This window comes from Pseudomonas sp. GW821-FHT02H06 (genome assembly GCF_059421525.1).
This window is the reverse complement of record NZ_JBWKVD010000002.1, coordinates 57,672-173,014: the sequence shown is the minus strand read 5'-3', so window position 1 is coordinate 173,014 and position 115,343 is coordinate 57,672. Positions and strand designations below refer to the sequence as shown.

96 protein-coding genes and 1 pseudogene (2 of these 97 cut by a window edge) are annotated in these 115,343 nt (G+C 57.5%); 57 read left to right on the top strand and 40 right to left on the bottom strand.

From position 1 onward, the window contains the following. From map to AC07VF_RS03830, 3 genes are all read right to left on the bottom strand, one after another. On the bottom strand, positions 1–474 hold the 5' portion of the coding sequence (gene map / locus AC07VF_RS03840) for a type I methionyl aminopeptidase (RefSeq protein ID WP_346626226.1). 312 nt of this gene lie to the left of the window's left edge; 474 of the gene's 786 nt are visible here — the first part of the coding sequence; it begins with the start codon at positions 472–474; its stop codon lies beyond the left edge, outside the window. Further along, positions 471–725 carry a ParD-like family protein gene (locus AC07VF_RS03835; RefSeq protein ID WP_108120136.1) on the bottom strand — a complete coding sequence of 85 codons (255 nt, stop codon included), beginning with the start codon at positions 723–725 and terminating at the stop codon, positions 471–473. The genes map and AC07VF_RS03835 overlap by 4 nt, the downstream gene beginning before the upstream one ends. 92 nt (positions 726–817) lie before the next feature. Continuing rightward, positions 818–1,162: a helix-turn-helix domain-containing protein gene (locus tag AC07VF_RS03830; RefSeq protein ID WP_192172000.1), complete on the bottom strand. Its 345-nt coding sequence runs from the start codon at positions 1,160–1,162 to the stop codon at positions 818–820. 193 nt (positions 1,163–1,355) lie between these two features. Here AC07VF_RS03830 and AC07VF_RS03825 point away from each other — a divergent pair, with 193 nt between their 5' ends. Then, positions 1,356–1,511 carry a hypothetical protein gene (locus AC07VF_RS03825; protein ID WP_282371537.1) on the top strand — a complete coding sequence of 52 codons (156 nt, stop codon included), beginning with the start codon at positions 1,356–1,358 and terminating at the stop codon, positions 1,509–1,511. A 39-nt stretch (positions 1,512–1,550) separates the two neighbouring features. Here the strand turns inward: AC07VF_RS03825 and AC07VF_RS03820 are convergent, their stop codons facing one another. Next, positions 1,551–1,787 carry a hypothetical protein gene (locus AC07VF_RS03820; protein ID WP_282371535.1) on the bottom strand — a complete coding sequence of 79 codons (237 nt, stop codon included), beginning with the start codon at positions 1,785–1,787 and terminating at the stop codon, positions 1,551–1,553. A 159-nt stretch (positions 1,788–1,946) separates the two neighbouring features. Beyond that, the gene (locus AC07VF_RS03815) at positions 1,947–2,978 is read right to left on the bottom strand and encodes an Ldh family oxidoreductase (RefSeq protein ID WP_495008122.1); all 1,032 of its coding nucleotides are present in this window, start codon (positions 2,976–2,978) and stop codon (positions 1,947–1,949) included. Positions 2,979–3,162: 184 nt separating this feature from the next. On the opposite strand from AC07VF_RS03815, the gene AC07VF_RS03810 reads away from it, so the two are divergent. After that, positions 3,163–4,401: an NAD(P)/FAD-dependent oxidoreductase gene (locus tag AC07VF_RS03810; RefSeq protein WP_495008269.1), complete on the top strand. Its 1,239-nt coding sequence runs from the start codon at positions 3,163–3,165 to the stop codon at positions 4,399–4,401. Between the two features lie 18 nt (positions 4,402–4,419). On the opposite strand, the gene AC07VF_RS03805 is transcribed toward AC07VF_RS03810, so the two are convergent. From AC07VF_RS03805 to AC07VF_RS03795, 3 genes are all read right to left on the bottom strand, one after another. Beyond that, positions 4,420–4,851 (bottom strand): GNAT family N-acetyltransferase, encoded by a 432-nt coding sequence (locus tag AC07VF_RS03805; protein ID WP_495008121.1) that lies wholly within the window; start codon positions 4,849–4,851, stop codon positions 4,420–4,422. A 161-nt stretch (positions 4,852–5,012) separates the two neighbouring features. After that, a complete protein-coding gene (locus tag AC07VF_RS03800; protein WP_037010913.1) occupies positions 5,013–5,279 on the bottom strand; it encodes a PepSY domain-containing protein in 267 nt (88 codons plus the stop codon). A 148-nt stretch (positions 5,280–5,427) separates the two neighbouring features. After that, positions 5,428–5,616: a hypothetical protein gene (locus tag AC07VF_RS03795; RefSeq protein ID WP_122538211.1), complete on the bottom strand. Its 189-nt coding sequence runs from the start codon at positions 5,614–5,616 to the stop codon at positions 5,428–5,430. Positions 5,617–5,870: 254 nt separating this feature from the next. Here AC07VF_RS03795 and AC07VF_RS03790 point away from each other — a divergent pair, with 254 nt between their 5' ends. Continuing rightward, positions 5,871–7,703 (top strand): monovalent cation:proton antiporter-2 (CPA2) family protein, encoded by a 1,833-nt coding sequence (locus AC07VF_RS03790; RefSeq protein WP_282371524.1) that lies wholly within the window; start codon positions 5,871–5,873, stop codon positions 7,701–7,703. A gap of 230 nt (positions 7,704–7,933) precedes the next feature. Here the strand turns inward: AC07VF_RS03790 and AC07VF_RS03785 are convergent, their stop codons facing one another. Both AC07VF_RS03785 and moaB read right to left on the bottom strand, forming a co-directional pair. Beyond that, complete coding sequence (locus tag AC07VF_RS03785; protein WP_495008120.1) at positions 7,934–9,148, bottom strand: molybdopterin molybdotransferase MoeA; 1,215 nt, start codon at positions 9,146–9,148, stop codon at positions 7,934–7,936. Between the two features lie 6 nt (positions 9,149–9,154). Further along, entirely contained in the window at positions 9,155–9,694 is a 540-nt protein-coding gene (gene moaB, locus AC07VF_RS03780) for a molybdenum cofactor biosynthesis protein B (protein WP_122538205.1), read from the bottom strand. A gap of 78 nt (positions 9,695–9,772) precedes the next feature. Between moaB and mobA the strand changes: the two genes are divergently transcribed. Continuing rightward, on the top strand, positions 9,773–10,366 hold the full coding sequence (mobA, locus tag AC07VF_RS03775) for a molybdenum cofactor guanylyltransferase MobA (protein WP_495008119.1): 594 nt from the start codon (positions 9,773–9,775) through the stop codon (positions 10,364–10,366). Positions 10,367–10,450: 84 nt separating this feature from the next. Beyond that, a complete protein-coding gene (locus AC07VF_RS03770) occupies positions 10,451–10,675 on the top strand; it encodes a YgdI/YgdR family lipoprotein (RefSeq protein WP_074887297.1) in 225 nt (74 codons plus the stop codon). Between the two features lie 113 nt (positions 10,676–10,788). On the opposite strand, the gene AC07VF_RS03765 is transcribed toward AC07VF_RS03770, so the two are convergent. Then, entirely contained in the window at positions 10,789–11,679 is an 891-nt protein-coding gene (locus AC07VF_RS03765) for an RluA family pseudouridine synthase (RefSeq protein ID WP_495008118.1), read from the bottom strand. Positions 11,680–12,089: 410 nt separating this feature from the next. On the opposite strand from AC07VF_RS03765, the gene AC07VF_RS03760 reads away from it, so the two are divergent. After that, positions 12,090–12,356: a hypothetical protein gene (locus tag AC07VF_RS03760; RefSeq protein WP_495008117.1), complete on the top strand. Its 267-nt coding sequence runs from the start codon at positions 12,090–12,092 to the stop codon at positions 12,354–12,356. Between the two features lie 57 nt (positions 12,357–12,413). On the opposite strand, the gene AC07VF_RS03755 is transcribed toward AC07VF_RS03760, so the two are convergent. Beyond that, complete coding sequence (locus tag AC07VF_RS03755; RefSeq protein ID WP_282371516.1) at positions 12,414–12,653, bottom strand: glutaredoxin family protein; 240 nt, start codon at positions 12,651–12,653, stop codon at positions 12,414–12,416. Between the two features lie 260 nt (positions 12,654–12,913). On the opposite strand from AC07VF_RS03755, the gene AC07VF_RS03750 reads away from it, so the two are divergent. From AC07VF_RS03750 to AC07VF_RS03710, 9 genes are all read left to right on the top strand, one after another. After that, positions 12,914–13,228: an ElaB/YgaM/YqjD family protein gene (locus tag AC07VF_RS03750; protein WP_065991492.1), complete on the top strand. Its 315-nt coding sequence runs from the start codon at positions 12,914–12,916 to the stop codon at positions 13,226–13,228. A 5-nt stretch (positions 13,229–13,233) separates the two neighbouring features. Then, positions 13,234–13,620 (top strand): phage holin family protein, encoded by a 387-nt coding sequence (locus tag AC07VF_RS03745; RefSeq protein ID WP_192172011.1) that lies wholly within the window; start codon positions 13,234–13,236, stop codon positions 13,618–13,620. After that, on the top strand, positions 13,617–13,958 hold the full coding sequence (locus AC07VF_RS03740) for a hypothetical protein (protein ID WP_192172012.1): 342 nt from the start codon (positions 13,617–13,619) through the stop codon (positions 13,956–13,958). Before AC07VF_RS03745 ends, AC07VF_RS03740 begins: the two co-directional genes overlap by 4 nt. A gap of 142 nt (positions 13,959–14,100) precedes the next feature. Beyond that, complete coding sequence (locus tag AC07VF_RS03735) at positions 14,101–15,264, top strand: EAL domain-containing protein (protein ID WP_495008116.1); 1,164 nt, start codon at positions 14,101–14,103, stop codon at positions 15,262–15,264. Positions 15,265–15,359: 95 nt separating this feature from the next. Next, positions 15,360–16,691 carry a deoxyguanosinetriphosphate triphosphohydrolase gene (locus AC07VF_RS03730; protein WP_192172014.1) on the top strand — a complete coding sequence of 444 codons (1,332 nt, stop codon included), beginning with the start codon at positions 15,360–15,362 and terminating at the stop codon, positions 16,689–16,691. Positions 16,692–17,000: 309 nt separating this feature from the next. Beyond that, positions 17,001–17,390, top strand: a complete 390-nt coding sequence (locus AC07VF_RS03725; RefSeq protein WP_495008115.1) for a response regulator — start codon at positions 17,001–17,003, stop codon at positions 17,388–17,390. A gap of 363 nt (positions 17,391–17,753) precedes the next feature. After that, the gene (locus AC07VF_RS03720) at positions 17,754–18,380 is read left to right on the top strand and encodes a response regulator transcription factor (RefSeq protein ID WP_065991486.1); all 627 of its coding nucleotides are present in this window, start codon (positions 17,754–17,756) and stop codon (positions 18,378–18,380) included. An 8-nt stretch (positions 18,381–18,388) separates the two neighbouring features. After that, positions 18,389–22,066 (top strand): transporter substrate-binding domain-containing protein, encoded by a 3,678-nt coding sequence (locus tag AC07VF_RS03715; RefSeq protein ID WP_495008114.1) that lies wholly within the window; start codon positions 18,389–18,391, stop codon positions 22,064–22,066. Next, complete coding sequence (locus AC07VF_RS03710) at positions 22,063–22,530, top strand: GNAT family N-acetyltransferase (RefSeq protein WP_495008113.1); 468 nt, start codon at positions 22,063–22,065, stop codon at positions 22,528–22,530. Before AC07VF_RS03715 ends, AC07VF_RS03710 begins: the two co-directional genes overlap by 4 nt. A 19-nt stretch (positions 22,531–22,549) precedes the next feature. Here the strand turns inward: AC07VF_RS03710 and AC07VF_RS03705 are convergent, their stop codons facing one another. Then, positions 22,550–23,491 carry a LysR family transcriptional regulator gene (locus tag AC07VF_RS03705; RefSeq protein ID WP_282371568.1) on the bottom strand — a complete coding sequence of 314 codons (942 nt, stop codon included), beginning with the start codon at positions 23,489–23,491 and terminating at the stop codon, positions 22,550–22,552. Positions 23,492–23,597: 106 nt separating this feature from the next. Between AC07VF_RS03705 and AC07VF_RS03700 the strand changes: the two genes are divergently transcribed. Then, positions 23,598–24,782, top strand: a complete 1,185-nt coding sequence (locus tag AC07VF_RS03700; protein ID WP_346626238.1) for an MFS transporter — start codon at positions 23,598–23,600, stop codon at positions 24,780–24,782. 116 nt (positions 24,783–24,898) lie between these two features. Here the strand turns inward: AC07VF_RS03700 and AC07VF_RS03695 are convergent, their stop codons facing one another. Then, the gene (locus AC07VF_RS03695) at positions 24,899–25,312 is read right to left on the bottom strand and encodes a winged helix-turn-helix transcriptional regulator (RefSeq protein WP_495008112.1); all 414 of its coding nucleotides are present in this window, start codon (positions 25,310–25,312) and stop codon (positions 24,899–24,901) included. A gap of 84 nt (positions 25,313–25,396) precedes the next feature. Between AC07VF_RS03695 and AC07VF_RS03690 the strand changes: the two genes are divergently transcribed. From AC07VF_RS03690 to AC07VF_RS03670, 5 genes are all read left to right on the top strand, one after another. Continuing rightward, entirely contained in the window at positions 25,397–26,254 is an 858-nt protein-coding gene (locus tag AC07VF_RS03690; protein WP_495008111.1) for an SDR family oxidoreductase, read from the top strand. Positions 26,255–26,373: 119 nt separating this feature from the next. Continuing rightward, positions 26,374–26,682, top strand: coding sequence for an RcnB family protein (locus tag AC07VF_RS03685; protein ID WP_192172021.1), 309 nt, complete (start codon positions 26,374–26,376; stop codon positions 26,680–26,682). 82 nt (positions 26,683–26,764) lie between these two features. Next, entirely contained in the window at positions 26,765–27,085 is a 321-nt protein-coding gene (locus AC07VF_RS03680) for an RcnB family protein (RefSeq protein ID WP_282371509.1), read from the top strand. A 169-nt stretch (positions 27,086–27,254) separates the two neighbouring features. After that, complete coding sequence (locus tag AC07VF_RS03675; RefSeq protein WP_495008110.1) at positions 27,255–28,184, top strand: AEC family transporter; 930 nt, start codon at positions 27,255–27,257, stop codon at positions 28,182–28,184. Positions 28,185–28,208: 24 nt separating this feature from the next. Beyond that, positions 28,209–29,135, top strand: coding sequence for a LysR family transcriptional regulator (locus AC07VF_RS03670; RefSeq protein WP_495008109.1), 927 nt, complete (start codon positions 28,209–28,211; stop codon positions 29,133–29,135). 148 nt (positions 29,136–29,283) lie between these two features. Here the strand turns inward: AC07VF_RS03670 and AC07VF_RS03665 are convergent, their stop codons facing one another. Continuing rightward, a complete protein-coding gene (locus AC07VF_RS03665) occupies positions 29,284–30,204 on the bottom strand; it encodes a serine hydrolase domain-containing protein (RefSeq protein ID WP_495008108.1) in 921 nt (306 codons plus the stop codon). A 167-nt stretch (positions 30,205–30,371) separates the two neighbouring features. On the opposite strand from AC07VF_RS03665, the gene AC07VF_RS03660 reads away from it, so the two are divergent. The 5 genes from AC07VF_RS03660 to AC07VF_RS03640 all read left to right on the top strand — a co-directional run bounded on the left by AC07VF_RS03660 (position 30,372) and on the right by AC07VF_RS03640 (position 38,355). Then, positions 30,372–32,519 carry a hypothetical protein gene (locus AC07VF_RS03660; RefSeq protein ID WP_495008107.1) on the top strand — a complete coding sequence of 716 codons (2,148 nt, stop codon included), beginning with the start codon at positions 30,372–30,374 and terminating at the stop codon, positions 32,517–32,519. Between the two features lie 8 nt (positions 32,520–32,527). Then, the gene (locus AC07VF_RS03655; RefSeq protein WP_495008106.1) at positions 32,528–34,684 is read left to right on the top strand and encodes a hypothetical protein; all 2,157 of its coding nucleotides are present in this window, start codon (positions 32,528–32,530) and stop codon (positions 34,682–34,684) included. A gap of 214 nt (positions 34,685–34,898) precedes the next feature. Next, positions 34,899–35,213: a hypothetical protein gene (locus AC07VF_RS03650; protein ID WP_495008105.1), complete on the top strand. Its 315-nt coding sequence runs from the start codon at positions 34,899–34,901 to the stop codon at positions 35,211–35,213. A gap of 107 nt (positions 35,214–35,320) precedes the next feature. Beyond that, positions 35,321–36,688 carry a tyrosine-type recombinase/integrase gene (locus AC07VF_RS03645; RefSeq protein ID WP_495008104.1) on the top strand — a complete coding sequence of 456 codons (1,368 nt, stop codon included), beginning with the start codon at positions 35,321–35,323 and terminating at the stop codon, positions 36,686–36,688. Between the two features lie 1,202 nt (positions 36,689–37,890). Further along, entirely contained in the window at positions 37,891–38,355 is a 465-nt protein-coding gene (locus AC07VF_RS03640) for a hypothetical protein (protein ID WP_495008103.1), read from the top strand. A 307-nt stretch (positions 38,356–38,662) separates the two neighbouring features. Here AC07VF_RS03640 and AC07VF_RS03635 read toward each other — a convergent pair whose 3' ends face one another. Beyond that, on the bottom strand, positions 38,663–39,904 hold the full coding sequence (locus AC07VF_RS03635) for an abortive infection family protein (protein ID WP_495008102.1): 1,242 nt from the start codon (positions 39,902–39,904) through the stop codon (positions 38,663–38,665). 353 nt (positions 39,905–40,257) lie between these two features. Here AC07VF_RS03635 and AC07VF_RS03630 point away from each other — a divergent pair, with 353 nt between their 5' ends. The 3 genes from AC07VF_RS03630 to AC07VF_RS03620 all read left to right on the top strand — a co-directional run bounded on the left by AC07VF_RS03630 (position 40,258) and on the right by AC07VF_RS03620 (position 42,118). Next, positions 40,258–40,590, top strand: coding sequence for a hypothetical protein (locus AC07VF_RS03630; protein ID WP_495008101.1), 333 nt, complete (start codon positions 40,258–40,260; stop codon positions 40,588–40,590). 146 nt (positions 40,591–40,736) lie between these two features. Continuing rightward, on the top strand, positions 40,737–41,603 hold the full coding sequence (locus AC07VF_RS03625) for a DUF6216 family protein (RefSeq protein WP_495008100.1): 867 nt from the start codon (positions 40,737–40,739) through the stop codon (positions 41,601–41,603). A 314-nt stretch (positions 41,604–41,917) separates the two neighbouring features. Then, positions 41,918–42,118: a hypothetical protein gene (locus AC07VF_RS03620; protein ID WP_495008099.1), complete on the top strand. Its 201-nt coding sequence runs from the start codon at positions 41,918–41,920 to the stop codon at positions 42,116–42,118. Between the two features lie 465 nt (positions 42,119–42,583). Here the strand turns inward: AC07VF_RS03620 and AC07VF_RS03615 are convergent, their stop codons facing one another. Next, positions 42,584–43,168, bottom strand: a complete 585-nt coding sequence (locus AC07VF_RS03615; protein ID WP_495008098.1) for a CGNR zinc finger domain-containing protein — start codon at positions 43,166–43,168, stop codon at positions 42,584–42,586. Positions 43,169–43,553: 385 nt separating this feature from the next. On the opposite strand from AC07VF_RS03615, the gene AC07VF_RS03610 reads away from it, so the two are divergent. Beyond that, positions 43,554–43,811, top strand: coding sequence for a hypothetical protein (locus tag AC07VF_RS03610; protein WP_495008097.1), 258 nt, complete (start codon positions 43,554–43,556; stop codon positions 43,809–43,811). Positions 43,812–44,135: 324 nt separating this feature from the next. Here AC07VF_RS03610 and AC07VF_RS03605 read toward each other — a convergent pair whose 3' ends face one another. Both AC07VF_RS03605 and AC07VF_RS03600 read right to left on the bottom strand, forming a co-directional pair. Next, the gene (locus AC07VF_RS03605; RefSeq protein ID WP_495008096.1) at positions 44,136–45,143 is read right to left on the bottom strand and encodes a metallophosphoesterase; all 1,008 of its coding nucleotides are present in this window, start codon (positions 45,141–45,143) and stop codon (positions 44,136–44,138) included. A 1,000-nt stretch (positions 45,144–46,143) separates the two neighbouring features. Next, positions 46,144–46,248, bottom strand: a pseudogene (locus AC07VF_RS03600) (thiol-disulfide oxidoreductase); the annotation flags it as partial. 176 nt (positions 46,249–46,424) lie between these two features. Between AC07VF_RS03600 and AC07VF_RS03595 the strand changes: the two are divergent. From AC07VF_RS03595 to AC07VF_RS03580, 4 genes are all read left to right on the top strand, one after another. Then, complete coding sequence (locus AC07VF_RS03595; RefSeq protein ID WP_495008095.1) at positions 46,425–46,652, top strand: hypothetical protein; 228 nt, start codon at positions 46,425–46,427, stop codon at positions 46,650–46,652. A gap of 64 nt (positions 46,653–46,716) precedes the next feature. Beyond that, complete coding sequence (locus tag AC07VF_RS03590; protein ID WP_495008094.1) at positions 46,717–49,155, top strand: tellurite resistance TerB family protein; 2,439 nt, start codon at positions 46,717–46,719, stop codon at positions 49,153–49,155. Beyond that, positions 49,152–50,447, top strand: a complete 1,296-nt coding sequence (locus AC07VF_RS03585; RefSeq protein WP_495008093.1) for an ATP-binding protein — start codon at positions 49,152–49,154, stop codon at positions 50,445–50,447. The genes AC07VF_RS03590 and AC07VF_RS03585 overlap by 4 nt, the downstream gene beginning before the upstream one ends. Next, positions 50,422–52,707 (top strand): DEAD/DEAH box helicase, encoded by a 2,286-nt coding sequence (locus tag AC07VF_RS03580; RefSeq protein WP_495008092.1) that lies wholly within the window; start codon positions 50,422–50,424, stop codon positions 52,705–52,707. Before AC07VF_RS03585 ends, AC07VF_RS03580 begins: the two co-directional genes overlap by 26 nt. A 1,490-nt stretch (positions 52,708–54,197) precedes the next feature. Here the strand turns inward: AC07VF_RS03580 and AC07VF_RS03575 are convergent. Then, positions 54,198–54,383 (bottom strand): hypothetical protein, encoded by a 186-nt coding sequence (locus tag AC07VF_RS03575; RefSeq protein ID WP_495008091.1) that lies wholly within the window; start codon positions 54,381–54,383, stop codon positions 54,198–54,200. A gap of 1,603 nt (positions 54,384–55,986) precedes the next feature. Between AC07VF_RS03575 and AC07VF_RS03570 the strand changes: the two genes are divergently transcribed. Together AC07VF_RS03570 and AC07VF_RS03565 are read left to right on the top strand one after the other, a co-directional pair. Then, positions 55,987–61,782 (top strand): AAA family ATPase, encoded by a 5,796-nt coding sequence (locus AC07VF_RS03570; RefSeq protein WP_495008090.1) that lies wholly within the window; start codon positions 55,987–55,989, stop codon positions 61,780–61,782. After that, a complete protein-coding gene (locus tag AC07VF_RS03565; RefSeq protein WP_495008089.1) occupies positions 61,779–63,644 on the top strand; it encodes a hypothetical protein in 1,866 nt (621 codons plus the stop codon). The genes AC07VF_RS03570 and AC07VF_RS03565 overlap by 4 nt, the downstream gene beginning before the upstream one ends. 386 nt (positions 63,645–64,030) lie before the next feature. On the opposite strand, the gene AC07VF_RS03560 is transcribed toward AC07VF_RS03565, so the two are convergent. The 5 genes from AC07VF_RS03560 to AC07VF_RS03540 all read right to left on the bottom strand — a co-directional run bounded on the left by AC07VF_RS03560 (position 64,031) and on the right by AC07VF_RS03540 (position 66,655). Next, positions 64,031–64,696 (bottom strand): HAD family hydrolase, encoded by a 666-nt coding sequence (locus AC07VF_RS03560; protein WP_495008088.1) that lies wholly within the window; start codon positions 64,694–64,696, stop codon positions 64,031–64,033. Positions 64,697–64,756: 60 nt separating this feature from the next. Further along, positions 64,757–65,164 (bottom strand): DUF6957 family protein, encoded by a 408-nt coding sequence (locus tag AC07VF_RS03555; RefSeq protein ID WP_495008087.1) that lies wholly within the window; start codon positions 65,162–65,164, stop codon positions 64,757–64,759. A 127-nt stretch (positions 65,165–65,291) separates the two neighbouring features. After that, positions 65,292–65,579, bottom strand: coding sequence for a hypothetical protein (locus AC07VF_RS03550; RefSeq protein WP_495008086.1), 288 nt, complete (start codon positions 65,577–65,579; stop codon positions 65,292–65,294). Continuing rightward, positions 65,563–65,817 carry a hypothetical protein gene (locus AC07VF_RS03545; RefSeq protein WP_495008085.1) on the bottom strand — a complete coding sequence of 85 codons (255 nt, stop codon included), beginning with the start codon at positions 65,815–65,817 and terminating at the stop codon, positions 65,563–65,565. The genes AC07VF_RS03550 and AC07VF_RS03545 overlap by 17 nt, the downstream gene beginning before the upstream one ends. A gap of 106 nt (positions 65,818–65,923) precedes the next feature. Continuing rightward, a complete protein-coding gene (locus tag AC07VF_RS03540) occupies positions 65,924–66,655 on the bottom strand; it encodes a metallophosphoesterase (protein ID WP_495008268.1) in 732 nt (243 codons plus the stop codon). A gap of 278 nt (positions 66,656–66,933) precedes the next feature. On the opposite strand from AC07VF_RS03540, the gene AC07VF_RS03535 reads away from it, so the two are divergent. Next, positions 66,934–67,389, top strand: a complete 456-nt coding sequence (locus tag AC07VF_RS03535; protein WP_495008084.1) for a helix-turn-helix domain-containing protein — start codon at positions 66,934–66,936, stop codon at positions 67,387–67,389. 318 nt (positions 67,390–67,707) lie between these two features. On the opposite strand, the gene AC07VF_RS03530 is transcribed toward AC07VF_RS03535, so the two are convergent. Continuing rightward, on the bottom strand, positions 67,708–68,220 hold the full coding sequence (locus tag AC07VF_RS03530) for a hypothetical protein (RefSeq protein WP_495008083.1): 513 nt from the start codon (positions 68,218–68,220) through the stop codon (positions 67,708–67,710). A 232-nt stretch (positions 68,221–68,452) separates the two neighbouring features. On the opposite strand from AC07VF_RS03530, the gene AC07VF_RS03525 reads away from it, so the two are divergent. Together AC07VF_RS03525 and AC07VF_RS03520 are read left to right on the top strand one after the other, a co-directional pair. Continuing rightward, on the top strand, positions 68,453–68,905 hold the full coding sequence (locus AC07VF_RS03525) for a helix-turn-helix transcriptional regulator (RefSeq protein WP_495008082.1): 453 nt from the start codon (positions 68,453–68,455) through the stop codon (positions 68,903–68,905). Positions 68,906–69,393: 488 nt separating this feature from the next. Next, complete coding sequence (locus tag AC07VF_RS03520; RefSeq protein WP_495008081.1) at positions 69,394–70,419, top strand: hypothetical protein; 1,026 nt, start codon at positions 69,394–69,396, stop codon at positions 70,417–70,419. A gap of 454 nt (positions 70,420–70,873) precedes the next feature. On the opposite strand, the gene AC07VF_RS03515 is transcribed toward AC07VF_RS03520, so the two are convergent. Then, complete coding sequence (locus tag AC07VF_RS03515; protein ID WP_495008080.1) at positions 70,874–71,482, bottom strand: hypothetical protein; 609 nt, start codon at positions 71,480–71,482, stop codon at positions 70,874–70,876. An 865-nt stretch (positions 71,483–72,347) separates the two neighbouring features. Here AC07VF_RS03515 and AC07VF_RS03510 point away from each other — a divergent pair. Continuing rightward, positions 72,348–73,244: an EcsC family protein gene (locus tag AC07VF_RS03510; RefSeq protein WP_495008079.1), complete on the top strand. Its 897-nt coding sequence runs from the start codon at positions 72,348–72,350 to the stop codon at positions 73,242–73,244. Positions 73,245–74,212: 968 nt separating this feature from the next. Here AC07VF_RS03510 and AC07VF_RS03505 read toward each other — a convergent pair. Beyond that, positions 74,213–76,846 carry a DEAD/DEAH box helicase gene (locus AC07VF_RS03505; protein ID WP_495008078.1) on the bottom strand — a complete coding sequence of 878 codons (2,634 nt, stop codon included), beginning with the start codon at positions 76,844–76,846 and terminating at the stop codon, positions 74,213–74,215. Then, positions 76,843–77,808, bottom strand: coding sequence for a HamA C-terminal domain-containing protein (locus tag AC07VF_RS03500; protein ID WP_495008267.1), 966 nt, complete (start codon positions 77,806–77,808; stop codon positions 76,843–76,845). The genes AC07VF_RS03505 and AC07VF_RS03500 overlap by 4 nt, the downstream gene beginning before the upstream one ends. Before the next feature lie 151 nt (positions 77,809–77,959). Between AC07VF_RS03500 and AC07VF_RS03495 the strand changes: the two genes are divergently transcribed. Beyond that, positions 77,960–78,271, top strand: a complete 312-nt coding sequence (locus AC07VF_RS03495; protein WP_495008077.1) for a hypothetical protein — start codon at positions 77,960–77,962, stop codon at positions 78,269–78,271. Here the strand turns inward: AC07VF_RS03495 and AC07VF_RS03490 are convergent. After that, a complete protein-coding gene (locus AC07VF_RS03490; RefSeq protein ID WP_495008076.1) occupies positions 78,252–78,554 on the bottom strand; it encodes a hypothetical protein in 303 nt (100 codons plus the stop codon). The two genes, AC07VF_RS03495 and AC07VF_RS03490, sit on opposite strands and share 20 nt — an antisense overlap. A gap of 227 nt (positions 78,555–78,781) precedes the next feature. Then, the gene (locus AC07VF_RS03485) at positions 78,782–79,801 is read right to left on the bottom strand and encodes a branched-chain amino acid aminotransferase (RefSeq protein WP_495008075.1); all 1,020 of its coding nucleotides are present in this window, start codon (positions 79,799–79,801) and stop codon (positions 78,782–78,784) included. A 280-nt stretch (positions 79,802–80,081) separates the two neighbouring features. Between AC07VF_RS03485 and AC07VF_RS03480 the strand changes: the two genes are divergently transcribed. Both AC07VF_RS03480 and AC07VF_RS03475 read left to right on the top strand, forming a co-directional pair. Next, positions 80,082–80,906, top strand: a complete 825-nt coding sequence (locus AC07VF_RS03480; RefSeq protein ID WP_442969470.1) for an HDOD domain-containing protein — start codon at positions 80,082–80,084, stop codon at positions 80,904–80,906. Between the two features lie 371 nt (positions 80,907–81,277). Then, entirely contained in the window at positions 81,278–82,120 is an 843-nt protein-coding gene (locus tag AC07VF_RS03475; RefSeq protein ID WP_495008074.1) for an NAD-dependent protein deacetylase, read from the top strand. Positions 82,121–82,239: 119 nt separating this feature from the next. On the opposite strand, the gene AC07VF_RS03470 is transcribed toward AC07VF_RS03475, so the two are convergent. Further along, complete coding sequence (locus AC07VF_RS03470; RefSeq protein ID WP_346629847.1) at positions 82,240–83,355, bottom strand: DUF2817 domain-containing protein; 1,116 nt, start codon at positions 83,353–83,355, stop codon at positions 82,240–82,242. Positions 83,356–84,554: 1,199 nt separating this feature from the next. On the opposite strand from AC07VF_RS03470, the gene AC07VF_RS03465 reads away from it, so the two are divergent. From AC07VF_RS03465 to AC07VF_RS03425, 9 genes are all read left to right on the top strand, one after another. Next, positions 84,555–85,415, top strand: coding sequence for an energy transducer TonB (locus tag AC07VF_RS03465; protein WP_495008073.1), 861 nt, complete (start codon positions 84,555–84,557; stop codon positions 85,413–85,415). A 52-nt stretch (positions 85,416–85,467) separates the two neighbouring features. Continuing rightward, on the top strand, positions 85,468–86,175 hold the full coding sequence (locus AC07VF_RS03460) for a MotA/TolQ/ExbB proton channel family protein (protein ID WP_369305903.1): 708 nt from the start codon (positions 85,468–85,470) through the stop codon (positions 86,173–86,175). Then, entirely contained in the window at positions 86,175–86,576 is a 402-nt protein-coding gene (locus tag AC07VF_RS03455; RefSeq protein WP_205483107.1) for an ExbD/TolR family protein, read from the top strand. Before AC07VF_RS03460 ends, AC07VF_RS03455 begins: the two co-directional genes overlap by 1 nt. 217 nt (positions 86,577–86,793) lie before the next feature. Then, complete coding sequence (locus tag AC07VF_RS03450; RefSeq protein ID WP_192172031.1) at positions 86,794–89,532, top strand: TonB-dependent receptor; 2,739 nt, start codon at positions 86,794–86,796, stop codon at positions 89,530–89,532. A gap of 141 nt (positions 89,533–89,673) precedes the next feature. Further along, complete coding sequence (locus AC07VF_RS03445; RefSeq protein WP_495008266.1) at positions 89,674–91,533, top strand: extracellular solute-binding protein; 1,860 nt, start codon at positions 89,674–89,676, stop codon at positions 91,531–91,533. A gap of 1 nt (position 91,534) precedes the next feature. After that, positions 91,535–92,605: a microcin C ABC transporter permease YejB gene (locus tag AC07VF_RS03440; RefSeq protein ID WP_495008072.1), complete on the top strand. Its 1,071-nt coding sequence runs from the start codon at positions 91,535–91,537 to the stop codon at positions 92,603–92,605. Next, positions 92,605–93,627, top strand: coding sequence for an ABC transporter permease (locus AC07VF_RS03435; RefSeq protein WP_495008071.1), 1,023 nt, complete (start codon positions 92,605–92,607; stop codon positions 93,625–93,627). Before AC07VF_RS03440 ends, AC07VF_RS03435 begins: the two co-directional genes overlap by 1 nt. Before the next feature lie 8 nt (positions 93,628–93,635). Then, positions 93,636–95,228 (top strand): ABC transporter ATP-binding protein, encoded by a 1,593-nt coding sequence (locus AC07VF_RS03430; RefSeq protein WP_495008070.1) that lies wholly within the window; start codon positions 93,636–93,638, stop codon positions 95,226–95,228. An 84-nt stretch (positions 95,229–95,312) separates the two neighbouring features. After that, positions 95,313–96,368, top strand: a complete 1,056-nt coding sequence (locus AC07VF_RS03425; protein ID WP_495008069.1) for a permease — start codon at positions 95,313–95,315, stop codon at positions 96,366–96,368. Between the two features lie 854 nt (positions 96,369–97,222). Here the strand turns inward: AC07VF_RS03425 and mnmH are convergent. From mnmH to treS, 4 genes are all read right to left on the bottom strand, one after another. Then, positions 97,223–98,332, bottom strand: a complete 1,110-nt coding sequence (gene mnmH / locus AC07VF_RS03420; RefSeq protein WP_495008068.1) for a tRNA 2-selenouridine(34) synthase MnmH — start codon at positions 98,330–98,332, stop codon at positions 97,223–97,225. Beyond that, positions 98,332–99,366 carry a selenide, water dikinase SelD gene (gene selD / locus AC07VF_RS03415; RefSeq protein WP_495008067.1) on the bottom strand — a complete coding sequence of 345 codons (1,035 nt, stop codon included), beginning with the start codon at positions 99,364–99,366 and terminating at the stop codon, positions 98,332–98,334. Before selD ends, mnmH begins: the two co-directional genes overlap by 1 nt. 294 nt (positions 99,367–99,660) lie before the next feature. After that, positions 99,661–100,809: an MFS transporter gene (locus AC07VF_RS03410; protein WP_495008066.1), complete on the bottom strand. Its 1,149-nt coding sequence runs from the start codon at positions 100,807–100,809 to the stop codon at positions 99,661–99,663. A 182-nt stretch (positions 100,810–100,991) separates the two neighbouring features. Then, entirely contained in the window at positions 100,992–103,061 is a 2,070-nt protein-coding gene (gene treS / locus AC07VF_RS03405) for a maltose alpha-D-glucosyltransferase (protein ID WP_192172038.1), read from the bottom strand. 214 nt (positions 103,062–103,275) lie between these two features. Between treS and pdxR the strand changes: the two genes are divergently transcribed. The 5 genes from pdxR (at position 103,276) to AC07VF_RS03380 (ending at position 109,449) form a co-directional block, all read left to right on the top strand. After that, positions 103,276–104,721, top strand: coding sequence for a MocR-like pyridoxine biosynthesis transcription factor PdxR (gene pdxR, locus AC07VF_RS03400; protein ID WP_495008065.1), 1,446 nt, complete (start codon positions 103,276–103,278; stop codon positions 104,719–104,721). 505 nt (positions 104,722–105,226) lie between these two features. Continuing rightward, the gene (locus tag AC07VF_RS03395) at positions 105,227–106,333 is read left to right on the top strand and encodes a Gfo/Idh/MocA family protein (RefSeq protein WP_463583590.1); all 1,107 of its coding nucleotides are present in this window, start codon (positions 105,227–105,229) and stop codon (positions 106,331–106,333) included. Between the two features lie 253 nt (positions 106,334–106,586). Beyond that, a complete protein-coding gene (locus AC07VF_RS03390; protein ID WP_192172041.1) occupies positions 106,587–108,170 on the top strand; it encodes an aldehyde dehydrogenase (NADP(+)) in 1,584 nt (527 codons plus the stop codon). A gap of 291 nt (positions 108,171–108,461) precedes the next feature. Then, a complete protein-coding gene (locus tag AC07VF_RS03385) occupies positions 108,462–109,040 on the top strand; it encodes a DUF1349 domain-containing protein (RefSeq protein WP_495008265.1) in 579 nt (192 codons plus the stop codon). A 67-nt stretch (positions 109,041–109,107) separates the two neighbouring features. After that, positions 109,108–109,449 (top strand): FKBP-type peptidyl-prolyl cis-trans isomerase, encoded by a 342-nt coding sequence (locus tag AC07VF_RS03380; protein ID WP_495008064.1) that lies wholly within the window; start codon positions 109,108–109,110, stop codon positions 109,447–109,449. A gap of 298 nt (positions 109,450–109,747) precedes the next feature. Here AC07VF_RS03380 and AC07VF_RS03375 read toward each other — a convergent pair whose 3' ends face one another. The 4 genes from AC07VF_RS03375 to AC07VF_RS03360 all read right to left on the bottom strand — a co-directional run. Further along, positions 109,748–112,123, bottom strand: coding sequence for a response regulator (locus AC07VF_RS03375; protein WP_282373123.1), 2,376 nt, complete (start codon positions 112,121–112,123; stop codon positions 109,748–109,750). A 67-nt stretch (positions 112,124–112,190) separates the two neighbouring features. Further along, entirely contained in the window at positions 112,191–112,652 is a 462-nt protein-coding gene (locus tag AC07VF_RS03370) for a response regulator (protein ID WP_192172045.1), read from the bottom strand. A 19-nt stretch (positions 112,653–112,671) separates the two neighbouring features. After that, complete coding sequence (locus AC07VF_RS03365; RefSeq protein ID WP_495008063.1) at positions 112,672–114,930, bottom strand: ATP-binding protein; 2,259 nt, start codon at positions 114,928–114,930, stop codon at positions 112,672–112,674. A gap of 157 nt (positions 114,931–115,087) precedes the next feature. Then, on the bottom strand, positions 115,088–115,343 hold the final stretch of the coding sequence (locus tag AC07VF_RS03360; RefSeq protein ID WP_495008062.1) for a PAS domain-containing hybrid sensor histidine kinase/response regulator. 1,685 nt of this gene lie beyond the right edge of the window; only the last 256 of its 1,941 coding nucleotides appear in the window; the start codon falls outside the window, past its right edge — the gene reads right to left on this strand; it ends in the stop codon at positions 115,088–115,090.

Below are 115,343 nucleotides of genomic sequence, written 5' to 3'. Positions count from 1 at the left end.
GTAGGCCACGCTCTGGATGGCATGGCCGATGTCGCCCAGGGTCGCACCGGGTCTCACGGCGTGTATCCCCGCCAGCGTGGCTTCGTACGTGGTTTCAACCAGACGCCGGGCGAGCGGGCTGACCTCCCCGACGTAGTACATGCGGCTGGTATCGCCGTACCAGCCGTCCTTGATGACCGCGACGTCGATATTGACGATGTCGCCGTCCTTAAGCACGTCATCCGCTGACGGGATGCCATGGCAGACGACCGTGTTGGGCGAGATGCAGGTGGTTTTGGTAAACCCGTGGTAGCCGACGTTGGCAGGGATCACTTTGAGCTCGTTGACAATGTAAGCGTTGCAAATGTCATCCAGCGCTTCTGTGCTAATGCCCGGCTTGACGTGCTCTGCGATCATCGCCAACACATCTGCGGCAAGGCGCCCCGCCACACGCAACCCGACCAGATCGGCTTCGGTCTTGAGACTGATGCTCATTGGGACACCGCCCGGGCCGGGGCCAGATCCGGTACCAGGTCGCAGGGCTGAAGACTCAATACGGCGCCGCCAGACGTTTCAGCGCGGATCAGCAACTGGCATATCTCGCTGTAATTCAGACCGGGGTGTAGCTCGGCTAGCATGCCCACCCGCATCCAGTGCTCGGCCTGAGCATTGATCGAGCGACTCAAGGCCGCGCTGGCGCAACGTATGTTGGCGTGCATCTGTTCGGAAATTTTTACCAGTCCCATACCGACCTCTCGAAGAATATACGGAGCATATACGTTCCATATATTTTCTTGCAACCGGCCGTCGTGATTCCTCCGTGCAGAGCGTGCCCCTTTTATGCAGAGCGGGAAAACTCGGTCGCGCACTCTGAAAGCGACGTAGCCAATTGCGAAATCGCCTCGCGGTCATCTTCGCTGAGCGCCCGGTAATGAGTAATGACTGCCCGCTCCGCGTCGTTCAGCGTGTCGGTGGCAATCGGGGTCCTCTCGCCTGACAGCACGTACATGACGTCGATGCCTTTTTTGCCCAGCGCCGCCAAGTAATCCGAACGCGGGATGCGTTCACCGCTTTCGTATTTGCCCTGGGCGTTGGCCTCAACGCCACCGATGGAGCCGAAGTCCTGTTGCGACAGCCCGAGCCGTTTGCGTTCTTCTTTCAGACGTGAGCCGAGATCTTTCATAAACGAGGGTCCTGAAGTTGACTGTGTTCAAAGAGCAAGACCCCATTGGTCCGAGGGAGTTGCGCCCTTGGGCTCATTTGGTCAATCTTCCGAATTGACGGCTCAAGGAATCACCTTCGTGGCCGATAGGTTCTGATGTACCGCTATTCTTTTTGAATGGCAGCCCGATTTCTGTAGTTCGGAGAACCAGACAATGATTTCTTTCTTACTGGGTTGGTTGGCGCTGTCGGCTGTGGGCACATTGATTGCCTTGGCGATGATTCGCACCGGTAAAATGCGCCAGCCTGACGCAGACGGCACGGTGAACGGTCAGACGCCCGTCCCGGTGCTGGTGCGATTCAAGCCCTGAATCAATCCCGGCTGTCTTGCCGGGAGCACGCTCCTGACATCATTCCCCTGCGAGCTGACCCTGTTCAGCCCCATAGACATTGGCGTTGCCCGTGGCGTAACCGGCGCTTGATGGCACAAATGCGATATCGGCCTGACTGGCGCTGAACTGGCGAAGTCCCGACGCCAGAGCAAGAAAATCCTCACGCTGCATCTCGTTGCCCCACACGCTGCTGAATGACGACTCGTTTTTCTGCGCAGCGAATTCCTGACGGGTGTTGACTTGATTGGTTTGCATGGCCGCTCTCTTCTTCTCGATACTGTTTAAACATACAGTATTTTCAACGCCCCTCGAGCGCAAGTCCTGTCGCGACGAATGGTCATGGGGATGAGCCTGAGTTTTGGGCTCACTCAGGCAGCCTCCGCGCCGTCCTATACGTCATTCAGCGTCCAGCCGTTAACCTTTAGCCAGCGCTTCCAGCCGATCGAGATCCTCTGCCGACACTGCAATCCCGTCTTTCAAGGAGCGCTCGCGCTGACGATAGCGGCGATCGCCCGGCATGCGCTGCTGGCCGGCGCCGTGCATCTGCCGGACCAGTTCTTCGCTGCGTTCGGCGAATGCCTGACCGCTGCCCTTGTCCGGATCAATGACGATGATCACCTGGCCGGTCCAGGGGGTTTGCGCGCCGGGAGACTTCGACATGTCGAACTCGAAGGAGAAATTGCCGCCGGTGAGCGCGGCGGACAGCAGCTCCACCATCATCGACAGCGCCGATCCTTTGTAACCGCCAAAAGGCAGCAACGCGCCGCCGTCGAGAATGGCTTCCGGGTCTTCGGTCGTATTGCCGTTACGGTCGACGCCCATCCCCGGCGGCAGCAGGCGCCCCTCTCGGGCGGCGATCTGCACGTCGCCATGGGCGATGGCGCTGGTGGCCATGTCAAAGACGATGGGCTGACCGTCAGCCCGTGGCGCGGCGAACGCAATGGGATTGGTACCGAACAAGGGTTTTTGCGCATCGTGGGGCACGACGCAGGTCATGCTGTTGACCACGCTCAAGGCCACCAACCCTTCCTGGGCGAACGGCTCGACGTCCGGCCACAGCGCGGCGAAGTGATGGGAGTTGCGGATGGCCAGAATGGCGATCCCGGCGCTGCGTGCTTTCTCGATCACCAGGGCCTTGGCGGCCTGCATCGCCGGCTGGGCAAAACCGCCCATGGCATCGACGCGCACAAACGCTGCGCCGACGTCCTCGACATTTGGTTCGGCCTGGCCGTCCACCCAACCCACTGCCAGCGACGACAGATAGCCCTTGATGCGGAAGATGCCGTGGCTGTGGGAACCGTCGCGCTCAGCCGCCGCGCAATTGGCGGCCAGCACCCGCGCTACTTCTGGCGAGGTGCCGTGACGCACAAAGATCTGCCGCAGCAGCTCAGTGAGATCAGTAAAGGAAATCGTCCGGGTGGCCTGGCGACCGTGGGTGGAAGGCATCTGAAGCTCCGTTGTGATTATTGGAAGTGGAAGCGGAACAGAGAGGGCAGGCGTCCGGAGACGCTTGTTATGAAGAGTAATGCGCAGCAACCAGCGGGTAAACTGCAGGCCTCGCGCAATGGCCGCCCTGCCCTCAACCGAACGAGGACCGCTCATGGATTCGCTCACCGCTGATAGCCCGATCGTGGATTGCCAAACCGTCGTCCTCGGCGCCGGTATCGTCGGCGTCTGTTCCGCACTGCACCTGCAAGCGGCAGGCCAGCAGGTCGTCTTGCTGGACCGCGATGAACCCGGCGCTGGTACCAGCCACGGCAATGCCGGCTTGATCGAACGGTCCAGCATCGTCCCCTACGCCTTTCCGCGCGAGTGGTCGCGGCTGGCGCGCTATGCACTGAACCGGCAATCCTCCATGCGTTTCAGCCCGACCTGGCTACCAAAGATCGCGCCCTGGCTGTTTCAGTACTGGCAAAACTCTTCGCCCGCCAATCTGGCCAGCGCCAGCCGCGCAATGCTGCCGCTGATCGAACGCTGCGTCAGCGAGCACGACCGGCTGGCCGAGGCCTCAGGCATGACCTCGCTGATCCGTTCCAGGGGCTGGATCGAGTTCTATCGCGACCAGGGGGAATTTGATCTGGCAGTGGCCGACGCCCGCACTTATGACCGTCACGGCCTGCGTTATGAGGTGCTGGATGCGGGCCAATTGCGCGAGCGTGAACCTCACCTGAATGGAGCGCTGGGCGCCATTCACTGGCTCGATCCGAAAAGCGTGAGCGATCCCGGTGCACTGGTCCGCGGTTATGCCGCGCTGTTCGTCGAACGTGGCGGCCTGTTGCTCAAGGGTGACGCGCGCAGTCTTTGTCAGCACAACGACGGCTGGCGGGTGGAAACACGCGAGGGACAGGTGCAGGCACAAAACGCGGTAGTAGCGTTGGGGCCGCAATCGACAGAGGTGACTGCCCGGTTTGGATACCCCATCCCCCTGGGGATCAAGCGCGGTTATCACATGCATTACGCGGCAAACCCGGATGCGTCGTTGCAGCACTCGATCATCGACGCCCAGGCGGGGTATGTGCTGGCGCCCATGGCGCGGGGGATTCGTCTCACCACCGGCGTCGAGTTCGCCGCGCCGGACGCGCCGATCAACGAGATCCAGCTGCGCCGCTGCGAAGCCATCGCCCGAAGGTTGTATCCGTTGGGAGAGCGGCTGGACGCTGAACCCTGGCTGGGGCGCCGACCGTGTTTGCCAGACATGCGCCCGGTCATCGGGCCTGCGGCTTCCCACAATGGGCTGTGGTTCAACTTCGGGCACGCCCACCACGGCCTGACCCTCGGCCCGGTCACAGGCCGACTGCTGGCGGAAATGATGACGGGCGCCACGCCGTTCACCGATCCCGCGCCTTACAGCCCGGGCCGGTTCAAGTAGACCTCATCACACCATTGACTACTCTGCCTGCAAGCGCTTCTGGAAGAACAGCCGCTGGTGCCCGGGCGGATAGTCATCCAGCTGACCAAATTGCTCATAGCCATGTTTGCGATAGAACTCGGGTGCCTGGAAATCAAAGGTGTCGAGCCACACGCCAAGGCAACCCCGTTCGCGGGCGAGGTCTTCGGCCATCTTCATCAACTGGCTGCCCACGCGCTGCCCCCGGGCCTGTTCAGGCACCACGAGCAGTTCGATGAACAGCCAGCTGTAGAGGATTCGGCCGTGCAGGCCACCGAGCACGGCATCGGTGTGCTCGTCGCGGACAAACAGCGCAAATTTTTCTGACTTGCCGTCGCCGGCCATGGCTGCGTTGTAATCCTTCAATGGCTCGAGGATCTGCAGGCGTTCTTCTTCGGAGGGGTTGGATTTGAATTCGATCCGGACACTCATGCGTCGCTTCCTGCTGACGGAAATGGGGACGGCAAGATTGTCGGATATACAGGCGGGAGTAAAGCCGAGAAGGGGTTAAAGCGAAGAAGAAGTGCGAGGGATGCGGTGAGGATGGATGTGGAAGCCCGGGGGCTCCCACACGCGCGCAAGCGCCGGATTGATCAGTCTTTCTGATCGCGCAGGACGTTGCCGGAGGTGCCGTCGATGCGGAATTCGTAGGTCAGGCTGTCCGCCTTGCGGCCTTCGCCTTCCCAGTAGCCATTGTCGTCGGCTTCGATCTTGTAGATCTCGGTGTAACCTGCCGACTTGGCTTTTTCGATCGCTTTTTCGATGGTGATCCAGCCAGCGCCCGGTTTGTCCGCCAAGGCGAACTGTGCGGTGGTCAGGGCAGCGGTGGCGAGAACGGCAGCGGTAAGTTTCTTGATCATGATTGAACTCCATTTCCCTGTACGGGCTTTTTGAATGCGATTTTTTGGAGTTCGTGACCGAAAAAATAGTTCAGCCGGGGTTTGTAACCGCTTGATGCTGCCATATGAAGTCGCAGCGCTGACACTGCTAAAAAAGCACCAATGTGGATCAGCGCTTGACCTTGCGCCGCAGCACGCCGTTCAGGACCACCACGACGACAGCGACAAAGATCGCTATGTATTGAAAGGTCTTTTCGCTGAGCACGCCGGTGGTCTGCAGATGGGACAGGCCAAGCATGATCGCCAGAACGCTCAAGGCGATGATGATCGAGTAAATCAGACGCTGTTTGTTGGTCATTGCGGGATTCCTGAAAACCGGTCGAGATGTGGGGCGCGGTACAAATGTGCGGACATGGTACCTGCTCACGTCGACGCTGACACGCCAACCCCCGCGCCCGGCCTGCGGCGAAGCGTCTCGGCCGCTGATGTCCGTCACTTTCACGTGGTTTAATACGCGCACTTTTCAGTCGCTCAAGCGTTTTCAGGGCGGTAGGACGGGTCTGCAACAAACGCAGAATCCTTCCTCTGCCCTCTTTCAACAAGGAGTTCCCAATGCCCCATGAAGGCAGCCTGTTGCAGGCCGCAGTCGTGTTCCTGCTCGCCGCCGTTCTCACGGTTCCTCTGGCCAAACGCCTGCAACTGGGCGCCGTGATTGGCTACCTGATCGCGGGTGTGATCATCGGCCCGTCTTGCCTGGGCCTGATCGGCGATCCACAAAGCGTCGCGCACATCTCCGAGCTGGGCGTGGTGCTGCTGTTGTTCATCATTGGCCTGGAGTTGTCGCCGCGACGCCTCTGGACCATGCGCAAATCGGTGTTCGGTGTCGGCATGGCACAAGTGCTGCTGACGGGGGTGGTGATTGGCGCCGTCGCTTTGCTGGGCTTCAATCAGCCGCTTAACAGCGCCGTGGTGCTCGGCCTGGGGCTGGCGCTCTCGTCGACCGCCTTTGGCCTGCAAAGCCTGGCCGAACGCAAGGAGCTCAACGCGCCCCACGGTCGCTTGGCCTTCGCCATTCTGCTGTTCCAGGACATCGCGGCCATCCCGCTGATTGCCCTGGTGCCGATGCTGGCCGGCGGCTCCCACGATGCCAGTTCCGGCGATTCCCTGCGTCACGGCCTGCAAGTGCTCGGCGGCATCGCCATTGTGGTGGTCGGCGGTCGTTACCTGCTGCGGCCGGTATTCCGCATCGTCGCCAAAACCAAGCTGCAGGAAGTGTCCACGGCGACCGCCCTGCTGGTGGTGATCGGCACGGCGTGGCTGATGGACCTGGTGGGCGTGTCCATGGCGCTGGGAGCGTTTCTTGCCGGTCTGCTGCTGGCGGACTCTGAGTACCGCCACGAACTGGAAGCGCAGATCGAGCCGTTCAAGGGCCTGCTGCTGGGGTTGTTCTTCATCAGCGTCGGCATGGGCGCCAACATCGGCCTGCTGATCAACTCGCCGTTCACGGTGCTGGGCCTGACGCTGTTGCTGATCGGCTTGAAGTTGCCGTTGCTGTTCTTCGTCGGACGTCTGGCGGGCGGGCTCGGCAAGCAAAGTGCGCTGCGTCTCGGGCTGGTCCTGGCGGCGGGCGGTGAATTTGCTTTCGTGGTGTTCAAGATCGGTCGTGATCAGGGCCTGTTCGATGCCGCGCTGTACGACACCCTGGTGCTGACGATCACTTTGTCCATGGCGCTGACGCCGCTGTTGCTGCTGGCCCTGTCGCGCTGGCTCAAGCCCAAGACGGTGATCAAGGAAGTGCCGGCAGAGTACAAAGAAATCGAATCCGACAACCCGCGCGTAGTCATTGCGGGCATGGGCCGGATGGGGCAGATCGTTGCGCGTATCCTGCGCGCGCAGAACATCCCGTTCATTGCGCTGGACACGTCGGTGGAAACCATCGAGTTCACCCGCAGCTTCGGTAATGTGCCGGTGTTCTACGGCGACCCCCTGCGTCCGGAAATTCTGCGCGCGGCGAAGGTGGACCAGGCCGAATATTTCGTCATCGCCACGGACGACCCGGACACCAACATCAAGACCGCCGAACTGGTGCGCAGGCTGTACCCGCACATGAAGATCATCGCCCGGGCCCGTAACCGCCAGCACGTTCACCGCTTGCTGGATCTGGACGCTGAAGCGGTACGGGAGACGTTCTACTCAAGCCTGGAAATGACCCGCCGCACGCTGATCGGGCTGGGCCTGAGTGAAGCTCAGGCGGCCGCGCGCATCGATCGATTCAAGCGTCATGACGAACAAGTGCTGAATCGCCAGCACCTGATCTACGACGACGCCGCGAAGGTCATGCAAAGCGCGCTGGAAGCCCGGACTGAATTGTCCGAGCTGTTTGAGTCTGACCGGATGGACGAAGAGGCGAGTGATGCGCAGCCTGCGGTGAAGGTCAAGAAGTAGACCAAGCGGAATTTCGACGTGCAAGATCAGGCCCATGCCACGATCACCGGCGCATGGGACCTTGTGGGAGTGAGCTTGCTCACGAAGGCAGTGTTATGGCCGCCGGAAATGTGGGGCGAACACCGGCCCTTTCGCGAGCAAGCTCGCTCCCACACGTTATGCGGTGCGGGTGAAAACTCCCGGCCACTGCCCGCTTGTGTGGTTGAGCCTTCTGAAGAAGGCTCATCTCTTCAGGCCATGACTTCGCTCAGCGGAATGAAGTTGAGCAGGTCGCCCTCCGCCACCGTTGTGCCTTCCACAATCTCGATCAGCCCGTCGGCCCAGGCGGCGCTGCGCAGCACACCCGAGCTCTGATTGCGGTAGGCAACCAGCCTGCCCTGCTCAAGGCGTCCGCGCAGGTACTCGCGCCGGTTACCCGGTTTGGTCCAGGTGAATGCAGCAGGCACCTGAAACTGCAGCGGCTTGACAGCCTGCACGCCCAGGCGTCTGAGCAGATAGGGCCGTGCCAGCAACGCGAAGGTCACCAGCGTCGACGCCGGATTGCCGGGCAGACCGATCACCGGCACGCCACGGAAATGGCCGAAAGTCAGCGGTTTTCCGGGTTTGATCGCCAGTTTCCACAGCGCAATCTCGCCCTCTTCCCGCAGCGCGTGGCCGAGAAAATCCGCTTCGCCGACGGACACGCCGCCCGTGGAGAGGATCAGGTCGACGTTGTTCAGGCTGCCCAGCGCTGCGCGAGTTTTCTCGAGGTTGTCGGGAAGGATGCCCGCATCGACCACTTCGCAGCCCAGTCGCGTCAGCCAGCTGCACAGCAGCACGCGATTGCTGTTGTAGATCTGCCCCGGGCCCAGGGGCTGCCCCGGCTCGATCAACTCGTCTCCAGTGGACAGAACAGCCACCCGGGCGCGGCGCACGACCTGCACATGGCCGAAGCCCATGGTCGCGGCCAGGCCCAGTTCGATCGGGTTCATGACCGTACCGGCGTCCAGTACCTTGTCGCCGACGGTGGTTTCCTGCCCTTTCGGGCGAATGTTCTGACCGGTGCTCAACGGCTCGAGAAAGCGCACTGTCGCGTCCGCCTGGACCTCGGCGTTCTCCTGCATTTCGACGCAGTCAGCCCCCTCAGGAACCGGAGCGCCGGTGAAGATTCGCGCGCAGGTGCCCGGCTGCAACGGCTCAGGTGCCTGCCCGGCGAAAATGCGCTGGCTCACCGGCAGCGGCTCGCCGGTCCAGTCCGCGACGCGCATCGCATAACCGTCCATGGCGCTGTTCGGCCACGGCGGCAAGTCCAGCGTCGAGACCAGATCCTCGGCCAGCACGCGTCCTTGGGCATCGGCCAGCGCCACGGTTTCACGCTCGGTGATCGGTGCGGCGGCGGCGAGGTCCATCAATCGCTGCATGGCCTCTTCGACCGGCATCAGCCCACTCATTTCAGGTGCGCTCATGGCAGCTCACCCGCGCGTCGCGCAGGGTTCGGCCTTCTTCAAGTGCGGCACGAAGTTGCACGGGCGAAAGCTGTTGTTCAACTGGTCGGCGAGAATGCCGTCCCAGCCGGTGCGCACGGCGTTGGTCGAGCCCGGCAGGCAGCACACCAGCGTGCCATTGGCCAGACCGGCAAGGGCGCGGGACTGAATGGTCGAGGTGCCGATATCAGGCAGGGAGATCTGGCGGAACAACTCGCCAAAACCGTCCACCTGTTTGTCCAGCAGGCACGCCACGGCTTCCGGGGTGCTGTCGCGGCCGGTAAAACCGGTGCCGCCGGTGATCAGCACGACCTGCACTTCATCATCGGCGATCCAGGTCGCCACCTGGGCGCGAATCTTGTACAGGTCATCCTTGAGCAGCACGCGCTCGATCAGGCCATGACCTGCAGCGGTCAGGCGGTCGACGAACATCTGGCCGGAGGTATCGGTTTCAAAGGTGCGAGTGTCGCTGACAGTCAGAACAGCGATATTCAGGGGTACGAAAGGCGAGTCTGCCTTGGCTTTCATGGCGAGGTCCGGTTGTAGAGGAAACAGGGCGGTGTTATATCACAGCACCTGTTTTTTACCCCGCCGACCGAGCTGATCATGACCCCTTCCGAAACCCTGCCGCCCTGCTCCCTCCTGCTGCTCGCCGGTGGCCAGGGCCGGCGCATGGGCGGGCGTGACAAAGGCCTGATCACGTGGCGCGACAAGCCTTTTATCGAGCATTTGTACGGGCTGGTGCGACCGCTCACGGACGACCTGATCGTTTCGTGCAACCGCAACCGCGAACAATACGCGCGCTACGCCGACCGCCTGGTCGAGGATGAGCAACAGGATTTCCCCGGCCCCTACGCAGGTATTCGCGCAGGCCTCGCCGTGGCGAAACATGATTATCTGCTGGTGATTCCCTGCGACATGCCGCTGCTGGATCGCCCCCTTCTTGATGGCCTGCGCCAGGCCGCTGCTGCAAACCCCGGCGTGCCGGTGATGGTCCGTCAGGGCGAGCAGTGGGAGCCGCTCCTGTGTTGCATTCCCACCTGTCACGCGCAGGTGTTCGAACAGCATTGGCAGGAAGGACAGCGCAGCCCGCGCCGGACCATGGCAGAATTGCGCGCCGTCGGGTTGCAATGCGAGACCGACGACCCCCGTCTCGCCAACCTGAACACGCCGGATCTATTGACCGAGATCAAGCCCTGAGCGCAGCAGGCAGGTTTCATGGAACTTTGCCGTTACACTCTGCGTCAGACACATCACTAAACAAAATACCCCGGAGACACAGCAATGAAACAACGGACTCTTCCTGCCGCCTTCCTGCTCGCACTGAGCCTCGCCTCTTTGGCCGGTTGCTCTTCGCCAACGGTAATCACGCTGAACGACGGCCGTGAAATCCAGGCAACCGACGAGCCGAAGTACGACGAAGAGTCGGGCTTCTACGAGTTCAAGCAGCTGGACGGTAAAGAAACCCGCATCAATAAAGATCAGGTTCGTACCGTTAAAGAACTGTGATCTCCGCTTGATCGCGAGGGTTTGAAAAGACCGCCGCTGAAAGCAAAAGACCCGCCAATCGAGCGGGTCTTTTTTTGCCTGGAATAACCGGGCCACGCTGGGCCTGAGCCGCGTTACCAATCCAGTGTGATCCGGCTCTCGAAGACCCTTTCCTCTCCGGTCACCGGATCAATGAAGCGCAGTCCCTGGGCGAGCAGTTTGAGCGGATTGGCGTAGTCGTCCACGGCATCCTTGAGCACATCGGGGTAGAACGGGTCGTTGCAGATGCCGGCGCCCAGAGCGGCCATGTGCACGCGCAGCTGATGTTTTTTGCCGGTCACCGGGTACAGCGCGTAACGCCAGAGCCCTCCATTTTGTTCGCTGACTTCGACGCGGGTCTCCGTGTTGCTCGGTCCCTCTCCCTCCTGCATGCGGAAGAACGGTTCGCCGTCGACCAGCCGGCTTTTGTGAACGCGCGGGAACGCCATGTCGGGCAGCGCAGGCGCGATCGCTTCGTAGCGCTTTTCAATTCGCCGGGTCGGAAACAGCGCCTGATACGCCGACCGCGTTCGCTTGTTGGCCGAGAACAGCACCAACCCCGCCGTGTGCCGATCGATGCGGTGCAGGGGCACCAGGTCGGGATTGTCGAGGGTGCGAATCAATCGCCGCAGCAGGGTCTGCTCGACGTACTCGCCCGCCGGGGTGACGGGCAAAAAATGCGGCTTGTCGGCGACCACCAGATGCTCGTTGGCGTACAGGATCGACTCCTGCACCGGGATCGGCGTTTCGTTGGGCACTTCGCGAAAGTAATGAATGCGCAAGCCTTCGCGGTAACCAAGGTCCACCGCGATCGGCTGGCCGTCAGCGTCGAGCACCTTGCCCCGCGCGATGCGGTCCAGCCACTGCTCGCGGCTGATGGCACTGAAGCGCTCGCACAGGCAATCGAGCACCGTCAGCCAAGGCCCGGGCGGCAGATACAACGTGCTGGCTTGACGGTGGGCGGCGGTAAACACAGGTGCGGACATAAACGGCTCAGAATAAAAAGGGTGATGGCGGCAAGGCTGGCATTATCTACGCCGAAGAATCTTTGCGCGACCGGGCAAATAACAGTTTTGCCGGGAGGCTCTAGCACGCGCCACACGGAAGTGCGCGACGTTATGTCGCACGGAAATCCGGCGCCAGTTGTCTGACAACCATAGGTCAGTGCTAGATGCGCAAATTGATTTGTCCTAAAATGTTTCGAAATCGGCACGCAGGCGCGAATCCGAGCGGACACGAACACCCTCGTGATCGAAATCGAAAACGCCTGCCAGACCTGAACTCATAAAAAGAAAGCCCGTCATCGACGGGCTTTTTTCGTTTTCAGGATTTGTACCGCGCATTGAGCGCTGCTGCCGGCCACAGATTTCTTTTCGCAACTTTTGAGGTTACGCCCATGCTGGTTCAATTCTTCCAATGGATCAAACGTCTCTCCACCGGGACTTCATCGCAGAACGATGAAAACTACTCCCAGTCCTTTTCCAACGAAGACCATGACGTGGGTCGCTGGACGTTGATGTCGGTGTTCATCGTGCTGACCCTGAGCCTGTACATCGTCGCCGGCCTGGGCTACTACGCCAAAGTGCACGTCTGGGACGGCATGACCGAGGAGCAGAAAGCCGCCGTCGCTCAAGCCATGGTGGTCGACACGCAATACCTCTGACCCGCAATCTCTGAAGCCGATGCTGAAACGGGGGTTCATGCCCTGATCACGTGTGCTTCAGCCGCTCAGAAACAGCACGACCTGATCGGTGTCGAACGGCCAGTCCAGTTCGGCACCGGTGTCTGCCCGCCTCAGCACGGGAATCCTCAGACCATAGGTTTCGTAGTCCGCCTCGCGCTCGGCGATGTCGACCAGCTCCACCATCAAGCCGTGCTCCACCAGCGGCATGAGTACGGCCTCGGCCACCTCGCACAAATGACACCCCAACGTTCCGAACAGCTGACATTCCGGTGGCATGGATGGGCCCCTCTGTGGCTGGGATTCCAAGGGTTGGATCGACAAGTCTAGAACCGGCCGCCGATACCGTCGAGTCCCCGCACGCGTCCTGATGTTCTTCGAATCGCCCGCCCACACTGGAGCGCGACGTTCGGCGAATGCACCGGAACAGCGCAGAACCGCTGCAGACGAAACGGTGGCTCAGTTCACGCGATTGGAATGAACCTTCAGGAATGCGCCATACTCGAAACCCCATATCGTCATCCCCTAAGGAGAAAACCATGGCTCGACCTACAGCAGAAAAAGCCCAGGACATTTTGATGTCTGACTTCCAGACGCTGGTTGCCGATACGGAAAAACTGCTGGCGCACACGGCCTCCCTGGCCGGTGAACAGGCTGACGAGCTGCGTGAGCAGATTCGCGAAAGCCTGCTCCGTGCCCGCGAGACCCTCAAATTGACCGAAGAAACCCTGCGCGCACGGGGCAAGGAAGCGGTCATCGTCACTGAGGACTATGTTCAGAACAATCCATGGCAATCCGTAGGCATCGCAGCTGGCGTCGGCTTTCTGCTGGGCCTGCTGGCCACCCGGCGCTAACGGCCATGACGCAGCCGACAGGTCCAACCGGGACCGAACAATCCTCTTCGCCACGGCGGCTGGGTGCGGCCATTCTGGGGCTGTTGCACACCCATGTCGAACTGTTCGGCATCGAGCTTCAGGAGCAGAAAGCCCGTACGGTCAGGCTGTTGCTGTTCGCAGGCCTGGCGCTGGTTTTCGCGTTGCTGCTGCTCATCGGCCTGTCCGCGCTGCTGCTGGTTCTGGTCTGGGACAGCTATCGCCTCTACGGAATCATCGGCTTGTGCGGGTTGTACACCCTGGCGGCATTGTTCTGCGCCATGCGGCTCAAGGCAGCTGTTTTCGATGAGTCTTCACCCTTCCATTCGACCCTGGAAGAACTGGCTAACGACCGCGAGCGACTGATGCCATGAGCACACCTCAATTGCCCCAGACCCACAATCGTCGCGAGCTGCGCAAAGCGCTGATCCGCCTGCGCATGGAGATGCACCGTCAAGAGATCCGTCAGGAATCCTCGCGATTGATGCATCCCCTGCAACGCATGCGCGGCATGGCCTCTGACCTGCCCGGCTCCCTCGGCATCAAGCATGGGCCGCTGTGGGGCGTCGGCGTCGTCACCCTGCTGGGATTTCTCACTGGCAAGGGCACGCGCAGCAAAAAAACCGGCAGCGTTACCCGGCTGATCAAGTTCAGCGCAACCGTTTTGCCGTTGATCAAAATGGCCCTGCAGAACTCGTCCCGCCGTCGCTAAACGCCTTCTGGCTGCATTCTTGCTAACAAACCCCGCCTTGCCCGATATGCGTATCGGGTGAGGCGACGGTGCTTGTCGAACGAGAACCCGCAGCCAATCCCTCGCCAACGCCACCCCACTCAATCGCCACTAAGGAGGCCATGTGTTCGATGGGCAACCCCTCGCCTGTTTTCAGCCGTTCATCGACACCGCGACCGGCCGCATCGCCGGCATCGAAGCCCTGGGCCGCCTGCGCCAGGCGGATGGCAGCCTGCAATCGGTCGGCCCACTTTTTGCGGATCCGCGGCGGCCGGCCGTGCAATTGCGTCGGCTGGACCGGCAGGTTCGCGACAATGCCCTGAGCCGTTTCCATGAGGCGCCCGGCGACTGGTTCCTCAGCCTGAACATCTCCCCGCGCTGGATCAGCCGCCTGCGCCCCGATGAATCGCCACCCAGCCTCAAACAGCTGCAGAGCTATGGGATCCCCGCAGAACGGATCGTCTTCGAAATTACCGAGTTGAGCGGCGACGGGCAGCGCCTCAATGAGGTAGTGGCCCGCTACCGCGACGCCCGCGCACGCATCGCCATCGATGATTTCGGCGCCGGCTATTCGCAGCTGGACCGGGTGCTGGCGTTGCAACCCGACATTCTCAAGCTGGACATGCGCCTGTTTCAGGCCGCAGCCCGGGGCGGCCCCAGCAGCGATGTGGTCAAGGCCCTCGCGCAGATGGCGGAGAAAACCGGGTGCTGGATCATCGCCGAAGGCGTCGAGACAGAAGCCGAACTGGACTTCGCCCTCGAATGCGGCTCGCGTTATGTCCAGGGCTATCTGTTCGCCCCGGCGCAGCTGGATTTCTTCGCAGCCGATGCGTTCGTCGACCGCTTCGCTGCCCTGCGCGATCGTTACGTGATGAGGAAAGTCGCCGAGCGGGAACAGCTGATGACCCTGCGCAGGCAACTCACGCAATTGATGTCCCGGCTGCAGCGCTGGGCCGAAGGCAATGCGCCGCTGAGTGATTTGCCCCAGGTCACGGATTTCCCGTGGCTGCTGCGCTTTTATCAGTGCGACCGTCATGGCACGCAGCTCACGCCCAATCTGGAATGGCGCAACGGGGCGTGGACGGCGGACGCCCGGTATCTGGGCCATAACTGGTCCTGGCGCCCCTACTTCTATCACCTGCTCGCCGAGGGATGGCACGAGCGGCGCCTGACGCTGTCGAGCACCTACCGCGACACCACCAGCAATCAGTATTGCCTAACCGCTGGGCAGTTCTTCGACAACGGCGAGCGTCTGTTGCTGATCGATGTCGACGCGGCCGGGTTTTGACGGTGCTTGCTGGTGTCGTTTCATCGATCTTGTGCTTGCAGCGTGCGGGGCGAACCGGGAAGCTAGCGCGGTAATCACCCGACGGAGTACCGGCCTTGGATTGGCAAACCCTGCTCACCCGCGAGCGCCTTGGCAAGACCCTGCACAGCCCTGAAGAATTGGGGCGCAGCCCGTTCCACAAGGATCACGACCGGATCATTTTCTCCGGGGCCTTTCGCCGTCTCGGCCGCAAGACTCAAGTTCATCCGGTCACCAGCAACGACCACATCCATACGCGCCTGACCCACTCGCTGGAAGTCAGTTGCGTCGGCCGCTCGCTGGGCATGCGCGTCGGCGAAACCCTGCGCAGCGCCCTGCCCGACTGGTGTGACCCCAGCGATCTGGGCATGGTCGTGCAATCGGCCTGCCTGGCCCACGACATCGGCAACCCGCCGTTCGGCCACTCCGGCGAAGACGCCATTCGCAACTGGTTCAAACAGGCCGCCGGCCGTGGCTGGCTGGACGCGATGAGCGAGGTCGAGCGCAATGACTTCCTCAATTTCGAAGGCAATGCCCAGGGCTTCCGCGTCCTGACTCAGCTGGAATACCACCAGTTCGAGGGCGGCACGCGGCTGACCTACGCCACCCTGGGCACCTACCTGAAATACCCGTGGACGGCGCGTCACGCCGACTCGCTGGGCTACAAGAAACACAAGTTCGGTTGCTACCAGAGCGAGCTGCCGATCCTGGAGCAGATCGCCGGCAAACTCGGCCTGCCGCAGATCGAGGACCAACGCTGGGCCCGGCATCCGCTGGTGTACCTGATGGAGGCTGCTGACGACATCTGCTACGCGCTGATCGATCTCGAAGACGGCCTGGAAATGGAGTTGCTCACCTACGACGAAGTAGAGTCGCTGCTGCTGGGTCTGGTGGGCGATGACCTGCCGGAGACCTATCGCCAGTTGGGACCGAATGACTCGCGGCGTCGCAAGCTGGCGATTCTGCGGGGCAAAGCCATCGAGCACCTGACCAACGCCGCCGCCCGCGCGTTCGTCGAACAGCAGGACGCGCTGCTGGCCGGCACACTGCACGGTGATCTGGTCGAGCACATGCACGGGCCCGCCAAACGCTGCGTGCTCAACGCCAAGGACATGGCGCGCAAGAAGATCTTTCAGGACAAGCGCAAGACGCTCCACGAAATCGGCGCCTACACCACGCTGGAGATCCTGCTCAATGCGTTCTGCGGCGCGGCACTGGAGCAATTCGGCGGGCATGACCTGTCGTTCAAGAGCCGGCGCATTCTCGATCTGCTCGGCAATAACGCACCCGACCCGAGCTGGCCGCTGCACACGTCCTTTCTCCGGGTCATCGATTTCATCGCCGGCATGACCGACAGCTACGCCAGCGAAATGGCCCGTGAAATGACCGGGCACTCCAGCCCCGTCTAGCGGCGCCTTGTAGCCGTCGCGCTTGTCGAAGGCGCTGGCAAAAGCCCGAATCCGACCCTGAATCAGGGCCCGGATTCGGGCTTTTCTCGTTGGGCCTTCAGGCAATCCAACAGCAACTTCGGATATTTCCTACACAACCGTCGGAATGCCCTTATCGCTGGTCGTACATCCCTGCCGAATAATCCGCGCCATTCCGAGCCTTGGGACAACTCGACCCATTACCTCCCGAAGACACCGCTCGCCCTGCGAGCGCGCCGCCGGCCCGCCTTCAAACAGCGGCGCTCACTTCCCCTACGTCTGGAACCGCCGATGTTCACTAAAGATTTCCGAATCCTGCTGGTAGAGGATCATCCGTTTCAACTGATCGCCTTGCAGATCCTGCTGAACAACCATGGCCTGTACCGCATCACGCCGGCGCTCAATGCCAGCGAAGCACTCGGCGCCATGGAGCGCAGCGCCGAACCCTATGACCTCCTGCTCTGCGGCCAGCGTCTGCCCGGCATGTGCGGCCTGGAGCTGATACAGACGGCGAACCAGCGCGGCTTGATCCAGCGCGCCGTCCTGCTCAGCGGCCTCGATGCCGATCCGCTGGCCACCCTTGAGTCGGAAGCCAAAGCGATGGGCCTGCCATTGCTGGGGTGCCTGAGCAAACCGCTCAACACCCTGGAGCTGATCAGTCTGCTGTCCACACCCGCGTAATGTTCGCTTGCAGGCCGGTCTTTCCCTGTCTGTGTCAGCACTCATCCAGGCCAATGCCGAGTGCGCATTTCTGATGTGCCGTTGATATCCGGCAAGCGACGTATTTAAAAATGTAGGCACAGTTTCGCGAATGTGTAGGGTTATTCCGATTCGAAATAAACACGTGCGTTTAAATGCATTTAATTCAAGGGTAACTGCAGTTACGTATTAAACATTCATGACCGCTGCGTGCATCCATGTACGCACATACGCTTATTTCTGTAGGAACATTCCTATATAGCGCTTCGGGCATGATCTCCTTATGTGCGCCTTGAACATCTGAGATAAGGTGCGCGCTTTCTTGCCACCCGTTATGGATTCATCATGAACTCAATTTTTATTATCGACGACCACCCGGTCATACGCATGGCCATACGTATGCTTCTGGAAAACGAAAATTACGAGGTGGTCGGAGAGACCGACAACGGCGTCGACGCCATGCAGATGGTCCGTGAATGCATGCCCGACCTGATCATCCTCGACATCAGCATCCCCAAGCTGGACGGGCTCGAAGTCCTCGCCCGCTTCAACGCCATGAACCTGCCCTCGAAGATTCTCGTACTCACCGCTCAGGCGCCGAGCCTGTTCGCCATCCGATGCATGCAGTCGGGGGCCTCGGGTTATGTGTGCAAGCAGGAAGACCTCAGCGAACTTGTCAGCTCGGTAAAAGCGGTATTATCCGGCTACAATTACTTTCCCAGTCAGGCCCTTGCCGCGTCGATCAAAAAAGAGGGTGACCCCAACGAGCTTGAGCGCTTCAAACTCGTCAATGACCGTGAACTGATGGTGTTGCAACTGTTTGCCCAGGGGCGGACAAACAAGGAAATTGCCAAAGGCATGTTCCTCAGCAACAAAACGGTCAGCACTTACAAAACCCGATTGATGCAAAAACTCAAGGCCAAAACTCTGGTAGAACTTATCGAGATGGCAAAACGCAATTCGCTAGTGTGAGAGACAGGATGCCAAAGGCGTTAAAGGACTATTGGATAGCGGCCGTGATGGTCTGCGTGGGCTTCGATACCCAGGCAGATCCCCTGGCACCGGAACGCTACACGCTGCTCAGCCGCTCCAACCCTGCGCACATGGACGTGACGCTGGAGCGCGCCCAGTGGCAATGGGTGCGCAACAAGCGCGAACTGGTGGTCGGCACCTCCGCGCCGGACTACCCGCCTTTCGACATGACCCTGACCGGGCACGACTACGAAGGCTTTACCGCCGATTACGTCGGCATTCTCGGGCGCGTACTCGACCTGCCGGTCAAAGTCCTGCGTTTCGCCAGCCGCGACGAGGCGGTGCAGGCGCTGAGCAAAGGCGAAATCGACCTGCTGGGCAGCGCCAACGGCTATGAGGCGGCGTCGCGCGGGATCGTGCTGTCCACGCCCTACGCCGTTGATCAGCCCGTGCTGGTGACCCGCGCCGGAGAAACCCGGCCCTTGAGCGGCGACCTCAACGGTTTGCGCCTGAGCATGGTTTATCACTACCTGCCGCCGGAGGAAATCGCCTCGCTGTATCCCAAGGCGCGCCTGCAGACCTTCCCCTCCTTCCAGAGTGCGATCAACGCCGTGGCCTTCAACCAGGCCGACGTGTTTCTGGGGGACACGATTTCCACTCACTACGTGATCAACAAGGGCTATCTGAACAACGTGCAGATGGCCAATTTCGGCAAGCACGAGGCAAACGGTTTCAGCTTCGCGGTGGAGGCGTCCAACCCGGTACTGCTGGACATCGTCAATCGGGTGCTCAAGGGCATTCCGGTGGAAGAGCGCATCGCCATTTCCAAACGCTGGGGCGCCGGCAGCGACCTGATGCTGACCGACCAGAAGCTGCAGCTCAATCAACGGGAAGAACGCTGGATCGCCCAGCACCCGACCGTTCGCGTGGTGTTCAACGAAGCCTACGCGCCGCTGACGTTCTTTGATGCGGCCGGCAATTTCAGCGGCGTCACCGCTGATTTACTCGAACTCATCCGCCTGCGCACCGGGCTCACCTTTAAAGTCAGCCATGCCGCCAGCATGAACGACATGGCCAATCAGTTGAGCCAGGGCCAGGCCGACCTGATCGGCGCGATGATCCCCAGCGAAGAGCGCCAGAACCGCTTCAATTTCAGCCGCCCCTACATGGACAACGTGTTCGTGCTGGTCACGCGCAAGGAAACCTCGGCGCCCTCCAATCTCGATCAACTGGACGGCAAGCGGGTGGCGCTGGCCCTCAGCAGCCCGATCCTGCCCTTCCTGCGCGACCACCACCCGGGCATTTATCCGGTGGAGGTCGACAACCCGGCGCAAGCCCTGGACATGCTCGCCCACGGCCGGGCAGAGGGCGCCATCACGTCGCTGTTCAGCGCCAGTTATTTCCTGTCCTCCCGGGCGTTGAACGACACGCTGCAGATGCGCGTGACGGTCGGGCAGGAACCGGCGCGCATTGCCATGGCCACGTCACGCAATGCCACCGAGCTGACCTCGATTCTCGACAAGGCGCTGTCGAGCATCGCCCCGGAAGACCTGGCCGCGATCAACAATCGCTGGCGCACCTATACCCCGCCAAGCAGCGGCGCGTGGCACGACTATGAGCTGTTGATCTATCAAATCATCGGCGGCGCCAGCCTGCTGCTGCTGGGCTCGCTGGCCTGGAATGCCTGGATGCGCCGGCAGATCAAACAGCGCGAGCGAGCCGAGCGTGCGCTCAACGACCAGTTCGAATTCATGAGCGCGCTGGTCAATGGCACGCCTCATCCCATCTACGTCCGCGACCGCGACGGCCTGCTGCAAATGTGCAATGAAAGCTACCTCGCCGCCTTCGCCGCGCGGCGCGAGGAGGTGATCGGCAAAAGCATTCTGGACGGCATATTGAGCGACACTGAAGAGGCCTTGGGCTACGTCGAGGATTACAAGCGTGTCATGGCCGAAAACGAGCCGCTGATTCTGGATCGCTCGCTGCACATCGGCGGCCGCGAGCTGACGATCTACCACTGGATCCTGCCGTTCCGCGATTCCCTCGGCAAAGTGCAAGGCATCATTGGAGGCTGGATCGACATCAGCGAACGGCGGCAATTGATCGAGCAGCTGCAGACGGCCAAGGAGCTGGCGGACGATGCCAACCGAGCCAAAAGCACCTTTCTGGCGACCATGAGCCATGAGATCCGCACGCCCATGAACGCGGTCATCGGCATGCTCGAGCTGGCCCTGAAGCGTGCCGACCACGGCCATCTGGACCGCCCGGCCATTGAAGTGGCCTACAGCTCGGCGAAGGATTTGCTGGAGCTGATCGGCGATATTCTCGACATCGCGCGCATCGAGTCCGGCCGATTGAGCCTGAGCCCCGAGCGCGCCAATCTGCGCCAACTGGTCGAATCCGTGGTGCGGGTGTTCGACGGCCTGGCCCGGCAAAAAAGCCTCACGCTGGCCCTGGATCTGGACGCGCGAACCAACACGGACGTGCTGATCGACCCGCTGCGTTTCAAGCAGATCCTTTCCAATCTCATCAGCAATGCCATCAAATTCACCGAAATGGGTCAGGTCAAGATCAGCCTGCAGACCGAAGCCGGCCGCAGCCCGCAGCAAATGCGCGTGCAGGTGGTGATTCACGACAGCGGCATCGGGATCACCGAGCAGGACCAGCAGCGGTTGTTTGCGCCCTTCGCCCAGGTCGATCAATCAGGGCAGCTGGCGCGCACTGGCGCAGGGCTGGGTCTGGTGATCTGTCGCAGTCTGTGCGAAATGATGGGCGGAAACCTGACGCTGAGCAGCCGTCCCGGGGATGGCACGCGAATCGAGATGACCTTCGAATTCACTACCTTGGAGCCGCTCGATGCGAAGAGCATTGCCCGCGAGGCGGCGCCCCACGCCTCGGGCCAGCTGCACATTCTGATCGTGGACGATCACCCGGCCAACCGCCTGCTGCTGTTCGAGCAACTGTGCTTTCTCGGGCACCGTTGCGACATGGCGCTCCAGGGCGCCGAAGCCCTGGAGCGCTGGCGTGCAGAGCGTTTCGATCTGGTGATCGCCGATTGCAACATGCCGGTCATGAACGGCTACGACCTGACGCGGGCCATCCGCCAGCTGGAGCAAACCGAGGCACGTCCGCGCTGCACCGTGCTGGGCTACACCGCCAATGCGCAGCCGGAGGAAAAGCAACGCTGCCGTGATGCCGGCATGGATGATTGCCTGTTCAAACCCATCAGCCTGACCGCGCTGAACGACCGCTTGAGCAAGGTCATGCCGCTGCGAGCCTCGTCTGCGCCGGGCATGCTGCCCGCCGTGCCCGTTCAGCCGCCCCAGGCGGTGTTCGACCCGCACGCCATCGAAGCGCTGACCGGCGGCAGGGCCGACATGAACGAGCGGTTGCTCGCTCAACTCATCGCCAGCATTCATCAGGACCGTGCCGAGCTGAACGCGACCACGCACCCGGAGCAGCTGAAAGACATCGGCCACAAGGTGCGCGGCGCCGCGAACATCATTTCCGCGACGGCTGTCATCGAGGGCTGCGAAGCGCTGGAAGCGGCCTGCGAGGCCGAAGCGCCGGCCGCCACTATCGGCGAGCGGCAGTCAGCCCTTTATGAGGCGATGGGCGCGCTGGAGCAGGCGTTGGTGGCTTATCGCGGGAAAGCGCTCGTGCCCCAGGCGGGGCCGCAGACATGAAGCTGATGCCGATGACCTCCGCTGATTTTCAGGCATTTGCTGCCCGCTCGGTCGCCGGGTATGCCCGGGATATCGCGCGCACCTACGGACTGCCTGAAGCGCTGGCCTTCAAAAGCGCCAGCGCTGACTTCAACGACCTGTTGGCGGAGGGTCTGGACACCGAGGGACATTGGTTCTACTGCCTATGCATCGACGAAGGCGTTGAGGTGGGCAGCCTGTGGGTAGGCGTCGTCGAGGCCCCGCCGTTGCCGGCCAGGCTGTTCATCTACGACCTGGAAATTCATCAGGCCTTCCGACGTCAGGGCCTGAGCCGGCAGGCACTGAGCGCCGTCGAAGCGTGGGCCATCGAGCGCGGTATCCGGCGTCTGGAGCTCAACGTATTTGCAGACAACCATGGGGCGCGGAGGCTGTACGAAACGTCGGGGATGGCTGTCTGTGAAATGACCATGGGCAAGGACTTATAGCCGCCGATGTGTGCCCCGTTCAGACCGGCCCGGTAGCAGAATCGACGCTGCCGTAGGGCGCCAGGTGCTCGCTCAGGTATTTCAGCAGAATGCTCACTTTCGGCAGCGCCTCTCGGGTTTTCAGCCAGACCAGATTCATCGGCAGTCCGTCGGTGGCAAGCTCCGGCAGCACTTCAACCAGCCGTCCTTCGTTGAGGTGGGTTTGCACCAGCCAGGTCGGCAATTGCGCGATACCATGCCCGGCCAGCGTGGCCGATACTTCGCCCTCCCCGTCGCCGACGGCAATCCGCGGATGAATGACGCGCCGCTCCTGATCCCCCGGCACGCGCCCGCGAAAATACCAGGGCCCGACCTGCCCGTCGGACTGGCCGTAGGCGATGCAATGATGATGCTCAAGATCGGCGTCCGTCTCGGGCCGACCGTGCTCGGCGATGTAACTTGGCGCGGCGCAGAACACCAGTCGCTGAGCGCCGATGAAACGATGCCCCAACCCCGCCGCCCATGCATCGCGCCCGCCGATTCTGACCACGATATCAATGCCTTCATGCACCGGGTCGATGAACCGGTCGGAGAACGAAATGTGTGGCTGCAGCAGTGGGTATTCCCTGACGAAGTTGAGGATCAGCGGCAACACATGGAGACGTCCGTAGGAGGCCGGCAAATCGATCCGCACCCGGCCATGGGGCTCATGCCGCTCCGATGCGAGGGCCAGCTCGGCTTCTTCGAGATCAGCCAGCACGCCGCTGCAGGTGGCGTAGAACTTCACGCCGGCTTCGGTGAGGGCCAGGCGGCGCGTGGTGCGATTGAACAGGCGCTGGCCCAATCGCTGCTCCAGGCGGGCGATGCTTTTGCTGACCGCCGATGCTGTCAGGTTCAGCTTCAATGCGGCGTTGGCGAAGCTGCCGAAATCGGCCACGGCCACAAATACATCAATGCCCTTGAGACGCTCGGATGAGAACACGGCGATTACCATTGCTGAACTGAGTTCGCGATAGTAAGTCATTTATGTCGCGGATGAGAACTCACATCTCCAATAGGCTATGGCAACGTCCATTGGAGCTTCTGCTATGCAACCTTCACATTCCGCAACGGCCTCTGCGCCGGATGCCTCGTCCCGATCAGGGATACAAATCCTGATCATGGCGATCGCTGCTTTCATCATCGTCACCACTGAATTCCTCATCGTCGGCCTGCTTCCGGCCATGGCCAAGGACCTGGGCGTGTCGATTGCCGTGGCTGGCCAAGTGGTGACACTGTTCGCCTTTACCGTGATGTTGTGCGGGCCGTTCCTCACGGCAAAACTGGCGGGTGTCGAGCGCAAGAAACTCTTCACCATCATCCTGCTGGTGTTCGCCGCTTCCAACGTGCTGGCGGCGCTGTCCACCAACATCTGGGTCATGGCCCTCGCGCGCTTCATTCCGGCGTTGGGCCTGCCTGTGTTCTGGGGCACCGCCAGCGAAACTGCCGGGCAACTGGCAGCACCTGGCAAATCGGGTCAGGCGGTGTCGCGGGTTTACCTGGGCATTTCCGCCGCCCTGGTGTTCGGTGTGCCGTTGGGGACCGTCGCCGCCGACACCCTCGGCTGGCGCGGCAGCTTCTGGGTCCTGGCCGTCATCTCGCTGGTGATCGCCATCCTGATGCAACTGTGCATGCCGACCTTGCCTTCCTCCCCTGCCAAGCACGGCGAGAAGCAGACCGACATTCTGAAACAGCCGCGCTTCCTCGCCCACGTGTTGCTGTCGGTGCTCGCGTTCACCGCGATGTTCACGGCTTACACCTATCTGGCCGATATCCTCCAGACCCTGGCCGGCGTTCCGACCAATCAGGTCGGCTGGTGGCTGATGGGCTTCGGCGCGGTCGGAATGATCGGCAACCAATGGGGCGGAAAGTTGGTCGATCGCAGCCCGCTGGGCGCGATGGTGCTGTTCCTGGTGATTCTGAGTATCGGCATGGCCGCCGCCATTCCATTGGCCACGGACCATATCTGGCTGATCGCCGCGCTGGTCTTATGGGGCGTTGCATACACCGCGCTGTTTCCGGTGTGCCAGGTGCGCGTGATGCAGGCCGGTGCCAAGGCTCAGGCACTGGCGGCGACCATGAACATTTCGGCGGCCAACGCCGGCATTGGCTTAGGTGCGATTTTTGGCGGACTGGGTATCGGCCACTTCGGACTGGGGTCGCTGGGCTGGATCGCGACCGGGATCGCCGCCCTGGCGATTGTGGTTGCGCTGTTGATGATGCGTAAGCGTTAAGGACTCGGTCTGGCAGTCAAGCGATGTTGGGCTGCTGCCTTGCCAGGCAGAACACGCAGCGTCGGGATGCCGCTTTTTGAGCGCGGCATCCCGAATCTGCCAATGAGAAGAACCGGTCACTCAGGTGCCAACGCTTTCCCTTCCCGTGCCGCCAGAATGCGCGGCAGATTGTCTTCGATCCAGGTGGTCAGCCCGTCCATCTGCAGGGCGACCTCCTCCCCCATCGCCGTCAAACGGTATTCGACGTGGGGCGGCACCACCGGCAGCGCTGTGCGGTCGACAAACCCATCCTGTTCCAGGCTCTGCAGCGTCTGCGACAGCATCTTTTCGCTGACGCCGCCGATCTTGCGCCGCAGTTCGCTGAACCGGTGCATGCCGTCCAGCAATACCACCAGCACCAGCACGCCCCAGCGGCTGCACACATGATTGAGGATTTCCCGCGACGGGCAGTCACGGGCCAGCACCTCTCCGGTACGAATTCGCTCGAGCAGTGAGACGGAGCCTACAGAGGGCGAAGCAATATCGTTCATCAAACTTACCTTTTCGTACGTACTTACGAAAGGTTAGCACGGTGACTATGCTGATCGCTCAATCAACTTCGTTCGGGAATCATCATGATCGTCATCACCGGTGCATCAGGTCAGCTGGGCCGCCTCGTCATCGCTCAACTGCTCGAAACCGTTCCTGCCTCGCAGATCGTCGCAGCGGCCCGTGATCCGGGAAAAGTGGCTGACCTCGCCGCCAGGGGCGTGCAGGTTCGCCAGGCCGATTACGCGCAGCCGACCACTCTGGACCAGGCCTTTGCAGGCGCCGAGAAAGTCCTGCTGATCTCGTCCAGTGAAGTAGGCCAGCGGGTCGCTCAGCATCAGGCGGTGATCGACGCGGCCAAACGCGCGGGCGTGAAACTGCTGGGTTACACCAGCGTGCTCCACGCCGATACCTCGGCGCTGGGCCTGGCCGAAGAACACAAGCAGACCGAGGCGGCCCTGGCGCAATCAGGCGTTCCGGCGGTGGTGCTGCGCAATGGCTGGTACCACGAAAACTATACGGCCGGCGTTGCCCACGCGGTGGAGAACGGCGCCCATTACGGCAGCGCGGGTGAAGGCCGGATCAGCTCCGCCGCCCGGGCAGACTACGCAGCGGCAGCGGCCGTCGTACTGACATCCACTGAGGATCAGGCGGGCAAGGTCTACGAGCTGGCCGGCGACGAGTCCTACACGCTGAAGGAATTTGCCGCTCAAATCGCGCAGCAATCCGGCAAGCCTGTCGTCTACACCGATCTTCCCGAGGCCGATTACAAGGCTGCGTTGCTGCACGCCGGGCTGCCGGAATTCGTCGCCGAGTTGCTCGCCAACTCCGATGCCGCTGCGGCCAAGGGTGCGCTGCTCGACGACAGTCGCCAGTTGAGCCCCCTGATTGGCCGGCCGGCCGCTCCGCTGTCGGCCAGCATTGCCGAAGCGCTGCACCGGTAACCTTCGCTGCCGCCTCGCAGTTGCACGCGGGCGGCGCGCCAGCACGGGCACTGAATGATTTGCGCCCCCCAGGGTCGAAACCAATGACAGCGCACCACGCGCTGGCCAAGGAGTTTCGAATGAACAGCAAATCGCTCATTGCCGGTCTGGCGATTCTGGGTAGCGTTTCCGTTGCAAGTTTCACGGTCCAGGCCGCCAACGCAACGGAGCCGACCATTCAACCTTCCCGAGACAATATGCGGGAGCTCGAAGTCGGCAGCCGTTCGCCGCAGGAATTCCAGCGTCCGGACGCCGCGATCAAGGACTGGAAAGCCAAGGGTCTGGAAGAACCGGCCAAAATGAGCCAGTGGACGCGCATCCACGACAAATACGTCGAAGTGCAGACCACCAACGGCCAGATCACCAAGATTGTCCCGATCGAAAAATAAGTCGGGGCACTGACCCAGCGCGTCGGGTCCATGTGGCGCGCACCAGGTGAAAGAACCTATACGGACGACCAAAGGAATTCCCATGAACATCAAAAAACTGATGGCTTGCGCGGCAGTGGTCACTTGTCTGAGCGGCACCAGCTTCGCGGCGATGGCGCAAACCCCTGCAACCAAAAGCGTGCAGGCGGAACACACCAATGAACAGTACAAGGTCGGCGACACCACCCATGACCTGTACAAAGACGAGCGCGTCGGCGTCAAGGACTGGCAAGGCAAGGGCCTGACCGCGCCCAAGGAAGGCACGCAGTGGGTGCTGATCAGCGATAAATATGCGCTCATCAACATGGAAGACGGCAAGGTCCTCGACATCGCGCCGGGCAATCTCAAACCGCTGAAAAAGTGATTACCGACGTACCGCCCACTGTGCCTGACCCCCGTCGGGCACTTTCCCGCCTTCCCCCCTCCTCCAAATGCTCGCCACTCCTTGCCACGGCTGACAAGAAAGGTTGCACCCTAACGATTGCGCCCTCTACTCTGCGGCTCTTGTCTGTTGCGCCATAGGCCCAGGTTCGATGTCTTCCGTCTTGAATGTCTTGCTGCCCATCTTCGCCCTCATTCTGGTGGGCTACCTCTGTCGCCGCACCAACCGCCTCGGACCGACCGCCGCCTCTGAAATCAACCGAATGGTGGTCTGGCTGTGTTTGCCGGCACTGCTGTTCACCGCCACTGCCCACGCCACCTGGGCGCAGATCTGGCACCCGGGTTTCGTGCTGACCTTCACCCTGTCGACTATGGCGATGTTCGTCATTACCCTGCTGCTGCGGCGCCGGAAGGCCGGCCATTTCGCCGATGCCAGCATCGACGCCCTCAGCGCCTCCTACGCCAACACCGGCTACATCGGCATTCCGCTGTGCGTCATGGTGCTGGGGCAGGACGGCCTGGAACCGGCACTCATTGCCTCGTTGCTGGTGGTCTGCGTGGTGTTCGGCATCGCGCTGGTGTGCATCGAAATCGGGTTGCAAAGCGAGGCCCGGGTGCACCGCATCGTGCTCAAAGTGCTGCTGGCACTGGCGAAAAACCCGCTGGTGGTCTCGCCGATACTGGGCGCCTGCTGGGCGTCGACCGGCGTGGCATTGCCGGGCGCGCTGGATAAATTTCTCAGCCTGCTGGGTGCCGCGACGACGCCCTGCGCGCTGATTTCCCTGGGCCTGTTTCTCGCCCAAAAACAGCAAGGGCCGCGTGAGGGCACGACGTTGCTGGTGCTGATAAAACTGATCGCCCACCCGCTGCTGACCTGGTTTCTGGCGTATCGGGTGTTCAACCTGCCGCCGCTGTGGGCGAACTCTGCCTTGTTGTTGAGCGCCCTGCCCACTGGCACCGGCCCGTTCATGCTGGCCGAGTACTACAAGCGCGAGGCGTCGGTGGTGTCGAGCACGATTCTGATCTCGACGCTGGGCTCGCTGGTGACGCTGTCGCTGTGCATTTATTACATCAACGGTTGACGGGCACAGGATAGGTGCGTCGCAATGAACAAGCTGGATTTGCTGAAAACCTTCGTCAGGGTCGCCGAGCTGTCGAGCTTCACCCACGCCGGCGACGCCTTGGGCCTGCCGCGCTCGACGGTGTCGGAGCATGTGCGCAGCCTCGAAGAACTGCTCGGCGCACGACTGCTCCTGCGCACCACGCGCAAGGTGCAGGTGACCCCCGATGGCCAGGCGCTGTATGAGCGCAGCAAGGATGTGCTCAGTCAGATGGACGAGCTGGAAGGCCTGTTCCGCCAGGACAACTCGGCGCTCAGCGGACGGCTGCGGGTGGACATGCCCACCGCCATTGCCCGGCGCCTGGTGATGCCACGGCTGAGTGAATTCCTTGAGCGGCACCCGCTGATCGAGCTCGAGATCAGCAGTACGGACCGGCGCGTCGATCTGGTCCGCGAAGGCTTTGATTGCGTGCTGCGCATTGGCGCCCTGCCGGAAACACCGCTGATCGCGCGCAACGTCGGGCTGTTCGGGATGATCAACTGCGTGAGCCAAGGCTATGCCGAGCGTTTTGGTATTCCGCAGAATCTGGAAGAGCTGCAGCAGCATCGGCTCATCAACTACGCACCGGCTTTCGGCGCTGCCGCATCGTTATTCGAGTATTGCCGCGAGGGCAAGGATTTCCATGTGTCTATGCCCTGCAGTGTGACGGTGAACAACATTGAAGCCTACGAGGCGGCGTGTGTCGGCGGGCTGGGGATCATCCAGATTCCGCGCCTGGCTGACGCTTACCAGCAGCAACGCGGCGCCTTGATCGAAATCCTCCCCGAATACCGGCCAACGGCGATGCCGGTGTCACTGCTCTACGCCCATCGCCGGCACCTGCCCCAGCGGTGCCGGGTGTTCATGGATTGGCTGGAGCAATTGCTGGGGGAATATGGGGTGATGTCGAAGGGCTCGCGAGGGCGGCGTTAACAGGCTGGTAGGACCGGCTTTAGCCGGGAACGCATCGGCGAAGACTCCGCAAAAATGATGTCGTTTGCACAGGCCTCTTCCCGGCTAAAGCCGGTCCCACAGGGATCGCGTTGATCCAGCGGACCGGTTGAGTCTCTCCTGCCTGCCATCACTTCAACGCCGCGACCACCGCATCGAAGAAGGCCATCGGGTCGATGGGTTCTTTGTCCACCGGCTTGGGCTGCGCGCCGAAGGTGACGATCACCACATTGTTGGCCGGGTTAACGTAAATGTTCTGTCCCTGGATGCCGACTGCGGAATAGGCGCCGTCCTTCACAGAGGGTGCGGTCCAGGCCGTCCACCACATATAACCGTAATCCAGACTCTTGCCGCCCTTGAGGGTGGTCGGCAGCGTCGCCTCCCTGACCCAGCCGTCGGGGAGAATCGAGGTGCCGTTGATCTTGCCGTCGTTCATGAAGAACAGCCCGAAGCGCCCGTAATCCCGCAGGGTGGCGCTGATGCCGCTGCCGCCGATCTCCATGCCGTCAGGGGAGTCCAGCCACCATGTCGCGTCGCTTTCCATGCCGAACGGCTGCCAGATTTTCTTCGACAGGTACTCGGCCAGCGGCATCTTCACCGCGCCCCGCACAATCTCGCCGAGGACCTGGGTTTCTCCCGTACTGTAGTTGTTCACCGTGCCGGGTTCCGCTGCACGCGGCAGGCTCGCCATCAGCGCCATGGCCGAATGGGGCTGCTGGGAAATCTGCGCCTTGAGCAACGCCCGCCGATCCGACGCCGGATCGGTGTAGGTCTCGTTCCACTTCACCCCCGAGGACATCATCAGCACGTTGCGCACGGTCACCCCTTCGTAGGCGCTGCCTTTGAGGGCCGGCACGTAATCGACCACTTGGGCGTCAAGCCCCTTGATCAGGCCATCCTTGATTGCCGCCGCGGTCAGGGTCGAGGTGATGGATTTGGCCATCGACATCGACATCCAGCGGGTTTTCTCGGTGTTGCCGCGCTGATAGGTCTCGAAGACGATCTTGCCGTCCTTGATCACCAGCATCGCGGTAATACTGTCCAGCGCCACGAAGTCGTACAGGTCGTACTTTTTGCCGTCGGTTTTCTAGACAGACACTCAAAATCACCTATTTTTTCATATGTAGATCAGCTGCTTAGAAACAATCTGACACCACGGATTTGACACCAGGCCAAGGTGACCTACGCTCACCCACAATGGTAAAGGGGGAAGGCTTCATGGCTGATGTTGTCACTTGGGCAAACTGCATACGGGCGGAGCGCGGGCAAATACACATCGCGTACTACCACCCAACAAACAGCAAAAGACAGGTCTCCTCTGTCATTGAAATACCCATCAAGCTTCTCGACGCCGAAGTAACGATATTGTGTGAAGAGCTTGAGAACTTCATCATCGGAAAATCGCAATCCAGCGCTGGCATAGCGGTTTATATATTTAACCGGATGGCTAACTTCCTTCGCACTGAAGGGGCGCCGATACCTGCAGCGGGCAGTTCAGACTGGCAGACCTTTCTGTTCGACTTCTTCGATCACTTCATGCTTCGCTCGAAGTCATATGCGCTAAAAAAAGCTTCAAAGGTTCGCTTATGGGCAGTTGCAAGGCGCTACTTTAAGCAGCTGCAAACCAACAACATCATACCTGAAAACACACTACTCCCCACGTCTCAACCACATAAAAATTCGCTGAATATGATAGGCGGGGTTTCACCAACTCTAAATAAAGAAAAGAAGGTGAAACTTCCAGAGACAGCCACTGAAATATTTCCCAAGAAGTTCTTAATCAGCAATGACGCACATCTAACAAGTGACGAATTCCTAGATACGCTAATGAACCGTCTAACCGCGGCCAATACAGCACTGATCACTGGATGCTCCGAATACTGGATCAACTTAAAAAAATGCCACGCGCTCGGCGACGAGTTGATCTCAGCCATCGACTCATCAGAACTTAAAGAGATTATTGAATCCAAGGTCACATACACTCTTAAACATCACCCGGCCAACCCGCAGAAACCACTAGGAATTAATTGGTTCCTGGCTGCTGCCAAATATTGCTTCCTGAATTATAATTTCACTGCAATGTCATTAACTGAGCTAAAAAGATTTCCATTCTTCAAGAGCATAGCAACAAATGTTGCTGTGTGTGTTAATATTCAAAAGGCGCTCGACAACCTAGTTCAACCGTTTATGAACAGTACTGTTTCGGGAAACGAAGGCTTTTTGAGATTGATGGGGTTGTTGAACGCAAGGGATTGCGCTGCGGCCTGCGCAATACTAATCAAGGAAAATCCAAACTTTACCTCGGAAGGCTTGCAACAGTCTAATTTACTGAACATAAACGACAAGCCATATATTTTCTCGGACGGCGATTTTAGCTTGCAAATTTTTGGTATAGAAAAACCGCGTGCATCAGCGAGAAAGGTATCAGTGCTGCCGCCGTTGAGCAGAATGATAATAGAAGATATTATAAGCTGCACAGCAGCGTTGCGTGCAAAACTAAAAAGGGATGGGGACAGCAATTATCGAAAGTTATTCATAATCAGCAGCAATAGAGGTTTTACTAACTCGACGATCATGAGTGCCACCCTCGCATCCAAGAGGGGAAATACACTTTATAATGAGATAAAACAGCACCTTGAAAGTGCCGGCGTGGAGAAGTCCTTGTTCGCGCTGCAAAATATCAGAGCTAACCAAGGCATTCTGCGCTTTTTACAAACCGGCAGTTTCTACAGCGTAGCACTTACGCTAGGCAACACGCCTATTGTCGCCCAAAGGCACTATATTCCCCCATGGATTGCAGAACGCTGGGCTAGAAGAGTAGCCCGTGTATTTGCTCACAAACTGGTGATCGTCGCTACACATGGAAAGCCATGGCAGATGGAGGCGAGTGACTGTGAGGATGCGCAAACCCTCCTATCCTTCGTGACCCGGATTATCACCGAGGCACAGACCAAGGACGACGCCCTATCCCACATGATCAGAAACATGGAATCAACTGGAACACCGTTAGCAAACGAAGTATTTAAACCGTTAATTCGCCACGGTTTGCAAATAAAGTTAGATCCAGAGAGCCTGGGAGCACTCTACTACTATGTGGAGATGCTGGACAGAAACACTCAAGAGCTAAACACACCAGATATCAGGACAGGGCTTACTCCACAAAGTCTAGTTGACCTTGCTAACCTGATGAAATATGCGGCACGTGATCCTGAGTTCGGAAATCATGCTGAATGGGCGGTTATGAGTCATTTGCAAGGAAAATCTCATTTGCAGCTCAAGCTTACACATGAGCAGGCAATCATGCACATGGCAAAGCTGCGGTCGAGAATTGAAACCATGTCAGTCACCAGCGGCAGCATACGGTAACGTGTCAAATGAAACATCCCACTAGCCTCAGCAGCCAAGAAGAATCGGATGATGATGATGAATACTTTCGTCATCTGTCGAGAATGCAACGAGATCGGGTGACGACGTTAGACTATTCGGTAAAACCAGTATGGATGATTGAGGGCTCTTTAGGGGACGCCAAGTGGATTGCGAAGGGCGCTACCGAAGACGACAGAAATCAAACGATTTATTTTGAGCATTCCCTGCCGGATGGCCGAAAATTAACAGATCCACTATACTCAAAGTTACTCATAAGCATTCAAAAAAGCGCAATAGCGCTGCGATCAGGCCGGACAGGAGCGACTGTTGACCCAATCCGGTGGTCAGGTACTATAAACTGGCAAAAAAACCTTTCGAGCTGGTTGGTGTTGCACGCTAAAGATTACAACCCTCAACGCTTTGGCTTCAGCGGTTTCGACGACAACGCTGTAAAGATCCTGATGGCCGAGCTTGCAGATGGCAACTGGGCCACTGCTTTGCGATACACAGAACGATTCCTAGACTTTTTGCACATGGAGATCTATGGCACTCCTGCTCCTGAACAGATTCTTATATCACCATTTGAGCTGCCTCCTCAATTCATACAAGACGTTTCAAACCACCTGGAACATCAGGGTCATCTTACCAAGAATTTAATATCTAGAAACTACCTAGCGGCTGTATTGACTGCAGATCGTAGGGCTTTCAAGAATGTCCGGTTTAGAGCGTTCCTAAGCCAATTTGAAGATGACGTTGATGCTAACACCGTGCTTGTAGGACACTCACACAGTAGAAGCAATGCGGGCCACAAGCATCTTTTGCATTCAGAAGCCATGCTTCGGCGAAGTACCCGGTCGGCCTTCACTAACGAACTGAGCCACCTAACACTTTTCAGCAAGTGCAACGCGTTATTTCCAGACCTGATACCAAAACTTAACGTAGATAGAAACGAGATCTCTGCGGCTGTACACGAATCACTTGTCGCGACTCGGCACACTCGGAAGATACCGTTGAGCATCGGCATTTCATTGCTTGCTGGGGCTACGGAATGGATCATGCGCTTTGGCGGCGCGTTTGTCGATGCGATAGTATTCTATACGAACCATTGCAGAAATATCGATGAGGGAAGCACGTGGTGTACAAACGAAGCAATCAATAAACGCTTCCACTCCACCAAACTGAGGTTTAGGACACAGGGGTACGATGGCTACCCGTGTGTTCCACTGGTGGAAGCGTTGGACATTTCAACCCTTAACAGCTCTCCTTTACCAGGAATGGGGCTTAGCTTTGTTTCGGGCATGCAGGGTTTTATTGGGGCATGTTTGATTATCTTGGGCATGCTAAAGCCGTTGCGCATGGGTGAAATTTGTCAGCTACCACGGGATTGCCTTGAATACGAAGAGCTAGTCGGCGGCGCTTTCATAAACCACCTTAGCGAAAAGAGTGGCCATGCAGGTGCCAACGACACGATTGTCAGGCCCATCCCCTACATTGCAGCACGAGCAGTCCAACTTTTACAATTACTTGGAACGCAACTCGAGCAAGTGTTTCAAACCTCTCCCAAGAAAAAACTGCTTTTTTACTTCCCTAAAGACAAGGGGCTTGGCAAGCCTGGCTCAAGATTGCACCCGGGCCGAATCGACACCTGCCTTAACGCTTTCTGCAACATCTTGGGTCTTCCCAAAGATGAATATGGCCGGAGTTGGCTGATTCGTATTCATGAAGCGCGAAAATTCTATCTCATGACCTTGATTCATCATGAAGGCGAGTCATCGCGGAGTACAGGAAGCTATATGGCCGGACATATGAACACCGAATCCATAGACGAATACCTCAGTGGAGATGTTCCAACTGATGAACTGTTAAACCTAAAAGCCGAATGCATCACTGAAAAACTCATAAAGCTTGAACAGGAAAATCTGCCCCCTAAAGAAAACCAAGGATTAGTAGCGCTTCATGCTGAGGTGAAGCGCAGATTCAACGTCGACTCTATCAGGGGGCGATCACCTAAGGACTACGATCAAATGGTGAGGCAGCTCTTAGCCAATAAAAGCGTTGAGTTACAAACCTATACGATAACCATAAAAAGCACTGACGGCGTGATATGGGACAATGAATTCGCAGTTAAATATTTGGAGCATAAGGATGAAAAATTCAAGAGTTGATCATATAGTGAATAGGTGTAGCTGGCTGACCGAAATAATTCAGGTTCGGAAGCTCTCGAATGCGTCGCATCGCCGAGCTCTTGAAACGATGCGTGCTTTCGCTAGTCTCGCAGTGGATGATAGGTTTCACCGGGTCTCCTACAACACACTAAAACAACACGCAAAATCCTCACATCCTCTCGACAACCCTGCCCATGCGAGTTATTGGAGTCTAATGCTCGCCCTACGTGAAGAGGCAAATGAGATAATCAATGCACCCACTCCAAAAAATCAAGACCTTACGACCTCAAACGAATTACTGGTAAAACAATCACTATTGCACGCACATTTATGCAGTACCGCTTATTTAGAGATTTTCAATCATCTTGAGCAATTAGTCGCACACGATCCATCGCTGAGTGAGCAGACTCAATTTACGGTTACGAAATTTCTTAATCAAGCACGTATAAAATACTCTCAAATTATCAACTCAGAAATACCTACGTCGGCTGCTCAGCTTAAATTAATCGATGGAGGTAAGCGTAAGTGAAACAGCTATATCGCCTTTTCGAAAACGTCGCACTTCCGTATGCAGCAGACTTAACAGCCCGGCCTAACAGGCAATTACGAACTCGGAAGTACTCTACGTACTGCCTCATGTTCTGGCCTAATGGCAAACCATGCACACCGATAAATTCCTGGCTCGCTAGTATTGCAGATTCCACCACTGGCAGGGAGTCAACAAAAACTGCAGCAACCGAAATCACTCCCCTCGTTAGGTATTGTCATGCCAATGCAGGCTCGTTTGATCATTTCAGCGATAGTGACTTTTACGCTCTGTACAAAATTCTCCTAACAGAGGTCAAGTTATCGAAAGGCGTTACGACTAAGGCTCGAGAGACAAATCAGATCATTGCCATCATGCAAAGATCTTTAAGCTTTTTGGTTTGGTATCAGAGTAACGTTCGACCCTCTAGCCTGCCCCCCATGGTAGGTGAAGGTAGAGGCTCGCAACTCACAGTTGAGAAAAAATTAAATCGTCGCAGCAATTCATTTTACTACTCGCACGCTGCGATACCTGCTCACGCCGCACCGTCTAATGACAAGCAACCAATCCCTGTAGAGCATATAGCCAGGATACAAGATGAAGTTTTTAGAATTAGCATCACCGATGATGCGAAGCTTGGAAAACGATCCAGGCCTGAACATGTTGCGTATCGTCAGTCCAGCCGATCGTATTTATACAATCGCCGTATGTTCATGATGTGGTTAATGGAATTCTGTGGTCTGCGGCCTGAGGAGATGGTGGATATGTCTCTAGAAGCCAATAGAGACCCTTTCAATAAAGGAGTCATCATTCTGCCCACCAAGAAGAGACGTGAGCTCCCAACTCCAGTTAGACAGCTCCCTATCAATTCAGACGATGCAAATGAACTCGCCTCTTATTTAGAGGAACGTGACGCTTTTGTTAACTACCTGATCACTCAGGGTCGAATCAATACCGATCCGGGCTCAATGTTTCTTTCTGAGAAAGGGCTCCGCATCTCGAAACAATCCCTTGCTAGAGACTTCAAGCGTGTCGCTGAGCGCGCTGGCTTGACGGATGTTAAAATATGTCTTTCTATGTATCGGCACTTGTTTATAACGCGGCAGATGATCTATCACATTCAAAGTGAAATAAACTCGGCAACTAACAGCTCGAAGGATAAAGTGGCGACCGACAGGATGTTTTTCAGCTTGAGAGATAACCAAGCTTTCATGCTGAAAATCTGTCGTAAAATCACGCCGTTGACAGGGCATAAAAAACCAAGCTCTGTTGAAGCGTATTTCAACGACGCTGTCAAGATTCTTTCTCGTTTTGCCGAGAGCGATGGGGATGTGAAAAACATCAATGATATGCACTCGTCAATGAACTCTTTAGTCCGCATTCGCCATCAGGCGCTGCTAGCCAATAATCATGAAATTGTCCACGAGATTGATGCGATTAAACGAAAATGGAGTATGTTGCGCAGCGCCTCTAATTAGCCGTATGGGCCGCCGAGATCTTAGTGTTCGTCACAAACAAATGCGACGCCCTACCCTAAACTCACGAAGATGCGATGCGAAGCCCCCTTCCCAGCCATATAGCCCCAATCTTTCTGTGACAACTGCCTCATATGGCTGGTGGGTTTGCGACCAGCGAGCTAAGGAGCGTTTGGCAACAAAGCTCATGCCACCTTTACAGCCCAAGATCTACAGCGAGCATCCATTCAAGCGTAGGCCCGTGAGCATCTTTGATTAGCTTCGAGAATAGAGCCGAAGTAATGTCATCCCAGCCTCCGCCACTGCCATATGGAGGCGCGTCATCTGACGGAGCGTCAGCCATCGAAATCCATGAAAAATCACCGCTCACCAGCCGCCATCTCACGAGTTGCCGTAGGGCATTGCAGAGTGCTAAAACCGAAGGAAAGTCACCGTCATGCTTTGGATCCCTGCGCCAGTCTATTGAGGATTCAAGCTCGTTTGCTAGCCTGGAAACCGAGCAATATTCAGATGCCATCAAGCTGGAGAAAAACTCGAAGAATTGTTCGGGTGTATATGCCTCGCAGCCCAGATCCCATATATTGAGGTTTGCGCTCCCCTCCCGCTGGCTGCGGCTAAAAATGGCTCTCAAGGCGTAATCCCCCTGCAGGTGACGCCAAAATTCTACCATCGGATATCTTCCCCCGAGGCAAACGGAGGCGAGGTATCTTGCAGCGAGGTTTCAGTGTTAGATCCTGCAAAGGCCATATGATGTCTTTGCTTCTACGGTATGCTATCCCGCGATTGGCACAAACGGCACTGGGCTAATCGCGTAGGGCTAAAGTGGCTCCTCACCTGCCGTTATACCTTGGAACGACCACAAGACCGGTGCGACTTCTGCTCTCGGGCGACGATCTATAGCTGAGGACAGCAGGACTCACGAGCTGACTGGCCCCGGAGACTGCTTCATGCCTCAGCAATGCGCTCATACAAGCAGAAACATATCGCCCACAAACCCGGCACACCTGCCGCAAATCGAATTCAGCCCAAGCGTCATCACCAGACAATCGGACTATCGACATCGAACCCTCGAAGCCCTGCGCGATTACTGTCGTAGCCTTCTAAACACCGTCGAGGCGGATCCCTCCGCATCAAGCCAAACACATGCTCAACACAAACTCGACGAGCTCGGTTTGCGTACAAATCTCTGGTCTCTCGACAGAGCCATGACCCGTGCCATTGTTGGCTATGAAAAGCTTTCCCGAGCAGATTCCTCCTTGGCACAGCAGCGCTCAGCTGACCAGGAGCTTCAGTTCCTCCAGCTCTTGCTCAGTGCGTGCATCGACGAAGTGAGTCTTACCCTGGACGCATTCCTCCCAGCAGTTCTACGCACCCGGCTATTTAAGGCATTTGAAAGTAACGAGCGGATCCTGGATGCGAAAGTCCACAGGGGTGTTCCACCGGCGCTGCTCTGTTTGATCCTTCAAGGTTCTCTGCCTCAAAGCGAGTTTGAGATGTTTACGGGGCTTCCTTTGGAGACCGCAAGGATTGAGGTCGCCAAGCTGGAGCAGCTCGGCATGTTAGCGGTGTCGAAATCTAAGCCCGGCTTTCTAAAACCTGGTCTACCGGGCTGGCTCGCGGCTTCCTTGCTGCCCCATCTCCTGACGCCGTACGATAGTTCGAGGCAGTGAATCGCGCCCAGCACCGCTTGCCTGACCTCAAGCTTCAATTACCAACTTAGCCAGAAGCAGTAGCCGGAGCCATGACGGTCGCGGGCGCTGTCAGGATCCCAGCACGTGCTTCTTTAGGCTGAGCCGTTTCCGCGCGTGCCCTCCGGGCCTGGTTGTCGTGAACCCAGCAGCCTGCTGGCGTCTTGGCCCTTCGGGCATCCATCCGTCACGCCTTCGGCTGCGCCTGCGCGCTCCGCTTGCTCGCCACGCGGCATCAACAGCTACCGGAATGAATCACGCATAAGCGAAAGTTTTGCCTACCCTCACTTTACTTCGAGCTTTCCCTCTGATGGAACGTTTCCGAGACGAAGTCTATGAAAGCCACAGCAGATGCCACAGCAAGCCTTGCGTGACGAGGCTGTAGACCCCGGTGTCCGCCATCACGTCCATGGCCGGATCCATAAAGCCCACGCAACTGCGCAAGATTGCTGGTGAGCTGGGTCAAGTTACGAAGAATCAGCCGGATATTCTCAGCTCCCTTAGCTTCATCAGAGATACCCTCAGGTACTAATTGCAGTTCTTTCGTGAGCTTCTTGGTAAGGTCTCCGAGATCATCAGTTTTGGCGACGGTCACTCCTCGCTTCGTCAGAATCGTTTTGCAACAACTCTCAACGATTTCTTTCGCTGTGCCAATTGCGAGGGCTGGATCTCTATCAACAGCGTTTTCAAGCCTCTCGATCTCTTTGGCCATCCAGCCAGCACCCAACGCATCGGCCACGGTTTTCGCGCGCTGGACTGCCTGTGAGGCGCCATTGGTCAGCCGGCGATATGAAAATCTTGGTCGTCCTGCGATCCGCTCCTCCTCGTAAATTTCCCAACCGGCTAGCCTCAGTTGGTCGTTGAAATGAATCGCGGTTCTAAGGGTTTCGTCCCGATCAGAGCGCACTATCGGGTGCAGGACTTCGCAGAGGAAACGCAAAAAATCTTCGGCTGAACCATCAATGAGCTGAAAACGATTATCAGCGAAGACCCAATCATCCTCCCAGTCATCGTTATTGATACGGTGCTGCCATATATCACCAGCGGCATCCTTGTACCGTTGATCAGTTGAGGGGAGACGCTGGAGGTCATACAGACGACTCAGAAACTCGACATCGTTGAGCCGACCATACCAGGCAATGCTTTCGAGTCGAAGCCCATCGAGGATGTTGATCCTGGTCTGTTTTGGTAAATCAGAGACATCATCTCGCCAATCAGCGACTAGCTCTTTTGCAGGTACAATTTTGGCCGAGTACCAGTCTTGTGACTCATGCTCGACTACCGATTTAAGCCGAGCGGTGATCTGCTCCTCCAACTGGCTGCGCTTGGCTCCCAACCGCACGTACTGTTCTGCAGGAACTTTGAATTGGCACTCCCAGATGTTGGTGCCACCATTCCAATTGTCGTAGCCCGTCGGTTCGAGATGAGCGGGGTGCTCGCGAACGATTGCGGCTGCATCGCTCAAGCCTTCGGAGCGAAGCAAAGCGTGCACCGTTGATAGTACCGCTTCAATATTCTCATTCTGATCCATTGGAGTTCACCGTATCCCTATTTGCCTCAGTAAAGATTATCTCAGGCTGTGTTCCCCACGCGACTTCCGAAAGCTGTTCGTTAATGGGGCTGGGATGCCTCTAGTACCGTCTGAGCCCTGCGTGATTCCGTTGCGCGCTCCGCTTGCTCACATCGGAGTTCGAAGTCAGGGCTTTAATGCCTGATTCGCAGCGTGACATCCGCGGGCCTACAGAAGAAATCGATGTGATCATCTGCCCTTCGATTTCTGGATTACGGATCCCCGTGATCTCCTAACGTTGAGAAGGCGCATGATCTTGCCTCCATCTCAAAATGCTAAAATCGGATCAGCAACACATCCCCACGAGAAATCTCATGAACACAGACTTAACTGAAGAAGAGATGCGCCGCGCACTATTCGGCAGCCCCGCACCAGCACCGCAGACTGCTGCTCCAAACTCACCGCTGCCGTCACCAGAAATCGCACCCGCGCAACCACCGAAGCCTCAGTCCAAAAAGAAGGCCGCGAAGGCGTTTACTCCGCGCCTGCGTGTGACGATGCGGGTCACCAATGAGTTTGAGGGCAAAACATTCGAGCTGATTTACGAAGCCGATACCTTGAGTACCCTCCTGGCCGAGCAAGAAGCAGTCAAGGTGGCCAGGAAGAAGTACCGCTACGTGGAAGTGATTTCTGTGAAGTCAATGTAGTCTTCCGCATCGACCCCGACTTGCCTCTGGCTCTACAGATGCTCGAAGATCCAGCAGGAGCGTTACGAGTTTGCTGGAGGGGACGAAGCAGAGGTCATCTCCAGAAGAGGATGGCCGAATTAGTAAAGCATTCAATAGGACAAGCAATGGATCCGCAACTTTTTGACCCTATATCAGTCTTTATAGACAAGCTGCAAAAAATCGCCCCATTCTTTGTCGCTGCCATGTCAGCGTTGTACATTGTGTACTTGTGCGTGATTACGGAATCACTGTTTATAATCAAAAACCGGCTATCCGACTTAATTAGCAGCAAGCACACTTTCAATCACGAAAAACTAAAAAAACACCAACAGCAAGAACTTGACCTTCACTACTTCAACTTCAGGTTCAAGCTGAACGTTAAAACACCCTATGCGATGGACAAGCTGATCGCATGGGCAGAGCGTTCTGCGATTCGCCTGGATGAGCTTAGGAAAGCGCGCCCCTACCTGAATCCTACCGAGCAAAGTTTCAACATTCCAAGACCTAGATTTCTCAAAACTATCTCAGGACTGTCGGCATTCGTTGCAATTGGAATTTTCTTCATTATCCACACGCCTAACGCCGCATTATTCAAAGTAAACCAAACCGGGCAATGGTTCTGGGTAACTGAAAGTGAAGCATTCTCCTTTACATCATACCTTCCGAATTATTTTCATGCAGCAAATGCCTGGAAGTTGAACCCTGGAAACTGCCTGCTGGAAACAAGAGCTACACAAGGGATGGACGAGTGGGATAAGAAAGTAATCTGCTACGTCATGTTAGATAACAAAGAAGGATATGTGAAAAATACTATCCAAGAGCAAAAAATCTTGGCATGGGTTATGTCACTTCCTTGGCTGCTGGTGCCTTTGGCTGTGCTCCAGGGCAGCAGAAGACGACGATACGCTACAGCGCTGTTGAGGCGCAGCCAGAAAAAGCTCCGTTTTGGTGATAGTCCATTGCCGGAGTACGCGAGGTACTACCACGATTAACTCTCTAGCAGCGCCAGGGAGCCCGTCCCAACCCGCGTAGTCTATTAGCAGAGGTTCATCAGAGGAATCCGCCGCTCGCGGCCAGTTCCCATGGTAAGGGCAGCGCACGCTGACCCAATGCTCCCCGAGAAGCACTACGCGTTGCCGGAGACCTGCCAGAATGGTTCAAGGTCAGGCGGAGATCCACCTGGGCGGCCTAAACTAATCCAGCCACGCGGCTCTGACAGCGTTACTGGAGCTCCTAAATACACCCAGGCGCCCCTTGTGGACAAATACATGCAACCCAATTCCCGACTACAGATCTCGTGAAAGGCATGGCTGAAGTTGCCGAGACGCTGCACGACTCTTTCACCTCTCTGTTGAGCGCAGCCGTGCGGCTAGCTGAGGTCGGGCAGGATGAAGAAGCGAGGCGGCTGGTGGATTTGGCCGCAAAAATACAAGGCGTTGAAGAAAAGATGCTTACCCACACTAAAGACGCGCGAGTGGGAAAGATCATGAAGCTCAATGTCCATTGACGCCTAACCCGAGTGGGCGAATGCTAGCGCGGCCGATACTCTCCCAATAAGGGATTGCACTCCCCGTTCGAGGGCACCTGTTGGAGCGTCGACGGCGCACGCAGCCTGGGCGAGCATGAGGTTTATCACTGGCAAAAGGAGCGCCGCATATGGATAGCAGTCAACGCATGATCAAATGGTCGTCCGCATGGGCGCTGGTCGGGGGGCAAGTGGTATGCACTGGGTGCATGCGGGGCCAGTCCATCTCGGCCAGTGAGGACGTATTCCCCCATGAGCCAAGCTGCAAGGCTAAGGACGAAGTGGCGAAATTGCCGTGGGCTGAGCTGCATCAGGTTCTAGATTTTCAGCGCGGCTAACAGGTGTAGCAAGGACGGACTGAGCACGCCTCGAATTACCGGCCAGCGGCGGAAGACAAACCATTGCTGTAGTCCGGTTATAGCCGAAAAGGCCCGGAGTGCGCCGAGACTAACTTCCGTCCGTGATCTGATTTTTCTTCGCCGCAGCGCGCGCTCGAAAGGCGCTGACTTTAGCAATCGTCCCACAGGCCCTGCCATCCACCCCACCCTTCGTCATCCCACACCAGCGCTTGCTGCCGTTACGAGTGTTGTCATAAAAAGCCCATCGGCAATCATCACAGGTTTTAAGTCGCAACCATGTACCTGACGATATTGCATCTGCAACCGAGGCAAGAATCCTGGCAACGTAGCTAGCGTCGGCGGGCATCACACATAACTCGGAGGCTCCCCCTTCTGCAGGAGCTACCTTCACTGACAGAGGGACGCGCGCGAGCCAGGCGTTCAACAACTGATGGTCGTCGTCGAGGCCCTCGCAAGCCTTGCGCAGATCCGCGCGCAGCTCCATTAGCGTATCCAAAGTATCGCTGTCCGCGCGAGGGTGACGCGATAACTCCTCGCTCCATTTATCAGCGTCATTGACGAGGAGCGGGAGCTCATCCACTTCTACCCGCGTCTGATTTGGAATTGACCAGGTATTGAGGAAGCGCCGGACGACTTCGAGCGCGCCGGGTGCTCCCTGATTATGAGTCTGCATCGCGAGCTCCTTGCAAAACGCTGGTCTTGGGAGTAACCATCAAACCACAATTGATGGTTACGGAGATAGACATGGTCATGGAAGCGCACCCCAATCGAATGCCTTTGCCGACCGACATCCGCAGATTGCTGTGGATGCAGGGATTGATGAACGCGTCCCATTTTATGAGTGAGCCGGCTTGGTTCACGACAGCCGGCCCAACGGGCGCGCACTACAGAAAGAGATTGCGAGGGGGACGCACGTTGGGCACAAGCATGGTGGGGCGTTTCGTGGGAGGAGACCAGAGAAACCACGAAACGATATAAATCTGCTTACAAACCCCAGATGGACGCTGTGATGGCCGGTTGCTAGCCTTCCCCAAGTCATCACTGCGAGTGCAGCCATCTTGGCCCCAAGCAACGTCAAGCTCCCCTATCTGCGTCTGGCGTACCTATTATGCGGCATCGCCCTCACCTTATTTGGCATCGGCGGCCTGATCTTGCACTCATGGTTCGTTGGTGAAGCGTTGGGGACGATCGGTTTGACCGCCTTGGGAATCGCTGCGTATCCCGAACGGGAGACATTCAACCGAATATGGAATGATGGCGCCTGGGTAGACCTGGTCAATCTCGTGGTGCAAGTATTGGAGTTTTTGACATCCTGAGGCGAGAGCTAGGTGGGGCTATAACTTGCAGTTCCTGTCGGGATGCTGCACTGGACTGTTCCGATCAGCCTTTTGTCGAACGTGTTCACATTCTCACCGAATCCTATGCGTCCGGCCATCGAGACTTGCTTAACTACATAAGTCACCGGTCTACGCAGCAACACTGATCTATTCCCCTCGCCCGCTGCGTTCTCAATCAGGTAAATCCCCGAGCACCCTATAACTCATCATAGTGGATTGGCTGCCGAGCTTTAGTGCTGAGCAAGCGTACTCCGAAGCCGATGAAAATTGCCCCAGTAGTGCGCTTCCTCGGCGCATTACGAATCAACCGAAGAGCCGCACAATTAAGCCCGCAACCTCGGTGCCTGCATAGCGAGCTTTCAGCTCCTCAAGCTTCGCCTGCCGCCGCTCCCCGACCATCAAGCTCAGTCCGTGCAATGCATTCGTAAACTGTTGCGCTTCTAGGGCTTCCTGCTGAAGGGTCGACCAACCTGTGCTCGCACACTTCGCCAAGGCTTCCGCTTCAACGCTGAGGTTCTGGGATTCGAGAAGCTTGTTCCCGCTCAATAAGGTCTTCAGGCTCTCTAACTTCAACTCAAGCTCAGCCAATTGCTCTGCCAATACCTCAGCCTGATCCAGAGAGACCGAACGCCCCTCAACATAAATCCTATCGTGCTGCACACAGTAAATCCCGAGCGGGCCATCGCCACCGCCAGTGCAATCCAAAGCCAGTACGTTTCCCAGGCGGAGCGGCGTAGGTATCCAAGTATGTCCGGTGCAAACCCGCCATGCTCCAGACACGCCATCACGAAGGTGGTTCTTGATTCGGCTCCGTCCCCAGAGCGCAATTTTTTCGATCTGAGGGTTATCCAAACCATCAACGAAGACCGGCCATGACATCCCGGTGGGAACGTCCGCGTGCACCACACCGACGATTCCTTGCGGCGACTCGATTTCGATCACAGTCGGAAGAGTTTCTAGCTTCTGAATGATCATTTCTTTCGATTCGTCAGCAATGGTGGGCCACCAGCCGGCGCCGTGGGCACTGTACCTAGCGTGTGGGTCTTGCCGGTAAGCCTCTATCAGCATCTGCTCATGATTGCCCTTGACCGTGAAAAACCACGGCTCGCCCAGCAGCTTCAGACCGTCTAGGACGCTTGGGCCTCGGTCGATCAGATCACCTACGGCAATCACACGATCCACCGTGCTGTCGAAGCCGAGCGCTTTCAGCCCCTTGTGTAAGTCAATTGTCTTGAAGTGAATGTCACCGACGACGAAATCTCGCCCTTGCTCGTTCTGAGAGAGTCTCAATACCTTTCGAATTGTTCGCACGCGACCTCCATCTAGGGTGCAATCCCGTAATGCCAAGGGGTTATTGTCCGTCGCTCATGCACCAAATGCTAAAGCTAATAGCGCCCTGCATAGCTCACAGAAACATCCTATCTAGCTTGTCGGTTGCAGTCGGTGACTGACCGATCAAAAATCCACGTCTAGAGATTCGAATCTCACAATACGGAAGTAGGTAGCTACACAGCGATGACCCAGCACATTTTGATCACCGGTGCCGCCGGTAGCGGTACGACAACCCTGGCCAATGCCCTGACGAAAGTGCTCGGCGCGACGCATTTGGAGGCCGATGACTATTTTTGACTTCCAACTGAGCCGCCATACCAGCATCGTGCTTCCGGAGAAGAGCGTTGTCAGAGTTTGTTGAAGGACATGGGCTTTACGAACGGGGCAGTGGTCGCCGGCTCTGTTATGGACTGGGGGCCGCAACTTGAGGACATGTTCGACTTGATCGTCTTCCTGTATCACCCCGCCGATCTGCGCTTGGCAAGATTGGAACGTAGGGAGGTGGAACGTTTCGGTCGCGCAAATCCAGAGTTCCTAGCTTGGGCAGCTGACTATTACGATGGAAGCGCTACGGGGCGCAACCTGTTCAGACATCAGACTTGGCTTTCCAATCGAACGTGTCCAATCTTAAGACTGGAGGGGGACATGTCTGTCGAAGATCGGGTCGCTCGGGTATTGGGGCTGATCGGCGCTCTAGACCTACGAAAGCCAGGGCAAATACCCTCAGGTCGGACTGATCTATTGAGCTAAGGTAAGCGCACCCTGACTCTAAGTATGTAGTGTGAGAGCGCGCGGCAGAGCGGCGCGCATTCCGCTCAGAAACGATTACAAGAGAGTAACGCGTGGACGACGCATCATGAATTCAAGCAATACCGGCGGTCGACCCTGTTCGTTGGCGCTTGCTCGAAATTGTCCAGTCGCTCGCTCTATCCGATTGCTGGATCGGCGCAGGATTCATGACTATCGCGGATACCCCTCATCGTATCGAGCTTTTGCAAAGCTTACAGACCCCGTCGAACAACACTACGGTTTCATCAGGCGCCAGATAGGGTGCATGGGTGGGACGAGTCAACGAGGCAGGCATGGGCGGGACTCTAGGGCGATACGATGGCGTCATTCTAGGCGGCAGTGAATGCGCTACAGAACTGTTGATCCATACAGTGTCTGGAGCTACTCTAGCTGGAGAACATACGTACTCCTGACGGCAATCCTATGACTCACTCCACTCAATCCATACCCACAACCGCGCTAGACCGTGGAATGCCCACCGAACTCGAAAGCTACCAGCACCAGTGTCTGATGCTGTTGGACGAGCTTCAGGAGGCCTGGTCTGACATCCGAAGGTTGAAAGCTGATGCGCATACCTTGATAGCCATGAACGACGGCCTTAAGGCAGAGCTCAAGGCTTTGAAACTCGCCGCCACAACACAATTAATGGAGCGTGATGTCGCGTTGGTCGGGACGTCAGCTGGACATCAAGCGCGGTGATTGGCGTCCGGTGATAAAATGCAGATACTGCCACCAAGCCAGCCCATCTTGATGGAAGCACTTAATGGCAAGGAAGCAAAAAACTACCCCAGACATGGCGACCATCGCGACCTGGATCTTCATATTGGTCGTGGTCATCATAGCTGTCCCACCTCGGATGCGGCTCGTGGTAGCGCTTTTGGCGGGGATCGCCGGCTTCATATGGCTAGTCAAAAAGTCTTTTAGATCTTCACCAAATGACCCTCCTCGCCCGACGAAGACGATCCTCGCCGACTCAAAAGGTCAAACTAAAACCTTGTCGAATTACGAACCAAAATCAGAAACCGGTCTTGAAGTGGGCAACACCGAAGGTGCTCGCTCGGATTTCCATGTGGTCAGGGTGAGCACATCTGAGCGGCAGTTCTCGATCCCCAAGCCCAAGGAGATCGTTACCAATGCGCGATGGATCGGAAAGGATGAAACCCTCTCTGTCAGAGGCCAGATTATCCACGGTGGCATGGTTTATTTCGCTGAAAATTCAGACCGCACTTTAAACCTTGAGCCCTCGCTGATTGACGCCCTGCTGCCTGTACAGGCTGTGCATGTGGATCTAACCGAAAAGATCGCCGGCTACTGGCCCAGTTACAGCGGCATCTCCCCTGCAGCAAGACGTGGCTACCTACAGTGGCTGTCCGAAGGGCGAAGTACGCCCAATGTGGATATCGGCTACGTCTTCATTTTCTTCTATGGCCTTGAGCGTCGGGCGGTCGTTGACTCGATTACAGATGATGTAGCCCACTCTGAGCTGCCGGCCATCGTTCAAGAGGTCAAGCGGCTAGTAGCGCTTTATGGTGAGAACGCGTCGTTTCGAAACTACGCTTCCAACCTGCTGAACCACATTCAGCTCATCAATGTGGAACCTCAGACGTACTTGAACGCACCGCCTCGTATCGAGTCGGGTGGCCTTGAAATGCCGATGTCGCTGCGGTTGGCATTAGGGCAGATGGCTTTGGACAAGCATCCCTTAAATGCGGCGTGGGCGTTGGCGTGGGTACAAACAGACCCGAACATCAGCCGACGCACCTCAGTGAGTAGATGTGTGGATCAGTTTGAGCAGCTATTCATGACGCGGTACTCCACCTGTTATCCAAATGGGCTTGTGCTTAACCAAAACAAGACCATGCTCAAAACTCACTACCGCTCCGCCTCTTCTCGCTTGATTGTTCCCGACATGGCACTGGGCGATATACCGGATGTTTCGGTTACCTCGGCAACACGCAACAAGCTGCAATCGGTGGTGGATGAGTGCACGATAATCCTCGGCCCATACAGCAGATACCTGGGTCGCAATCCTGAAGGAGCCTCAGATCTTGAAGGTATTTTGCAGCTCCCCGTTGCCCTTTGGCCGGCAGCAGCAAAGGATGTGATCGCTGACCTGCAACGGCAGGTCGGCGAGGAGCATCTGGTCATGACCTTCGAGGATCTTGCAGCACGCTTTGGATCTGCAGGAGCTCTACCGCGCGGAACAATCGTGGCCTTAGCGAGAGCATTCGAATCCTTGAATTTCGGCTTTGAGCCGGACGTACTGTCCGGCAGCCGTGCTCCCAAGAATCTGGACACGATCGTATTGTTCGCGGCAGGTGACGAAGACGCGAGTCTACGGACAACCTCGGCCTACCAGGCCGCAGTGGTTACGCTGGATTTAGCAAGTGCGGTCGCGGCTGCAGACAGGGTGACGTCGAGTGAGGAGATGGCTCAGCTCGGGCGGCATATCGACTCCTGGACTCATCTCGGCGCAGGCCATCTCAAACGGCTCAAAGCCCACTTGCAGATCCAGATTCTGCAGCCACCTACCCTGGCGAGCCTGAAGAAGAAGCTAAGCCCTCTGAACGCCGATGCCAAACGTGCCATGGCCAGGTTTCTCGCTCATCTCGCTCAAGCTGACGGAAGCGTTTCGCCGCAGGAAGTCCGGCTGCTGGAACGCGTCTATAAAACTCTGGAGCTGGATCCCCAGTTGCTTTACGGGGACTTACACGGCGCAGCCATCACCCCTCCTCAAAATATCTCCACGCCGCCCAGATTTGGTGCCTTGCCTAGTTCCGACCAGACCGGTGAGATGCCAGGCAATTCTGCCGCGACCCAAAGCTTCAATCTGGACATGGATAAAATTGCGCAGCTCCAGCGCGAAACGGCAGTGGTGTCAGCGTTGCTGGCCGAAGTATTCAGTGATGAATTTCCAGAACCGCCTGCCATCGTGGACAGCATCAATGATCAGCCCACTGACCATGCAGCGACCGTACATGGGCTCGACACAGAGCACTCAGCGTTTCTGCGAATGATCGTGTCACGTCGCGAATGGAACCGCCAAGAGCTGGAAGATGTGGCCACTGATATGGAGCTCATGCTGGATGGCGCTCTTGAGCAAATCAACGACATGGCGTTTGAGCGGTTCGACATGCCAGTCTCTGAGGGGGATGACCCCATCGAGATCAACCCGGATATCCTGGAAGAATTAACCCTATGAGCACGATACGCCCAAAGGATCGCGATGCGGTCATCCAGTCATTGCGAGCCGGTGTAGTCCCTCGTGCGGGTCAGCATCTTATTCAGGTGGGTCGAGCGGGTGAGCTGGACGCTCTTCTGAAAAATATAGATCGACTCGTTGACGGAGGCTCCGCCTTCAGGATCGTTGTAGGCGAATATGGGGCCGGGAAAACCTTCTTCCTCAACCTTGTCCGGGGCATTGCGATGGAGCGCAAGTTGGTCACGATGCACGCCGATTTGAACCCCGACCGCCGGCTTCACGCGTCCGGAGGGCAAGCGCGCTCCCTGTATGCAGAGCTTGCTAAAAACATGTCCACCCGCACAAAACCGGACGGTGGTGCGCTGCAGGGTATCGTTGAAAAATTTATTTCTCAGGCAAAATCGGAAGCAAAAACTCGGGGCGTCGAGAGCGAAGTCGTTGTTAGAGAGTTCCTCGCCGATCTCACTGAGATGGTGAACGGCTATGATTTTGCTGACGTCATTGCCAAGTATTGCCAAGGGTTTGAACAAGGCAACGAGCAGCTCAAGGCGGATGCCATACGGTGGCTGCGAGGCGAGTTCACTACCAAGACTGATGCACGTGCGGCGCTCGGTGTCCGAACCATCATTGATGACGCATCGGTCTACGATCAGTTGAAGTTGCTGTCCCGGTTTGTCCGCCTGGCGGGGTTTGGCGGTCTCATGATTTGCCTGGACGAGCTCGTAAATCTATACAAGCTCGCGAACACTCAGGCACGCAACGCCAACTACGAGCAGATCTTGCGGATTCTGAATGACTCCCTACAAGGCTCGACCGAGGGGCTTGGGTTCGTCCTCGGCGGTACACCTGAGTTTTTGATGGATACGCGTCGCGGGCTTTACAGCTACCCCGCCTTACAATCGCGGCTTGCTGAAAACACCTTTGCCAAATCTGGATTGATCGACCTGTCGGGGCCGGTAATCCGCCTGAGCAGCCTGACTCCAGAAGACTTCTACGTACTGCTTCAAAAGCTGCGCAACGTTTATGCCTACGGTGAACCGGGCAAATACCTCATGCCTGACGAGGCAATCCCTGCGTTCATGGCGCACTGCAACCAACGGTTGGGTGAGGCCTACTTCCGCACTCCACGCACAACCATCACAGCCTTCATCAACCTGCTCGCGGTGCTGGAGCAGAACCCTGGAGCGGACTGGCGTGCCTTGGTAGGGGCCGTTCAGGTTGCCCAGGATGATGGCGGCAAGCAGGATTTAAGCGTTGAGGCGGACGATGAGCTCACAACCTTCAAACTCTGAATCCTCGTCTTTCGAGCGCCTGCACCCCGACGTTCAACAGTGGGTCTGGGCCCAAGGATGGACAGCGTTAAGGGATGCACAGGAATGGGCAATTTCCGCGCTGGTCGATGCTGATCGGGATGTGATTATCGCCGCTTCAACAGCTGCCGGGAAAACTGAGGCCGCATTCCTGCCCATCCTCACTAACCTGATGGAGCACCAAGACCCTGCTGGGGCCGTCCTCTATATTAGCCCACTAAAGGCACTCATCAACGATCAATGGGACAGGCTGAGTCGACTCTGTGAGCAGTTGGATCTTCCCGTCATCGCATGGCACGGCGATGTGTCTGCCAGCAAAAAACACAAGTTTCTCAAGTCTCCTAAGGGCGTCTTGCTGATCACCCCAGAGTCGCTTGAGGCGCTGTTCGTCAACAGGGGTTCAAGCCTGATGGGGCTGTTTCAGAACCTGCGTTACATCGTGGTCGACGAGCTGCATGCCTTCATTGGCAGCGAGCGTGGCAAGCAGCTCCAGTCATTGATGCAGCGAGTCGAGCTTGTAGCCGGAAAAACCCTGCCGAGAGTCGGCTTGTCCGCCACGCTGGGAGATATGTCGCTGGCGAGCGAGTTTCTCAGGCCCGGGCATCCAGAGCGGGTGCAGGTGATTGAATCGAAATCATCTGGCCAGAACCTCCAGGTGCAAGTGCGCGGCTATATGATGCCGCCGATGCAAAAGTTGCGTGCTGTCGAAGTACCGAATGCCGACCCTGATCAGACCCCTGAAGAAGAGGAGGAAGACGAGTCCGGCTCCAGGCATGCCATCGGCGCACACATGTACAAGGTGCTGCGCGGCAGTAACAATTTGGTTTTCCCGAACAGTCGGCAGGAGGTGGAGTGGTACGCAGACCGCCTACGTCGCCTCTGCGAAATCAGCGGTATGCCCAACGAATTCCTGCCTCATCACGGCAGCCTTTCGAAAGACCTTCGAGAAGACACGGAGCGTGCGCTCAAAGCAGGTACACCGCCGGCAACGGCCGTGTGCACCACTACCCTGGAGCTTGGAATAGACATCGGCAACATCAAGACAGTTGTCCAGATAGGTTCGCCTCCATCAGTTGCGAGCCTGCGCCAACGACTAGGCAGGTCTGGCCGCCGCAACGACGAACCTGCCACTCTCCGGGCGTACTGTCAGGAACGCGAGCTGACTGACCAATCATTACTGTCAGACCTGCTCCGCCAGAACCTCGTCCAAACCATCGCGATGATCAGGCTACTGATTGGCAACTGGTTCGAACCACCCAGGGCTGAGGGTTTGCACGCATCGACTCTGGTGCAACAGATTCTGTCAGTGATCGCACAGCAAGGAGGCGCCAGCGCTGCTCAGTTATGGGGTGGACTGGTAGAAAGCGGGACATTCAAAAGCATTTCCAAGACAGACTTCTTCTCTCTGCTGAAAGGTCTCGGCGAGAAGAAACTGATCGTGCAAGACAGCTCAGGTTTGTTGCTTCCAGGAGAGATCGGCGAACGACTCATCAACCATTACGAGTTCTACAGTGCTTTCACCAGCGACGAAGAGTTCAGGCTGGTACGAGAGGGCAAACCGCTTGGTTCGATACCCGTTAGCCGGCCTCTGATGAAGGGCCAGCGAATCATCTTTGGTGGCCGGCGTTGGCGGGTACTGGATGTCGATATCGAAAAAAAGGTGATTGTCGTCACTGCCGCCCGAGGCGGTCAGCCACCCCAATTCGACGGGCTAGGTGCAATGGTGCACGATCATGTCCGCGAGGAAATGCGCGCGGTACTGACCGAAACGACGCCCTGCCCCTTCATCGATAGCAAAGCACAGGGGTTGCTGAGCGAAGCCCGTAAATCGTTCAGATCACTCGGGCTGGTAAATGAATTCACCTATGGCTCTGACTCGAAAACTCATTTACTCACCTGGCGCGGCGATCAAACTAACGACGCTCTAGTACTCATGTTCAACCATGTAGGACTGGCTTGCGAGAGCTCAGGCCTTGCGTTGTCGGTCGGCGGCTCACAAAAGAATGTCGCTGACGCGCTCGCCAAGATCGCTGAGCTAGATCCGGACGACATAGAGTCATTGTTGGAAGGAGTGGAAAATCTCATTAAGGAAAAATGGGATTGGGCTTTGCCCCGCTCGCTGCTCATAAAATCGTACGCGTCATCTCAGCTGAATTTCAAAGGTGCTGTTGAGTTTGCAAAATGCTTTAGCATGCGCCGGCTGCACGGTGACACCACTTTTGCGAGCACTACCGTCCACTAGGTTAGCCATCGGCAGCAAAGCAAGAGTTTGATATGGCAGTTATAAGCAGCCATTTGCCGACCGAATTTCACCTATGGAAAACCTGAGGTCGCCACTTGCCGCCAATGGCAATGGCCGACCTTTGCGGGAGACAGTCGGTTTGCTTGCACACTTGCGGCTTCCTCGCCCTGCCAGGATGTACAGCTTGCCTTGGGTCTCAAAAAAGCGATCTTCCAATGTGAAACCTGGAAGAACTCCTTGGGCTGGCAATTATCCAGATCGCGTGTCGATACAGGCAGGGAGTGTAAAAGGCGGCGCTGATAGCCAGACCGTAAAGCAAAGCCTGTTCTGGCGGGACGTGCTGCCGGAACGAAAATGGAGCTGGATCGTGAACACTATTATGCGTTCGAGCTGCAAAAGCTCGGGCCTATCCCCCACCTTCGGCTGAATACTTTCCCGAGGGCAGTGTGAACCACCTTCGGTCATGGCGCCGGCCATCAGTTGCCAAACACGCTAGGGTAGCCCCTTCATTCAAAGCCCCAAATCGCCGGCGAGACAATTATCGACAACCGCGTCCGACGCCACCAGGTGCTTGAGGACGTAACCCTGCAGGGCTCGGTAAAGACGCGCTCTTAGAGGCGCCCGCAGCGAGACATAACCATCCGTAGCTATTCCGGTTGGGGTCTCGCTACCACCCAAGGCGATGCTAAGCGCCTCTACGCCTCCCTCGTCGACATCTCCAGCATGAAGCCGATCAAGCGGGAAGTATCCTGGAGGCCGCCTATAGGTGCGAATAGCCTGAGAAAGCAGCACGACAAATCCATCCTTCGTCAGGCTTCGTTGCACCCCTCTCCAAATCTCCAACTCCAAACGATAATCCAATTTCCATCTCCTCAAATTTTAGGCGCACTGACCCGATTCAGTGCTTTGCTAGGCGATGGAAATTTTTTGTTTTTTGAGATTGTTGTTTGAAGTCAAGGAGCAAGCGTCGGCTTCGCCGCCGAACGCCGATCCCCCTGCCCTGCACTGCTATGCCGCCGCGGCAGGTGTTCAATCCAGCACAGGAGGAGCAAGATCACAAGCAAGGCAAAAGCCTGAAAAGCACAAGCCAAACCGCCGGCATCCTGCTGTATGGAGGTGTCAGGACTACCACTGCTTTTCTTTTGCTCTCAAATATAAGAACTCCGTCTCGTTTAAAAATTTTCAAGTGGGGGGGGTGGGAAAAAATATGATCTTGCCGACGAACAGTAGTCTCACATTCTCCCGTTTGGGCCTTGCAGAAAGAATCTTAAAGCTATATGTTGTGCCTAAGCGAAGTATTTACCACTACATGGTGTGCCAACACCTCCGCCAGCGGTCGTGGATATCTAAGCAAGCTATGTGGAGGATTGACGTATGCCTGACCAACGAGCTAGCTGTAAGAATGCAGTTATCCAAAGCCGTCTTATGCGTGTTGGAAGATCCAGCTGAAGCAACAAATCGTCTGCTTCATCCACCCTCAATTTTCCACATCAAGGAATATTCCCATGCCACTGAAACCAGGCCCCAAGCCCATCTCCGAATCGACCGGCAAAGTCGATCAACGGCGTCGCGATAACAAAGACACTCTGCGGAATAACCCAGATCTGAAGCCAAGCAAACCGCCAAAAAAATAGTTGCTCACTTGCAAGAACCTGCTCTTGGGCGGGTTCAGCCATTGGCATCTATGCCTATAAATACACGCTCAAGGAATTCATTCCATTTGACGTTTATGGCCAAGGTGTGCCAAGGCTGCCTTGGCTCCTAGACTAAAGTTTTTATACTAACCGAGGAACTCGATCAGGCTGGTTTCACAAACACGTTGCCCCTTTCGGCGAAAAGCTGCCAATCAAGATTTAGATGAAGTTCTCCGTAGGAGTACAGTAATTTGAGCTTTGAGCATGTGAAAGAGAACCTTAACCATAGCGAGAACATACTGGCGGTTCGGAGTGGCTGCCCACACGCACATCTGTTCTCTGCGCCCATCAGCTTAGTTGATGTCCACAAGGAAACGGTCTCGCAACTGCGGTAAGACATCACAGTATGCCAGTATAGCAATGCCCAGTCCGTCAATTGCAGCATCGCGCATTCTGCGTACGCTGGTGATTATCAACCGTCCTTACCCGTTGCCGGGCGATTTCGCCGTTAACAATGGACGGCCAGGAGAACGACGCGCTGGTGCAGCTCAACCTCGTCCAGCATAGAGGGTTTGCTATGCTCCTGCAGAAAGTGCGAAGACGCACAGAGTACGTGGGATTGGTAGCGACACACCGTGCAATGAATTAGGGAATCTTCCCGGGGGCGCGACTTGCAGCGCCATGCAAAAGCCGAGGCCCACGAGATCTACCACGCTGTCGGAAAGTTTCAGTGCCACCCGCAGATAGGGACAATGCTGTAACAACTGCGGCAGCATGGCTAAACAACGGACTATCCGAGCGGGCTGGGCGCCCTCACCCGCAATATCCCTGTCACCCGACTCGAGGTCGGCTGCGACGCCCCCGATGCACCTGCTCGGCTTCGAGCATGGTATGGGCCTGGGGAACGAGCTCCTCACCCTACGCCGTGCGCGACACCACTCTGGTGGTGGGCTGAAACTGAGACACGCCCCGTGCCGAGCCAGCGCAGTGATACTCCCTGACACCTGTATAGGCACAATATCTAACTCGCGAGACGCGTGAGAGCGGATCATCAGAAGCATGTTATCAAACCGCCTAGCCTTGACATTTAGCGGTGCAGCGATCCTGTAGCCACGTGTCTAGCCAGTTGCAAGGCAGTGCCAAGGTGGCCCGTCGTGCATGCGCGGCAATACCACGAATTGCAATGCCCAGCCCCCCCCTGAAATTCAAGCCTAAGGTCAACGCAATACTGTGTACGATAAATGCAGCAGACGCACAAAGTGGGACATGTAACATCCAGAACTCGGTGATTCAGTGCTCTTAGAGAGCACGCAGCGCGTCAGAACCACCGGTAGCTGTCCCGATTTAGTATTGCTTTTGTACTATAAGCGGTGCTAAGAGCCTTTAGGCCACTCCCCCGGCAGCCGACTGAAGTCACAGCGTGGTTATGAGAAACATTCCCTAAAAGCCTCCATAGGCAAACCCTATCGGATCGCCGTTTTACGTGTCTAACAGACTAATTTCCGAATAATCTTAGATACCCGTAGAAAAAAGGTGGAATGTAAGTGCGTTTTACAGTTACATTATACAACAGAAGCGCCGAAAAATACTGAGCCAAAAAAAAAAAAAAAAAAAAACTTTAACAAAAAACTATGGAAAGTTAACTATGTCTCAGGCAGCACAGTTGGATTCCGAAAACAATGTAACGAAACCGGGAGATTATAACTATGATTTGTGGCCCTTCCGTGGCGACGGTCTAATACCTGAAACAATTTTCAACGCCGAACATCTTGACCATGAAGTATTCAATATATGGCCTAAGGCATTCAACTGCCCTTTGGCAACAATTCGGGCAGGCCTTAGATTACACATTAAGAAACATGCACCGCAATCTTCAAGGAAATCCGAGACTAGTTGCCATCAATTAAAATCACTAGCCAACCAGTTCGCTTCCATAAGTCAATGCCGCAGCAAAGCTCGAGAACTAACTTTTGTCCTCGCACAGTCCACTAGAAGATTCGGCAGACCTTCCACAAAGAACAATTTGCTAGAACCTAAAAGATCTTTTGGCGAACTGCTTGCGCAAGGCTATTGCTATGATCCAGATATGGAAGATTTGTTCAATTGGTTTCAGGCAGTTGCACAACCCAAAAAAAAGCTTGATTCCGAAAGATACCTAACTGCAGATCTTCTAAAAGATGGTATGAAAAAAGGTGACTGTCCCTTCACACCGAACAGCATCGAGTTCGCAAGGCTTATTTTAATTTATGCTTCGGTGCTGAGTGACTTAAGAAATCAGACAGATCTCGTGGCTGCAGCGATCGAGTTAGGCTGCGCGCAGCTTAGGAGTATGTTAACAGCATCACCAACAGAAATTTCCTCGCTCATCAAGAACAGTGAATTTATCGAGGCTGGGTATGACAACCCAGCACAAGAATGTAGCACAGTACCTATTTTGAGTTCCGGTGATCCTGGAAATTACCAAATTCTAGAGGTTGAACCTGCTGTTCTCGCGTGTATCGAAACTCTCGGTAACGCAAGGATACACCTCGAAGAAGCGACAGAGGCAGCAATCAATTGGTACGGCGAAAAAGCTGAAAGCTTGATGGGTTTGAACGATGAAAAATGGGCTTCCGCCATATCATCTATGCAAAACGCTAGGGGAGCCCACAAGGATTTAATCAACGCCAAAAACATATTAAGGCAGCAGGAATCAGCTTTTTGGAAAGAAATCAGCACTACAATAAAGTTTGACGGACAGCCTGCAATCAAAGAGCTAGAATCCGATGGTCAGTTAATTTCTACGACGCTGGAAATTAGCAAGCTCAGTTACGCCCTAACTGAATTGAAGCCCTCATTTTATCAACTTTACACCTGGCAACAAGGTGTAGAGGGGGAAATTTCGATAGCGACCCTTGAGAAACTTGTAGCAAGCTGCCAACGTGACAAGCTCAGTGATTCAGCGAGCAGTGTATACCGCCAACAATTCTCCACATATGCGGAAAATAACGGCAGGGCTTGCATCTCAGAGCAGCTCAATACGCTGCCCCCTGAAAACCTCGCCGCACTTATAGATCGCACACCTGAGCATCCATGGGGCATAGGGGAGGCAATAATTCTCAGAGCGGCGATCGATAAAGGCGCCGGTGTACCGCGAAACTTGCTAGACACTCTCCTAAACGCGAGCGTTAAAAGCAGGCGAGTATTACTGAGCTTCGTCGACCCAGAAACTGTAAGCCAGTCAGCGAACTTAGTCCTAATACGAGTCGTGGCTGTTGAAAGACTGCGTACGATTATGCTTTTCGAGCCAATATCACAAATTCTAGACCTCACTTCCACGCTGATGCGGCTTGAGGTTATAGGCCGCACTGTATACGACCTTGCAGAACTGTTACGAACCAACGCGGCGATACTTGGATCTTCTCAAGATATTTCAAGACTGCTAAAGCAAACGCCAAATGACGGCGAGGCGTATAATGCGTTGCTTTCCTTTTCTAAGACGCCTTCAACGATGCATGGCAATTACCGAAAGCTCAGAGAAAAAGCGCGAGATGCATTAGATACACGCGCATTGAAGACTAACGAGCTCAACAAGCCAAACATCAACTCCTTTCTTTCATCTATAGAGAACGGCGAGCTGGCCGCAGAAGTTATATCCGAGTTAAACGCTGAAGCTGATTACAAGGTAGAGACAAGACATAAGGAGCAACTAGCGCGTTACATTATGCAGATGGAAATTTTGCTTAGGGACTGTTTGTCGGAATCTCAGCACAGGCCTGATGTACGACTTAAAAGCCTATCGGCCAAATTGAAAAGGTTGCATCGCCAACTCAGAACCTCTACCGAGGTAGGGTCTATCGAGTGGTTGGAAGGTCAAATCGCAGAAATTTTAGAAAGACCTAGTAGGGATGTGTCGCTCCGATACCCGACTGTTGTTAGAGGAAATTTGCTCGAGGCGACGTGGACAGTTGCCGAAACTGATTTCGCCTCTCAACATATTGATATTCCTGAATTCTACCACTCGACCCCGATTTATTTTCGGGACATTGCTGCATCATGTATATATTGGCGATCACGGGGCTACAAACCCTCTAACCTAGAGATAGCACAGCACCTCTTCAACAATGGGCAGCTTTCAGCAGCAATTGCCTTCGGCAAAGAAAGAAATGATTCTGCAGTCGAGGAGTTCATACAGGATGTAACTACCCCCATCCGAACAAGCCTAAGTGACAGAGCCAACTCCCTAAAAAAACAATTCGAACACTCTAGAGTTGAAGAGACAGACGAATTTATAGTTTTTAGTAAGGCACTTGAAAATCTTGAGGTTGATTTAGCTTCTGACACATTAGATCTGCTTGAACTAGTCCTGTCCGATATAGTAGCGACGAAGGTTGATACGACTGGCATAAATGACCGCAATGCGAATATCAAAGCCAGGCTTCTACAACTGGAAGGAGGCCATACTAGTTCCACTCTTAACCCAAGTGATCTCGAAGCGCACTGGAAAAACATCCTAGTAGCAAACTCATCAAAGCGTGCTCATCTTGTAACTGTAGAGAAGTCTTTTGAGTTCGTAGAGTATCTTCCCCCGCATCTAAAAGACCTTATTGCCGGATTTAAAGACGAGAATGAAAGCCCCGAAAGGTGGTTAGACCCAAAGACGTCCCTAGATTTTTCAGACTTTGCACATGAGCCATCAGACCGGTTAGCTTTATGGGCAAAAAATGCACCCCTTATGATCCCAAAGGAAAAACAAGCAACGTATATTATTTTTGAGTGGTTCATCGGATTTATAGTGGAGCGTGCTCTTTCCATGCACCAGCTAGATGAGCCATCAGACTTGGCATCGGCGATGGATCGGATATTTGAGGTGTCAGCGACTATTGTCAACGCTGTCAGCCCTGCGGATTGCGCATTACAACTGAAAGATACGGGAGAGCTTCCTAACCATTTCATCCAGGCGCTGGATAGCACTATGGATGGGCACATCGAAAGCAAAAGCCATGACATGTCTCAAGCTCAGCAGGGCCCTGCTTTTGAGCTGCAAGTAAGTGCGCAACTCAGTGACTTGGTGAGGCTTGAAAAATGGAATGAGGCCCTTGCTTTATGTACACATAGTCCATCCAAGCCGGACGATAAAGAGCTCAGGGAAGTGTTCTCAACATTTGCTGACCCTTCGCTGAGACCAACTGGGGCGGTTGTAGACAATCTGCAAGCCGCCGCATCCTGGCTATCTGGTACTCACGAGCTGGCAGCCCAGCTATCCGAGTCTCAACGTTTAGCATTGGCTTTCCTTGTGCTGAGCGGAGCCATTGCTGCGGATAGTGGCGAAGAGATGCCTACGATTCCGAACCCGAACGGTGGGTGGGCAGAAATACTAGGACGATCGTCGGCTTTCCGGAAGATGTTGCTAGGTTCAGTCCCATATAGGACTGAAAGGGTGTTGGAGACCCTAATATCTGGAAACCTAGGCGTTGCCGTAGCAGAAAAATTATGGGACGCCGCAACGAACCTCAATGATCCGCATGTTCTTAGAACGCCTGTTTTAAGCTTCATGTACGATCATGGCGGCTCTGAACCGATATGCCGATTGGCATCACGGCACGATTCTGCAATATCAACACGCCTATCGCAGCTGTTTGAGCTCAGAGCGGTAGCTTCCGTCCGTCCGGATTTGATACCTGTTGCTCAGTCTGTAGCGGATCAAATCGTCAGCGCTGCTAAAAGTGTCCCTTTTAGAAATTTTGTGAAAGAGCTGCCAACGGCGGCGCACGCTGTAAAACCGAACTTAGCTGTTGATTACGATGGGGATCTATGCCTTCACGACTCTAAAAAGCATACGGTTTTCGAACTTCCAATAATCGTCACTCCGAACGGTCTAGTTCCCACTAAGTTAGAGGCTAGTCTGTTTGATGGTGATGAAGTTTATTTCGAAGACGGCTCACTAAGATGTGAACTTTCCAACCGCCCTACTTATTTCGCAGCGGACTTTACGCTAAGAATAAATTTCGGAAACAGCTGGTTTATTAAAGGCAAACACAAAGACGGGGTGCGGATCAGAATTAGAGCCAAAACACTTACTGGCGATCTATTTTCAGAAGACATAATTTTCAGGGTTCGTTCAGTTGACCCTAAAGCTTACGGAGGCGCACGATTATCCACGGATACTTTACTAGACCTTTATCCGGGAGTAACCAACACCCCTGCAATTGAGGAAACCTTTATAGGTCGACATGATGAATTGGAGCTTTTAAATCAAGTACTTATTTCCGCCAGGAGACCAAGTCCAGTACTATTAACAGGCATGAGGAGAATCGGTAAGACATCACTGCTGTTCGCCTTCCACAATCGTCTAAGGCAACCAGGAAATTCAACCGCGATCACATTCTACCTATCGCTAGCCGAGCGTCGCGTTGAGTTCGTTGCACATCAGCGGCCAGTATCTGCGACGTTATTTCGTGCGATTTCACATGGGCTAGTCCGGCCTAACTTATCTGTAACCGATCAGAATTACGCTCTTTGTAGCAGAATCAGGCAGCGTTTTGATGGTGATTGGAAGCTAGCTCGAGCCTCCATTCAAGAGTGTTACGACGAAGAAAGCTTGTCAGACTCATTGATCGCGCTTTGCGCCAAGTTGGTGGAGTGGATCGGTGCACCCTTAGAAAGATTTGTCCTCCTGATAGACGAAGCAGAGGCCTTGGTAGCTCCTTATCAGGCTGGAGGGGAGAAAAAGCTTGAACTCGAGCAATTGTTGCAAAGCCTCAGAGAAGTATCTCAAACGACCGGGTCGATCGGGATACTCCTATCCGGAAGTAACCATATTAATGTCTTTGCGAGAGAATATAAAAATGCATTCTTTGGAAGCAGCCAATCCATTGAATTAATTGGACTCAAAGACGCAAAGGAGGCAGCGGCTCTCATTGCTCCCAAACGTGTTTCAGTATTTATTCAATTTGACCCATCTGCGATCGAATACGCTTTTGCTTTGTGCGCCGGAATGCCGCAGTTTTTGTGGCAAGTGGGCGCGACTGTTGCGCACTTGGTCAGAGTAGGTTCTGCTACGAAGCGCGATGTAAGGCTCGCGATTGCGGCGCTAATTGGCGACAGTAGAAACGAATTGCCGTTCAAAGCTTATGAGATTCTGGAGCCGATTGATAGCATCCTTTCTTTAGAGAGCCCGCGAGAAAGAGACTTACTATGGATGCTACTCTATAGAATTGCTGGCGCAAGCTCCCTAGTTGCGGAGGATGCCACTGTTCCTTTCGTAGTTGACCATGCGCTCGCGGCTCTTGATGAGCGTCTCTCATGGAACAGAAGGTTGCGGTCTCTGGTAGACCTTAAAATACTTCGAATGGAATCCCCGACCACAGTACGTTTTCTTGTTCCTCTTTTTGGCGAAGGCTTCCGAGCTAAAAAGTACTGGCAGGAGTATAACGCCCGATTGCAAGGAGCTGCACAATGAGGACGAACTGCAACTGGTTTGCTGAAAGAGCAGGACTAACCTGGCATGCGAAACCTGGACGATCAATACTAGTACTGATTCCACAAGGTTGCGATGAAACTGCAGCATCTCAACTAATTCGCAGATGGACGGAAGATAACTTCATTGCTCCCGAACCGTTCCAAACTTTTACGCCAATTTGTGTAACGCTAACAAGTGACAGTATGGTTTCGTGCGACCATTTCGCGAGGACGTTTGCAAAGCGGTTTAGCCGACCATATAAATTGGAAATAGAAACTGATCCTGACGATTATCCAACGGATATCATCCAGACCGTTGTCGAGGCGGTGCTGAGTGCAGGTTATTACCCTATCGTTCTCATCGAGAGATTCCACGCTTTCGCACTGATAAATGACCCGGGAATGACTTCGGTGCTTTCAGGTATGCGAACTCTTGAGAATTCTGGACAGCTCACGACCTTGTCGTTCTCACCACTCACTTACTCGATGATCCGGCGCCTGATGCAGCCGGGTGTCCCTTTTCTGAACTCGGTTTATGGAGATAACCATGACGAGATAGTCATGACCCCGCTCAGCAGGGATGAGTTTGTAGCATATGCATTGAGCAGAGGCATCTCCGCCGCAAAATCATATGCTTTGTATCCAAAAGGGGGCGGGCCTGATGCGATCTATAAATCATTAGCAGAATGTAGCCATCTCTCTGAAAGCTTGATTATTGATGCATGCCTAAACAGAACAGAGCATACTATCGAGAATTTTTTAGCGAAGTCCTTTATCGGAAACGGGGAATCCGATCGGTCACTCATCGCTAAGCTTGCAGTTGGAAAGCTTCTCCCTCAAGAGTCATCCTACATTCTAAGCAACCCGCTGCATCCCTTTCTCGTAAAGAAAACGCTTCAGGGAAGCCTAATATGTAGCTCGCAGGTAATCGCGCGCAAGATCCTGCGTGGTGACCAGCCAACATGGAAGGTTTATGGCTTATGCTTGGACGAGCTAGCCAATAACCAATTCGAATCCGCCGCTACAATAATAAGCAGTGTAGGGGATTCCGACGCGAGGCTAGTATTATTCAAAGAAGTAGTACTGCTCAGAGCCACTATGCAGCCAAAACCTGGCGTCGGTCTACTGGGTATAGATTGGCACACGGTGATCCAAATCACGAAGCGCATATCAAATACTGGCAATGAGTTACCTAAATCTGTTGATGAATGGGTTAGTAATTGTCAAGCCATGGCTCAGGCCGTTACCACTCGTGCCCTGAGTGCGCTTAACAGGCTACAACTAGACGCCCTTACATTGTCGTCCTCAGATACCGAAATGCGGCGATTAACCTTAGGCATTCTAGGTGACTATGTCATGTTGACGACGAAACTAGACTCACCCTCCCAAAAAATACTTCATCTAGTAAACATTCCGGAGGCGATACTTCAAGCGCTAAGCAGCGGCTTCTGCCAAGTCAACTTTCTCCGATTCGAAAATAAATATCCTAATGCTCCATATGACGCTTTTTTTGCACAGGCAGGCCCCTTCAGAATGCCACAGAACGGTTCTAAGCTTGCCCTCACGGCCTTGCTTGTAATTATCCCCGCAATCTTGAAATATACCGCTCAACTGAGATGCGAAGTATTTACGGATGAAAATAAAATTAAGCCCTTACAGCAAAAACTGGTTGACTGTGTTCGCAACCCCGCATCTCATACTGTTGTGGCTTTCATCGAGAAGGATGCGGAGTTTCTATACGAACTCTGCCTCCTTTGGATAGATTGCTGGGCTAAGATGGAGGGATACGACAGCTTTGAATCTTCGTCATCGGCACGCTCGCAACCATCATCGAACGATATTTCCTCACTGGTAATAGGTTAGGAAAAATCAAGGAGCTTCGCGGATTTAGATGTATGCCGTAAACTCAATTCAGCTTCGCTAAGGCATGCTCAAGGAGCCTCTGGGTGCTAAACTTCCTAGAGGACTGCTTGCTGGAAATATCAGAGCAATCTGCCGCGCCGCTGAGCGCTTTGTGTCGACCTCAACCAGTTCAAAACTCCCACGAGTAACTTACAAAAAAGTGGATCGTATACCTCCGATTTTTCAAAGGCCTCGGCTGTGCTGAGCGATGGTTTAAGCTGGATTATATATAATACATGCTCTAATTGCTCCGATTCGGTTAACGTCAAGTTTGAACATAATGCGCCGAGCGAGCCAATGAAATGTAGCTTTATAGCTCACGGCTTCACGCCACCCAACTTGTTCTTCTATATTAATCTTGCCTGAGGCGTGTCAGACCTACCATTTTGAAAAATCACCAAATCGGCAAACAGCTGGAGGTCGTTAACCTTTCCCTGACCTCTACGATCAAGATGGAAACCTGTCATTCCAATGAACCTAGGGCCGTCCCGGTCACATTTTTTTGAATCCCCGATCATCAACACCTCTCCCTTTTCATTGCTGAACTGATGGCCTGCCTCTACCCCCATTTCCCTACAAATCGATCTGTAAATCAAAGGTTCAGGCTTCATGATGCCAAATTCGAAGCTAAACGCGTACCCATCCAATTTCGGGAACAGGCCTCTGACAACCGGCCCATAGGGCGCGGCCAGGTTTGAGCAAATGCCTAGCTTGATCCCTGCATCTAACAAACGTGCTACAGCATCGAGGGCATCGGGATAGGCCTCAATTGACGCAAGCTCCTGCTCCAGTGCCCGATTCATTTTCCCCCTCTGCTGCAGGGATAGCTCAATGCCTAGAAATGATGCCATCTCGTCGAATGGCAGGTTTGTCGTCATTACAGAACCAATGCTTTTTGAGCCTAAAACAACCCCTTGTCGACGGCCCTCCCTGAGTAGCTCCCGGTAAGGGTTAGTCGGGCGATTAATGCGAAGGATTGTCCCGAATGCATCGAGCACCACTGCAGCAATCATTTAATTAGCTCCTTGTGAGCAACTCCGACCAGAATCATCACCCGTGCCCTCCGCTACGCTTCAAAACAATCGCACAACAGCTGACAAAGACATGGACGTCCGGCGCCCATTCCCGAGCAAGACATAAAGCTTGTTTTCAGTTTGGAAAAACATGTCGTCAGTAAAACTGATCATCGGCGTCGTACGAAACCAATGCGCCGAGGTCGTAGTGGAGCTGTCGTACACCGTATCGAAAACCAGCAGCATGGTCGGCTTCTTCCCTTCAGCCGCCAGCTCTTCTACAACAAGATCAGGCGCGTCAAGATCAAGCCACACCCACTCCCTTGGGATGCAGAAGCTTCGGCCTGAAAATTGCTCTTGGGTAATCCTAATTGCTTCATCCAGCTCGATTCGGCCTGCTGCAACGACTGTACTTGGGCCGATCATTTGGCCTATATCAAAGTCCTCCATCGTCGCTCCTTTTTTCATTTAGCCTTTCTGGGACACGCGCCATGCTCGTCAGTGGGACGAGCTCTTCACTCGTGTTCCAGCCTCCCGCCACTAGCGTATTCAGTGCACAGTGCCGTTAACCACCGTGCCCCGAACCAGACAACTGTCAACTGTCAACTGCAATACAGGGCTCGCCTTCGTCCTCAATCAGCAGGTAATGACTGCCGGAGAAAGTAATCGCAATCGTCCAGCCCTGCTCTTCCTTAAACCTCATGATTCGGGATGTTCGAATCAAACGTCCATTTTGAAATCTACTACTTAGATCCATGTATACCCTGCCAATCAAGCATGGGTGGTCTACCTCTGGCTTCCACAGAAAAGCACCGACAGGCGCTTTGAATTTGATAGCTGCCGCAGCGAGAACTTTCGCTGGCCAATCAACTGTCGTAGCCATGGGTTCGCCCCCCTACTCCCTGCTCGGTCACGACGACGTAGTGATCCTTGCCGTCGACGGTCTGAAGCAATATGAGGTTTCCTCGAGCAGCAATCTGACGTACCGAGCGAGTTGCTACTGTCATGCCGTCTAACGATGTTCCCGATTGATCACAAAAGACGGTTGCCGCGTACCGATTGCCGATGCGGGCCGCATTCACCAGATAGGCATCCACTAGGACACCCCAGTCATGGGCCATCGCCTGGACAACCTCCTTTGGCAAGTCGGGCGTGTTCGGCGATTCGGATCGTAAAGGTGCACCGCTAGCAGCTGCCGTTAAGTTTGAGTTCAAATGCAAGCGCTCCTTAGATCTCTATTTCAAGCAAGGGGCGGAACCCCGTTGACTCACCGGGATATCCGCGCGGATTAGAGATAACTCGGCAGCCGGCCAGCTCGATGTCGACCGCTTCGTGCGTGTGTCCAAACACCCAGAGATCCGCTTGCTCTACGAGGTGAGGCCAGTCGTTGGTGTAAGCCGCATTCAGATGCCCCTCATGCGTAGATCCGCTCACAGCTGGGCATGGAGCATGGTGGGTGACGACGATCGTTGTGCCGTTGAATGACTTGTTGAGCTGATCGGTTAGCCATTTTTTTGCCCCGTGGTTGCGGGAGATCAGGTCGTCCGGGCGAAGACGTCGAAAGTTTTCGACGCGAATGTATTTAAAGTCGTTCATAGATGCCCTAGCCATGCTGGAGGCTGCCATTTGGTCGCCGCTTGATGAAAAGTCTGTCCATCCAGTGGTACCTAAAATCCTGACGTTGCCATGCACCAGGGTTTCATTTTCGAGCACGTGCACATGGCCGGCCGCTGCATCTTTCATCTTTTTGAGCGTCCGGTCGATGTGGCCGTCGTAATACTCATGATTACCGCACACGTACGCGACCGGGCAGGCGAAAGTCACATTGGCCCACTTCACCCCCCTCGCCTTCTTGTCGATGTCACCGGCTAAAATCACGAGGTCGACCGCTGGCTCGATCGCGGGCGGGTCAAAGCGGGCGAACTCATGGTGCAGGTCTGAGTAGATCCTCAGCTTCATCAGCGTTCCCAATGTCGATTTATACGTCGGCAAGCCCGCTTGAGCTAGGACACGATGTTCAGGTGCCCTGCCAGAAGACATGCTTAAATTCGATTTACCAGATAATTGATATTTGACCATCCAGTCTCAGCCATCGTCCCCGCGCCCCATCCGGCTGGGGCGGCATTGGGGCAGTTCCTGGCGGAAACCGCCTACCGTCATGCCCATTAGGTTCAATATATAGATTTGAGTGGTCATTAGCAAACCCGGCATATCATTGCGTTTGCACGAGAACACTGATGATGTCGCTACGCCAAGCGTTCGCAGCAGCGATGAAGCTCCTTAGAGAGCACCACAAGCTCTTGCAGCAGGAAGTGTCTACCGAGCTCAGCCAGGCTCGAATTAGTCAGCTAGAATCCGGCCAGAACAGCGCAACATTGGAGACAACCCAGCGGGTTGCCAAGGCCCTGCGGCTGACTACGACATCGTTCGTGGCGACTGTTGTCGCGGTGCAGGAAAAGATCACACCTCGTCAGGTTCTCAACGAAGCCCTCAGAGAACTTGAGTCTCTCGGGCTGCTTGACGTGGACATTTCTCAATACTCCCCCAAGTCAACTCATCCGGTTTCACAGAAGTCAGCAAACACGCGTGCGGAGGTGCAGAAGCTTAAAGCTGCAGGGCATAGGCATGTAGATGTTGTGAGAATGCTGGGCATCGGGAAATCTACGGTGACGCGGTACTGGCGAGAGGACTGAGTGCAGATAGGTATCAGACGCTGACCTCGAATTGGCGAAGGAGCCCTGGTGCCGGGGCACGGGCTATCAGGGCAGCCTGCAGGCGAATCAATCGTTAAAAAAGGACATTGCAGCGCCTTTCATAACCCAACCGCTCAGCGTCGAATAGGCACCTCCAGTTCTCTCAGAAGATGGCAAGCAACCAGACTCATGCAGACAATCCAAAGGCGAATGCCCCTCAATAGTAAGATGCCCAAGTCGACCTAAGCTTTTTCTAACCCTACCCGCGGCAAAATCCTATGTGTCGTTGGGCACTGCCAGTGAATGTGCCGACCAGCCCTACCGCGCCCAGCCCTCGCCCACCTGAACACCATGAAGCGACAGCTCTTGCAGCAGTCGTTTGCGACTCAAACTTGCCGGAATTTTGAAAATGTTTCGGTAGGCGAAATATAGACCCATAGGGATTATCGCCAGTCCGATACCAAAGGTGGCAATACCAGCGATAAAACCAGCCGGGATGGCTAGAACCCCATACATGATTCCGGCCACAAATCCGGATCTTGCAAGGTCGCGGACTTCATCAAGATCGTATTCGACCGTCCCGTCTTTGGTTTCAAAAGCAACGATCACTACAGCAGATTTGCTGATGTGTTTGATGTACCACGTACGAAGCACATCACTGGCGAGCGCGCCTTTGCGATCCAGGTATTTGGGGATAACCAAGTTTTTATAGTAAAAAGTTTTGCCAGACTCATCCAACAACCTGACTTTCCTATAGTGGAAACCGGAGTTTTCAGATCCTTGAAGTTCATAGTTTTTGACGGTGACTGTGATTTTTTTCCGATCCGACATCTGGCCTTCTCCTTAATGCCTATTTGCTCAAGCAATGAATTTGATGGGTTACGTTCCAGGCCTGTCCCGTCACTGATGAGGACGCGCTGAAAGCCTTTCACCGAAGACCGATCCACTTTCAAGGGCTGCAACAGGCCCATGATTATGATGGCTAAATGCCCGATCAGATCAATATATAGATTTGCTCGATCACGCGCAATCGCGGCATACCGTCAGCTTTTGGAATAGCTGAATGTCGATTCAGGATGGCTTCGCCGCAGCGCTGAGGTGGATACGTGTGACCAAAGGACTGACTCAGAAAGATGTCAGTGGCACTGTGGCTGCGTCCCACGTCAGTCAACTCGAAGCAGACAAAACTAGTCCGACCGTTAAGGTTGCTGGCGACTTAGCCTTTGCGCTCGGACTGTCACCTTCCGCATTGCTGGCTGCCGCTTCGGCCTCTGATCAGGGGATTTCGCCAAGAGCAGTGCTTTTGCAGGCAATTGACGACTTGGAGCGGCTCGGTCTGATCGACACAGTGGCGCCGGCATCCGCGAAGAGTACTGATAGCCCTCACCCTACCTCCGCGCGCGCAGCTGTTATGCGAGCTCAAGTTCAGGAACGGAAGTCTCAGGGATTAACCCAGGTGGAGGTAGCGAGGGATCTGGGGGTTCCGAGGTCGACGGTTCAGCGGCATTGGCACTGAAGTCGTGGTCATTTGCGATGATAAAAGCCGTGAGGTGGATTACAGCTTAATCATTGGCCGACCCGCGAGAGCCATTGCCTGTAATCCTGCACGCATACCACGGTGCTTGAAGCGTCGAATCAAGGCTGAAAACGCCAGATTGAAGCCTTAGTCGGAGATAAAGTGAGGAATCTGCTCCACGCCATCCGCACACTGCTTGGCATTACCGCCATTGCGACGATCCCTTGAGCTGTTTTTGGAGGTGGCACAACCCACCTAAGCGAGGGCTGACGATGGGCCAAGCGTCTCGCTTAATGGAATAAAGGCTCACTCACGTGATACCCAACAATCCTCAATGCTCTGCAGCTGAAATTCTGGCGGCGCTGGATAGATGGCCCGTTATGATAGGCGACGATGAGAATCCGTTAAAGAATTAGCCAAACATGCCGTTACGCTGCCGACGACTAATTTCCAGAGGAGCATCCCCGTAGCAACGCGGGAAGGCAGCCATGACAACTATCAAGATTTTGATTGCAGTCTCATTCGCCATATCAACGACCCTGGCCACAGCCGAAGAAGCACTGCCTACTAGATCAGACCCCATGGTAATCATTAGCCAAGCGGTAAACGACATCTGTATTGAGGCCCAAACAAGCGGCACCAGCCAGCACGCGAAACTCAATGCTGAAATAACCGCAAAACTCAATGAGTTAGTGAGAAAATTAGCAGACGCCGACGGGACGCTCGCTGCAAGTTACGACGGCGAACATCACTCTGGCGTATTAAAAGAACAAGTACTGGACGCTATTAAGGAGGCTAATAGCTGTAGGACTCACGTCTTTGATAGCCTCGTCGAAAGGCTGATGCCGAAAAGCACCACTCCTCCACCATCTACAAGTAACATTAAAGTTGGAAAGCAATCGCCTCAGGATGCCTACCTGATAGCGACGCACCCCACAAAAGTAGTAGTGAGGGATATAGGTCTTTCCAACTTTATTGAAGACAATGACACCAATTACATAACTGTACACCTAGAAAACAAAAGCGAAATTCCTGCAAAGTCCACAACCACAGAAATTTTGGTGGAAAAAAGAGGCACCCCCCTACCAAAATCCGAAGTACTCAAGGTCAGGCAAAGCAAATACTATTTTTCAGCAGGGGCCTCCGCTATTACAATTCCCGCATACAGCGTTTCTGAATTTCCGATAATATCGGTTCAAGACCTAATAAAATTTTTCAATATCAATGATGACAACTATTGCCTGTTCGACCTATCGTCTAACCCGATAAATCTGATGGAGCAAGTCACTGCATTTAACCACCTGCAGTTTGACCTAGGAACAGATCAATCTGCTTCCCAGCCGATGGTTCGCCAAAAAGGCATTCGTATCAAGATCAAATACAATACGATTTTTGAAGAAATAGTTACAAATTACTCACTCATTTACGCACACTTCACAGAACGCTACAGCAAAGGGTGGGTTTTTCACCCTAGCACTAGGAAAATGGCACATATAAAATGCATCGACTATTGAAAAACAGCCTACTTTTTACGGTTCTCACAAGCGCCCCTTCATGAACCCATTTCATCCTTTAATTGTTTCATAACGTAACTAATCTTCAGATTACAATCCGCATACGAGCCCCTCCCCCAAAGATCCAGGGCATTGCGCAGATCTCACGAAATCCAGGGCCAATCACACGTGTTGCTGGCAACGACGTAAGCGGATCGGAACGCATATCAGCAGTCTGAAATTCCGTGCAACACAGACGGGAATGCAACCATCCCATTATCTAGACTCTGATTCGGCTCGGCACCCCTGACCTCAGTCGAAACCACTCGGTTTATCCGGCGAGCTTCGCGGGAATCGCTGTGGTCATTCCTGAATTACTCGTAGTGACGTAGTAAGGGTTCCGAATCATTCTGGTTTAAATCAAACCCAATCACGCACATTTCGCCATTATTGATCGCATCAGCAGTGGAGCGACTTAACTGTCCTCGCCGTCATTCTCTCGATCGCCAATTTTATTGCCTAGCGCGATGTCGAGCTGATAGAGAATCCGGTCAGCAACCTTGAAAGGAAGTCGGTCAGAAACGACGGCATGCAGGTCGTCGAGATACTCAAAATAGATTCTGGTCGAGTTCTTGAGGTAACGGTCTAGGTTTGCACTACCGGCAGGCTTGGTTGGATAGAGAGGTTGGCCAGGGCACAGGACGCGAAACGCTCGATCATCAATGATCTGGAAGACATGGGGATTGAGAAACCGAAGGATTGTGGATGCGATGGGCAGGCGAATACCTGGCGAAGCCAGCAGCTCGCACAAAACGGCATCCGCATCACGATGCTGCCTCGGCTTCAATGAGGCAACCGCCTTGAGGTCATTCAGCAACGGCGGGGTCAACCTTGGATAACGGTTCAGCTTCCACAGAACAATTTCGAGCAGGTTTTGCTCATCAACATCATCGGCCTTCAGCGCATCAAGCTTAGCCGTTAACTCCGGCTGGAATCGGTAGCTCTCTAGAAGCTGCCGGGGATCATCCCCCCACACACCGCTGTACCGCTCAACGAGTTCCTCAGATAGAGGCTTGTCAGCCATGACGATGTTCCTTGCATGCAATGTGAACCGACAGAAGGCAATGGAGCGGCATGAAAGATGGGAACCCCACCTAAACCCAGAAAATGCTCATCATAGCGATCTGAGCATCGCTATTCAGCTTCAAATCGAATGGCGCGCAAACGCCCAATCGATGTTCGAAAGAGCGCCTGCATAAACTGACAACGCTGACTTAGCTTACTTTTCAGGCTTATGCACCGGAAGCGTAGGGTGCTTCGGCTTATTCTCTGGGTTCACATGACGGCGACGATCGTCTCCACCATCTTCTCGCTTAAGCTTAGGGCCAGGCTTGATGCTCGTATACATCGGGCAACGCTCCACAATAGGTAGGTACAATCCAGATAATCAGCGGCAAGGCCATGGCGTTATCTGAAACCAAAATTGCCTAAAGCTCTTGCTGAGGGGCCAGAGCGAAGACATGCAGTTTGACCCGGTAATGCGTCGCCAAGCGCCACATCGACGGTATCCCGACAGGGTGGAACACCTCAGAATGGATCCAAGACATAATATCAATACGTCAGCGCGAATTGCGAAGCACTATCGGCTACGCACGGGTGAGAGCCCATCGCACTAGTATGGGCTAGACGAGGGCGGGATAGAGATCGTACTCGTCCCAGACGATGAAGCGCTGCAAACACATGTATTCGCCTAGACTGCTGTTCCTCGCAGCGAAACTTCTGGGAGTATTATAACTGCGCCGCCCATTGTGCGGTGCGCTTTTCAGCTGAGAAATCACTAGCGCCCCACCCGCCCGATTCACACCTTCCATAGGAATTCAGCTGAGTCCCTCGCGCTATACTGGCACTTCAGAATCACTGATGATTGATTCATCTCTCAAGGATCCGGCATGTCGAAGCTGAGCAAATACGAGCAACACGCACTCAAAGAGATTCACAACTGGAAGGAGCCTGAAGTCGGCTGGTTCGGCCAAGCGTTGCGAGTGATAAACCAACCCTTGGATAAGGCAGGCGACCTCCTGTTCAACGCCCCAGGCGTCGGCCCCGCCATCAGAGGTGCTATTGAGGGCCTGACCAGTGTGTGTCACGACGCGGCACAGTGGAGCGTCAGACCTGAAGCAATTTTTGAGGAGTTCCGTAGCGACGGCCACAGCACCATCAGAACCCATAAGGACATCCTTGACCTCGATCTGGAGCAGATTGACAAGGTCGTTGGCTTCCTCGGTGCCAAGTACAAGGGCGTTGCCTTGGTAGAGGGTGCCGGAGCCGGCGTCGTGGGTCTTCCCGGACTTGCAATCGACATCCCGGCGTTGATCACACTGAACCTTCGGGCGATCGGCGAATACGCCGCGTACTATGGCTTTGATACCTCGCGCCAAGAAGAGCGGCTGTTTGCCTTTAACGTACTGGGCTTGGCGTCGTCCCCCACCGACGGTTCCAAAGCCCTCGCTATGGCTCAGCTGATCAAGATTTCACAGGATGTCGCGAAAAAAGCCACCTGGCAGGAACTCGAAAAAAACGCTTTCGTGAAGATCATTCAGGAAATAGCGAAAGCCTTGGGTATACGCCTCACTAAAGCCAAGCTCGCACAGGCAATCCCAGCCATCGGCGCTGCAGTGGGTGGCGGCTTCAACGCCTACTTCACCATGAAAGTGTGCGACGCGGCATACTACCTATACCGAGAACGTTTCCTGGCAGAGAAGTATGGGGTCGAAATAATCGAGGAAACAGTCAAGCCCGCCACGGACTATGACCCTCACTACACTGAAGCCTCAGACCCATTGTGAGAAATCTTTAGGTGCCGGGGAGCCATGATCCTTACGTCAGCCGATCAGCGTATGACGTCCCGGAGCAAGGCGCCCCAACGCATATGCACTATCATGGACTTCTCACCACTTTGACTTGTCCATCATCTTTCTAGTGACAATGATGAGCATTGGGTGCTGCTTGTAAGCAAATCCAAACACGTTGCTCCACTCAGCATGAGCGTTTTAGCAAGTCAGCTAACAACCTATTGGCAGTTATCAGCAGCGAGCCCGACGCAGCCGGGCCCTCACCCACCTAGACTCTGCTGTCAATACCAAGAGCACAGTGCACCACTGCTAACGAAAGCTTCGAACATCACGCACATGGGCACAGAGATTCAGGTGAGACAGGGGTTGTGATTCCTCTAAGATCAGCTTCGTTGACCCTGCATAGACGATTCGTATGCCGGCGTTAATCCAGGCATACCTATGCTCCTACTGGTGTAAGTGTGCTTAGGCTGCCTAGCATAAGGATTGCGGCAGCGTATCGGCGCTGATCATTTCCCCCCCTTTAGATCTTGCGCCAGACTTAGCCCAGCCGCTTGACGCATCATGGTTTAGGAACTGTCTTTCTCATCTCAGGATTAAGAAGCGTTGGCGGAGGTACGGAGTAATAGATATCTGGTGTTTTTCTGTACACCTGTAGCGTCAGTGCTGGGGACGCACTTAGAACACTGGGATAAAAAATCAGCGCATCGATTTGTCGCCAAAGGCATCTTCACAGATACTCAGGTGACGAGCGGTATGCTAGTGCCGAATGCCCGCTATAGTTCACTTGCGAAGGAACCAGACGTGCACATGGGGGACTAGACCCATCGGGGCGATTTCCGTTCCGACGGGAAGGCGAAGTCGGAACGTGCGGCAGAGCTCCACTGCCGAACAAAAGGTAAATATCGAGACCATACGGCTAGGGAAGGAGCCACCCGTCAGTAAAGCCGCCCGCTCAAGCTTCAAGCCTCGACTGAGCCGCCAACAGGGGTGATGGCCGCTTTAACTCTTTCTATCTCAGCCAGAATGACGCGGCTTAAAGTAAACGGAGAAGAATCAAAATTTAGGATTTTCTTCCGTGCCGCTACGACATCTAGGTCACTGTTAGGGAATAGCCTTTGAAGCTCAGCGGCAGCGATACGAGAGAGGCCCAACTCCAGAAATGAGCGACCAGTGTTAGTACTGACGCCGAGCTCCAGTGCTAAGGCAAAGTCGAAAATTTCTGGCACCCTATTAGTGAGACCGTTCACATTGAAAATGTGAGTTAGGATGTCGTTGTAGGCCTTGCCCATCTGAACCAGTTGAAATCTAACAACGTCTTCAATCGTGTCAAAAGCGCCCTTGATAACGTTGCTGGGAATGACATCCGGGATCTTTTTTATTTTGTAGTCAGGTATAGTACGGAGATTCAGATCCTCTTGATTACGTTTCTTCGCCACGCCCAGCCTTTCAGATCTAATCTCATATTTTAAGATGACGGGGTATGGCTTGCCCTCCATCCATCTCACAGCGATTCGTGCAACGTACCCACCATAATTTTTACCGAAGCCCTTTATATACTTGAACAGGATATTAAATATTTCTTTATAATGCCCAAGTGCAGACCGGCCCAGATCAGTCGGGCTTTTTGGCACAACTTCGTCCAGGGTTCCATCATGCAACCGGGCTGTGAGATAGGACATCAGCTTGTCCAAAGCAAATAGATCCAACGTCCAATTAGCTTCAATCACCTGTTGCGGAAGCAAGATCTCCTCGGATGCTCTGTTCGCCGCATCCCGTATCTCCCGCAGGTCAAAATAATCCAAGGATGGGGCGATCCTATTGAGGTAGTCTGATACGTCCCCTTGCCGAGCCTTACTCACAAGCATACCGGCTGAAGCGGTGGCATTTCTGAACCTCTCGTCCCCAGGTTTGCCGTCAAGTTTGCCCTTATTGAGCACCGTAAGTACATCCGGGGCATTCTCAGTTACGAAGTCGGACAGCGCGGATTTTATCGTGAATTTATAAAACGTATCCATGGGTTGCGCATCCCAAGATTCGTAGTCAACCAGAAAGACGTTTCCAACGATATCTTTAGCCATACGTCCCGCTCGACCCGCAAAATTCCAAAGCAGAGCGGGATCCAGCATTGTCTTATTCCCTCGCCCCCTAGCTGGAGTATTGATGAATACACTCCTTGCCGGCAGATTGATGCCTTGGAACAAGGTTGTAGTGCATACCAAAAATTTAATCGTACCATTCCGAAACGCTGCTTCGATCGCTTCGCGTAACAAAGAAGGCATCTGACCGTAGTGGAACGCTACACCTTTATCGACCATCCCGATAAGATGATATTCCGGATGAATGTGGTCTTTGATGAAAGCGACAAGCTCATCATTGCATCCTGCATCTGCAGCATCATCCAACCCTAAAGCAATAGATCCAGCAAGCTTCGCTGCCTCCGAGGGCGTTTTAGCGTATACAAGAGAACCTCCCCCACGGCCCAATTCCAGTGCAACAGCGGCAAGCCTACTGTCCGCTAAGTCCAGGCCAATTCTGCACTGCATAGTGCCTACACTTGACGACCCATGAGCGCTGAGCAATTTGAATTCGAGCTGATTCAGAGCAGGTGTTTTGGATACCACAATTCTATTCTGGAGGACGGGAGAGACCGTTGTGCTTACTTCTGATATAACAGGCATCCCAAGGGTTTCCATGGCTCCTTGAAAACCTTGAGCGCCAGGTGCCAGCATAACAACATGCGTGCTTGGATCTCGCATGTAACATTGTTCAATGCAATCTTGCAAAATCATGCCACGGGCGCCATCCGATAGGTTCTGTGCTTCGTCAACCACCACCAAATTGACCGAGGATGAGGTCAAGGATAAGAGAGCTTTGAATCGCTCTTGGGTCAGCACGAAAACCTGCCTTGGCGCCTGTTCGAAAGTTGGAATATCAGTAACACGAATTGCGGGATCGACAGCAAGGCGCTCTTTTAGCTTAAGGTGAACTTCGGACAGTAGAGCTCTCGTTGGGGCAATATAAACATAGACATAGCTAGGAAGAGCCAGTGCTTGACGGCACAGATATTCAATGACCAAAAATGATTTTCCTGCAGAAGTAGGCGCCGAGATAGCAAGCGACTTTCCTTCCTGCAGAGAATCCCAGACTCTTCTCTGATAATCCGTTAGGGCAATGGTTGCACCCGCCACTTCAACAGTATTCAGCTGTTGTACTACGTTTCGCTGAATAAGCCCAAGAAGCGTTGAGGGCTTCGTACCGTATTTACCCTCTGCATAACTCAAACTAGGAAAGTTTCCAAGCTCGGTTAGAATAGTAGAACATCGCTCAAGTACGCTGGCTTCTTGCGAAACCAGCATGGCATTGAATGCAATTCCTTGGGCCAAGCTGATATGCAGCTCCGACCCCGACTGAGCAAACACCGACGCGCAATACAAGAGCTTTCCGATCGCTTGTTGATCTGGTAACTCCAGCGATCTTTCAATCGCACTAGGAAGAGAGCTTGCAGCCCCTGAAGCTTGCAGATGGCCCAATGCGCGTTTGAAATCCGCACTCTCCATGAGCCTAGAGGATAGCTGTGTAGCAAAAGTGCTCATTGCTCATCCTCCTGGTTTTGGGAGGATGGGGTCAAGAGGATGTCTGAGTCTAGGGCCTGAAGACCGATCGACTCATAAAATAGCTCTCTCAGGACATCTACGTTAGGCACCGCAACCAAATAAACCAGGCATTTGTTTGGATCTACCTCTTTAGTAGCTAGCTGATTACTTAGGTTTTCATGATGCCTATTAAAATCTTTTCTGTACTGTGCTCCGAAATGTTCTTCGTGTTTGGACAGCGGGCCACTATCGACTTGCAGCTTATTTCCAAAATGTTTTACTTCGGAGTAACAGACCACCCCCACGGATCGTTCCCTACGTGCAGCGTTCGGATTACTGAAGACATCAAGATAATCCATCATCAGAGCTTTCTCCGACGCATCCAGTGCATCCAGATTTCCTAGGCTAGTGACTAGCCCATATTCATGCTCATACTGCTCGTCGTCTTTGAGAAAACCAGATACAGATTCTGCGTAGTCAGCTGTTCCCCGTGCAGCGGTGCCCGCTAGCTTAGACTCCAGGAAAAACACATTCAGCTCTCCGTCAGTAACAGATGCGTGAATGCCGTCAAGCCCGTATACAGGCATATTGTTGGACGTTTTCAATGCCATTTTAGCGATCAGCTGAGAGGCCTGCAGATGGTGGACAGCAATACAATAAGCAAGCACCTCGCCTACCTCGCTAGCGCGCGAGGGATGAGCTTTACGAAACTCTATGAACGCCCTTCTAACAGCCCTACTTAGCTCCTGTGCTGCGGAAACATCCGCGTTTTCGGCTAAAGCAATCTGTGATTGGAAGGCATCTCGACGTCGGCGACTCAAAGCATAATTTGCCGCTTGGTTGCCGAGAAAATCGGCAAATGCCCTCATGCTAGGTATATCTTCCCTAAACCGCACATGCAGGAGCGCTACACGAGGTGCCTCACAGGGAGAGGGGGCTGACAACTCGACAGCGCACTTCACAAACTTATCCAGAGGCGACTTATCCAATAGCTTCTGAATGACGTCACTCAGGGAAAGCGATATACCTGCAGGTGAAGACACTATTCCGATCCTTGGTGAGGCCTGCACGTTAGCGGGCACGGTCTAAAGGGCTACTACGCGATGATAGATAATGACTCGAAAGAAGTCCGATGGCCATCATCTGGATAATTTTCACGCCCTGCTCGGCCCTCCCCCGTACAGCTTGAGAGATGTGTTGCTTCGAATATCTGGGCACACGGCGAGGCCCGTAGCTTATGCAAAGCTTTTTGATATGCAGCAGGAGCAGGAGCAGGAGCAGGAGCAGGAGCAGGAGCAGGAGCAGGAGCACCAAAGCCTTGTGGGCTTTGGAATCAAAAGCAACGCCAAAGCAAATGCAGGAGCAGTCAAAGCCTTGTGGGCTTTGACACCAAAGCAGGGTCTGTCTAGAAAACCTCGACGGTGAAGCGCACGTTGGGCAGTTGTCGCTCCGACTTCGGCAGTGCATAGGGATGATCGCCCGCCTGGATGGTGTGGGTGGGAAACAGCCGGCCGATATTGCGATAGGTGCTGACCGCCAGGTCCGGGAGCATGGCGCCGTCGTAGATCTGTTCGACCGTGCCGATGGGTTCCTGGGCGTGGGGGTAGTCGTCTGCCCAGGCAGTGGAAACAAACGCGGCGGCGAGCAGGCCGAAGGACAGGGTCAGTGGCCGGTTGAAAGCGGCGGGACGGGAGACGGGTAAGTGCATGACGTATCCTTTTTTTGTCGTCGATGGACGCTGAAGTTCCGGCTAAAACCGGTCCGACTGAAAGAACGTGCGCGCTTGAACCATAGCCCACTCACCGGTATTGCACCGGGTGAACAGTTCAGTGGTTTCCTACCCTGACGTCTGCGATTGCGCACCTGACCGAATCGAAGGCAAAAAAAACCACCGCACGAAGGCGGTGGTTTTTCAGGCTTGCAGGACGCGTCGAATCAGACTTTGACGATCCAGTCCGCCGGGCCCTCGATGTCGCCGTACTGAATGCCGGTCAGCTCTTTGTACAGGCGCTGGGTCACGGGACCGACGTCGGTTTCGCTGTGGAACACGTGCAGCTTGTCTTTGTAGCTGATGCCGCCGATCGGGGTGATCACCGCCGCAGTGCCGCACGCGCCGGCTTCCTTGAACAGGTCGAGCTTGTCGATGAACACCTCGCCTTCGATGACCTTCAGGCCCAGGCGGCTCTGCGCCAGTTCGAGCAATGACAGGCGAGTAATGCCTGGCAGCACCGACGGCGATTTCGGCGTGATGAATTCGTCGTCGTGGGTAATCCCGAAGAAGTTGGCCGAGCCGACCTCTTCGATCTTGCTGTGGGTCAGCGGATCGAGGTAGATGGCGTCGGCGAAGTTGGCTTTCTTGGCCTCACTGCCTGGCATCATGCTCGCGGCATAGTTACCGCCGACTTTCGCAGCGCCGGTGCCTTGTGGCGCGGCGCGGTCGTAGCTGGAGATCACGAAGTTGTGGGGTTTCATGCCGCCCTTGAAGTAAGGGCCCACCGGGATGCAGAACACCGAGAAGATGAACTCGGGCGCAGCGCGCACGCCGATGTTGTCGCCGACGCCGATCACGAACGGGCGCAGATACAGCGCACCGCCGGTGCCGTATGGCGGGATGAAACGCTCGTTGGCGCGAACCACTTGCTTGCACGCTTCGATGAACTGCTCGGTCGGCACGTGGGGCATCAGCAGGCGGCTGCAGCTGCGCTGCATGCGCGCGGCATTCTGGTCGGGGCGGAACAGGTTGATCGAGCCGTCCTTGGCGCGATAGGCCTTGAGGCCTTCGAAGCATTGCTGGCCGTAATGCAGCGCGGTCGAGCCTTCGCTGATGTGCAGCACGTTGTCTTCGGTCAGGGTGCCTTGGTCCCACTCGCCATCGCGCCAGTGTGCCAGGTAGCGTTTGTCGGTCTTGATGTAGTCGAAGCCGAGCTTGTCCCAGTTAATGCTTTCGTTACCCATGACACCCTCTATGTCCAGGCCAGCTCGGCCGGGAGTGTCCGGCGTCTGGCGTTTCATCGATAAGGCCCGGAGCAGGACGCAACCCGTTCCGGTGTGTCGCCATATTACTGATTTTTCTCCCTGCAAACCGCCTCGGCGGCCGATGAGCTGAAAAAGATCCGCTGCGGCCCGACCCGAGCCACCTGGTTTGTGCCGTCTGTAGCAAAACCGCCCAGAGGCGCGTGCAGTTTCGCCAATGTTGCCTAAGGTGTGTAAATCGTCTGAGACAGGAGCAGCACCCATGGGTATCGATCAGTTGTTCGCCGATTTGAGCAGTCTTCCCAGCATTCCCAAGGTGGCGCAGGACCTGATCAAACAGTTCGACAGCCCGTCGTCGGACCTGGGCAGCATCGCCGGCAACATCGAAAAAGACCCGGTGATCGCGGCGAAAATTCTGCGGCTGGCCAACTCCGCGCGTTTTCGCGGTGCGCGAGAGTCGTCGAGCATCGAGGACGCGGCCATGCGTCTGGGCTTCAACACCCTGCGCACATTGGTGCTGGCCTCCGCAGTCACCGGCGCGTTCAAGGCAGGGCCAAGTTTTGACCTGAAGGGCTTCTGGCTGAAGAGCTTTCAAGTGGCCGGGATCTGCCGCTTGCTGGCGAAGCAGTCCGGCGCCGATGCCGAAATCGCCTTCACCTGTGGGGTCATGCATGACATCGGCGAGCTGCTGATCCAGACCGGCGCACCCGCCGTTGCCGAGCGCATCAACAGCGTGACCAAGACCGGCACGACCGGGCGTGCAGCGATTGAAACCTTGCAATTGGGCTTTGGTTACCCGGAAGTCGGCGCGGAACTGGCCCGGCGCTGGGGATTGCCGGAGGTCATCCAGAACGCCATCGCCTATCAGGCGCGGCCCATGCAGGCACCGGGGGACGCGACTCAGCCACGGATTGTTGCCCAGGCATTGACCATTTCCGCTGCCTTGGAAAATCACGGCGGCGCCACGGCGCAGGCGAAGCAGGAAGTGGATGGGCCATTGCTGGAGGGGGTTGATCTGGATGCGGTGTTCGCGGCGCTGCCGAAGGTGTTGGAGGACGACAAAGCGTTTGCGGAGTTGTTGAGTTAGGGAAAGCGGTCATGGTCTGAAATGGATGGCGCCTGAACCGACCCCTTCCCGGCTGAAGCCGGTCCTACAAATTGATCTCGGTCCCACTGACACAACACGGTCACTCGTAGGACTGGCTTCAGCCGGGAAAACGTTAGGCGTCACGCTGCAAAATTGATGGTGCTCACACCGGCCCCTTCCCGGCTAAAGCCGGTCCCACTAATGGATCGCGTGCATCCAAAAAACCGGCGGTGACCTCGACTGTGGGACCGGCTTTAGCCGGGAAGGCGTCAGGCGTGACGCTGCAAAATTGAGGGTGCTGACTGAGGCCCCTTCCCGCATGAAGCCGGTCCTACTAGTATCAGCGCACAGCCGCTCTTGAGAACCTGTGCATGCCTGATGTTCCTGACACCTACGTCGACACCCTGCTGCACTGGATGCACGACCGCTCGTTCCTCGTGCTGACCGGCGCCGGGATCAGTACGTCGTCCGGTATTCCGGATTACCGCGACAGCGAGGGCGTGCGGCGGGGTCGGCAGCCGATGATGTTTCAGGAATTCCTCAATGCCCCTGAAGCCCGGCGCCGTTACTGGGCCCGGGCAATGCTCGGCTGGCCCCGGGTTCGCGCCGCGCTACCCAATCCGGCCCACGAAGCGATTGCCCGCTTGCAGCAACACGATCTCATCAGCGGGGTGATCACTCAGAACGTCGATACCTTGCACGATCAGGCCGGCAGTCATGACGTCGTGGAATTGCACGGCAGTCTGCACTGGGTGCTGTGCCTGGACTGCCACCACCGCACCGAACGCGACATCATTCAGTTGACCCTGATCGAGCAAAACCCGTATCTCGCAGGCGTCGATGCGGTGCAGGCGCCGGATGGCGACACTTTGCTGGACCCCGCCTTCGAAGAACGCTTCCAGGTGCCGCACTGCCCCCACTGCGGCGGCGAGCGAATGAAGCCGGACGTGGTGTTTTTCGGTGAAAACGTGGCGCCACCCACGGCGGCCAAGGCCATGCATCGGGTGGAAGAAGCCCAAGGACTGCTGGTGGTGGGGTCGTCGCTGATGGCGTTCTCCGCCTTCCGCCTGTGCCGCGCGATCAAGGATCAGGGCAAACCGCTGATCGCCATCAACCTGGGCAAAACCCGGGCCGATGATCTGCTGGATCTCAAGATCGAAGCGTCATGCGAGGTGTTATTGCCCGCTTTGGCGCAGCGGCTGTTACAGGGTTAACGGGCAGCACGACATGTGGGAGTGAGCTTGCTCACGAAGACGGCATTTCAGTCGCTGAAGATTTAGCGGATGGCCCACCCTATATCGTGAGCAAGTCCGCTCCCACCTTGCCCGATCCCTTATCTGATTGCGCGAATCCCCGGCAACGCCGCCAGCGCCCTGTCCCACACCTGCCGCGTCCTCACCCACGCCACTTCCTGCCAGTCCGGGTCCGCCGGGTAAAACTGCTCCAGCAGCCCTTCCTTGATCCGTCGACCGGTCTCGTCCAGGGGATCGCCGTGCAGGTGCAGCCAGTGATCATCCCGCAAATGCCCATGCACCTCTGCGCCCGGGTACGTGCCGCACTCGATGACAAACGGCATCAGGTGCACGCCCGGCAAGGCGTCCAGAAGCATCTGCGAGGTGTAGCCGGTGGAGGTCGCCGCGACACCGGTTTCGCTGACCCGATTGGCGCCGGTGATCAGCGTGAACAGCCACGGCCCGAACAACGTTTTCGCATCCTCCAGCGCCGGGTAGGCCGATTCGACGATGCTCATCAGCATCGGATGGCCGTAATCGCCCGCGCCGGTGTGCAGATCGAAACAGGTCACCACCTCGGCGTCCTGCAGGTATCGCCCGACGATGCTGCGCAGGGTGCGATTGGACCAGCTCGGCCCGCTGCCGCCGAAAAACAGCCCATCGGGGAATGCGTACTGCCCCGCCTCGACCACCGACATCAGCCCTGCCCAACCCCGCGCGTCGATCGCTGCCTGAAACAACGCATCGGCCTGATCGCGCTTTGGCCCGCGCAACTGCTCGCAGGCGTAAATCCCGTGGACGTCGGCGTAGGCGCGGTTGTCCGGCAGCGGCTGATTAAAGTCCAGGTAGTTGCGGTTCTGATCGAGGTTGTCCTCGTTGACCCGGCGCATCCACGCCGTGCCCCAAGGGTTGATCAGGTGAATCATCAGGACCGCAACGCCCTCGGGCAGCGCGCGTGGATCAAAACCCTCGAGCCAGCGGCTCTGGCAGTCGGAACCGTAATAGCCTTCGACGCCATGGGTGCCACTCAGCGCCACCAATACCCGCCGCGCATCCGGGTCGCCCAGCCAGGCGACGTCCGTGGCCAGCGGCTCGCCAAACGGACCCGACGACGGGTGGACGTATTCACTCAACCGCGCGCCAGCCGCCGTGGCTGCGGCAATGAAGCGCTCGCGAAGCTGGCGATAACCCGGCCGAACTGGGAAAAAGTGGCTCATTGGATGCACTCCAGAATCGATGACACCGCGCGTATGGGCCCGGAATAGACAGCCGGAACGCCGCGCAGAAAGGACACTGCGTCAGAAATGTTACAACCGGACACGTTTTGGCACACTTCTTTCTAGTGTTTCTCTTGTGGAACGTCAGTACCACGAAACGCTTCGCGTCCAGCCCCGGCTGCCGCGAGTCTACGCTGCCAAACGGTGCGCACCACGCACCCGTGTGCAGGAACCGGACACTACCCCGTCCGAAACAGTGCAGGACGCCGACCAGAAGTCTGGCGTCCGTCGATAAGGAATTCGATTCGTGCCAGACATGCGCATTTCACACCCGATCCGCCCACGCCGCGCCTTGCCTTCTCCGCTGCACGCCTCCGTCAGCGAGCCAGCCATTCGCCCTATCTCCCTTCAGCGCTCCGGCTGAAACCCAGCGTCAATTCGCTGCGGTGCCCCACATTTGTTTTGCGTCATGGCTGTCGCTGTTGCAGCGATCCGGCGGCCACTTTTTATTGTTTCTTTTCGGCACAAATGCGTCTGCTCACTTAACGTTTTGAATATCGCGCAGGATGGATTGCTGTTGATCCACACACACTAAAAACGATCAGTGATCATTTTCAGGAAGTGTGCGCCACTGTTAAACACCATTCAGACCATGACTGACAAGTCACACTTTAAGGACTTAGCGCAATGATCACGTAAGCACTCACGCACCAACTTGCACCCACTTAATCACGTTTGGTGCAGCGCACTTCTGATTGAATCGGAACAGGTCACCGTGCAGACACGCGATGAACCTGAGTGGATAGGTTCGCCCTTTTGGTTCAGCAACTTACCCTGCCTCTACAGAGCGAACTGACCCAGACTCGACGAAATTCGCTAAAAAGTTACAGGAATGCGACATCGACCCGCCCCAGCCCGGAAACAGCAGACTAGAGCCCTGCACTGGCATAGCGGTTGCAATAGCGATGATCGTTACGTAGTCATTCTGAAATAAAGACGTACTTCTTCGTACTCAACAAGAAATCAGGGAACTGCAATGTCGTCTCCATAGCCCACGCTGCAACGGCAGTTATAAGAGTGGTTCTTTAACGACCTGCTCCCCAGGCCTCGTGCTTTGCGAAAGCACGGACGTCAACTTCAAACAGGGTGACTTGTTTGAACGGACCCTTATTGCCCTTCAACTACCCGAGGGAGCTTTAATGAATGACGCGGTAAAAACGAAAGCCATACCTGACCCGGCGCCGGACGCACTGTCCATGGCCTGGCCGCGTATTCCTTTCAAGGAAAACACATCGCGTCCGGGTGAACTAAGCCGGACGCACGTGTTGATATTGATTGCCGCCTCGGTCCTTATTCACGGCGCTATCTGGTGGTATATGCAGACTGCAAAAGCCGACGTCCCGGAAGTTGCGCCGCAAGTGCCCGAGATGACCGTGGAATTGACCAGCCCGACACCGCCGACCCCGGAGCCGCCGCCACCGCCGCCTCCACCTGAACCGCCGCCACCGCCCCCGCCGCCCCCTGAACCGGAGCAACCGGTCGAGGACCCCGACGCGGTCAAGCCGCCGCCCAAACCGGTGGAGAAGCCTGTCGAGAAGCCGGTGGAAAAACCCAAGGTCGAGAAGCCCAAGCCGGTGAAGAAACCCGAACCGGTGAAAAAGCCGACACCGCCTGCGCCTGCTGCACCGGCTACGCCGAGCCCGCCTGCGCCCGCCACACCTTCGCCATCCCCCGCGCCGCCAGCGCCTGCCGCGGCCCCGGCGGCACCGGTCAAGGAATCGGCGGCGATTTCCGGGCTCGCCAGCCTGGGCAACCCGCCACCGGAATACCCCGGCGCGGCGCTGCGCAAAGGCATGGAAGGCCGCGTGATCCTGCGCATCAAGGTGATGCCCAACGGCCGTGCCGGCACGGTCGAGGTGACCAAATCCAGCGGCAAACAGGTGCTGGACGATGCGGCGGTAGAGACGGTGCGCAACTGGAAGTTTATTCCGGCCAAGCGCGGTGACACCCCGATAGAAGGCTTCGCGACGCAAACCATCGACTTCAAGCTGCCCGAATGAACCCGGTCAGCCGATCAACAACAACTCTTTATATAGCGGGTGAGGTGTAACCATGAACGAATCGATCTCTTCGATGATTGTCCCCGGCGTACTCTGGGCGCTGGTGGTGTTTTCGGTGCTGAGCTGGGGATTGTTGCTGATCAAATCCGCACAGTACTTGCGCTTAAAGACCCAAAACAAACAGTTCGCCAAAGCGTTCTGGGCAGCGCCGGATCTGCTCACCGCCGCCGAGCATTCCAGCCAGTACCCGGGCTCACTGGCGCGGATCGCCAACAGCGGTTTCGAAGCCATGGCGGTCGACGAAACACCGCGCAACACCCAGCAGCTCGCCCACACCATCAACCGCTCCGACCGGCTGGAGCGCAACCTGCGCCAGCAGATCCAGAAAGAACGCCGCGCACTTGAAGCCGGTCAGGCCATCCTCGCCAGTATCGGCAGCACGGCGCCGTTCATCGGCCTGTTCGGTACTGTCTGGGGGATCATGGAAGCGCTGCAAAGCATCGGCGCCAGCGGTTCGGCGAGCCTGGAAACCGTGGCCGGCCCCATCGGTCACGCGCTGATTGCCACCGGGGTCGGCATCGCCGTCGCGGTCCCGGCGGTGCTGATCTACAACTTCTTCCTGCGGCGCCTCAAGCTCGCCGTCGCCGACATGGATGATTTCGCCCACGACTTCGATGCCCTCGCCCAGCGCAGCGCCTTCGCCATCAACCGTCAGGCTATCGCCAGCAAACACAGCCAGGCTGTGCGGGAGGCGAGCTGATGTCGTTCTCCACCCAAGACAGCGATGAAGTGCTCAGCGAAATGAACGTCACGCCGCTGGTGGACGTGATGCTGGTGCTGCTGGTGGTGTTCATCGTGACCGCGCCGCTGATGACCAACGCGATCAAGGTCAACCTGCCGAAAACCGACGCCGTCGCCGCCGCCGACAAGAAAGACCCGGTGGTGGTCAGCGTTGATCAGGACGGCAAGTTCTACCTGGCCAAGTCCGAAGTCGCGCCGGAATCCCTGGAGCTCAGCCTCAAGGACGTCAAGGCCAAGGACCCGGAGGTGCGCGTGCAATTGCAGGCCGACACCAACGTCAACTATGGCCAGGTGGCCAAGGCGATGGCGTCGATCGAGCGCTCGGGCATCACCAAGATTTCAGTGATGACGTCCAAATGATCGACACATGACCCGCACCTGATCTGCACCTGAAGCAGGCGCCGCACCCCGCTGCGGCCCTGCGCACCCTACTCCCGATTCACCGCCGTCCGGGTTTTTGCCCCGGAGGGGAGCGGCTTGCTTGAAATAAGGAAATTCCCGAGCGCTACAACCGCCTCGGAGCAACGAGGGCTCACAAGGCCATTTCAATAACATCTGGAATAAGTCGGAAACTACCATGCTGATGAGCTTTCCCGGTTTTACCCTCAAGCCCCTTGTTGTTGCCGTACAACGCCACCCCCGTGCGCTGATTTGCGCACTGGCGGTCGGCATGAGCCCGGCCTATGGCGCCGACAGCACGGACAGCGCCGCCGATGCCGCACCTGGCAGTGAAGCCGCTGTCCCCGCGGCGGCGGTGGCTGCTGCGCCGGCGACCACCCAGCTCAAACGGGTGGAGGTGACCGGTTCGGCCGTGCGCCGGGCCGATGCGGAAACTGCCGTGCCGGTGACCATCCTGCGCGCCGACGAGCTGAAGAAACAGGGCGTGACCACCACCGAACAGATGGTCCAGCGCATCACCGGCAGTCAGTCGATGATGAACAGCGCCGGCTCGGTCGGCGCCTCCACCGGTGGCGCGTCCTATGCCGACATGCGCGGCATCGGCGCCAACAAAACCCTGATCCTGCTCAACGGCCGCCGTCTGGCCAACAACGCCTTGTCCGGCGTCGGCACGCCCAACGGCAGCGCCATCGACCTGAACATGATTCCGTTCGCCGCCATCGACCGCATCGAAGTGCTGCGCGACGGTGCCTCGGCGCTGTACGGCACCGACGCCATCGGCGGCGTGATCAACTTCATCACCAAAAAATCCCTGACCGACGGCACCCTGAGCCTCGGCGGCGACACCCCGACCGCCAGCGGTGGCGGCGCCAGCAAGGACGTCAGCGCCAGCTGGGGTTTCGGCGATCTGGACGAAGACCGCTTCAACGTCATGGGCGTGTTCAACTACAACAAGCAGCAGAACCTCGACGCCAACGACCGCTCTTTCGACAAGGATTACGTCCCGGGCCGTGGCCTCAACCAGACTTCCGGCACCGCTTATCCCGGCAACTACTATCAGGGCAACAACAGCAGCAACCCCCTCGCACCGAACTGCGCCGGACCGGGCTTGGTGAGCGTGAACGGGCTGTGCCGGTTCAGCACCCGCGATTACATCGACCTGGTGCCGCAGACCGAGAAGACCTCGTTCTTCGGCCGCGCCACCGGCAAGCTGGCCGAGGACCACAACGTCAGCCTCGAATACTTCTTTGCCCGCAACAACAACGCCACCAGCATCGGCCCCGCGCCACTGACCGGCCTGAGCATCGACCCGTCTTCGCCCTACTACCCGGGCAACGGCATTACGCCCGGCCCGAACAACTTCGCTCTCGACCCTACCCAGCCGGTGGACACCGCCTGGCGTGAGACGGCCGCCGGCCCCCGTGGCAGCAAGGACCAGAACACCAACCAGCGTTTGCTGCTGACCTTCGACGGCACCGTCGGCGGCTGGGATTACAACCTCGGCGCCAACTACAACCAGAGCAAGGTCGTGTCCAGCGTGACCTCGGGTTACGTCAGTGACTCCGCCCTCAAGGCCGGCCTGGCCAGCGGTCTGCTCAACCCGTTCGGCCCGCAATCGGCGGCGGGTCAGCAGTTCATCGACGACGCCGCGTATCACGGCGAATACTCCACCGCCGTTGGCCGTGTCTACGGGGTGGATGGACGTATCAGCCGCGAGATCGGCAACTGGTTCGGTGCCGGCGAATCCGGCCTGGCCCTGGGCGGCGAATACCGCAAGGAAAAACTCCACCAGGATTACGAGGACTTCGTTGACGACATCAGCAGCCTGGGTCTTGACTCGGCCGGTTCCGTATCCGGCGATCGTACCGTCAAGGCCGAGTACGCCGAGCTGAACGTCCCCGTCATCGACAGCCTGGAACTGACCGCCGCCGTGCGCCACGACAAATACAGCGACTTCGGCAGCACCACCAACCCGAAATACTCGTTCCGCTTCCAGCCGTTCAAAGAGCTGGTGATGCGCGGCGCGTACAGCGAGGGCTTCCGTGCGCCGTCGCTGTACGAGCTGTATGCCCCGCAAAGTCTGGCCTACAGCCAGGGTTACTACGATGACCCGACGCTGTGCGCCGGCGGGACCGTGCAGCCGGGCGGCCAGGCCGGTCGTGACTGTAATCAGCAGTTCCTCAACCGCAGCGGCGGCAACGCGAGCCTGTCCCCGGAGAAAGCCCGCAACGTGACCCTGGGCTTCGTTTATCAACCGATGAACAACCTCTCCATGGGCCTGGATTTCTGGTGGATTCACATCTCCAATCAGATCCAGTCGTTTCCTGAATCCACCGTGTTCGACCAGTCGGATCTGTATGGCGACCGCATCATCCGCAACGCCGATGGCTCCATCGCCAACATCGTCACCGGCAACTCCAACCTGGGCATCGTCAAGACCAACGGTGTCGACGTGACCCTGGACTACCGCTTCCCGAACACGCCGTATGGCCAGTTCGGTCTGGGGCTGACCGGGACGTACGTCAATCGCTACGACTTCCAGAACATCATCGACGGTCCGTACACCGACAAGGTCGGCGACTTCCAGGGTGATGGCGTGATCGCGCGCTGGAAACACGTGCTGATCGGCAGCTGGACCCTCGGCGACAGCCGTGCCTCCCTGACCAACCGCTTCACCAGCGGCTACAACGACTACGACCGCACCACCAACGGCACCGTGCCGTCGTACTCGCTGTGGGACCTGTCGGTGGGCCACACCTTCGAGAAGGTGCTGGACGTCGATGCCGGCGTGCGCAACCTGTTCGACCGCGACCCGCCGTTCACCAACCAGGCCTACAACTTCCAGTCCGGCTATGACCCTCGTTACGCCGACCCACTGGGCCGCACGCTGTTTGCGCGGGCGACGTATCACTTCTAAGCGCTAGTCCCCGACGCGCCATTCCTGCGGCGCGTCGGGCTGCTCACAAGGATTGTCCGCATGTCTGCCACCCCCTTTTCATTGCCGCGCCGTTTACCGGGCGTGGCATTGCTGTACTCGGTGCTGTTCTGTAGCTCGCTGATGCTGGGCATTCCCCAGGCCTTTGCCGCGCCGGTGCACGCGCTGACCGTCTATGGCGAAGCGCCGAAATACCCCGCTGATTTCCAGCACTTCGATTACGTCGACCCTGACGCGCCCAAAGGCGGTTCCATGAGCCGCGCGTCCGAGGAGATCGGCCAGTTCAACTACCTCACGCCATACGTCGATCAAGGCATTTCCGTGAGCCAGATCGACACGTGGGTGTATGCGCCACTGGCCTATCGCTCACTGGACGAGCCCTACACGGTGTACGGGCTGGTCGCCGAGAAAATGGAACGCGACCCCGACAATCTCTGGGTGCGCTTCTACCTCAACCCCAAGGCACGCTTCGATGACGGCACGCCGATCACCGCCGAAGACGTGCGCTACACCTGGCAGACGCTGATCACCCAGGGCAGCTTCAGCTATCGCCCGCTGTACGCCGACGTCAAGGACGCGGTGATCGAAGCGCCGGGGCAGATCCGTTTCGATTTCAAGACCGGCACCAATCGCACCCTCGCCCTGGACCTCGCCAGCCTGCGCATCCTGCCCGAGCACTGGTGGAAGACCCGCGACTTCACCAAGGGCGGCGGCTTCGAACCGCCGCTGGGCAGCGGGCCGTATCGGGTCTCGCGGGTCGACGCCGGGCGCAGTGTCAGCTTTGAGCGGGTCAAGGACTGGTGGGGCAAAGACCTGCCGGTCAGCCGTGGGCTGTACAACTTCGACGCGCTGACGGTGAATTTCTATGGCGATGTCGACGTGGCCCGTCAGTTGGTCCAGGCCGGCAACTTCGATTACAACCGCGAGTTCTCCTCGGCCGGCTACGTCGTTGGCTACACCGCGCCGAGCCTGCAGGACGGCCGTCTGCAGAAAACCATTCTGGCCAGGCGCCGCCCGGTGGCCGGTCAGGGCTTCGTGTTCAATCTCGACAAACCGATGTTCCAGGACCGCCGGGTGCGCGAAGCCCTGGCCATGCTCTGGGATTTCGAGTGGGTCAACGGCCAGATCATGCGCAACTTCTATGTGCGCGAACAAACCTACTTCCCGAAGAGCGAAATGGCCGCGACCGAGCTGCCCGACGCGCAAGAGCTGAGCCTTCTCGAGCCCCTGCGCGGGCAGATCCCGGACGAAGTCTTCGATCAGGTCTGGCGCGCACCGAAGACCGACGGCAGCGGCTACATCCGCGACAAACAGCTCAAGGCCCTCAAGCTGCTGGCCGACGCCGGCTGGCACGCGAAGAACAACCGACTGGTGAACGCTGCCGGTCAGCCGCTGGAGTTTTCCTTCCTCGACGGCCAGGGCGGTTTCGAGCGGCTGGTGCTGCCCTACAAGCGCGTGCTGGCGCAGATCGGTATCACCCTGAATTTTCGTCGCGTGGACTCGGCCCAGTACATGAACCGATTGAACGCCCGGGACTACGACATGATCGTGGTCACGCTGCCCGCCAACGGCAATCCGATCCTCTCCCCCGGCCGTGAGCTGTACAACCTGTTCGGCTCGCAAAGCGCCCGCCAGGTTGGCAGTTCCAACGCCATGGTGCTGCGCAATCCGGCGGTCGATCGCCTTATCGACGGTCTGGTCGCGGCCAACAACCGGAACGACATGCTGCATTACGCGCGGGCGCTGGATCGGATCCTGCTCTGGGGTTTCTACATGATTCCGAACTACTACTCACAGGGCACGCCAGTGGTGTTCGCCAACCGGTTTGGCCGGCCGGCGATCGAGCCAACCTACGACGTCGGGCTGGAAAGCTGGTGGGAAGTCAGCCGCGTGCCGCTAACCGATGCACAGATGGCTGCGCGTCTGGCGCCCCAAAGCAGCATCGCCAATACCCGTGCCGCACTGACAACGGAGGGCCAGTGACATGCTCGCCTACACCCTGCGCCGGTTGGCGCTGATCATTCCCACGCTGCTGTGCATTCTGGTGGTCAATTTCCTCATCGTGCAGGCCGCGCCGGGCGGTCCCGTCGAGCAAGCCATCGCCCGGGTTCAGGGCATGGGCCCAACGGGCGGCATTGGTGGCGGCGGTGGCGAAGTCGCGGCGACCGGCGGGATCAGCCGAGGCGCTCAAGGGCTGGACCCGGAGCTGGTCGAAGCGATCAAGCACCAATACGGGTTCGACAAGCCGCTGCACGAGCGCCTGTGGCTGATGCTCACCCATTACGCGCAGCTGGACTTCGGCAGCAGCTTTTTTCGCGGCGCCACGGTGACCGGGCTGATTCTGCAAAAGCTGCCGGTGACCCTGTCCCTCGGGCTGTGGGCGACGCTGATCACCTACCTGATTTCGATCCCGCTGGGCATCCGCAAAGCCGTGCTGCATGGCAGCCGCTTCGATGTCTGGAGCAGCACGGTGATCATCATCGGCTACGCCATCCCGGCGTTTCTGTTCGCCATTCTGCTGATTGTGGTATTCGCCGGCGGCAGCTACTGGAGCTGGTTTCCGGCCCAGGGTCTGTTCTCGGACGACTTCGACAGCCTCTCGCCACTGGGCAAGCTGCGCGATTACCTGTGGCATCTGGTGCTGCCGGTCAGCGCGCTGGTCATCGGCGGCTTCGCGACCCTGACCATCCTCACCAAAAACAGCTTCCTCAACGAGATCGGCCGCCAGTACGTGGTCACCGCCCGGGCCAAGGGTCTCAGCGAGCAGCGCGTGCTCTATGGCCACGTGTTCCGGAACGCCATGCTGCTGGTGGTGGCGGGCATTCCCCAGGCGCTGATCGAGGTGTTCTTCGCCGGCTCGCTGCTGATCGAAACCATCTTCGGCCTCGATGGCATCGGCCGCATGAGCTACGAAGCAGCGGTGTCTCGGGATTACCCGGTGGTCTTCGGCACGCTGTTTCTGTTCACCCTGTTCGGCCTGTTGATCAAGCTGGTGGGCGACCTGTGCTACACGCTGGTCGACCCGCGCATCGACTTTTCCGCGAGGAGCGCCTGATGTTCGAGTTTTCCCCGCAAAACCGGCGCCGCATCGCCAACTTCAAGGCCAACCGGCGTGGCTGGTGGTCGTTGTGGCTGTTCGTGGCGCTGTTGATCATCTGCCTGTGCGGCGAACTGATCGCCAACGACAAGCCGCTGATCGTCCGCTATCAGGGCGACCTGTACTGCCCGGCCCTGCATCAATACCTGGAAACGGACTTCGGCGGCGAGCTGCCTTTCGAGCCGGACTACTCCAGCGATTACGTGCGCAAGCTGATCGCCGACAAGGGCGGCTGGATGCTCTTCGCGCCGATCCCGTTCAGCTATGACACGGTCAATTACGAACTCCGCGAGCCCTCGCCCAGCCCGCCCAGCGCGCGCAACTGGCTGGGCACTGACGACCAGGCCCGGGACGTCATGGCGCGGGTGCTGTTCGGCACTCGCGTGTCGATCCTCTTTGCGTTGGCGCTGACCGCCATCAGCACGGTGATTGGCGTCTTCGCCGGGGCGATTCAGGGCTATTACGGCGGGCTGGCGGATTTGATCGGCCAGCGCTTGCAGGAAGTCTGGTCGGGGCTGCCGGTGCTGTACCTGTTGATCATTCTGTCGGGCTTCGTCGAGCCGGATTTCTGGTGGCTGCTGGGGATCATGTCGCTGTTTTCCTGGCTGGCGCTGGTCGACGTGGTCCGCGCCGAGTTCCTCCGGGGGCGCAATCTGGAATACGTCAAAGCCGCCCGCGCCCTGGGCCTCAGCGACGGCGCCTTGATGTGGCGGCACATTCTGCCCAACGCCATGACCAGCACCCTCACCTACTTGCCATTCATCGTCACCGGCGCCATCGCCACACTGACCGCGCTGGATTTCCTCGGCTTCGGCATGCCCGCCGAAAGCGCGTCCCTCGGCGAACTCATCGGCCAGGCCAAACGCAACTTGCAGGCGCCGTGGCTCGGCGTCACGGCGTTCTGCGCCCTGGCACTGATCCTCACGCTACTGGTGTTTATCGGCGAAGCCTGCCGTGACGCTTTCGACCCCCGCGCATGAGCGCTGCCATGAATGACCCTCTGATCCAGATCCGCAACCTGCGCGTGGCTTTCAACGGCGCCGAAGTGGTGCACGGCATCGACCTCGACATCCAGCCGGGTGAATGCCTGGCGCTGGTCGGCGAGTCCGGCTCGGGCAAGTCGGTGACCGCGCACTCGATCCTGCGCCTGCTGCCGGCAAAGTCCGTCAGCACACAGGGCAGCATTCGCTACAAGGGCGTCGATCTGTTGCACGCGAGCGACAAAGAACTTCGGGGCCTGCGCGGCAACCGCATCGCCATGATCTTTCAGGAGCCGATGACCTCGCTGAATCCGTTGCACACCGTGGAGAAACAGATCGGCGAAATCCTCGCCATGCACAAGGGCCTCAAGGGCAAGGCCGCCCGCGAGCGCACGCTGGAATTGCTCGGTCTGGTGGGAATTCAAAACCCGCCGCAGCGGCTCAACGCCCTGCCCCATCAACTGTCCGGCGGCCAGCGCCAGCGGGTGATGATCGCCATGGCCCTGGCCAACGAACCCGAGCTGCTGATCGCCGACGAACCGACCACCGCGCTGGACGTCACGGTGCAGCTGAAAATTCTCGAGCTGCTCAAATCCCTGCAACAACGGCTGGGCATGTCGCTGCTGTTGATCAGCCATGACCTCAATCTGGTGCGGCGCGTCGCCCAGCGGGTCTGCGTGATGCGCGCCGGCGAGATCGTCGAGCAGGCCGACTGCCAAACGCTGTTCGCCACTCCGCAACACCCCTACAGCCGCCTGCTGATCAACGCCGAACCCGACGGCGAACCGGTGCCCGGCGAGCACACCCAGACATTGCTGTCAGTGGACGCGCTGAAAGTCTGGTTTCCCTTGCCCAAACCTTTATTGCGGCGTGAACGGCAGTACATCAAGGCGGTGGATGGGGTGAGTTTCGAGCTGTTGAAAGGCCAGACCCTCGGCATCGTCGGCGAATCCGGCTCGGGCAAATCGACCCTGGGTCAGGCGATCCTGCGACTGATCGATTCCGAAGGCAGCATCCGCTTCGCCAACAAGGAGCTGAGCCTGCGCAGCCAGCAACTGATGCGGCCGCTGCGCAAGCGCATTCAGGTGGTGTTTCAGGACCCGTTCGGCAGTTTGAGTCCGCGCATGACGGTGCAGCAGATCATCGCCGAAGGGCTGCTGACCCACGGCATCGGCACCCCGGCCGAGCGTGAACATACGGTCATCCGCGTGCTCGGCGAAGTCGGCCTCGACCCGGACAGCCGCCATCGCTACCCCCACGAATTCTCCGGCGGTCAACGCCAGCGGGTGGCCATTGCCCGGGCGCTGGTGCTGGAACCGGAGCTGATTCTGCTCGACGAACCCACCTCGGCGCTGGATCGCACCGTGCAAAAACAGATCATTGCGCTGCTGCGGGATTTGCAGATCCGTCACGGCCTCAGTTATCTGTTCATCAGCCACGACCTGGCGGTGGTTCACGCCCTGGCCCACGACGTGCTGGTGATCAAGGACGGCAAAGTGGTCGAGCAAGGCGCGGCGCGGGAGATTTTCAGCCATCCGCGCCAGCCCTACACCCAGGAACTGCTGCGTGCGTCCGGGCTGGATTTCGGCGGACGGGCGTGAGCCGACATACCTTGTGACACCTACTATAATGCCCGGCCACGGCGTATCATCGCGCCCCCTCGATTTCCTGCTCTGGTGCCTGTCATGACTGCCCTTCCGCTCACCTCCGAACGCCGCGGCTGGTCGTTCTGGTGGAAACCCCTGGCGTTCCTGCTGGTGGCTGCCATCGGCTTGTACTACGTCAAGTGGTCGCCGTATTACCTGAAGTCCTTCATCGCGGCCGACACCCATAACATCGGCGGCTCGATCATCAACGACAACCCGGCCACGCCGTGGGCTGCCGCTCTGGCGTACGCCCAGGTGTACTTTCTGGCGATCTGGAAAGCCGCCGTGCTGGCAGTGATTCTCGGCTCGCTGGTGCAGGTGCTGATTCCCCGTGACTGGCTGCTGAAAATGTTCGGCCGCGCCGGACTCGGCTCGACCCTTCGCGGCGGCCTGTTCGCCCTGCCCGGCATGATGTGCAGCTGCTGCGCGGCGCCGGTGGCTGCGGGCCTGCGCAAGCAGAACGTGTCGGTGGGCGCAGCGCTGGCCTTCTGGATCGCCAACCCGGTGCTCAACCCCGCCACGTTGGTGTTCATGGGTTTCGTGCTGGGCTGGGGCTTCACCGCCCTGAGACTGGTGGCGGGCCTGGTGCTGGTGATCGGTGTTTCCCTTGTTGCGCAACGCATCTCCCGTCCGGAAGTGGTGCCTGAACAGGCGCTGGAAGCGGTGGCCAACGCCGAGACGCCGGAGGAAGGCAGCCTGCTGGTGCGTTGGGGCAAGACGCTCTGGCAGTTGTTCTGGACCACCATCCCGATCTACGTCATCGCCGTGCTGATTCTCGGCGCCGCGCGGGTGTGGCTGTTCCCTCACGTCGACGGCGCGATGGGCAACAGCCTGTTGTGGCTGGTGCCTCTGGCGATTGTCGGCACGTTGTTTGTGATCCCGACCGCCGCCGAAATCCCGATTGTGCAGACGCTGCTGACGTTGGGCCTGGGCACTGCGCCGGCGGTGGCGTTGCTGATGACCCTGCCGAGCGTGAGCCTGCCGTCGCTGTTGATGCTGCGTAAATCCTTCGACGCCAAGGTGCTGGTGACCGTTGGGGTGTTGACCATGCTGGTCGGGGTGGTAAGTGGGTTGGTAGGCGCCGCTTTGTTGTAAGGCTGAGATCAAGATCACAAGCGTCTGCCTGGGGGCAGACTGTTTCGCCTTCGGCGAGTTACTTGGAAAAAGCCCCCCAAGTAACCAAGGGGGCTTGCTCCTGGTTTGGCCCCTCGTACCTCGGGGTTCCTTCACTCCGGTCCCGCTCCGTGGGCCCGCCGCCATCCGCCATCCATGGCGGGGGGCGGCTCTCGCGGCATCCATGCCCCTCGGCCCACTCCGCGAAACCTGCGTTCAGCCTGCACCAAAGTCGCGTTTTGTGGTGTCTGGACTACCGCGTGGAAGATCAAAAGCAGATCAAGGGCAGATCAGTCGCTAAGGACTTGTAGGAGTGAGCTTGCTCACGAAGGGGTTGATACATCCACCGAATATCAGGTGTGCGAGATAAAGCATTCGCGAGCAAGCTCGCTCCCACAGGATGGGCGTGAGATGAGCAAAATTGGTGGCGCCTGGGCTGGCCTCTTCCCGGCTAAAGCCGGTCCTACAGGGCGTACGCGGTGCTTTTGTAGGACCGGCTTCAGCCGGGAATCCGTTGCTCTGCTTTTGATCTGCTTTTGATCTGCTTTTGATCCTCATACACAAAAAGCCCAGACACCGCCAATCGCGACTTGGGTGCAGGCTGAACGCAGGTCTCGCGCAGTGGGTCGAGCCGCATGGATGCGGCGAGAGCGCCGTCAGGACATGGATGTCCGTTCGGCGCGGGCCCAAGGAGCGAGACCGGAGTGAGGGAACCCCGAGGAACGAGGGGCCAAACCAGGAGCACAAGCCCTTGGTTACTTGGGGCTTTATCAAGTAACTCGCCGAAGGCGAAACGGAGGCCGCTAGGCCGACGCTCTTGATCTTGATCTTGATCTTCAACCGCGGTAGTTCAGTTTCCGCTGTTTCAGATACTCGACAACAGCCCTCTGATCCCCGGCAAACTCGATCCGGGGGTTCTTGCTGTCCCGCTGAAACGCATACATCGGATCGTAATACTCACCCAACATCCCGCTGATCCAGCCCCGGTGCTCATCCACCGCCCCGCTGCGCGCCTGCTCAGCCAGCGCACTGTCCATGATTGCCGCCAGCCGCTGATAACGCTCACCGCCCAATCGCCGAACGATGCTCGACAGGCTTTGCTTCAGCCGCTCGGCGTACGCCGCAAAACCCGTTTCAATGCCCTGCACGGCGATGAACTCGGCACACAGATCCGTCACATAATCCTTCAGAATCCGCTCGACCCGGCTGTCAAAACTGTCCTCCAGCCACACCAACGGCGCGTCCTGCATCGTCCGGTACAACTCAAGGGGGACCGCACGACTGCCCACGATCCGCCCTTCATCCTCGACCACAAACTGATCGAGGTTCCGGGCGCGCTTTTTCAGGATGTCGACGGCGAGCAGGTTCTCGAAATCGATCTGCCCCGGCTGCGGCGTTGCGTGTTTGCCGAAGCTCGAGCCGCGATGGTTGGCATGGCCTTCCAGATCCAGCCCGTTGTCGAGCTGCTGCAGCACCTCGGTCTTGCCGCTGCCGGTCAGGCCGCCGATCAGCACGAAATCGCACTCGGCCACGGCCTGCTCGGTCACCTCGATCAAAAAGCTGCGCATCGCCTTGTAGCCACCGATGACCCGGGGGTACTCGATGCCCGCTTCGCTCTTGAGCCATTGCTGGGTGATCTGTGAACGCAGCCCGCCGCGAAAGCAATACAAAAAACCCTCGGGATGGTTGCGGGCAAAACTCGCCCATGCCTCGATCCGCGCCTCTTTCAAGTCGCCTGACACTAATTTGTGGCCCAGTTCGATGGCGGCCTGCTGCCCGTCCTGTTTGTAGCTGGTGCCGACCTTCTGCCGCTCGACGTCGTTCATCAGCGGCAGATTGATCACGCCGGGGAACGCGCCTTTGGTGAATTCAACCGGCGCACGCACGTCCATCATCGGCACGTCGTTGAGGAAAATCTCCCGCAGGTCGGCGCTGTTGTCGCGCATCAGAACACCTCGACCGCAAGTGGCTGTCGCTCCACCAGTTCGCCGATCGGCGCAAGGCTCAGGCCGAGTTCGTCGGCCATGGCCAGGAACGCCGTTTCCTCGGCAGGCTCGACGGCAATCAGCAGGCCGCCGCTGGTTTGCGGATCGCACAGCAGCAACTTCTGCGCCTCGGTCAGCGCGCCGATGCGTTCGCCGTAGCTGTCGTAATTGCGGTGGGTGCCGCCGGGGACGCAATCCTGCTCGATGTAGAAATCCACACTGCCCAGACGCGGCACGGCGGCAGCATTCAGTCGTGCAGTGACCTGACTGCCGTCGGCCATCTCGACCAAATGCCCGAGCAAGCCGAAGCCGGTGACGTCGGTCATCGCAGTGACGCCGGCCAGGCGAGAGAAACGGCTGCCGGGCTTGTTCAGCGTGCACATCACGTCACGGGCCAGGCCGATGTCCTCATCGCGCAGCAGGCCTTTTTTCTCGGCGGTGGTGAGGATGCCAATGCCCAGCGGCTTGGTCAGGAACAGCTTGCAGCCCACAGTCGCGGTGTCGTTGCGCTTCATGAAGCGCTTTTCCACCAGCCCGGTGACGGCCAGACCGAAAATCGGCTCGGGCGCGTCGATGGAGTGGCCGCCCGCCAGCGGGATGCCTGCGGCGTCGCACACCGCCCGTCCGCCACGGATGACTTCGCGGGCGATTTCAGGGGCCAGCACGTTGACCGGCCAGCCCAGAATGGCGATGGCCATCAGTGGATCGCCGCCCATGGCGTAGATGTCGCTGATGGCGTTGGTCGCGGCGATGCGGCCGAAGTCGAACGGGTCGTCGACGATGGGCATGAAGAAATCGGTGGTGGAGACGACGCCCTTCTCGTCGTCGATGGCATAGACCGCTGCGTCATCGCGGGAGGCATTGCCGACCCACAGGCGCGGGTCGAGGTTCTGCGCGCCGCTGCCGGCGAGGATGGTTTCCAGCACCTTGGGCGAGATCTTGCAGCCACAGCCGGCGCCGTGACTGTATTGGGTAAGACGAATCGGGTCGGTCATGGGAAAGCCCCTGAGTTTCAAGGCGCCGAAGTCTAACAGAGGCGCCAGTGGGTTGAAGATTTGCTGGATGGCTGGATGGCTGGATGGCTGGATGGCTGGATGGCTGGATACGCGATTTTCGTAGGACCGGCTTCAGCCGGGAAAACATCTGATGTCACACCGCAAAACTGATGGTGTCCACACCGGCCTCTTCCCGGCTAAAGCCAGTCCTACCGATAAAACCGCGTGCTGTCAGTAGGACCGGCTTCAGCCGGGAAGGCGTCAGATGCCACACCGCAAAACTGATGGCTTTCCTCAGCCCTTCGCCATCCGCCGTGCCGTCAGCACCTGCGCCAGCATCAACGCACCCACGCAGAGCAGCGCTTCCCGCAGGCCGATGAGGTGGGCAGCAAAACCGATTAACGCGGGTCCCAGCAGAATCCCGCAGTATCCAATCCCGGTAATCACTGCGATCGCCAGCCCCGCTGGCATTCTGGTCTGCGCACCGACCACCGAGCAGTACACCGGAAACGTATTGGACAATCCCAGCCCGATCAGCGCGAAGCCCAGCAGGAACAACGGCCACGGATCCAGCAGGATGGCCATGGCAAACCCGACCATCACCAGCAGCCCGCCGCCGATCAGCAGGTTCACCGCGCCGAAGCGGTTCCTCAACCAGTCCCCGGAAAACCGCCCGGCTGCCATGGCCAGGGAGAACACCGCGTACGCGCCGCCGGCCACTGATAAATCGATCTGGTGCATCCGGTTCAGGAACACCGCGCTCCAGTCGAGCATCGCGCCCTCCACCAGCAGCGCGATAAAGCAGAGAATCCCGACGATCACCACCTTTGTGGTCGGCCGAGCGAACGGCGCTGATGGGTCGTCCGCGCCATGGGGCACCAGGTAGCGCGCGTGCCAGAGCAACATCCCGCCAATCAACGCCACCACCACGGCCACCGCCAGTAACGGCGACGCGCCCAGCCACAGCAGCAAGGTCATCAACAGCGCACTGCTGATGCCGCCGAGGCTGAACAGCCCGTGGAACCCCGACATCATCGGCCGCCCGTGATCGCGCTCGACCATCAGGCCCTGCACGTTCATCGCCACATCGATGCTGCCCAGCCCCGCGCCGAACACCGCTAGGGCCACTGCCAGCGCCGGCAGGGAAGACAGCGTAGCGAGCAACGGCAGCATGCAGCAGATCAAGGCGCCGCCAATCAGCGAAACAAAGCGGCAGCCCTTGCGCGTGGTGAGCATCCCTGCCAGCGGCATCGCCAGCATCGAACCGAGGCCGAAGCACAACAGCAGCAGGCCAAGCTGGGCTTCTTCAAGCCCGGCGCGGTCGCGGGCAAAAGGCACCAGCGGCGCCCACGCGCCGAGGGACATCCCGGACAGCAGGAACGTCAGGCGATAACTCCACAGGTGAACGAAGACAGGGGCACGAACGGATTGAGCAACTGACACAGAAAACGACCTGAACAGGTCTGCGCGAACGGCAGACGGTGAAAAAAAGTGATCCCTCACTGCACGCATTCCTTCGTGGGACCGGCTTTAGCCGGGAGGAGGCGAATCCGTACACCCTCAGTGCAGCGGTGTGGCGACTGACGCTTTCCCGGCTGAAGCCGGTCCCACTAAGCAAGGCCCGTTTACATCATGGGTGCCGCCATGCTCACCACGCGCAGTGCCAGGCCTTCATAGGCGTCCAGTGTGATGGTGAATTCGCCCTCTTCGGTCAGGTCGCCTTCGACCCGCTCGTTGATGATGTCCACCACCGGCCCCGGTGCAATGCCCGGCAGGTGCAGGGTCTCGACGATGGCCTCCGCGCTGAAGTTCAGCGCAGTGATCTGCGTACCCTTCCCGGCCGGCAGTTCGTGAACCATGATCAGCAACCCCGGGTGTTCGACGTCCGGAATCAGAATCTGCCGGCTGGCAGCGATGTCGTAGGCGCGGCGCACGGCCAGCAGCTTTTTCAACTGCGAGGCGAACGAATCCGGGCGCTTCAACTGTTCAGGGAGGCTGCCGTACAGCGCCCGTGCCCGGGGCATGCCACCTGCCGAGACTTCGCAGTCCGGGTCCATGTCGACCAGGTCATAGCCACCGCGATGGATCCAGCGGGTATCGCCATCACCCATCAGGTGCTCCACCTGCTCGGCCGGCAGCGGCAGTGCGCCCACCAGGTCCCAGCCCGACAGCGCGAACACGCCCGGTTGCATGGCGTTGAACATCACCAGCAGCAAATGAATGTGCTGGATCTTGTCGATGTCGGCGGCGGTCATGCTGTCAAGCTCGCGAATGCCCAGCGCCGCGGTGATGATGCTCGCCGTGGTGCAGGACACGCCGTTGGTGACGAACTTCAGGTTGTACGGTGCGTGCTCGCCGGCCAGACGCTCGTACATCTCCTCGCGGATGTGCTCGCGCAGGATGTTGCCCGGGAACGTCTGGCCCTGATACAGGTACTGATCGTGAGCATGCAGCGTCCAGAAATGCACCAGCTCCAGGGTCAATTCATCGTGGTTCTGCAGCGCGTGAATCAGCGACGCAGGGTCGATGCCGAACTCATGCACCTGACGCAGCATCAGCCTCAGAAACTCCGTGCGGCCGGTGAGCAGGGCATGCTGATACGCCGGACGGGTGATGAAGTCGTAGGAAAGATCGGCGCCGCCGTGGGACATCGCCGCGATGTCGTCGATGGTCAGGTTCAGCTCCTGGAAGCTGAAACCGCCGGCCTTGCGAATGGCGCCTGCCAGCAACTGGTTGCCGGTGATCGACAGCGGGTGGCTCTCGGACCACGCCGTGCCGTCGGCCTTGCGTTCGACGCCGAGGAAGCCGTTGGCGTCCAGACGCAACACCCGCGCGCCCATCACGTCGATGGCGTGCAAGGCGTCGCCGATGATCATCTGCTGCGCGGCGAAACTCGGGTCCAGCCAGTTCAGCGACGGCTGGCCTTCCTTGAAGTAATGCAGATAGACCCAGCGGCGGTCTTTGCCGTCGACGCCGGTGACGACAGGCGTGGCGCTCCAGTCGGTCTCCTTGACGCCGGGTTCGAAGAAGATCACCCGCTGCAACTGGCCGACGATGTAATGCTTGTCGCGCAGGGCATCGACGGTAGCAGGCTGCAGGTTGACGGCATCGCGGCCGGCCGGGACTTCCGGCAGCAGCGACCAGTCTTCTTCCTTTATTTCCACCATGTGGTAGAGGCCCGGGTACTCTTCGTAGGCCATCTCGGCCAGGCGGAAGTCCGCGCCCTTGCCGGTGTGGGACGGGATCACGTCATCGACGACGATCGCGTTGTGCGCCGCGGCGATGCGGCTGAGGTTAAGAAACTGGGCGTCGGTGCCCAGGGACGAATCCACCTCGAAGCTGATGCGGTCGAAGTTGCCGTCAATGCTCGGGGTGCGCTCGCGGCCTTTCAAACCGCCGGAGGCTTTCAACGGGCCGTTGTGAATGCCCTGGATGCCGATTTCCGACAGCGCGTGCCAGAGCTGCTCATCGCCCAGCGCTTCGAGCACCGAGCTGCCATCGCGGGTGATGATCGACGCCGGGTAGGCGGTGAACCAGACCGAGCCGATGGCCGAAGCGTCCCGTGGGCGGGCCTGGGCGTAAGGCCGCTGCCAGAGACGGCCCTGGCCGCCATACAGCTTTGCGCGTTGCTTTGCGGCGTTGAGCATCGATTGCTCAACCAGCCATTCCACGTACTGCTTGTCCGGGGTGGTCATGTGTTCGGGGTTCCATCTTCAAGTGGATGGGAGCGGCGGCCCAGGGCTCTGCGAGCGCTGTCCGGACCGTCCTGCCTGTGCGTGTCAGGTTTATGCCTAACTCTAAGAGCACCTTGGCGCGTAAACGTTGCATCGGTTGCTGTCACGCGCGCGGCTGCACTGGCTAAAATCCACCGGCGTGCATCCGCACCGTCGGCGCTGTTCAGGGGTTTGCGTGGAATTACACATCGTTATCGAGGGCCGCAAGGACCTCGCCCATCAAGTTTATGAACAGCTGCGCGACAGTATCGTGTCCGGCCGGCTGGCGGCAGGTGTTCAATTACCGCCCAGTCGCCTGCTGGCGGCGCAACTGGGGCTGTCGCGCAAAACCATTTCCGACACCTACAGCCGACTGACCTACGAAAACTACCTCGTCGGCAAGGTCGGCAGCGGCACGTTCGTCAACGCCTTGAGCGCTTACAGCCCGACTCGGCCGGCGCCTTCGCAGCTGGCCAGCGCCCACATCGTGGCGAAATGGGAGCGCATCTCCCTGCCCCTGCGCCACCCGACCCGCGCGGGTACCCTGCGCTACGATTTTCTCGGCGGCGCGACGGCGAAAATCCAATTCCCCCATGACGAATGGCGGCGCTGCGTGCACCACGCGGTGCGGCAGATGTCCACCGAACGCGGCTTCTACAGCCAGCCCGAAGGCCTGCCCGCCCTGCGCGCCGCCATTGCCGGGCACATCGCCTTTGCCCGCGGCGTCCGCTGCGGCGCCGATGACGTGGTGGTGTGCAATGGCGCGCAACAGGCCCTGGACCTGATCGCTCGCGTCCTGATCGAACCCGGCAGCCGCGTGGCCGTGGAAGATCCCGGCTACACACCCGCGCGCCTGCTGTTTGCCGCCCAAGGGGCGGAGGTGGCCGGCGTGCCGGTGGACAGCGAAGGCATCATCGTCGATGAGATTCCCGACAATGTCTGCGCCATCTACGTCACCCCGTCCCACCAGATGCCGCTGGGCATGCCCATGAGCCTCGCGCGCCGCCACGCCCTGCTGGAGAAGGCCCGGCGGATCGGCGCGATCATCATCGAAGACGACTACGACAGCGAATTCCGCTACGAAGGCCGTCCCACTGACTCGCTGCAAAGCATGGACGAGCACGGCGTCGTTGCCTACGTCGGCACCTTCTCGAAAACCCTGCTGCCCGAACTGCGCCTGGGGTACGCCGTGCTGCCGGCGGCGATCCTCGAAGCGGTGATCAAAGCCAAGCAACTGACCGACTGGCACACCTCGACCCTGCCGCAATGGGCGCTGAGCAAATTCATCAGCGAAGGCCTGCTCAACAAACACATCCGCCGCTGCCACAGCACCTACGCCGGGCGCCGCGAACGAATCCTGGCACGCATCGCCGGCGATCTGTCGCCGTGGCTGGAAACCATTCCGTGCACGGCGGGGTTTCACATGGCGGTAATGCTCAAGCCCTCGCTGCTGCCTGCGATCGACCTGCACATCCTGGTCGACCGCGCCCGGGATACCGCGCTGGGTCTCTACCCCCTCCACGGTTTCTACAACGAAGCGCCACCCCGCGATGGGCTGATGCTGGGCTTCGGTGCGATTGACCTGCTCGACATCGACCCCGCGCTGGACCGGCTGCGGGATCTGTTGATGGGGTTTGGTTGATCGGGGAAATCGAAGGCGCTCCCACCGGCCCCTTCCCGGCTGAAGCCGGTCCCACAAAAAGCAGCGCGCGCATTCACTAGGACCGGTTTTAGCCGGGAAGCTGTTGATCTTGATCTTCATACACAAAAGGTTCAAACACCGAAGAACGCGACTTGGGTGCAGGCTGAACGCAGGTCTCGCGGAGTGGGCCGAGCGGCATGGATGCCGCGAGAGCCGCCCCCCGCCATGGATGGCGGATGGCGGCGGGCCCACGGAGCGAGACCGAAGTGAAGGAACCCCGACGCAGGAGGGGCCCAACCAGGAGCAGGCACCCTTGGTTACTTGGGGTGCTTTTCCAAGTAACTCGCCGAAGGCGAAACAGTCTGCCCCCAGGCAGACGCTCTTGATCTTGATCTTGATCTTGATCTTGGAAAGCGACCCACGATTGGATTGAACTTCTTACCCCGGAACCTGCCGACTACAGAGCTGCCGGACACACCGTCCGCTGAGAAATGGAGGCTTATACATGCCAGACGCAAACGGCAAAATCCGCTACGCAGTGGTCGCTGGAGGCTGGATCTCCCAAGGCGCATTCATGCCGGGACTCGAACAAACCGACAACTCCGTCATGACCGCCCTCGTCACCGGCGACCCCATCAAGGCCGACCAACTCGCGGCACTCTACGACCTCAAAAGCTACCACTACGACGAATTCGACACCCTGCTCAACTCCGGCGAAATCGACGCCATCTACCTGGCAACCCCCAACTTCCGCCATCGCGAATTCGCCGTTCCGGCACTCGAAGCCGGCATCCACGTGCTGCTCGAAAAGCCCATGGCCGCCAACGAAGAAGACTGCCTGGCCATCGCCGAAGCCGCCAAGCGCTCCGGCGCCAAACTGATGGTCGCCTACCGCCTGCACTTCGAGCCCGGCACCGTCGAAATGGTCCACCGCGTGCGCGCCGGCGACCTCGGCGATCTGCGCCTGTTCACCGCGACCTTCGCTCAGACCACCGACCCGGCCAACCACCGCATGCAGAGCGGCTTCGACGCAGGTCCCGTTGCCGACATGGGCCCGTACCCGATCAACGCCGTGCGCAACCTGTTTGCCGCCGAACCGATTGAAGTTCACGCCGTCGGCATCAAGACACCGGGCCGCGAAATCAACACCTTCGACACGGTCAACGTCACACTGCGCTTTGCCGAAGAACGCTTGGCCACTTTCACCGTGAGTTACAGCCTGCCGTCCACCGAGCGTTTCCAGCTGATCGGTACCAAGGGCGAGTTTGAAGCTTCGCCGTGCTTCGGTTTCGGCGAAGGCGTGGCGATCGGTTACCGGGCGATCATCGACGGCAAGACCACCGAGCATACACACCCGGTGGTCGACCAGTTCGGCGGAGAGACCCAGTACTTCTCCGACTGCATCCTGCAGGACCGCGAGCCGGAGCCGGACGGCGACGAAGGCTGGCGCGACGTGCGGGTGGTCGAGGCCATCGAACGCGCGTTGACCACCGGCCAGCCGCAGAAGCTCGAGCCCCTGCCGGAACGCCCGGGCATCAGCATCGAGCAAGCCCGTCGCCTGCCGCTGGCCAAGGTGCCCGAGTACATCAACACGGACGAGCCGAACGCCTGATCGACTTATGGGTCGGGTATGACTACCTGACGCATGTTGATCACCGCTCAATGCCCGGCTATTTTGATGGCCGGGCCTTGCTCAGCTCCCCTCACGGCTGCGCGCCTTGCAGCTGAAAAAATGCAGTTGTATGATGACTGTCGACTTTGCGATGAGCCGCTGAGCTTGTCGCCGCTACGCTTCAAACGATTTCGAATTCCTCCATCAGGCTAAACGCCTGATCGATTCGCCCCAAAAATAACAGGAGAAGCAGATGCCTACCGTTCTCGGTCAGAACTTCATCGGCGGCGCCCGCAGTGGCCTCGGCGAAGCACGCCATAAAAGCCTCGACGCCACCACTGGCGAAGCACTGCCCTACACCTTCCATCAGGCCACCGACGCGGAAATCGACGCCGCTGCCTCGGCCGCCAAAGACGCCTTTCTTGAATTCCGCCAGTTGAGCCCGGCCCGTCGCGCCGAGTTCCTTGATGCCATCGCTGACGAACTCGACGCCCTGGGCGATGACTTCGTGGCCCTCGTCTGCCAGGAAACCGCGCTGCCGGCCGGTCGTATCCAGGGCGAGCGTGGCCGTACTTCCGGCCAGATGCGCCTGTTCGCCAAAGTCCTGCGCCGCGGCGACTTCCTTGGCGCGCGTATCGATCAAGCCCTGCCGGATCGCAAGCCGCTGCCACGTGTCGACCTGCGCCAGCAGCGCATCGGCGTCGGCCCGGTGGCCGTGTTCGGCGCCAGCAACTTCCCGCTGGCCTTCTCCACCGCCGGCGGCGACACCGCTTCGGCACTGGCTGCCGGTTGCCCGGTTGTGGTGAAAGCCCACAGCGGCCACATGGCGACGGCTGATCTGGTGGGCAACGCTATCATTCGCGCTGCCGAAAAAACCGGTATGCCAAAAGGCGTGTTCAACATGATCTTCGGCAGCGGCGTCGGCGAAGGCCTGGTCAAGCACCCGGCCATTCAAGCGGTCGGCTTCACTGGTTCGCTGCACGGCGGTAACGCCCTGTGCAAACTGGCCTCCGAGCGTCCGCAGCCGATTCCGGTCTTCGCCGAAATGTCGAGCATCAACCCGGTGGTACTGCTGCCTGGCGCCTTGACGGCGCGCGGCACTGCCATCGCTGGCGAACTCGCCGCTTCCGTGGTCATGGGCGCAGGTCAGTTCTGCACCAACCCGGGTGTGGTGATCGGCATTCGCTCCCCTGCCCTGACCGCGTTCACCGAGCAGCTGACCGAGCACATGGGCGGTCAGCCACCTCAAACCATGCTCAACGAAGGCGGCCTGCGCAGCTACAGCAAAGGCGTCGAGAAGTTGCTGGCGCACAAGAGCGTCACGCACCTGGCCGGCAAGCCGCAGGAAGGCAAGCAGGCCCAGGCTCAGCTGTTCAAGGCCGACGTCAGCATGTTGCTCAACGGCGACGAATTGCTGCAGGAAGAAGTATTCGGCCCGACCACGCTGCTGATCGAAGTGGCAGACGACGCGGAACTGAAAGCCGCACTGCTGGCGCTGCGCGGCCAGTTGACCGCCACGCTGATCGGCGAAACCGCCGACCTGCAGAAGTACCAGTGGCTGGTGCCGGTGCTGGAAGAGAAAGTCGGCCGCATCCTGGTCAATGGCTACCCAACCGGTGTTGAAGTGTCCGATGCCATGGTTCACGGCGGTCCTTACCCGGCGACCTCCGATGCGCGCGGTACGTCGGTGGGCACCCTGGCGATCGACCGTTTCCTGCGCCCGGTCTGCTACCAGAACTACCCGGACAGTCTGCTGCCGGCGGCGCTGCAAAACGCCAACCCGCTGGGCCTCAAGCGCCTGGTGAATGGCGAGTGGAGCACTGACGTCATCGCATGATGAAGGGGCCTGATTCGTCAGGTCCGATTCGTCAGACCTGAATCCTCAGACCCACAAAAACGGCGCGACCCTGTAAAGGGCCGCGCCGTTTTTTTTCCTGATGACACGTCTGGAGCGTTGCCGGCGAGCCCTCAGCTGTCGCTGTTCCTAGTCTCACTTGCGCCGATAACCGAGGGGCGGCGATCATGCGTTCGATTCAGTCCTTCACTTCTGGATACAGCTATTAACGACGGAGGTAGCCTGGTGGATAAAAAACAGGTTGAAGTGGGCAGTCAGAACGCTGAAGCGTCAATTTGGCAGACTGCCGAATGGCTGAACAAGCCGAGCCATTGCCAAAGCATCGCTGAACACACGTTAGAAATTGTGACTGACCTTCAAACCGATTTCTGGCGTGAAACCCATTACGGGTTCATTCGAGACAGCGGACATTTCCTGGGGTTTGAGACCACTGGTAGCTTTACCGCTCAAATCAGAGTGAATGCCGATTTTCGCGAGCTCTATGACCAGGCGGGGATGATGGTCAGGCTCAATGAGGAGACCTGGTTGAAGGCAGGAATCGAATATAACGATGGAATGCCAATGATCAGTAGCGTGCTGACACGCGGCACGTCGGATTGGGCACCCTGCAGCTTTTCTGGCGACCCAACCGATTTCTGGCTTCGTGTGACCGTTTCCGATGGAGTGCTGCGCTTGCAATACTCCACCGACGGAATGACCTGGCCGCTGCTTAGACTTGCTCCCTTTCCAGACGCGGACCGCTACACGGTGGGTCCTATGTGCTGCACACCGGAGCGGCAAGGGTTAAAGGTGAGGTTTTCCGAATGGTCATTGACCCCGCCCCTCGGGCGAGACCTGCACGATTTGACCTAGCCAATCTCCCGGCTGCTTACGCTTGGCCAGCCTGCATCCCGCCTCCTCTCGCTGTGGAAATCTGAACATGAATGAAGAACTGAGCATCGTCGACCTGCTGGAAGGCACCGGCAAGGCCGTCGTCAAAGGCGCGCTGATCACCACCCAATACACCGGCACCCTGGAAGACGGCACCGTGTTTGATTCCTCGTGGGAGCGCGGCAAGCCGTTTCAGTGCGTCATCGGCACCGGTCGGGTGATCAGGGGATGGGACATCGGCCTGATGGGCATGAAGGTCGGCGGCAAACGGACGTTGCGGGTGCCTGCGGCGCTGGCGTACGGCGAGCGTTCGATGGGCGCGCACATCAAACCCCATTCGAATCTGGTGTTTGAGATTGAACTGCTGGAAGTGCTGACGCGGGGTGAGTGAGGGGTGTTTCAGCCGATGGATGTTCAGCGGCATGTCATGGCCCATTCGCGAGCAAGCTCGCTCCCACAAGGATGGCGGCGTACCCAAAATCGCGGCAGGACCACGAGCCGCGCGGGTGTGCGCAATTGGAGCAGCACCGGCTTCAGCCGGGAAGAGGCCAGCGTGTACGCCATCAACCTCGCGGTGTGGCAACCGACGCCTTCCCGGCTAAAGCCGGTCCTACAATGGGAGCCCGTCGCAGGCCCTGCAGATGAGTGCAATCCCGGTGGGAGAGGCTTCAGCCCGCGGAATTTCGGACCTACGCCTGCATCAACACCCGGGCCAGTTTCTTCGCCAGTTCCTCTTCCTTGTACGGCTTCTGCACGATCAGCTTCGGGTCGACGTCGAGGATGTCGATGTCGGCGAAACCGGTGATGAACATGATCGGCAGCTGCGGGTGGTCGCGGCGGACGATTTCCGCCAGCTCGCCACCGGTCATGTTAGGCATGGCGAAGTCGGTCAGCAGCAGTTCGATGCCGGGGTCGAGCTTCTTCAGCGCTTCGTCGCCGCTGTCCGCTTCGACCACCGAATACCCCAGCGAGACCAGCATCATCGCCGTCACCGAGCGTACGTCCGGGTCGTCGTCTACCAGCAGAATCGTGCGGTGCTTGGTGTCCGCATCGGCGCGGCCGGGCATGTCGGAGGCGCTGACCACCGGGACCGCCGTGCGCGCCACGCTGGGCAGGTACACCCGCAGCGTGGTGCCGGCGTTTTCGGCGGTGTCGATGCTCACGCCGCCACCGGACTGCTTGGCGAAGCCGAACACCTGCGCCAGACCCAACCCCGAGCCCTTGCCCACCGCCTTGGTGGTAAAGAACGGTTCGAAGGCCTTGGCCAGGACTTCCGCGCTCATGCCGCAGCCGGAGTCACTCACCGACAACACCACATACGCGCCGGGCTCCGGATCTTCCTGCCGTAACGGCAGGCGATAAACCATCTCGTTCCAGGTGCTCAAGCGCAGTTCCCCGCCCTGGGGCATAGCGTCCCGGGCGTTGATCGCCAGGTTGAGGATGATCATCTCGGTCTGCGTCGGGTCCACCAACGCGCTCCACAGGTCCTCGGCGAGTTCGGTTTCCACCCAAACGCTGCCGCCCAATGCTCGACCCAGCAGTTCGCGCATGCCGTCAATCGTGTCGTTGAGGTTCAGCGCAACGGGCTCCAGGCGCTGGCGACGGGAGAACGACAGCAGCTGACTGGTGAGCTTGGCGCCCCGCTCGCCCGCTTCGCGGATGTTCTGCAGGCGCTGCGGCGACTTGGTGAACACGCCTTTTTCCAGATCCCGGCTGAGGAAGTTCGCGCTGGTCAGGATCACCGTCAGCAGGTTGTTGAAGTCGTGGGCGACGCCGGCGGTCAACTGGCCGACTACCTCGAGCCGCTGCATCTGCTGCAAGGCGGCCTCGACCCGTTCGCGCTCCTTGATCTGATCGCGCAGACGCTTGTTGGTCGCCGCCAGTTCGTCCACCACCGCCCGCTCGCCGGTGATGTCGCGGACCGCGGCGTACATCAGCCCGTCGTCCGGCACGATGGTCCACGAGAGCCAGCGAAAGCCACCATCGGCATGGCGCATGCGGTTCACGAAGCGCGTGGTCACGTGGCCGTCGGCAATGCTGGCGGTCTCGCGCAACGTGGCGGCAAGATCATCCGGATGGATGAATTCGCTCAACCGCTGCTGGCCGACCTCATCCCGACCCCATCCCAGCGTCGCCTCCCACGCCGGGTTGAGGGCGATTGGCGTCATGTCGAAATGCAATACACCCAGCAGCTCCCGGGACAGCTCCCAGGTGCGGTCACGCTCGCGGGTTCGCTGAACCACGCGTTCGCCGAGAATTTCATTGAGCTGAAGCAGCGCCTGGGTGGCATTTTTGCGTTCGGTGATGTCCTGCATGACGCCGGTAAAGCGCACGCACTGGCCGTCTTCGAACAGAGAGCGGCCATTGGCGAAGACCCAGCGCTCCTCGCCCTCATCGGTAATCAGGCGGTGCTCGATCTGGAACGAGGTGTCCACCGTCAGCGCGGCCATGACCTTGCTGTGCAACTGATCGCGGTCGTCCGGATGGCAGAGCAGGAACATGAGGGCGAGGGTAACGTGGGCGTCGGCTTCAACGCCGTAAAGCGTTTTACAGCGCTCGTCCCACAGCAGCGTGTCGGTGCGCGGATCGTAGGTCCAGACGCCCATGTCGGCCGCTTCGATCGCCAGATGCGCACGCACTTCCGCGACTTGCAGCGTCTTCTCGGCGTACAGGCGCTTTTCCCGCTCCTGCACTTCGGACACCGCGCGCACCACCGCCTTGGGCAGCATTTTCATGTTCTGCTTGAGGACGTAATCAATGGCGCCCATGCGCATCATCTCGACGGCATGCTGCTCGCCGAAGATCCCCGAGAGAAAGATGAACGGCGTCTTCGGGGCCAGCCGCAACGCGCTATTGAGCACGTCGGCTCCTGACGAGCCCGGCAACAGATAATCGCTGAGAATGAGGTCGAAACGTGCGGCGGTCAGCTCACGTTCGACGTCCTGGTGGTTGTAGACCAGCGTAGCGTCGACCTTCAGCCCACTGTTTTCGAGGGTGAGGAGAATCAGCTCCGCATCGAGCGAACTGTCTTCGACCAAAAGCAATTTAAGCTGCGATAACGACATGGATAAAAGTCATTGTTCCAGTAGGGGCTTGCGCAAATGCGTTGACGCAGGCCAGCAAGCGCCGGATTCAGGAGCCCGGGCGACGGGCGAGTCGCAGGGAACCCGGCGGTGGCTCGTTCAGGACTGCCCAGAACACGCCAAGATCCGAGATCGCCGAGACGAATTCCTTGAATTCGACCGGCTTGACCACGTAAGCGTTCACACCCAGCGAGTAGGCGCGGTCCAAATCGGGTTCTTCGCGGGAAGACGTGAGCATCACGACGGGAATGCTGCGCAGCTCCTCGGTTTCGCGGATGACCTTGAGCACTTCAAGGCCGTCGACTTTTGGCAGTTTCAGGTCCAGCAGCATCACCGCCGGATTGCCCACCACGCGATCGTGATGGTGGTTGCGGCGCAGCAGGTAATCAAGGGCTTCTGCACCGTCACGCAACACAATAACTTCGTTGGCCAACTGGCTACGTTCCAGAGCGACAAGGGTCAGCTCGAGATCGTTCGGATTGTCTTCCACCAGAAGAATGGGTTTAAGCACTGGGCGTCTCCTTCGACACTCAAAGAGTTACGGTCAAACCGCGCTTGGGCAGCGCAAAATAAAAAGTGGCGCCATGGCCCAACTGGCTGTGCGCCCACACAGTGCCGTCATGGCGTTCGATGATCCGTCGGACACTTGCCAGGCCAATGCCGGTGCCTTCGAATTCCTCCATGCGGTGCAGGCGCTGGAACACCCCGAACAGCTTGCTGGCGTAGGCCATGTCGAAGCCGACGCCGTTATCGCGGATGAACACCACGACCTTGCCGTCTTCCTCGTAACTCCCCACCTCGATCACTGCCGGGTCCTGGTTGCGGGTGTACTTGATCGCGTTGGACAACAGGTTGCGCATCGCCAGATGCAGGAACGCCGCATCGGCAATGACCACGGGCAGTGGACCGGTGACCTTCCACTCCAGCGCGCGGCCTTCGTAATCAGGCAGCATTTCCCGGCGAATCGACTCGACCATCGCATTCAGGTCCACGTCGGAGAAACGCATCGCGGAGCGACCCATCTGCGAGAAGCTCAGCAGGTTGTCGACCAGCGTACCGGCGAATCGTGCCGAATCACTGATGTTTTCCAGGAAGCGTACGCCTCGGTCAGACAGCTTGCTGCCTTCGATGTCATTCAACAGCTCGGCGTACCCGGCAATGTGGCGCAACGGCGCGCGCAAGTCGTGGGAGACGCTGTAGGAAAACGCTTCGAGCTCTTTGTTGGATTTCTTCAATTCATCGGCCAGTGCGGCCATTTCTTCAGCCTTGCGCAGGACGATGCCGAGCACGGCCGCTCGCAGCTCGATCACCGCTTCGCAATCCATGTCGTCCCACGGTCGGGAGAACCCGCGCACGGTCTGCTGCCACAGGGCGAAGCTGTGACGCGGGTTCAGCGAGCCACTCGGGCTGACACTTTTTTCCGGTTTGCCTGCCCAGTTGACCACGCGAGCCTGCTCGGGCCGGAACCAGATGATGAAGTTGGAATGCAACTCGGAGATCGCCGTCGCCAGCACGCCGCTGACCGAGGTGGCCAGCACGGGCAGCTCGGGAATGTCGCGGCTGATGTTGTCGGAGCGGAAGACCTCGTGGGGATCACGGCCGCTCAGCCACTCGGCAAGCTTGACGATCTGCTCGCGCTCGGGGGTTTCGCCGTAGACATCGACGCTGGCGCCGGAAATCACCGCCGCGCCGCTGGCACCGACAAAACCCAGCAACACCTCGGGCATTGCGCGCAGGCCGCCGGTCACGCTGTCGAGGTCGGCCATGGCCGCGAGCATCTGCACGATTTGTCGGCGCAGGCTGAGCATGCGCTGGTTGGCGGCATGGGCTTCCTTGCTCTCGATCTGCAGGGACAAGACGCTGCCCAGCAGTTCACAGGCGGTCCGGGTCTGGAAGCTGACCCCGCGCGGCGTCGCGTGGTGGCAGGAAATCAGGCCCCACAACCGCCCGCGCACCACGATGGAGATCGACATCGAAGCCATCGTCTGCATGTTGCGCATGTACTGCAGATGCACCGGCGACACGCTGCGCAACGTGGCGAACGTCAAGTCCAGCGGTGCGCCGGTCAGGGGATTGTTGGCGGGTAACAGCGGCGATGGCTGGTAGTTGGCGTTTTCAATGACGCGAATACGGTTGGCCAGATACAGCGCCCGGGCCTGGGCAGGCACGTCAGACGCCGGGAAGCTAAGGCCGAGCAGGCTTTCATAGTCGTCATCTGCCGCTTCGGCATTGACCAGGCCGTTTCCATCGACATCGAAGTGGTAGGCCTTGACCCGACCGAAGCCGGTGATGCGCTTGACCTCGGAGACCGATCGCTGACACAGCGCTTCGATGCTTTCGTCTACGGTCATCTGGCTGATGAACCCGCGCATCAGCGGGTAAACATTGCCGTAGGCGCCGGTCATGTCACCGGCCGGCTCGAACTCGGCGATCAGGACATGATCGTGACGATGAACCATCATGGTCATCGGCTGAGCCGTGCTGGAACCCGAAAGGAACCGCACTTCACCGATGTGGAACGGGTTCTGTTCTTCTTCAGGCAGCGCTTGCAGCCGTTGGAGCAGCCGCTCGGGCTCGGCGAACACGCGGGTGAGGGTGGCGCCGATCAACGACTGGGGCTCCAGCCCGAGCCAGTCGCTGACATTGGCACTGACTTGAATGATGGTCGAAGCCGCTTCGTCGATGACCAGCAGAAAGCCCTGGGGCTGAATGCTGCCGGGGATTTGGATCGGTTCACGCGCGCAATGCTCAATCGCGCCCTGAAGGCCGTCGTCGTCGCTAAGGGTCAAGGTCTCGCTCCTTCACCGTCAACGTTTGGGCAAACGGCGTCGGTAATATGTGCCGGAAAGGCGGCACGGATGGGGATGCCACACACGGTAACAAAAACCGACCGGCTCAAATACTCCGAACTGACTGATTCACGAGAAAAAAACCATTCATTCGCATTCAGCTGTCGACCATGGCCCTTACTTTCGACAGAAACTCCACCAACTGGAAGGGTTTGAGAATCATGTCCATCCGTTCGCCCAAAAAGTCCTGACGATTGAGCGCGTTCTCGGCGTAGCCGGTCATGAACAGCACCGGCAGGTCGGGACGCCAGCTTCGGCCGCGCTGGGCCACCTCACGGCCATTCATTTCGGGCATCCCGACGTCGGTGAGCAACAGGTCGATGGTACTGTCGTGCTCAAGGCAGGACAGCGCC

What these genes read in the sequence shown, in the direction of transcription:
- AC07VF_RS03835 (WP_108120136.1), bottom strand. Translation starts at nt 725, where the DNA reads ATGGGACTGGTAAAAATTTCCGAACAGATGCACGCCAACATACGTTGC.
- AC07VF_RS03830 (WP_192172000.1), bottom strand. Translation starts at nt 1,162, where the DNA reads ATGAAAGATCTCGGCTCACGTCTGAAAGAAGAACGCAAACGGCTCGGG.
- AC07VF_RS03825 (WP_282371537.1), top strand. Translation starts at nt 1,356, where the DNA reads ATGATTTCTTTCTTACTGGGTTGGTTGGCGCTGTCGGCTGTGGGCACA.
- AC07VF_RS03820 (WP_282371535.1), bottom strand. Translation starts at nt 1,787, where the DNA reads ATGCAAACCAATCAAGTCAACACCCGTCAGGAATTCGCTGCGCAGAAA.
- AC07VF_RS03815 (WP_495008122.1), bottom strand. Translation starts at nt 2,978, where the DNA reads ATGCCTTCCACCCACGGTCGCCAGGCCACCCGGACGATTTCCTTTACT.
- AC07VF_RS03805 (WP_495008121.1), bottom strand. Translation starts at nt 4,851, where the DNA reads ATGAGTGTCCGGATCGAATTCAAATCCAACCCCTCCGAAGAAGAACGC.
- AC07VF_RS03800 (WP_037010913.1), bottom strand. Translation starts at nt 5,279, where the DNA reads ATGATCAAGAAACTTACCGCTGCCGTTCTCGCCACCGCTGCCCTGACC.
- AC07VF_RS03795 (WP_122538211.1), bottom strand. Translation starts at nt 5,616, where the DNA reads ATGACCAACAAACAGCGTCTGATTTACTCGATCATCATCGCCTTGAGC.
- AC07VF_RS03790 (WP_282371524.1), top strand. Translation starts at nt 5,871, where the DNA reads ATGCCCCATGAAGGCAGCCTGTTGCAGGCCGCAGTCGTGTTCCTGCTC.
- AC07VF_RS03785 (WP_495008120.1), bottom strand. Translation starts at nt 9,148, where the DNA reads ATGAGCGCACCTGAAATGAGTGGGCTGATGCCGGTCGAAGAGGCCATG.
- moaB (WP_122538205.1), bottom strand. Translation starts at nt 9,694, where the DNA reads ATGAAAGCCAAGGCAGACTCGCCTTTCGTACCCCTGAATATCGCTGTT.
- mobA (WP_495008119.1), top strand. Translation starts at nt 9,773, where the DNA reads ATGACCCCTTCCGAAACCCTGCCGCCCTGCTCCCTCCTGCTGCTCGCC.
- AC07VF_RS03770 (WP_074887297.1), top strand. Translation starts at nt 10,451, where the DNA reads ATGAAACAACGGACTCTTCCTGCCGCCTTCCTGCTCGCACTGAGCCTC.
- AC07VF_RS03765 (WP_495008118.1), bottom strand. Translation starts at nt 11,679, where the DNA reads ATGTCCGCACCTGTGTTTACCGCCGCCCACCGTCAAGCCAGCACGTTG.
- AC07VF_RS03760 (WP_495008117.1), top strand. Translation starts at nt 12,090, where the DNA reads ATGCTGGTTCAATTCTTCCAATGGATCAAACGTCTCTCCACCGGGACT.
- AC07VF_RS03755 (WP_282371516.1), bottom strand. Translation starts at nt 12,653, where the DNA reads ATGCCACCGGAATGTCAGCTGTTCGGAACGTTGGGGTGTCATTTGTGC.
- AC07VF_RS03750 (WP_065991492.1), top strand. Translation starts at nt 12,914, where the DNA reads ATGGCTCGACCTACAGCAGAAAAAGCCCAGGACATTTTGATGTCTGAC.
- AC07VF_RS03745 (WP_192172011.1), top strand. Translation starts at nt 13,234, where the DNA reads ATGACGCAGCCGACAGGTCCAACCGGGACCGAACAATCCTCTTCGCCA.
- AC07VF_RS03740 (WP_192172012.1), top strand. Translation starts at nt 13,617, where the DNA reads ATGAGCACACCTCAATTGCCCCAGACCCACAATCGTCGCGAGCTGCGC.
- AC07VF_RS03725 (WP_495008115.1), top strand. Translation starts at nt 17,001, where the DNA reads ATGTTCACTAAAGATTTCCGAATCCTGCTGGTAGAGGATCATCCGTTT.
- AC07VF_RS03720 (WP_065991486.1), top strand. Translation starts at nt 17,754, where the DNA reads ATGAACTCAATTTTTATTATCGACGACCACCCGGTCATACGCATGGCC.
- AC07VF_RS03715 (WP_495008114.1), top strand. Translation starts at nt 18,389, where the DNA reads ATGCCAAAGGCGTTAAAGGACTATTGGATAGCGGCCGTGATGGTCTGC.
- AC07VF_RS03710 (WP_495008113.1), top strand. Translation starts at nt 22,063, where the DNA reads ATGAAGCTGATGCCGATGACCTCCGCTGATTTTCAGGCATTTGCTGCC.
- AC07VF_RS03700 (WP_346626238.1), top strand. Translation starts at nt 23,598, where the DNA reads ATGCAACCTTCACATTCCGCAACGGCCTCTGCGCCGGATGCCTCGTCC.
- AC07VF_RS03695 (WP_495008112.1), bottom strand. Translation starts at nt 25,312, where the DNA reads ATGAACGATATTGCTTCGCCCTCTGTAGGCTCCGTCTCACTGCTCGAG.
- AC07VF_RS03690 (WP_495008111.1), top strand. Translation starts at nt 25,397, where the DNA reads ATGATCGTCATCACCGGTGCATCAGGTCAGCTGGGCCGCCTCGTCATC.
- AC07VF_RS03685 (WP_192172021.1), top strand. Translation starts at nt 26,374, where the DNA reads ATGAACAGCAAATCGCTCATTGCCGGTCTGGCGATTCTGGGTAGCGTT.
- AC07VF_RS03680 (WP_282371509.1), top strand. Translation starts at nt 26,765, where the DNA reads ATGAACATCAAAAAACTGATGGCTTGCGCGGCAGTGGTCACTTGTCTG.
- AC07VF_RS03675 (WP_495008110.1), top strand. Translation starts at nt 27,255, where the DNA reads ATGTCTTCCGTCTTGAATGTCTTGCTGCCCATCTTCGCCCTCATTCTG.
- AC07VF_RS03670 (WP_495008109.1), top strand. Translation starts at nt 28,209, where the DNA reads ATGAACAAGCTGGATTTGCTGAAAACCTTCGTCAGGGTCGCCGAGCTG.
- AC07VF_RS03660 (WP_495008107.1), top strand. Translation starts at nt 30,372, where the DNA reads ATGGCTGATGTTGTCACTTGGGCAAACTGCATACGGGCGGAGCGCGGG.
- AC07VF_RS03655 (WP_495008106.1), top strand. Translation starts at nt 32,528, where the DNA reads ATGAAACATCCCACTAGCCTCAGCAGCCAAGAAGAATCGGATGATGAT.
- AC07VF_RS03650 (WP_495008105.1), top strand. Translation starts at nt 34,899, where the DNA reads ATGCTCGCCCTACGTGAAGAGGCAAATGAGATAATCAATGCACCCACT.
- AC07VF_RS03645 (WP_495008104.1), top strand. Translation starts at nt 35,321, where the DNA reads ATGTTCTGGCCTAATGGCAAACCATGCACACCGATAAATTCCTGGCTC.
- AC07VF_RS03640 (WP_495008103.1), top strand. Translation starts at nt 37,891, where the DNA reads ATGACCCGTGCCATTGTTGGCTATGAAAAGCTTTCCCGAGCAGATTCC.
- AC07VF_RS03635 (WP_495008102.1), bottom strand. Translation starts at nt 39,904, where the DNA reads ATGGATCAGAATGAGAATATTGAAGCGGTACTATCAACGGTGCACGCT.
- AC07VF_RS03630 (WP_495008101.1), top strand. Translation starts at nt 40,258, where the DNA reads ATGAACACAGACTTAACTGAAGAAGAGATGCGCCGCGCACTATTCGGC.
- AC07VF_RS03625 (WP_495008100.1), top strand. Translation starts at nt 40,737, where the DNA reads ATGGATCCGCAACTTTTTGACCCTATATCAGTCTTTATAGACAAGCTG.
- AC07VF_RS03620 (WP_495008099.1), top strand. Translation starts at nt 41,918, where the DNA reads ATGGCTGAAGTTGCCGAGACGCTGCACGACTCTTTCACCTCTCTGTTG.
- AC07VF_RS03615 (WP_495008098.1), bottom strand. Translation starts at nt 43,168, where the DNA reads ATGCAGACTCATAATCAGGGAGCACCCGGCGCGCTCGAAGTCGTCCGG.
- AC07VF_RS03595 (WP_495008095.1), top strand. Translation starts at nt 46,425, where the DNA reads ATGCCCACCGAACTCGAAAGCTACCAGCACCAGTGTCTGATGCTGTTG.
- AC07VF_RS03590 (WP_495008094.1), top strand. Translation starts at nt 46,717, where the DNA reads ATGGCAAGGAAGCAAAAAACTACCCCAGACATGGCGACCATCGCGACC.
- AC07VF_RS03585 (WP_495008093.1), top strand. Translation starts at nt 49,152, where the DNA reads ATGAGCACGATACGCCCAAAGGATCGCGATGCGGTCATCCAGTCATTG.
- AC07VF_RS03580 (WP_495008092.1), top strand. Translation starts at nt 50,422, where the DNA reads ATGAGCTCACAACCTTCAAACTCTGAATCCTCGTCTTTCGAGCGCCTG.
- AC07VF_RS03575 (WP_495008091.1), bottom strand. Translation starts at nt 54,383, where the DNA reads ATGGCTGAACCCGCCCAAGAGCAGGTTCTTGCAAGTGAGCAACTATTT.
- AC07VF_RS03570 (WP_495008090.1), top strand. Translation starts at nt 55,987, where the DNA reads ATGTCTCAGGCAGCACAGTTGGATTCCGAAAACAATGTAACGAAACCG.
- AC07VF_RS03565 (WP_495008089.1), top strand. Translation starts at nt 61,779, where the DNA reads ATGAGGACGAACTGCAACTGGTTTGCTGAAAGAGCAGGACTAACCTGG.
- AC07VF_RS03560 (WP_495008088.1), bottom strand. Translation starts at nt 64,696, where the DNA reads ATGATTGCTGCAGTGGTGCTCGATGCATTCGGGACAATCCTTCGCATT.
- AC07VF_RS03555 (WP_495008087.1), bottom strand. Translation starts at nt 65,164, where the DNA reads ATGAAAAAAGGAGCGACGATGGAGGACTTTGATATAGGCCAAATGATC.
- AC07VF_RS03550 (WP_495008086.1), bottom strand. Translation starts at nt 65,579, where the DNA reads ATGGCTACGACAGTTGATTGGCCAGCGAAAGTTCTCGCTGCGGCAGCT.
- AC07VF_RS03545 (WP_495008085.1), bottom strand. Translation starts at nt 65,817, where the DNA reads ATGGCCCATGACTGGGGTGTCCTAGTGGATGCCTATCTGGTGAATGCG.
- AC07VF_RS03540 (WP_495008268.1), bottom strand. Translation starts at nt 66,655, where the DNA reads ATGAAGCTGAGGATCTACTCAGACCTGCACCATGAGTTCGCCCGCTTT.
- AC07VF_RS03535 (WP_495008084.1), top strand. Translation starts at nt 66,934, where the DNA reads ATGATGTCGCTACGCCAAGCGTTCGCAGCAGCGATGAAGCTCCTTAGA.
- AC07VF_RS03530 (WP_495008083.1), bottom strand. Translation starts at nt 68,220, where the DNA reads ATGTCGGATCGGAAAAAAATCACAGTCACCGTCAAAAACTATGAACTT.
- AC07VF_RS03525 (WP_495008082.1), top strand. Translation starts at nt 68,453, where the DNA reads ATGTCGATTCAGGATGGCTTCGCCGCAGCGCTGAGGTGGATACGTGTG.
- AC07VF_RS03520 (WP_495008081.1), top strand. Translation starts at nt 69,394, where the DNA reads ATGACAACTATCAAGATTTTGATTGCAGTCTCATTCGCCATATCAACG.
- AC07VF_RS03515 (WP_495008080.1), bottom strand. Translation starts at nt 71,482, where the DNA reads ATGGCTGACAAGCCTCTATCTGAGGAACTCGTTGAGCGGTACAGCGGT.
- AC07VF_RS03510 (WP_495008079.1), top strand. Translation starts at nt 72,348, where the DNA reads ATGTCGAAGCTGAGCAAATACGAGCAACACGCACTCAAAGAGATTCAC.
- AC07VF_RS03505 (WP_495008078.1), bottom strand. Translation starts at nt 76,846, where the DNA reads ATGAGCACTTTTGCTACACAGCTATCCTCTAGGCTCATGGAGAGTGCG.
- AC07VF_RS03495 (WP_495008077.1), top strand. Translation starts at nt 77,960, where the DNA reads ATGACTCGAAAGAAGTCCGATGGCCATCATCTGGATAATTTTCACGCC.
- AC07VF_RS03490 (WP_495008076.1), bottom strand. Translation starts at nt 78,554, where the DNA reads ATGCACTTACCCGTCTCCCGTCCCGCCGCTTTCAACCGGCCACTGACC.
- AC07VF_RS03485 (WP_495008075.1), bottom strand. Translation starts at nt 79,801, where the DNA reads ATGGGTAACGAAAGCATTAACTGGGACAAGCTCGGCTTCGACTACATC.
- AC07VF_RS03480 (WP_442969470.1), top strand. Translation starts at nt 80,082, where the DNA reads ATGGGTATCGATCAGTTGTTCGCCGATTTGAGCAGTCTTCCCAGCATT.
- AC07VF_RS03475 (WP_495008074.1), top strand. Translation starts at nt 81,278, where the DNA reads ATGCCTGATGTTCCTGACACCTACGTCGACACCCTGCTGCACTGGATG.
- AC07VF_RS03470 (WP_346629847.1), bottom strand. Translation starts at nt 83,355, where the DNA reads ATGAGCCACTTTTTCCCAGTTCGGCCGGGTTATCGCCAGCTTCGCGAG.
- AC07VF_RS03465 (WP_495008073.1), top strand. Translation starts at nt 84,555, where the DNA reads ATGAATGACGCGGTAAAAACGAAAGCCATACCTGACCCGGCGCCGGAC.
- AC07VF_RS03460 (WP_369305903.1), top strand. Translation starts at nt 85,468, where the DNA reads ATGAACGAATCGATCTCTTCGATGATTGTCCCCGGCGTACTCTGGGCG.
- AC07VF_RS03455 (WP_205483107.1), top strand. Translation starts at nt 86,175, where the DNA reads ATGTCGTTCTCCACCCAAGACAGCGATGAAGTGCTCAGCGAAATGAAC.
- AC07VF_RS03450 (WP_192172031.1), top strand. Translation starts at nt 86,794, where the DNA reads ATGCTGATGAGCTTTCCCGGTTTTACCCTCAAGCCCCTTGTTGTTGCC.
- AC07VF_RS03445 (WP_495008266.1), top strand. Translation starts at nt 89,674, where the DNA reads ATGCTGGGCATTCCCCAGGCCTTTGCCGCGCCGGTGCACGCGCTGACC.
- AC07VF_RS03440 (WP_495008072.1), top strand. Translation starts at nt 91,535, where the DNA reads ATGCTCGCCTACACCCTGCGCCGGTTGGCGCTGATCATTCCCACGCTG.
- AC07VF_RS03435 (WP_495008071.1), top strand. Translation starts at nt 92,605, where the DNA reads ATGTTCGAGTTTTCCCCGCAAAACCGGCGCCGCATCGCCAACTTCAAG.
- AC07VF_RS03430 (WP_495008070.1), top strand. Translation starts at nt 93,636, where the DNA reads ATGAATGACCCTCTGATCCAGATCCGCAACCTGCGCGTGGCTTTCAAC.
- AC07VF_RS03425 (WP_495008069.1), top strand. Translation starts at nt 95,313, where the DNA reads ATGACTGCCCTTCCGCTCACCTCCGAACGCCGCGGCTGGTCGTTCTGG.
- mnmH (WP_495008068.1), bottom strand. Translation starts at nt 98,332, where the DNA reads ATGCGCGACAACAGCGCCGACCTGCGGGAGATTTTCCTCAACGACGTG.
- selD (WP_495008067.1), bottom strand. Translation starts at nt 99,366, where the DNA reads ATGACCGACCCGATTCGTCTTACCCAATACAGTCACGGCGCCGGCTGT.
- treS (WP_192172038.1), bottom strand. Translation starts at nt 103,061, where the DNA reads ATGACCACCCCGGACAAGCAGTACGTGGAATGGCTGGTTGAGCAATCG.
- AC07VF_RS03395 (WP_463583590.1), top strand. Translation starts at nt 105,227, where the DNA reads ATGCCAGACGCAAACGGCAAAATCCGCTACGCAGTGGTCGCTGGAGGC.
- AC07VF_RS03390 (WP_192172041.1), top strand. Translation starts at nt 106,587, where the DNA reads ATGCCTACCGTTCTCGGTCAGAACTTCATCGGCGGCGCCCGCAGTGGC.
- AC07VF_RS03380 (WP_495008064.1), top strand. Translation starts at nt 109,108, where the DNA reads ATGAATGAAGAACTGAGCATCGTCGACCTGCTGGAAGGCACCGGCAAG.
- AC07VF_RS03375 (WP_282373123.1), bottom strand. Translation starts at nt 112,123, where the DNA reads ATGTCGTTATCGCAGCTTAAATTGCTTTTGGTCGAAGACAGTTCGCTC.